Here is a 113908-nt window from a genome sequence, read left to right as displayed (position 1 = left end):
TACGTACGGTTCTGTAAGAGGGATGAGGCGGTAACGCCTCACCCTACTTGATATTACCTGATGTTTTTGTTGTGTAAAAAATGTTCACTTAGAAATGAATACCTTAATATTTTAGGGTTTTGTAACGCTTGTTGTAGGGGGCTAAAGCCTGTACAATTCGCGCCCTTAACACTATTTACCGTCATCGAAGAGGCACCATGACCACACAAAAAGTCAATCTACTCGATTTTGATCGCAAGGGTATGCGTCAGTTTTTCCAAGAGGAATTGGGTGAAAAAGCTTTCCGTGCTGATCAAGTCATGAAGTGGATCTATCATTTTGGTGTCGATGACTTCGAGAAGATGACCAACATCAACAAGAAGCTTCGTGAAAAGCTGATTCGTTTGGCGGAAATTAAAGCGCCAACCGTATCTGAAGCTCAGCACTCTTCTGATGGCACGATCAAGTGGGCAATGCGTGTTGGCGATCAAGACGTAGAGACGGTCTACATTCCTGATGATGATCGCGCGACACTGTGTGTTTCTTCACAGGTGGGTTGTGCGCTGGAATGTAAGTTCTGTTCAACCGCACAACAGGGCTTCAACCGTAACCTTAAAGTATCGGAAATCATTGGTCAGGTTTGGCGCGCAGCTCGTGAGATCGGTCTTGAAAAAGAAACCGGTCGCCGCCCAATTACCAACGTTGTGATGATGGGCATGGGTGAGCCGCTGCTTAATATGAAAAACCTAATGCCAGCCCTTGAGCTGATGCTTGATGATCTAGGTTTTGGTTTGTCTAAGCGTCGCGTAACCGTATCTACTTCAGGCGTGGTTTCTGGTTTGGATCAGATGACGGGTCAAATCGACGTTGCGTTAGCGATTTCTTTGCATGCGCCAAACGATAAGCTTCGTAGCGACATTATGCCAATTAATGATCGCTGGGATATCCAAGACTTTTTAGCATCTGTTCGTCGCTACATCGCGTCTTCCAACGCGAACCGCGGCAAGGTAACGGTTGAATATGTACTGCTTGACCATGTTAACGACGATATGGATCACGCCCGTGAACTTGCAGAGCTTCTTAAGGATACGCCGGCAAAGATCAACCTGATCCCGTTCAACCCGTACCCAGGCTCGCCATATAAGAAGCCGAGTAATTCGCGTATCGATCGCTTCATGAAAACGCTCATGCAGTATGATTACACTGTGACGGTTCGTAAGACTCGTGGTGATGATATCGATGCCGCTTGTGGTCAGCTTGTCGGTGATGTGATTGACCGTACCAAACGTACACAGCAAATTGCAGCGCAAAAAGGCCAGCAAGCGATCCCAGTTAAAGCCGTATAATTCGCGCACTCAAATTGTGTTATTCAAAGCCAAGTTTCGACTTGGCTTTGTTGTATCCAGAGTTGAGTAAAAATAGCGGCTTTAATTCATCTCTCAAACTCTGATCTTTGCCACATTTTTTAGATAAATAATTGAACAATAACGGAACAAATATAGTTTTTGTTAATCAAATACTACGAAATGTCGCCGGAAAAATATGAGTCGTGTTAATTTTTAATCAAAAATGTCACTATTTGTGCTGTTTTAACTCAGGACATTTTAACTCGTGTGGAGAATCGACTATGATGAGCAGTTCCAATCGAGATGATGCTGGCAAACTCAATCAGTCAGACAGAAATCATAATAAAATCGAGCGCTTTACAAACAGAGAAGTGCCGCAGTTGGCCATTTGGGACTATGCTGTATTGAACAGCTAGTGCGAGCGATTTACCAAACTAAGACCACGAACACCCATTAAAAATAACGAACGAAGCGTGTCGTATCTAAGTGACAACCATAAGAAGTACAATATCAATGAGTACTGAGCAAAATAACGCCACAGAACAGTCACCGCAAGCCGAGCAAGCGATGCTTGCCGGTACCATTCTTAAGCAAAAGCGTGAGGCTCTGGGCCTTACGCAGAAACAAATCGCCGATCGGTTGCGTTTGCGTGTCGCGATCATTCAGAAAATAGAATCTAATGAGTTCGATGGTGAACAAGTCGCAACGTTCACGCGTGGCTACTTACGATCCTATGCAAAAGCAGTCGGTATTGACGAGCAAGAGGTGCTCAGCACCATCGAAAATCACAGTGCAGCCCAGCACTACGAACAGCCTATGCAGAGCTTTTCGCAAAAAACTAATAAAGAGAAACACGATAGCCGTATCATGAAACTCACTTGGGGTATTGGTGTGGTCATTATCGGTATTTCTTCGGTTTGGTGGCTGCAGAACCAACAAAAAGATACCTTGTCTGAAATCGCGGACACTTCAAACAATGACCCAGCATTTGAAGTGGAAGCTCCTGCAACTGAAAAAATCGCCACACTTGAGGCTGAACTTGTTGCCAAGGAGCCAGAAGTGAAGACGCTCGATGTCTCAGCGATCGTTGCCACACCTGAAGAACCACAAGTCGAAGCGCCTGAGGAGGCTAGCCAAACTGAAGCGCCTGCTGAAGTCGAGGTTGCTGAGGCAGTGGAGCAAACTGAACCTGCTGTAGCGGAACCAAAGCCTGCTAATGGACTGACAAATCTGACGATGTCGTTCTCTGGTGATTGTTGGATCCAAGTGAAAGACGCCGATGGCAAAACGGTGTCGACCGGCATTCAAAAAGCGGGAGACAACCTAAGTCTGGATGGCAAAGCGCCTTTCAAAGTTATTTTAGGTGCGCCTGAGAAGGTTTCTATGACATTAGCGAGTGAACCTGTCGACCTTTCTGGGTATACTTCAGGCAAAGTAGCTCGATTCACCTTACCTTAGAAAACACTATGCATCACGAATCACCAATTAAACGTCGTCCCTCTACGCGTATTTATGTGGGCGATGTACCTATCGGCGATGGCGCACCTATCGCCGTTCAGTCAATGACGAACACGCGTACGACCGATGTAGCCGCGACGGTTGCTCAAATTAAAGCTTTGGAAAACGTAGGCGCTGACATTGTTCGTGTCTCTGTTCCTACCATGGATGCGGCGGAAGCCTTCCGTGAGATCAAAAAGCAGGCTTCTATTCCGCTGGTCGCTGATATTCACTTCGACTACCGTATCGCGCTGAAAGTCGCTGAATACGGAGTTGATTGCTTACGTATCAACCCTGGCAACATTGGTAATGAAGAGCGTATTCGTTCGGTTGTGGACTGTGCACGCGATAAGAACATACCCATTCGTATTGGTGTCAATGGCGGCTCTCTGGAAAAAGATATCCAGATGAAATATGGCGAACCAACGCCAGAGGCTTTGGTTGAATCTGCAATGCGTCACGTGGACATTCTTGATCGTCTTAACTTTGATCAGTTCAAAGTGAGCGTGAAGGCGTCTGACGTATTCCTCGCGGTAGACTCTTACCGTCTACTTGCTAAGAAAATCGACCAGCCGCTTCACCTAGGTATTACGGAAGCGGGTGGTGCACGTGCCGGTTCAGTGAAATCATCGGTTGGCCTTGGCATGCTGTTAGCTGAAGGTATCGGTGATACGCTGCGTATTTCTCTTGCTGCGAATCCAGTAGAAGAAATTAAAGTGGGTTTCGATATTTTGAAATCACTGCGCATCCGCTCTCGCGGCATTAACTTTATTGCTTGTCCAAGTTGTTCTCGTCAAGAGTTCGATGTGATTAGTACTGTAAACGCACTAGAAGAGCGTTTGGAAGATGTAATCACTCCAATGGATGTGTCTATCATTGGCTGTGTGGTGAATGGACCTGGTGAAGCTGAAGTGTCTCATCTAGGTCTTGCGGGCAGTAACAAGAAGAGTGCTTTCTATGAAGACGGTAAACGTCAGAAAGAGCGCTTTGACAACGATGACCTTGTTAATCAGCTTGAAGCAAAAATTCGAGCTAAAGCATCGATGCTAGATTCCGCAAATCGCATCGAAGTAAATGAAGTAGAAGACAAATAATCTCAACGAAATTACGGTATTAAACTGTGGCAAAAACTATTCAAGCAATCCGAGGCATGAACGACTGCCTCCCAACACAATCTCCACTTTGGCAAAAAGTTGAGAATACAGTGAAGCATGTGGTCAGCGCATATGGCTACAACGAAGTACGTATGCCAATCGTTGAGATGACTCATCTATTCAGCCGCGCTATCGGTGAAGTGACCGACGTGGTTGAAAAAGAGATGTACACTTTTGAAGACCGCAACGGCGATAGCCTAACGCTGCGCCCTGAAGGTACGGCGGGTTGTGTTCGTGCAGGTATCGAGAATGGCCTGCTGTACAACCAAGAGCAGCGACTGTGGTACATGGGCCCAATGTTCCGTCACGAGCGCCCACAAAAAGGTCGCTACCGTCAGTTCCACCAATGTGGTGTTGAAGTATTCGGTCTAAACGGCCCTGACGTTGACGCTGAACTTATCATGATGACAGCACGTCTTTGGCGTGAGCTAGGTATCGACAAGCATGTTCGTCTAGAGCTGAACTCTATTGGTTCACTAGAAGCGCGCGCTAACTACCGTACGGCACTGATTGCTCACCTAGAGCAGCACGTTGATGTATTGGATGAAGACAGCAAACGCCGTATGCACACTAATCCACTGCGCGTATTGGATAGCAAGAACCCAGACGTTCAAGCGATCTTGGTGGATGCGCCAGAGCTTTCTGACTACCTCGATGAAGAGTCAAAAGCACATTTCGCAGGTCTATGTGAACTTCTTGACGCGGCAGGTATCGAATATACAGTTAACCAACGTTTGGTTCGTGGCCTTGATTACTACAACCGCACTGTTTTTGAGTGGATCACTGAAAGCCTAGGTGCTCAAGGCACTGTATGTGGCGGTGGTCGTTACGATGGCCTTGTTGAACAGCTTGGCGGTAAAGCAACACCAGCGGTGGGTTTCGCTATGGGTCTTGAGCGTCTCGTACTGATGATGGAAACACTTGAACTGACCGACGTTCGTCGCAGTGTTGACGCTTATGTCGTCACGGCTGGTGAAGGTACTATGATGGCAGGTATGAAGCTTGCTGAAAGTCTTCGTGAAGCGATCCCTGGTATTCGAGTAATGAACCACTTTGGTGGTGGTAACTTCAAGAAACAATTCAAACGCGCGGACAAAGTAGGCGCGGTTTATGCTCTAGTGCTTGGTGAGACTGAAGTGGCTGAGAATACGGTCGTGGTCAAAGATTTGCAGGGCGGAGAGCAAGAAACTGTTGCTCAAACCGAGTTAGCCGCTAAATTAGCAGATATTATTTAAGTTTAAACCCAAAACAATAGGCAGCGAGGTTTCAGCTGCCTATTCGTTTAGGTAACGATTTCTTTTAAGAGGACAGGAAGTGGAACTCTACGATTCTGAAGAACAACAAGTTGAAGCGATCAAAGACTGGTGGAAAGAGAACGGCAAAGCCGTTGTGCTTGGCGTTGTTGTTGGTCTAGGTGGTTTATTTGGCTGGCGTTATTATCAAGATTCCGTTGTCCAAGCTCAGGAAGCAGCATCAGAACAGTACAGCAAAGCCGTTGAGTCAATTGTAGCGAAAGGCGCAGACTCAAGCGCTGATGTACAAACGTTTATCGATACCAGCAAAGACAGTGAATACGCTGTTTTAGCGGCAATGCAATTGGCAAAAGCCCAAGTGGAAGCAGGCAACTTTGAAGATGCATTGACGCAGCTTCAGTGGGCACAGAGCAACACCAAAGATGCGGCGATTACTCCGCTAGTGACTTACCGTATTGCACGTCTAATGATTGAGTCAGGCGACAATGCGGGTGCTCGTGCTGAACTTGATAAGATTACGGACACAGCCTGGGCGGGTCGTGTGGCAGAGCTTCGTGGTGACATCGCGATTCGCGAAGGCGACCGTGATGCAGCATATACCGCTTACACCGAAGCGCAGCAAGCACAAGATGCTAGCCAAGCGCTACAGCTAAAATTGGATGATCTTGCCAAGTAAGGGCTATAGCCGATGAATAGACTCGTTAAAAAGGTATTACTTTCTATCTCGGTATTAGGTGTACTTGCAGGGTGTTCGAGTGAAGAAGACACCATCATTATGGCGCCGCTGCCGGAAGTGCAAAGTGAGTTCACACCAAATACGGAGTGGTCTTCAAGTATTGGCAATGGTGTTGGAAGTTTCTTCTCAAAACTGTCACCTGTGTATGCGTATGACAAACTGTTTGTTGCTAGTCGCGAAGGTGAAGTCAAGGCCATGGATCCGGAAACGGGCAAAACCCTATGGCAAGTTGATATCACTGGTGAGGTGACGGCTCGACTATCTGGTGGCATTGCAGCAGCGTATCAAAAACTGTATATCGGCAGTGAGAATGGCGAAGTGATTGCACTGGATGTTGATACGGGTGAAGAGCTTTGGCGAGCAGAAGTGAACGGTGAAGTCCTTGCGATGCCTGTAGCGGATTCCAGCCTTGTTATGGTGCACACCAGTCAAGGCGTATTGACTGCATTAGAACAAACAAGTGGTGAAGAGCGCTGGGCAATCAGTACCGATGTGCCGAATCTAACACTGCGAGGCGATAGTGCTCCTGCAACGGTTTCTGGTGGTGTGTTCTGGGGTACAGCGAATGGTCGATTGGCAGCAGCCATCATTGATCGTGGTCAGCTGATTTGGCAGCAACCTGTGGGGACGCCAAAAGGAGCGACAGAGATTGACCGCCTAGTGGATGTTGATTCGTCACCCATTATCTTGGGCGGCACGTTGTACACTGTGGGCTTCAATGGTCAGTTGATTTCGATTGATTTACGTTCTGGTAATCCAATTTGGAAGCGTAACTACTCTTCTGCCACAGACATGGCAACGGACAACCGCAGCCTGTTTTTGATCTCAGAAACGGATCACGTTATTGCCGTTGATGCGCGCAGTGGTACAGAGCTTTGGGAGAACAGCCAGCTTGAGAATCGTCAGTTAACAGCGCCTGTGATTGTCGATGGTTACATTGTGGTAGGTGACAGTCTTGGTTATCTGCACTGGCTAGATCGTCAAACGGGTGAGTTTGTGGCACAGCAAATGACGAATGACAGCGGGATGGCGGTGGGGCCAACATTGGTACCAGGCGGCTACGTGATCATCAATCGCAACGGTGAAATAAAGAAACTCACTATTAACTAGAAAGCGTGATATAATTCACAAACGGCTCCTGGCTGATTTTCAGTTAGGAGCCGTTTTATTGCTGCGAAGCAAAAGGATCTTTTCGAGCTCGGATAGATAGAATACGTTGTGGTTATAGGAAAACGAAACCATTTTTACCTATAACTACAATAAGAAATTAAGTGTAGAGGTTAATATGTTACCTGTTGTTGCCCTAGTTGGACGCCCAAATGTGGGTAAGTCGACACTGTTTAATAGACTGACGCGTACGCGTGATGCTTTGGTTGCGGATTTTCCGGGACTAACGCGTGACCGTAAATATGGTCAAGCTCAACTGGGTGAGAATGAATTCATTGTTATCGATACTGGTGGTATTGACGGCACTGAAGAAGGTGTAGAAACCAAAATGGCGGAACAATCGTTAGCTGCGATTGAAGAAGCTGACGTAGTGCTATTCCTTGTGGATGGCCGTGCGGGTTTGACGGTTGCGGATGAAGCGATTGCCAACCACCTACGTAAAATTGAAAAGCCAGCTTTCCTTGTTGTTAACAAGGTAGATGGTATTGATGCTGATGCTGCAAGCGCTGAATTTTGGCAGCTAGGTGTTGAAAATATGTATCACATTGCGGCGGCTCATGGCCGTGGTGTTACTGCTCTTCTTGATCGTGCTTTGGATCCTTTCTTTGAGCACCTTTCAGAGACTGAAGGTGAAATCGAAGATTTGACCATGTTCGAAGATGCAGAAGAGGAAAAACTCGACTACACCGAAGAAGAAGCGGAAGCTGAGTACAAGCGTCTTCAAGATCAGCCAATCAAACTGGCTATCATTGGCCGTCCAAACGTTGGCAAATCAACCCTGACTAACCGTATTCTTGGTGAAGAGCGTGTGGTGGTGTATGACATGCCAGGTACGACGCGTGATTCCATTTATATCCCGATGGAACGTGATGGTCGTGAATACGTTCTGATTGATACTGCAGGCGTGCGTCGTCGTAAACGTATCAATGAAACGGTTGAGAAATTCTCGGTTGTTCAAACGCTGAAAGCGATTGAAGATGCTAACGTGGTATTGGTGGTTATTGATGCTCGCGAGAATATCTCAGACCAAGATCTTAGCTTGTTAGGCTTTGCCCTTAACGCTGGTCGCTCAATTGTTCTCGCTGTGAACAAGTGGGATGGTTTGGATACAGACGTGAAAGAGCAGGTGAAAAAAGAGCTAGACCGTCGTCTAGGCTTTGTGGACTTTGCTCGCATTCACTTTATCTCTGCGCTTCATGGCACAGGCGTAGGTCACTTGTTCGAATCTGTTCAAGAAGCGTATAAATCGGCTACGACACGTGTAGGTACATCAGTACTGACTCGTATCATGAAAATGGCAACAGAAGATCACCAGCCGCCTATGGTTCGTGGTCGCCGCGTGAAGCTGAAGTACGCGCACGCTGGTGGTTATAACCCGCCAATCGTTGTTGTTCACGGTAACCTAGTGAACGAGCTGCCAGATTCTTACAAGCGCTACCTGATGAACTACTATCGCCGTTCATTGGAAATCATGGGGACGCCAATCCGCATTAACTTCCAAAGCAGTGACAACCCGTTCGAAGGTAAAACCAGCAAGATGACACTTTCTCAAGAGCGCAAGCGTAAGCGCCTGATGACTATGATGAAAGGTCGTCCTAAAAAATAAAGCATTAGCGTAATGACGCCCTCTGAATCAGAGGGCGTTTTTTTGTGTTCAATAAAAGTCATATTGTAAGGAAAGGTTGATGATCACAGCCACTAAGGTGCATTTTTGCCATCAAGTTTGGACGCTAGAAAGTCAGATCCAACTTATCTCTCAAACCGAACAATATTGTGACGTCGTCGTCGCAGAGACGCCCTTTCATCCTGTCAGTCATATCTGGCCGGATCATCCAGCAGATAAAGGCATATTGTCGGCAATTGGTGTTGATTATGAGGTTATCGATTGTCTAGTTGGCGCCGTTGAAGTGGCCACTGGCGTTCTTTGCGTTGCAGAGTCGATTCCGGTAAAGCGCGATACTGAAGGGTGGGTTTTTGTCGTCGTTCACCGTATTGCAACGGATGCCAAATTGACTAAGAAGCAAACCGTGATTCTACAAGTCGACAAGCAATACCAACAAAGCCTGAGCCGAGGACACAGCGCCGGTCATATTGCCTCACTCGCACTGAACAAAGTCTTGGCGTTAGCCTACTGGCGAAAAGATGCCGATCGAAAAGACGGCTTGGGGCACTATGATTTTAATAGTTATGCTCAAGAGCAGAGTTTTGTATCGCCAGATCGCTGTTTTGACAACTATCGACTTGGCAAAACGCTGCGAAAGCGTGGCTTGAATACCGCACAAGTGTTGGAAGTGCTCGCAGATATTGAAACTCAGGTTAATCAGCAACTGCAAGATTGGCTAAGTGTACCAAGCGACGTAACGATGAGGCTTGAGGGGCCCTATTTGACCAGCTCTCGTTACTGGCATTGTCACTTGGACGGCGTAGACGTTGTCATGCCTTGCGGAGGAACTCACATTTCGTCGACACAAGCGTTTTCAAGAATCAACGTTGAGCTGCGTGCTATCGATGGGAGTTATATCGAAATGCACACCGATGTAATTCAATAATGATAAATGCGATATTTTTATGAAGTTCTGATTGGGTTTATTTTTTGTTTTTCTTTCGGGTTTTTATTCTGCTTAAAATCGAAATGCAGGATATGTAACTTATGCTTTCGGTGTGTGGTTATATAAATGTTCTTTTTTAAGCAGATCGCTGATCAAGCTAGCTTTTGAAGATGATCATATAAAGATCGTTTTCTCGGCATCACCTTGTTCGGCGTATGTAAGGCTTTAAAGGTTAAATTACGTTCAAATATTCTTTTGGTCAATAGTTCATCTATGTGTCCCCTGTGTTAGTATGTGCTCGAAGCGCATAATAAACAGTCTGCTATCCGTTTTGCGAGAGTGGTAAAGCAGCAAACAAAAAGACGCGAACTATGAATAAAGACTTGCTGATCGATGCCCACAAAGGCATGAATAACTTATTAAAGGACCTCGCACTGGGACTTCCCCAATCCCAGTTAGTGTCAAGGATAGTCAAGCTGACAGAACGCTTATTTCCGGACAAACGAGTTTCAATTTTATCATTGGATGAAGAATCCCAATGTTTGCACACAGTGGCAGCGCCCAACCTGCCTATTGCATACACTCAGGCGATCGATGGTCTCTCCATTGGTGAACAAGTTGGATCCTGTGGTGCCGCTGCTTTTCTGAAGCGCTCTGTGATCGTTGATGATGTGACCCGACATCGTAACTGGCAGCCGTATATAGAGTTAGCGGCTTCTGCCGACATCCGAGGGTGTTGGTCGGTCCCCGTTATTTCTACGCAGCAACATTGCTTAGGGACATTTGCTCTTTATAGTAATAGTGCTGCGACGCCGGAAGCCATTGAGGTTGAGGTGTTAGAATCACTTGCTGCAGTATATTCGGTGGCACTTGAGAAATATGCGCTTGAAGACAAGCTAACTTTCCAAGCTCAGATGGATCCTCTCACACACTGTTTAAATCGACGTGAGCTCCTTGAGAGAGTCGAGAAAAGTCATTGCTTCGACGGTAATATACTGGGCTGCTTTTTTGTCGACATCGATAAGTTTAAACAGGTGAACGACGAATACGGCCATTACTTTGGTGATAAGGTGCTTAAAGCTGTGGCGAAAGAGCTCAAGGAGATACTACCGCCTCAAGCAGTACTTGGCCGTTATGGTGGTGATGAGTTCTTGGCATTTTGCTGTTTTCCAAGCGAAGAGGGGGCTCGAGAGTTCTATGAGACTCTGAGTAGCGAATTGAATAAGCCAGTGACACTGGAAGAGACCAATATCTCTGTTAGTGTAGGTTTTGCTACCAAAGAGTGTTGCTCTGATTTGCCGATGGACAAGTTGATCCGTAAAGCGGATGCTGAGATGTACAAGGTAAAACGACGCAATCGACGCACTGTCCCAATGACCACGTATTCTCAGATGCTTGCTTCTTAACCCCAGAATCGACTTTTTAGGGTATCTAGACAGAGTTAAGACTGAAAGGTGATTTTGATTAGCATCAATGCGTTGTCTGCAATGAAAGTCGTATGATGCTAATATTAAATATTGCTAATGTAGGTACGAGTCATGACAAGTACACAAAATAACTGTCCGACGTGTCATCAAGAATTAGATTGGGATGGTCAGTATCACTGTAGTGACTGTCAGCGCCACTACAAAAAGATCGGTTTTTGTCCCGATTGTGACGCTGAGTTAGAGAAGCTACAGGCGTGTGGCTCTGCGAGCTACTTTTGTAATGGCTGCAATGAGCTCAAATCCAAGTCCCGAGTGAAATTTGTCTTTGAGGCTTTGGACTAGGCAAATCTGGCTAGATTAGCCAATATCCCCTGTACGAATAACCTGAGACTCGATAACACCGTTATCGAGTTTCGTCGTTATGGTACTACCGACTTCGACATTGTTGGCATTGGTGAGCACTTGACCATTGCTGTCTTGAGTAATCGAATAGCCGCGCTGTAGCGTCGCAAGTGGGCTAACGGTATCCAGTTTTCCTGCTGTCACTGCAAACTGATGCTTGGCGGTATCGAGCTGTTTTTGTATCGCTTGTTTAAGCCGCGCTTGTAATTGCACTAATCGGTTCGATTGTTTTTCTAATTGACGGTCTGGAGAGAGGGCCATCAATCGATGCTGCTTGTTATTTAGACGCAGAGCTTCTTGCGATAGGCGTTGCTTCATTGCAGCACTCAAGCGGTATTCAAATTCATCAAGAAGTTGGCTCTGTCGTTGCAACTGATGTTTTGGGTGATGACTGTTTAACGCTTGTGTCAGTGCAGAAAACTGCTGTTTTTGTTGAGCAAGGTAAATCTGCATAGTATTACGCAGCCTTTGCTCTCGACTCTTTAGTGACTCATGCTTGTGTGACGTGTCATTGCTAACCAGCTCTGCTGCCGCGCTTGGGGTTGGCGCACGTACATCGGCAACATAATCGGCAATCGTGACATCAATTTCGTGCCCGACAGCACTAATGATGGGAATTTGACTTGCAGCGATGGTTCTCGCCAGTATTTCGTGGTTGAAGCACCATAAATCTTCCAGTGAGCCACCCCCTCGACCGACAATCAACACATCACACTCATTACGACTATTGGCACGTCCAATTGCTTGCGCAATTTCAATCGCCGCCGCATCACCTTGAACCGTTGTTGGGTAGATAACGACGGGCAATGATGGGTCGCGTCTTTTCAGGACATCAAGAATATCGAACAGCGCAGCACCAGTTTTAGAAGTGATGATACCCACTCGTTTAGGATGAGAAGGCAGAGGCTTTTTCAGTGACTGTGAGAATAATCCCTCAGCCGCCAGTGACATCTTTAGCTTCTCAAACTCTTGCTGCAGTCTGCCATCGCCCTCAGGTTGCATCGATTCAATGATCAGCTGGTAGTCACCACGTGGCTCATACAAAGAGAGACGCGCTTTCACCAATACTTGATTGCCGTTGACGGGCTTAAAGGTGACTCGACGATTGTTGCCACGGAACATCGCGCACTTAACTTGAGCGCGTGAGTCTTTTAACGTGAGGTACCAGTGACCAGAGACAGGTGCAGAAAAGTTAGATATTTCACCGACTAACCAGACAATCCCCATTTCATTTTCTAGTAATAAACGTACTTCGGAATTCAGACGAGAGACCGTGTAAATGTTCTGATTAGAAGAAGATGACTGAGAAGTAGATCGCGGGGATAGGGACACAGCTAATCTCAAAGACGTGAGTATGGAAATTAGCGGCAATATAATACATATCAAGGGGGTAATTGCAAATAAAAAATAGAAAAATGTGTAGCCAAGCGATTTCGTCGGGCGTATAATCCCACCGCAATATCTAATCCAAATCACCTTATTATGCGAAACGATAAGGGCGGATTTTTTCTTTAAACTCCTCTATTGTGAGATATTGCAAATGCTAAGAATTGCCAAAGAAGCGCTGACGTTCGATGATGTACTACTCGTTCCAGCTCACTCCACCGTTCTCCCAAACACAGCTGATCTTCGCACTCGGCTGACCAAGAATATCACTCTGAATATTCCAATGATTTCTGCGTCTATGGACACAGTGACAGAAGCGCGTCTTGCGATCGCGCTAGCCCAAGAAGGTGGCATTGGCTTTATCCACAAGAACATGTCTATCGAGCAACAAGCTGAGCAGGTTCGTCTAGTTAAAATCTTTGAAGCAGGTGTAGTTACTAACCCAGTAACAGTTAGCCCAGATGCATCTATCGCTGATGTGGTTGCGCTGACTGATAAGCACGGCTTTGCCGGTTTCCCTGTTGTTGCTGAAAACAACGAACTCGTAGGCATCATCACTGGTCGTGATGTTCGCTTTGTTACTGACCTTTCTAAGAAAGTAGAAGCAGTAATGACGCCAAAAGAGCGCCTAGCCTCTGTTAAAGAAGGTGCTTCTCGTGAAGAAGTACAAGAAGAGATGCACCGTGCACGTGTTGAGAAAGTACTGGTTGTGAATGACGAGTTCCAACTTACCGGTATGATCACAGCAAAAGACTTCCACAAAGCAGAACGTAAGCCTAACGCATGTAAAGATGCGCAAGGTCGTCTACGCGTTGGTGCTGCAGTTGGTGCTGGCGCTGGTAACGAAGAACGTGTTAAAGCGCTTGTTGAAGCAGGTGTTGACGTTCTACTTATCGACTCTTCACACGGTCACTCTGAAGGTGTTCTAAACCGTATCCGCGAAACTCGCGCTGCATACCCAGATCTCGACATCATCGGCGGCAACGTTGCGACAGCTGCAGGTGCTAAAGCACTGATTGAAGCTGGCGTAAGCGCAGTGAAAGTCGGTATCGGCCCTGGTTCAATCTGTACAACTCGTATCGTAACAGGTGTTGGTGTACCTCAAATCACAGCGATTTCAGACGCGGCAGCAGCAGCTGAAGAATATGGCATCCCAGTTATCGCTGATGGCGGTATCCGTTTCTCAGGTGATATCTGTAAAGCTATCGTAGCTGGCGCATCTTGTGTCATGGTTGGTTCTATGTTCGCTGGTACTGAAGAAGCACCTGGTGAAGTGATTCTTTACCAAGGTCGTTCATACAAAGCTTACCGCGGTATGGGTTCACTTGGCGCTATGTCTCAAGGTTCTTCTGACCGTTACTTCCAATCTGATAACGCAGCTGACAAGCTCGTTCCAGAAGGTATCGAAGGTCGTATTGCTTATAAAGGTCGCCTAAAAGAGATCGTTCACCAGCAAATGGGTGGTCTTCGTTCAAGCATGGGTCTAACTGGCTCTGCGACTATTGAAGATATGCGTACTAAAGCAGAATTCGTTCGCATCTCTGGTGCGGGTCTAAACGAATCTCACGTACACGATGTTCAAATCACCAAGGAAGCGCCTAACTACCGTTTAGGTTAATAGCGATAACGTAGTGACATAAATCCTACGTAAACGTTTGCTTTTTTCCTTGAAGCAAAGATAAGAGGCGGGTAAACTCGCCTCCGTTTTCAACACTTAGCTGATAAGATTGCCCAAAATGACGAAAAATATTCATGACCAACGAATTCTGATCCTAGACTTCGGTTCTCAATACACACAACTAGTAGCACGTCGCGTTCGTGAGATCGGTGTTTACTGTGAACTATGGAGCTGGGACGTAGAAGAAGCGGATATTCGTGAATTCAACCCAGACGGTATTATCCTATCTGGTGGTCCAGAAAGCGTTACGGAAGACAACTCTCCACGTGCTCCTCAGTACGTATTTGATTCAGGTGTTCCAGTTCTTGGTGTGTGCTACGGCATGCAGACCATGGCTGAGCAGCTGGGCGGTAAAGTAGCGGGCTCTAACGAGCGTGAATTTGGCTACGCACAAGTTAAAGTATCTGGTGACTCTGCAATCTTTAAAGGTCTTGAAGAAACTCAAGATGTTTGGATGAGCCACGGCGACAAAGTTGTTGAAATCCCAGCAGACTTCGTAAAAGTTGGTGAAACGGATACTTGTCCGTACGCAGCAATGGCAAACGAAGAGAAGAAATACTACGGTGTTCAGTTCCACCCAGAAGTGACACACACTAAGCAAGGCCTACAAATGCTAGAGAACTTCGTTCTTGGTGCTTGTGGCTGTGAGCGTCTATGGACTCCTGGTTCTATCATTGAAGACGCTGTTGCTCGCATTAAAGAGCAAGTGGGCGACGATGAAGTGATTCTTGGTCTATCTGGCGGTGTTGACTCATCAGTAGTAGCGATGCTTGTTCACCGTGCTATCGGTGACAAATTGACCTGTGTATTCGTAGACAATGGTCTTCTGCGTCTAAATGAAGGCGAGCAAGTGATGGATATGTTCGGCGACAAGTTCGGTCTGAACATCATCAAAGTAGACGCAGAAGAGCGTTTCCTTACTGCACTTGAAGGCAAGTCTGATCCAGAAGAAAAGCGCAAGACAATCGGTCATGTATTCGTAGACGTATTTGACGAAGAGTCGAAGAAGCTAGAGAACGCGAAGTGGCTAGCGCAGGGTACGATCTACCCAGATGTTATTGAATCTGCAGCGTCGAAAACTGGTAAAGCACACGTCATCAAGTCTCACCACAACGTGGGCGGTCTTCCTGATGATATGGAAATGGGTCTTGTTGAGCCGCTACGCGAGCTATTCAAAGACGAAGTGCGTAAGATCGGTCTAGAACTAGGTCTTCCATACAACATGCTTTATCGTCACCCGTTCCCAGGTCCAGGTCTAGGTGTACGTGTTCTTGGCGAGATCAAAAAAGAGTACTGTGATCTACTGCGCCGTGCTGACGCTATCTTCATTGAAGAGCTACACAATGCAGACCTTTACCACAAGGTATCTCAAGCGTTCACGGTATTCCTACCAGTACGCTCTGTAGGTGTAATGGGCGATGGCCGTAAGTACGACTGGGTGGTTTCGCTACGTGCTGTTGAGACTATCGACTTCATGACGGCTCATTGGGCGCATCTACCATACGACTTCCTAGGTAAGGTTTCGAACCGTATCATCAATGAAGTAGACGGTATCTCTCGTGTGGTTTACGACATTTCAGGTAAGCCACCAGCGACTATCGAGTGGGAATAATCCTTGATAACAGAGTATCGCTAGAGACTTGTTAGATCGTAAAAAGCCGACAGTATGTCGGCTTTTTTTATGCTTGTCGGAAAACTCCGATTTCACATATGCAATCTGTAAAACTTAGATTGCAAATAATGGGTCTGCTCAACATTCACGTTTTGGATTAAAATTTTTCTATAATTTTTACCGCTTAATTTGAATTTAGGGCTCTTTGAGAATGTCTAACAAACTCGCGAACCCAGCGCCGCTTGGCCTGATGGGTTTTGGTATGACCACCATTCTACTTAACATCCACAATGCAGGTTTCTTCCCGATTGATTCGATGATCCTAGCAATGGGTATATTCTATGGCGGTCTAAGCCAAGTGTTTGTTGGCATGATGTGCTTTAAACGTGGCGACACTTTCGGCACCACAGCGTTCACTTCATACGGTCTATTCTGGTTAACGCTGGTGGGCATTATTGTTATGCCTTACATGGGTCTTCCGGCAAGCCCTGCGAAGTTTATGGGTTGGTACCTACTGCTTTGGGGTGTGTTTACTGGTTTCATGTTTATCGGTTCACTTTGCTACCCAGTAGCTAAGCAAGTTGTGTTTGGTTCACTAACCATTCTGTTCTTCTTGCTGGCTGCGCGTGATTTCTTCGGTAGTGAACTGATTGGTACTATTGCAGGTTTTGAAGGCATTTTCTGCGGCGCGAGCGCGATTTACTTTGCAATGGCTCAAGTACTTAACAACGAATACGGCCGTACTATTCTGCCTATCGGCGAGAAAAAAGCGCCTGTAATGACCACTCAAGAAGTGGCAGCATAATTTAAGTTTCATTCATTCGGGAACAGTGAATGACAAAAGGGGTAGCCAAGCTACCCCTTTTTCTTTATGCGATCACTAACTCTAATTATGACGTCTGTGTCTGAGTCGACGCAGAATCTGCTTCTTGAGCCGCTTCAGGCTTTCTACCTGTTTTGCGCTCGTATCTACCTTCCCAGTAATCTGCGTTTTTGATGCCAAGTGCAACAGGGTTAAACGTATACTCTTCAACCCCTTCTTTTTGCTGCTTCTCGTAATCCTTAAGCGCAACGATGGCTGGTTTCGCGATGAAGAAGATAATTAAGATGCCGACAATGTTTAGCCATGCCATGAGACCTACACCGACATCACCCATTGCCCAAGCTAGGTTTGCTGCTTTCACCGTGCCGTAGAACACCGAGGTGATCAAAACCAGCTTCAATAGGAACATTAGGCCGTTTACCTTAAAGGTGCGGCGAATGTAAGCAATGTTGGTTTCTGCAATGTAGTAGTATGCCAAGATAGTCGTAAAGGCGAAGAAGAACAGTGCAAATGCAATGAACAGTTTACCAACACCAGGCATGGTGCTTTCAATTGCTAGCTGAGTGAAAGCAGGGCCGTTAGCGCCGACCGTTTCTGCTAGGTTTTGAACCAGGAATGTGCTCTCAGGACCGTGGACGTTGTATGCGCCAGTGATAAGAATCATAAACGCCGTTGCAGAACAAACCAGCAACGTATCGATGTAGATAGAGAAAGATTGAACCAAACCTTGCTGCGCAGGGTGATCAACGTTTGCCGCTGCCGCTGCGTGAGGACCTGTACCTTGACCTGCTTCATTAGAGTAAACGCCACGCTTAACACCCCAACCAATCGCAGCACCAAAGCCAGCCATTGGGGTGAAAGCATCGCCGAGAATCATACCCACGATACGTGGCACTTCACCGATGTTCAGAAGAATGATCACAAATGCAATGATGATGTACGCCAGCGCCATGAAAGGAACAACTATCTGCGTGAAGTGCGCGATACGTTTTACGCCACCAAAGATGATGAATGCGAGAATGATAGAGATGACAGCGCCAGTGAAAATTTTGGCAAAACTGATGGTACCGATCGCTGTTTCAATCATTGCGCCTGTGCCAAAGGCAGTTTCAACGGCATTACCAATACTGTTTGATTGAACACCTGGAAGAAGCACACCACATGCAAAGATAGTCGCAATTGCGAAGATCCACGCGTACCACTTCTGACCCATGGCTTTTTCAATATAGTAAGCAGGACCACCACGGAACTCGCCCTGGTCTTCCTCTTTATAGATTTGCGCCAGTGTAGATTCGATGTAGGCGGTCGCAGCACCGAAGAAGGCCACCATCCACATCCAGAAAACCGCACCAGGACCACCAAAACCGATAGCCGCTGCGACACCCGCGATGTTACCTGTACCAACGCGTCCAGACAGCGAAACGGCCAGTGCTTGGAATGATGAAATACCTTTCTCTGAGCTCTTGCCTGATAGTAGTAGACGCCACATTTCGAAGAAATGACGGACTTGTACAAATCGAGTAAGAATGGAGTAGAAAAGGCCAGCACCAAGACATAAATAAATAAGAGCGGGACTCCAGATAATCCCATTTAAAAAATCAACTAAAGACTGCATAGTTCTTCCCTGTAAAGCTTGGGATGAGGTCGAAGCTCAGCGACTCATGGTCTGATTGTTCGACATCATTTGTTGATGCTCATCCTTTATCAATCGTCCTTGCTTGCACGAAAAGCATGACAAAGGTAAGCGCGAAGTGTTTGAACCTAACAAACACGAGACGACATCCTAACCAACTTTGTTGCCAATGTTAAACCTAGTTGTAAATATTGTGTTAACGCGTGACTTTGGGCACAAAATCCGAAGTGGGGCTTGTGGATGTGATTTTTGTTTGTTAAGTGACCAGTAGAGAGATGAAAAAATGCCGACTATAGGGTCGGCATTGAGGGTTTATTTTGTATCAAGACCTTGCTGCCAGAAGGCAATTTCCATTCTTGTGGCCGTTTTAAACACTTGTATGAGTTCTTGGCCTCTTTGGCTATCGAACTCAATCTCTTTGAGTAGTTTGTCTAAACGTTCAATACTCACCTGAACCCCGGATTGAAAATCTTCACCAGCGTAAAGCTCAATCCAACTACGATAGGGGTTGCCTTCCAATACCGTTGTTGGCGACTCAATCAGCGCTTTACCGATGACAGCATAACCAATCGCACAAGGGGCGAGTGCCGCGTAAAGATCGACAAGCTCACCTGTCATGCCTGCATCGAGTACATAGCGGGTATAAGCTACGGTACCAAAGTCTTCAGTTTCTGCTTCCATATCCGCTTCGGTGATGCCCCATTGACTGCAATAGGAGACGTGATGACCAATTTCAGACTCAAGAAGCGCCGCCACGCTCGGTACAGCTTCTCGCATTTGCGTCAGTGTTTTCGCTTTATAGATAGCCAGCGCATAGGCTCTGGCATATTGCTTGAGAAATAGAAAGTCTTGCTTGAGGTAGTGCAGGTAGGCTTTCTGCTCAAGTTGACCTTTAGCCAGTTGCTGCACAAATTCATGCTCGGTATAGCCAAGCCATTCTGCACGGCAGGCATTGATAAGATCTTGGTGGTTCATAGTCGCTCCTAAAGTACCGGTACCATCGTTTGGGCAGTCGGCTTGTTAGAGATGATCTTGTGTTGGTACATAAACTCCGTGAACGCATCGTACTTGGCAGTATCAACAGCCGATGGACGCAGTGCAAATCGCGTTAGAGTGTCGCGCCATGCTCGTTTGTTCAATTCGTTGTTCAGTGTGGCTGGCGCGTAAGCGACAAATTCTTTCCAAGACTCTTGAGGGTGATTGACGATGTAAGTTGTGGCTTTTTCAATCGCGCGGTTAAATTTGGCAATCGCTTGTTTGTCATAGCTGTTTGCATTCGCTACAAATACCAACTCTTCATAGGTTGGAACCCCATGTTCTTCTGGGAAAAACGCTTTTGGTTTGAAGCCTTCCAGCTCTAGCTGGTTAGTTTCGAAGTTTCGTAGACCGCCCCAAATCGCATCTACTTTGCCGGATGCCAATGACGATGACAGTGCCCAGCCTACATTGATGATCTGAACATCTTTGTACTCAACACCCTCAGTTTTTAGCATAGTGCCAATGGTTGCTTCTTCATTGCCAGCGATAGCAATGCCTATTTTTTTGCCTTTGAGATCGGCGAGAGAGTTAATTTTGCCATTGTCTAACACCATCATAGTATTGAGCGGGGTAGCGATAAGCGTTGCGCTACGAATAAGTGGCAGCCCGGCAGCAACATCAATGGTTAGACTGGTCTGGTAAGATACCGCCATGTCCACTTTGCCAGCAGCAACCAATTTTGCTGGCGTACTCGGATCCGCCGGCTCTTGAATGTTGACTTTAAGGCCTTGCTCTTCAAAGTAGCCGCGCTCTTTCGCAATTACAATCGGGCCATGGTTTGGGTTGACGAACCAGTCAAGCATCAGCGTGATAGATTTATCGGCTGCGTTGGCCGCGAATGTGGTTATGGCAGTGAGCAGAGCAGCCAAAGCCTTCTTAGAGGTGAATGTCATGTGTTTTCCTTTTGACTTTAGTTATTTTCCCAAGGGATCAGACGCTTTAGCGCCCAGTCGGTAATGAAGTAAAGAGAGACGGAGACCGCCGCCAAAATAAACAGCGCAGCAAACATTTCATCAATGAGCATGCGAGCATTGCTTTGTAGCATGAGATAGCCAAGCCCTTTGCTCGAGCCGACCCATTCACCTGCTACCGCGCCAATCGGTGCAACTACAACCGCAACGCGAATACCCGATGCAAGCACTGGCAGAGAAGCGGGGAGGCGGATATGCCAAAGCTGACGCCAACGGTTGGCGCCCATCGTCTGCGAGAGATCGAGGTAACCCATTGGAGTATTTCGTAACCCGTCGTAACAACAGGTCGTGACCGGAAAGAAAATAATCAGCGCCGCCATGACAACCTTAGAAGCGATACCATAACCTAACCACAGCATCAAAATAGGTGCCAACGCGAATACTGGGATGGCTTGGCTGGTAATTAAGATCGGTAGCAGCCAGCGTTTTACTGGCTGGAACAGCAGCATTTGAAGGGCAAAGAATAGCCCCATCGAGACACCCAGTAGCAGCCCCAATAAGATTTCTTGGCTAGTCACCCAAGTATGTTTGAGCAAGACATCATGTCGTTCTATAAGCTTTACAAAAACAGCTTCTGGAGCCGGTAAGATGAAACTTGGCATCTCGAAAATAACGACGATGCCCTTCCAGAGAGCCAAGATGATCACCAAGCTTATAAGCACTCGCATCATGGCACTTAATCCCTGATTTGACGCCTGCTTTTGGCTCCGGTTGGCGATATCAGCGAGTGGCGTCATTGTAAGCCTCCCGATGCTGATTCAATATGCGAACCTGCTAGGTGCTCGAGAATGGATTGCTGAATCTTGGCAAACTCACCATCGATACAGCGAGGGATTACTTGCTTGGGAGGCGCGATGCTATGCAGCCTGGCTGGAGTGCCGTTCATCACCAAGATTTGCTCTCCCAATCGCAGCGCTTCTTGAGGGTCGTGGGTAATAAGCAATACGGTTTTGTCTTTGAGTAAAGCCGCAGCAAGCTCCTGCAACTTATGACGTGTGACTGCATCAAGGGCTGAGAATGGCTCATCCATCAATACTACGGGTTTGTCTTGCATTAATGTGCGAGCTAGTGCAACACGTTGTCGCTGACCGCCGGACAGCTCCGCAGGTCTTGCTGCTGCTTTCTCGACTAGACCCACTTGCTCAAGTAGTGAAAGCGCTTTTTGGCGAGTGGGGTCATCGACTTTGTTACCATTGAGCCTAGAAGCGAGGCACACATTGTCGATAACGCTGAGCCAAGGCAGCAGAAGATCTTGCTGCGCCATATAGACGATTTGCCGAGAGAGCTCGGTCAGATTTGGTGTAAACCCTACAGCACGAAAGTCGACTTTATCGCTAAGTAGTCCTGCTAAATAGCGTAATAGCGTCGACTTTCCGCAGCCACTTGGACCGAGTATCGCGGTCCAAGTGCCTGCACTAAACTCAACGTTGAGTTCAGCAAATATCGGCGCCTCATCTCCTAGATAAGTCAGGGTCGCACCTTGTATGCGAATAGGTGTCATCGCTTTAAGCGTCTTTATTGAGCGCGTAAAAGTGGTGTACCGGGCCGTGACCTTTACCAATGTCGAGTTCATCGGCGTGCGCTATCGCCTGAGTAATATAGTCCTTGCCATGTTCAACCGCTTCGCTCAGCCCATGACCTTGAGCAAGGAAGGACGCAATGGCCGAGCTTAATGTACAGCCAGTACCGTGGGTATTTTTAGTAGCAATTCGCTTGGTCTCGAAATGCTCAACATTTTCCGCCGTGATAAGTAGATCGTTGCTGCTTTGCTCGGATTCTAAATGCCCACCCTTAAGCAAAATGGCGGTTGTCTCTAGGCTACGCAAGGAATCTATCAACGCTTCCATCTGTTGCTGAGACTGTGGAACGTTGGTACCTAACAGAGCAGCACCTTCTGGAAGGTTAGGCGTGATAACAGTCGCCAGTGGCAGTAGCTCCGACTTTAGTGCATTAATAGCCGAGTTCTCGAGTAGCAAATCGCCGCTGGTGGCGACCATCACCGGGTCTAAAACCACATACTTTGGCTGGTATTCGCGAAGTTTTTCTGCCACAGCACCGATGATTTTGGCATCAGCAAGCATGCCGATTTTGACTGCGACAACATTGAGATCGGTGAATACGGCGTCAAGCTGTGCTTTTACGAATTCGGGAACGATACCTAAAATACCAGTCACGCCTTGTGTATTTTGTGCCGTCAGTGCGGTAATAACAGAGCAAGCGTAAGCGCCCGTCGCTGAAATAGCTTTGATGTCTGCTTGAATGCCTGCGCCGCCGCCAGAATCGGAACCTGCGATGGTTAAGACAATTGGAGTGTTTTGAGATGTTGTCGCCATAAATGCTCCTTACTTGCGAAAGAGATCCATAGCGATTTGAAAGACGCTGATTACAGCATCTTTGCTTTCTATAGTTCCCTACGCCAGTACTAACTGAATCAGGTTCAACGGGTCTCACCATGTGGTGATCTCAGCAAAAATGCCCCCCGACTAATAAGGATGTCATTGTCATATAAGCGCGGCGATTTTTCCAGTTTTAACGAATAACAACACATTGTTTGTGTCTCAGAGCAACTTTTATTCCTTGGGTGAATGCGTGCGCCTGCCTGAATGCTTTTACCAAATCCTTTAGTGTTAATCACTTATGTTGAGATTGAATTGAGAGGAAAGTTCTGGGTACAGGGTTGGATACTGAATGAAACTGTGTGAGACAAGTAAGTTAATTTTGAGTGGTGACTCGAAGTGAATTTTATTTTTGCGCAAAAAATAAACGCACCAGCCTATTAATAATTACCGATGTTCACACTTTGTTAACGTGTGTGAGCAGAGATACTTTTCGTCTTTCAAGGAAAGAGAATGACAATGAAAAAATTATTATTAGGCTTATCTGCTGTTACGTTGGCAGTAAGTCAAGGCGCTGTTGCTGCTCCAGCGGCACCGTCTATCGACGTCTATGGCTCAAACAACCTCCAGTTTTCAAAAATTCAACTCGCGATGGAAACCACCTCTGGTTATAACCAGATGGTGCAGTACAAAGATGCCGCAGACATTATCATCCAGTTCAACCAATGGAGTGGAACAACTGGCGATACATATAATATTTATTTCGACGGAGTTAAAGTGGCTACCGGTCCAATCTCAGGCAGTCAAACACTGGCGAAGTTTAACTATGCACAGGGTGGTCGCTATCAAGTAGAGATTGAAGCATGTGATGCGACAGGCTGTTCACGCAGTGCCCCTGCTGAGCTGATTGTTGCCGATACTGACGGGGCACATCTACCGCCACTGACAATGAATGTGGATCCAAACAACAAAACGTTTAATACCGATCCAAATACGGTTGTCGGCACTTACTTTGTCGAGTGGGGCATCTATGGGCGTAAATTTACAGTAGACAATATCCCCGTCGATAATCTTACGCATATTATTTATGGTTTCATTCCAATCTGTGGACCAAATGAATCGGTGAAATTTGTTGGTGGTAATAGCTTTAATGCCCTAAAAACCGCTTGTCAGGGAATGCCTGACTACGAAGTCGTGATTCATGACCCATGGGCTGCATATCAAAAAAGCTTCCCGCAAGCGGGGCACGAGTACAGTTCTCCAATTAAGGGGAACTATGCCATGATGATGGCGCTTAAACAGCGTAACCCGGACTTAAAAATTCTTCCTTCTATTGGAGGCTGGACACTTTCAGATCCTTTCTACAGTTTTACAGATAAAGCCAATCGTGACGTCTTCGTCGCGTCTGTAAAGCGCTTCCTACAAACTTGGAAGTTCTATGATGGCGTGGATATCGACTGGGAATATCCTGGTGGACAAGGTGCGGCGCCTAATCTTGGCGATCCATTGCGTGATGGCGATGCCTACGCAGCCTTAATGCAAGAGCTGCGTATGATGCTTGACGAATTGTCAGCGGAAACTGGCCGTACTTATGAACTAACATCGGCAGTGGGTGTGGGCTATGACAAAATTGAAGACGTAAACTATGTCGATGCAGTCCCTCATATGGACTACATATTCGCGATGACCTACGACTTCTACGGTGGCTGGAACAACGTACCTGGTCACCAAGCGGCGCTTTATTGCGGTAACTTTATGCGCCCTGGTCAGTGTTCTGGTAATGGCGTTGATGCGGATGGTGTCCCTTACAAAGGCCCAGCGTACACAACCGACAACGGAATCCAATTACTGCTAGCGAAAGGCGTACCAGCGAACAAACTGGTCGTCGGCGCAGCCATGTATGGTCGCGGCTGGGAAGGTGTCACACCTGATACTTTGACTGACCCAACCGATCCAATGACAGGTATTGCAACCGGTAAATTGAAAGGTTCAACAGCTCAGGGCGTGTGGGAAGATGGCGTTATCGACTACAAAGGTCTGAAAAAATTCATGATTGGTCCTAGCAATACTGGCATTAATGGTTATGAATACGGTTATGACGAGCTTGCTGAGGCGCCTTATGTTTGGAACCCTTCTTCGGGTGAATTGATTACATTTGACGATCCTCGCTCTGTGATTGCCAAAGGTCAGTACGTACGTGCAAATGGCTTTGCAGGTTTGTTCTCGTGGGAAATCGATGCCGACAACGGCGATATCCTTAATGCGATGCACGAAGGTCTAGCGGGGGGCACACCAGTTAACCGTGCACCGACTGCGAATGCTGGCGGTAATCAAACCGTAGTGGGGCCTGCTACTGCTATTCTGGATGGTTCTGGCTCTCGTTATAGCGATGGTTCGATTGTCAGCTACGCTTGGTCACAACCTGCGGGTCAGTCTCTCGTCGTGACTGGCGCGAATACCGCTCAGTTAAGTGTGGATGTGGCAGAAGTGACAGTGAGTGAGCAATACAGCTTTACACTGACAGTGACCGATAACGAAGGTGCCACAGACAGTGCCACAGTAACGCTAACGGTTAATCCCACAAGCACTACACCAGTGAACACTGCACCAGTGGCGGCCATTGCTGGCCCTACAATGGCGAATGCCAACGACGTTGTGATACTGGATGCATCTGGTTCAACTGACAAAGAAAATGACCCACTAACATTTATTTGGGAGACGCCAGCCGGACTGGCTGTAGTCACTAATGGTGCACAAGTGAGCTTTACGGCTCCAAGTGTTAATGTCGATACCGACTATGTGTTAACCGTTGCTGTGAGTGACGGCTCTCTTACATCAAGTCAGTCACAAACTGTGACGGTTAAAGCTGACACTGGCGGTGCAACATGCGCAGCTCCTTGGGATCCAACTGCTGTTTACACTGGTGGACAAGAGGTAACGTACCAAGGTCACGTGTATTCTGCTAAGTGGTGGACGCAAGGTGATGAGCCAAGCAAATCCGGTGAATGGGGCGTGTGGAAAGATCTAGGTTCATGTCAGTAACTCGATACTATTAAGTCATCATAGCTCGCAAGACGGTGTACTGGGTTGCATGACACCTCTCCACTGCACCTAGCGAGTTGTGATGGCGCCATAGTAAAACAGCCGCTCAGTAATGAGCGGCTGTTTCTATTTAGGTCTGCGTAGCTATTTTTAGTCTACGTGGCTATGCTGACTTTTCACTTGCTGCTAGGCGATATTGAACCATGTCTTCTATCGTTAGTACGGGCATATTGTGAAGCTTGCCAAAAGCGACGATTTCTGGCGCCTTGGCCATAGTGCCATCTGGATTGGTCACTTCACACAGAACGCCAAATGGAGATAGTCCCGCCATTTGCATCAGATCGATAGTGCCTTCAGTGTGACCACGACGAGTCAGTACACCGCCTTGCTTGGCACGAAGCGGGAAAACGTGGCCTGGACGCGCCAGATCTTCTGGACGGGCGCCAGGCTGGCAAGCGGTTTTGATGGTTGTGACGCGATCGGCTGCAGATACGCCAGTTGTCACGCCTACTTTAGCCTCAATAGAGACAGTAAAAGCAGTTTGGTTGGCGCTGTTGTTGTTTTCAACCATAGGTGGCAGGTCGAGCTGTTTGGCTTGCTCATCAGTCACGCATAGGCAAACAATACCGCTACACTCACGGATCATCAGTGCCATCTGTTGGTTAGTGAGATGATCAACGGAATAGATAATATCGCCTTCGTTTTCACGATCTTCGTCATCGAGTAGCAATACGCCACGGCCTTCGCGAAGCGCTTGTAGAGCAAGCTCAACACGCTCTAAGGGCGTGCCAAAGTCGGCAAGAAGTGAAGTTTGGTTCTGATTCATGGTAATACTCCTAAATTTAAGTACCAGAATCAGGGCATAGATATGGGGATGCACCAACATCATTATTGACGTGGTTTATCCAAAGATAGAGCTAAGCGATACGACCGTTAAAGCATCGAAAGGACAAGTGTCCCTCAATGGCAGTCATAACGCTAAAAATCGAGTTTAAGCGCAAATAGCCTATCCACCCGATCAATAACTGATAGGGTGACTCGATAGTCTTATCCTCTCCCATCCGGACTATAACCGTCGGCTCTGGATTCACACCAGATCTGCTGACCCTGATACTCTGTATCAGGCGCTCGCGGGCTTATCATGATGATTTACCGCCGGTGGGGAATTTCGCCCCGCCCTGAGAATAGATGAATGTCATTTCGACTTCTGAATGGTAACGATAATTCAGTCAGTTGAAAACCATAATGTGGCCTAATTCTTAGCTCTAACCTTTGCTAACAAAAACTTTAGGTTTGCGTCACAGAGCAGAAGGATAAAACACATTCGCATAACGGATTGTGAGCTACTATTCTCAAACACTCCTATAAAGACGCAGTTCGTCCCATCAAGCAAGAGAATACAATGGCGCTCCATCTAGAAACTGAACGACTTATCTTAAGAGATTTCGAACTTGGTGATATTGAATCGTGGCTACAAATTACCTCGCACCCCAAGTACCAGACCTTCTATCCAAAAGAAGAATGTTCCCCAGAGTTCAATGCGCACTTATTGGAAATGTTTGTTGAGCAGGCAAATCAAATTCCCCGCACTAAGTTTCAATTGGTGATTGAAGGCAAAGAGAGCCATCAAGTTATTGGTACTGTCGCATTTCGTTTAGAGCCTAACGACCAAGCCTCGATCGGATTTGGTCTGGCGGTAGATAGACAAGGACGAGGTCTCGCAGTGGAAGCGATGTCGACGCTTATCGCTTTTGGCCGTGAGCAGATGGGGGCAAACTGTATTTTTGCCGAGACCCGTGCTGGCAATAAAGCGGCGATTGCTGTTTGTGAGCGACTTGGTCTCCACAAAGTGAACAGTGAATCTGATGACCCCACTCAGATGAGCGTCATCCGTTTAGAGCGCTGCTATTGATTCGCTGTTAATGAGTGATAGACCAGTGTTACCCTAATCGAACTCAGTGCTAGATAGGGATAGACGATGCAACAACAATGCAAGATTTCGTTGCCAGGAAATAAAGAATACTCTCCAGCCGAGACGTTTGCTCAAATGTCTGCATGGTGTGAACAGCACCAAGTCACGCATGACCGTTATGGGGAAGGGGAGTTAATACAGAGTTTTGAGCAGAAGTTGGCAAAGCGACTTGGCTTTGAAGCGGGATTGTTTGTTATTACGGGTACCATGACCCAGCCAACGGCATTGCAGATCGCTTGTGAAATGAAGCGCAACAATAAGGTTGCTATGCATCCTTCAAGTCATATCCAATTGCATGAAAACCAAGGCTATCAGTTGCAGCAGCGTTTTAATTTGCTTCCCGTTGGCAAACCGTTTCAACCTTGGGTGCTGGAGGATTTAGTTAACATCCCAGACACTCTAGCGGCCGTACTTTACGAACTGCCGATGCGAGAAATCGGTGGGCAGTTGCCAAGCTTTGAAGAGCTATTACGCATTAAAGCTCACTGCGATCATAACGATATCCACTTACATATGGATGGTGCGCGACTGTGGGAAACCGCTGCTTACTATCAAAAGGATTACGCTGAGATATGCGAGGGCTTCGATTCGGCCTATGTCTCTATGTACAAAGGCATCGGCGGTCTAGGCGGTGCGATGTTACTCGGTGATCAAGCGTTTATCGATCAAGCCGCAGTATGGATGCACCGTCAGGGTGGCAGTGTCTATCATCGTACTCCTTATATCGTTGCAGCAGCTATGCAATTCGAACAAAGACTAGCCTTAATGCCGGCATTGTTCGAGCGCACCAAAACGGTCTATCAAATACTGGCAGATTTCCCATCTCTAACGCCAAATCCAGTCAAGCCACAAGCGAACATGCTGCATATCCACCTACCCATTAGCCAAGCTAAAGCAACAGGGCTTCGAGATAAGCTTGCCAAACAGCACAGCCTATGGATAGGCAACCCACAACAAGGCATGCTAGCCGAACAAAGCTATATTGAGTGGTACGTGGGAGATAGGTTACTGGACATGCCCGATGACGAACTAAGACGGTATCTTCAATTGATCGAGCAAGGGTGTGAATAGCGTTTAGTTGGCTGGCGGGAGTTGAATGATTGTCTTATTTGTATAAAATTCAATAATTTAAAACGGATGTTTGAATTTGGTGTTACATTGAATGTTACATGAAAATCCTACTTCAAAAGGAACTGAATCCGCGTCCGATATAACTTTTTGCTATTACGGGCTGGTGCTATCATAGCAAAATAATCTTAAAATTATCTGCAACCGCTAGTTACCAATAGGTGATCAGTTATTGCCGAGCAATGAGTTTAGCATACTCGATGATGACGGTATTAGACCAACTTTTAGACCAAAAGGTTTGAAGACTTTATTCAATATGTCTGTTTTGTAGTTACCACGATCATTCTCTATATCAGAGAGGGTTTTTCGGGACACATCTACGAGCTTTGCGTAAACATCTTGCTTTAAACCTAGCACATTGATCCGAAGCTCTTTTAGTGCCTGACCTTGGGTTAGTTCGCCAAACAATAGTTGTTTCACTATTTGATTTACTATCCTGCTGCGTTCGGCTGCTTTTGGAGGTAGAGTCTTTTTTGATGCCCTTTGAGAAGTGCGACCTCCAAGGTTAACAGTATCAGCCTTTACGTTGTCGTCGCTGTTTGTATTGTGGGGGCTAGAGACCTGTTTGCGATTATGTCGGAGACGATTAACGACATCATTTATAGATTCTTTGGATGACTTGTTATTATTGCTCATAACAGCCCCCATTTTTTCAATTTTTCAGGGATATGATTTAATCCAATCGCTGGCATTTTAATGATCTGCTCTGGAACCCCACGAACGATCAGTCTTTCTTTAAGCTCAAGACACTTTTCTGCGGTATCTTTAAGCTCGCTAAGTAAGAACTCACTCGGCACAAGGTCAGACAGTGATTCTGCTATACCGATAAAATTATAAGTGCCTCCAACTTCTAGTGGGGCTTTCCATTTTGTCGTTCTTGGAATACCTTCTGGATCGGCTTTCATTGGAGCAAAATCGTAGATTGGGGCTAACTTAATATAACCATCACCTTTTAAGAATGAGGTGTTTCTACCGTGGTTATCGCTATTACCAAATAGGATGTTGAGTAAGTCTCTCTTTACCCACTCTACAACAAAGCTTTGAACATCAAATTTATACCCTTGATGTTGCACCATATGACTATGGGTGATTTTTTGGATTAACGCTCTAATCGTCGCTTCATGTTCTAAAGTAACGCCTGATCCTTTATTCAAAATGGAGTAAACAGACTCCATTCCGAATTTTTCAATCTGTTGCTCTTCGTTAAAACGAATATCAAATCTAGGTAACCATAAAGAAGGGTAGTTTAATCCTTCTTCTAATCGCATATTTTGGATTGGTATGGTATCAAAACCCATAGCGGTGAGTTCGTGATAATAATGAAACTCAGCTCGAAGAATATTGCAGTCAACAGTGCTTCTTGAGCCTCTAGGATACTTGACTAAATAGTGTAGATCTTGGTTGGTGTTATCATCTTGATAAGGATCTATCCATATCTTACTTCGCTCTGTGATTTCTTTAGAGCAACGCAAGATTAGTTTTGGTGCTTCACCTCCTGCGCCTGTTGCACCGCCAGCCGCAGCCCCTCTTTGTTGAGCATAATCTAAAAAGTCACTTGCGCGGTTTTTTACATCGTCTAGAGAAAAGTAGAGGGTATCTGACTCTTCATAGCGTTCTGGTAGAGAGTCTTTTACTCGCAAGTTGCCGATAGGCGACATTGTGCCAAATTTTAGTAAAACATAGTCTTGTTCATCAATTGAAAGATCTTCAATGTCTAGGTGTTTGACCCAATAGCGTCTGCTTGCCCCACTTGGCATGATGTCATCAAGAAAAGTTAGCCATCCAGGCCGCCCCATGTCGTCAAAGAAAAAAGATACAGGCAGGTTCACTGATACGGCGTGTAGGTCATCTTTTTCGTGATGTTCTAATGCGTAGTCTCCGAGGTAATTGAGTTCAGTCACTCGGAAGTTGTTCTGTTCACTTTTAGGAAATGAAATGATAGCAATATCTAGCCATTCACCTTTGATAAAAGCTTGTATGTTTAACTCTTCCATTGAGGGCCCCATTCTTTTCATGAGTAGTATAATACTCATAAGGCTTGATTTTATCAATTAATGTATAAAATATTACTCATTAGTAGGCGGGGAAGCCTCTGTAGGCTTCCAGTTTGGAGCTCTGCTCGTTGTTCAAATTAGCATGGTAGCGTGGAGCATACTGTATTGCGTCGTGCTGATTAAGAGTTAGTTATTTCCATATGTGTTGTGGGTAAACAGAGGCCAATGTTCACGCTAAAAATAAATTTCATCGGTGATTGATTGGAAGAAGTATTTGCCAATAATGACACCTGTACTACTCATTGCTTTGGTTTTTCTTCATTTATGCAACCTTAACTACTCATTAGTTGTTTAAAGAGCTCGAGCCTGAGAAACAAAAGTAGGGAGTATCAGGTTCTGTTCATTTTTTTAGGTTTGTTCATAAAAAATGAACAGGGGAAGTAAATGAACACTTGATGCGTTTTTATCTCGAAGAGATTTCGCTAGCATACAAATGGCTATGACATTTGGGGCAGGTAGGTTGCCCTGGCAATGAAGCTTTCCATTGGCAGTTGCACATGATGCATTCGAATGTTGCTGTTCTTTTGGGTATCGGTGGCGGAGGAGTTATCGGCTTGTTTCTTGGCATAAGCCAAGGGTGACTGTGTAGAGAGGATGAACGGTCTCTAGAACTATAGTGACTAGTTGTTGAGTGAGGTTTGGGTTGATAGCTAGCGATAGCCGAGTTTAAACGTTGATATGCTGCTTTCTGCATTGACGCTTTTCGTGGATGAAATACCCAACTCTTAGATGGCAGGTCAGAACCATTGATAATGGTTCGTAAAGTGCGGTTCGCAATTTACGAACTAAGAAGTTTTTATCGTTTGAACTTCAGTGACTCTCGTAAGTGGCAACCTCCTCTGGCACATGCGTTAGCACACATACTCATACCTCCAGCCTTCACTCAACGCCCCCAATCAGGTGCTCAAGCAAGTATTCCGTGTAGTACAAAGGCATATCAATGTGTTCTGTTTCTGATGCTTGAGAGTCTTGAGCTCCCGTCAGCTTAATGGTTTTTCTGAGCATTCCTTACTTTCACGGTAAGATTGCACCAACAACTTTTAGGTTGTTAAAAGATGCCGTGACAACTTAAAAGTTGTTATTGGACTTATATACAACTAATATGTTGTTAGTGGAATTTGGTACAACTCTTTGGTTGTCTGGTGGGGAGAATGAAAAGCTTAGAAGAAATCTCAACCGTGCTCACTGAGCAGCGCAGAAAACTCGGTATTGAGCAAAAAGACATGTACATGCGAATCGGCATGAAGCAGCAGCAGTATCAGCGCATAGAAGCGGGTAGTGACGTGAAGTTATCGACTTTGCTTAGAGTGTTGGAAGGGCTTGATTTGGAACTTTCTATCTCGCCGAAGCAAAGCAAAGGGCATACCGCTCCAATAGAGGATGCTTTTAAAAGTCAGAGTCAAGAACCTAAAGGTGAGTCGTTGCACGACGATGAAGATGATCTAGGGTTTTGGTTTGGTTCTGAGGATAAATGATGAGTAAGCAGATAGAGAAGGTGGAAGGTCTAAAGATTCAGCTCCATGGTATCGATGTTGCTGTGATAGCCCATTATGCTGGTGGCAAAAATATACTGACCTTCAACCCTGACTTTGCCGCAATGCCTGATAATCTCCGACCAGTTTTTACTCTGAGGCAGATGCTTGACCCTACTTATTTGAACAAGCCGCAGATTAGAACCGATAAGATCCCTCCAGTCCTTTCCAATCTATTACCTGAGGGAGTATTAAGAGAACTGACCGCGAAAGCGCTTCGTTGCCACATCAACAATGAGTTTTCAATTCTTGCCTATCTTGGCTCCAACTTGCCGGGGGCAGTCATTGCCAAGCCGATTAAAGCGGGCGATGTACCCGTTTGGGCATTGGAGCAGCGTTTGTCGACAGAGCCCCAGCAAATAGATGTGAAACATGCTAACACCAAGTTCTCTCTAGCTGGCGTACAGATGAAGTTCTCGTCATCTCATGTGGATGGTCGTTACCATATTGATCAGGAAATATCTGAAGACATGTGGATTATCAAAACGCCGTCAACCGTCCACAAAGGTGTACCTGTTAATGAGTATAGCTGCATGAAATTGGCGGCGGCGGCGGCTGATATTCCTGAAGTGCGATTAATTGAGCTTAGTGAACTAGAGGGCTTGCCGAGTATTAGGTTGCCAGATGAGCAGTACGCTTACGGTATTAAACGGTTTGATCGCAGTAGTTCCGGTCGTATTCATACCGAAGACTTTGCTCAGGTTTTTGGCCTCTATCCGGCAGACAAGTACCAACGAGTCAATTATGAACAACTCGGCAACGTGCTGTATCGAACCAGTGCAGAGCGGCTGAAGGACATTCAGCAAATGGCAAGAAGGCTGCTTATCAATATCTTGCTCGGTAACGGTGATGCTCATTTGAAAAACTGGACGCTCATTTATAGCGATAGGCAATCTCCACGCTTGTCTCCGCTTTATGATGTGGTGTTTACTACACCCTATATCGAACACGATAACCTTGCTCTCAACATGGCGGGTACCAAGCAGTGGTTCGATATCACGATGGAGAGTTTTAAATTATGGTCAGAAAAAGTAGGTGCGCCTTGGGTTGCCATCAAGCCGCATCTTCTGGATGTAGTAGAAGTGGCGAGAACTCAATGGTTGGAACAGCTAAACGAGCTACCAATGTTGGATGAGCACAAGGCTGCTCTCATTCAGCATTGGAAGCAGTTGAGTGCGGATTTTCAGATTCTATGAAAAGCAGCACAGCATCAAGTATGAGCATGAAGCCTTGTTCTACAGTGTATGTTGTTATTTATCGGGCAAACCCTAGGTTTTGCCCGTTTTAATTGCCAAATGTCGCTTTTTGAAATGTGCATGTTTCAGTACCTTATTTTAGTACCAAACTGAACAACGACACTGAATTAAATTAAAAAAAAGGGCGATAACTCAGAGAGTTACCGCCCTTTCCAAACGTTTGGTGGAGCTGGCGGGAGGCTGAACAAAGTTACCATTTATCTATAATTATCAGTTGTTTAAATTGCTGTTTGTTTGTGTTTTTTCCGATTTTAGTACCTTAGAATAGACAGGAAGAGCGCCGATTACAATAGACTTTATCTTCTTGTTCTGAGGTTTCTTGTTCATTTATCCAACACGATTAATGTGGACGCCAGTTCAACTCCCATTTCAACCGTTCGATGATTTACTCACCTTCCATTTTTTATGTAGTGATACTAGCTACAAAAACGTACCAACTCGCCTTTCTACTACTAACGTCGCAAGACGGTGGTAGTAGAAATCGACGGTTTGACTAATTGAAAATGTGAGATACTTATCATTATTGATTCAAATCCAATACTTTTTCAAAAAACATTCTTCTCCTAAAAGCGATACCACGTTCAAAAAGTAAGCAAAAATACTTTTATATAGATTAGTGCACAAAAAAAATACTCAAATTTAGATTAGTGAAAAACAAAAATACTTTTTTTTAAATTAGTGCAATTACAAAATGCATAATTTTTCTAAGACGTCAACAGCTTATTTATAGTGAATTCTCGACTTGTTGATTAAGCGAGGAGAAGCAATTAAATTAAAAACCAGAGAGCAGATGATAGTAGCTCTGTTTAATAAGGTTTTGTTTAATGGTTGAGACAAGTTCAGTAGATATAAAAGATTTCAAATCTCTATACGCTAAGTATAAGAACTTTATCGGATTAAAAGAATTCAAAATACTATTTGAATTCTGCAAGTATAAAAAACATAAAAATGTATCAATTAAGACCGTAGAAGATCAGATGAATATGATCTGTAAAATGATATCCATAATTGATAAGAAAGTAAGTAAGTGGACTAAAGAGGATGCCTTAGATGTATATTACAAAATATACAAAATGCCAGACACTAGAAATTTCAAGTCAATAGATAAGACTAAAAGGTTATCTAACTTCTTTGATAATAATCATTGCGACTATAAAACAATTTCTATTTCTACTGCTAATAAAAGACTTGGCTACTTGAAAACTTATTTTGATTGGTTGGTTGAATATGGTTATTTGAAAAGAAATCTCATTAAGAACCTCAAACCTTTGTCTGATGTTAATAAAGATAGCTTGAAAAGAAAGGCATATACAGAGAAAGACCTGAAGGTAATCTTTTCAGATGAGATTTTTGGTACCAAGAGCAACGCTAGATCATACAAGTATTGGGTGCCAATAATAGCAGTTTTGATGGGGATGAGACAAAATGAGATCGCTCAGCTTTTCAAAAGGGATATTGTTTTTGAGGGTGGTTTATGGGCTGTATATATAAGGGCGGGTGGAGATGGCCAAAAGGTTAAAAATAAAAACTCAATACGAAAGATACCTGTTCATGGGAAGTTAATAGAACTTGGTTTTATTGATTTTGTAAACTCGATTGAAGAAGGTCAATTATTTAAAGAGTTGAAGTGGTGTAAGAAGAATAATTATAGTCGATATGTTTCACGATGGTTTAGTGAAAAGAAAAAGAGCTGGGGCTATGGCGAAGAATATAATTTTCATTCTTTTAGGCACTACCTTACAAATGAGATGAAGCAGAATGGAGAGAAATTATGTATAGCTTCAGAAATAACAGGTCATGGCTATGATAGTGTAGCTTATGAAAGATATGGCAAAGAATACTCACTGAAGGAGAAAAAGAGAGTCATAGAAAGAAGAACAAGTAAAGCAGTGAAGAAATTAAAAAGGATTTATCCAACGACCAATAAAACTATTGGTGAGAGGGTTTTGTCTAAGTTTTCAAACTTATTAAATAATAAGATTAGTTTCAATAGGATTTATAATGTTTAATTTTATTCGGTCATTATCTAACAAAAATAACCAAGGGAGTGAGAATTTATCAAATACTGATGAAACTCCTAAAGTAGTTGAGCCTAGCACAGATAAAGTAAAACCTGCATTAACGAGTGATATTCAGCCCCCAAAATTAGAGAACACAGGAATGTATGGGGTTCTAAAGAATGCTGTTGACACGATATGTGCAACTACAGAAGCACTACCTACAGCGTTGGCAACCGAGATTATGGCTTGGATTTCAGTGAGTATACCACGAGGAAGTGTATATATTCCTTTTGGGACAAGTAAGACAGAAGCTCGACTCAATACAATTATTGTTGCACCTACAGGTGAAGGTAAGGGTATAGCAACAAGACAGTTTTCTGCGGTCAGGAATCTAATCAGTAAAAGTCACCAAGACTTGTTTTGTCCTATATTTCAAGGCGGCCTATCAACACCTGAAGGGCTTATAAGTATGATTCGTGATACGGATTCAGATAATGAAGATAAGGGGTTAGAAGAGTCTTCGGGTAGTCAGCTTTTAGTCATTGAAGAGGAGATGGCTGCAATATTCAAATTGGCAAATAATCCCAATAGTAATTTTAGCCCATACTTTAGAGTTTTTTTTGATGGGACTAAGGTTGCTCCGTTGACTAAGTACAACAAAATCTCTTGTGAAGAGCCACACGTTGCTTTTTATGGGCATATTACCCCTCAAGAGTTACTAACAGTCGTTAAATCAGTAGATTTATATAATGGCTTTCTAAACCGCTTTCCAATTTACCATGCGAAGCGAGAGAAAAGCATTCCAATACCAGAGGCGATCTCAGAGAACTTAATTCAAGAGTTAGCAAGCGAGCTGATTGATATTCTTGATTGGGTTAAAGAAGAAGACCGGGAGATGCAACGTTCTAATTGCTTTAAATTGCTATGGGAAGAGAATTACGAGCGGTTACGAACTCTTGGTCAAGAAAATAGCGTTGAGAGAGCATTACTCAGCCGTGCTGCACATTATGCGACAATGTATTCTATGATCTTTGCGGTAATGGATAAAAGTATAGTTATTAACGCAGAGCACTTAAAGGCAGCACTAGCTTGGATCGACTATTGGCACCAATCAATTACTTACATATATAGCACTGAAAGTAAACGAGCTAAATATGCAGAATTAGAGGAAAAAGGGCAGAAAATTTTGGATGTTATTGTAAGGGAAATTCAAGCATCAGGGAAAGGTTATATTCGTAAAACTCCAATCACTAAAGCATTCAGTGGTAAGTATAAATCTCAAGAAATTAGTGAGATTATTGAATACTTGCAAAACAAAACCAACCCAAAAATTAAGGTAGAGAAGGAAGCTAGAAACTCTTTGAAAATAAGTTTGTGCTAGCTATTAATATTAAAATATTGAAACCTCAGAGTTGTCATAACAGTTCTGAGGTTTCTGTATTTAATTGATTATATTTTTATTCGATAATGACTCTATTTTCACAATGGTATTCCTTGTTGAGTCAGGAATGAAAATATCTTCAGCTATGCAGTGTAGGTATGATTTTCTAATTCTATTCAACTGTCTGTTCATTTGTTTTTTATTTTTTTCTTCAAATGCCAAAAACCACTTCTCCATCTGCTTAATCATACGGAGAAGGATTTTGTTCTTTGTGATATTACTATCAAGTTCTTGTTTGTTTGCTTTCCAGATTTCTAACTTTTTACCAGTATTTTTATGTTTTGGTGAATAATCTTCGATTCTATAGCCAAAGTTTTTAAGAACTGACGATGTATAAATGTTTTTTATTATCTTCGTAAACTGTTTACGTTGTAATTCTTTAAGTATCTTAAAATCATCACCATCAAAAACTACCTTTGGAAGTATCAAATGAATATGATCACCAGCTCCGACTTTGATGCTCTGATCTTGCTGGTGCAGTACCGCTCTAACACATGACTTAAATCGTTTAAACTCTTCCGATGTGAGCTTGCAATATTTCTGAGTATTAGCGCATATATCGTTTATTACGTTGCGCCATGATTTAGGATCAGGACGATATCCCTTTGGTAGCGTCAGACAAAATTCCATTGCGTAAGATTCTAACCTACGACCTCTGGATCTATTAACTGTTCGTCGAAGGTTAAATTGCTCGCCCATCAAAGCAATTCTTTTTGTTGTTAATTGATTCCCACAAATACTAATAATTTTTTCAGTATTTTTATGATTGGCATGGGTTGTTGATGTTAGGTATCTTTCTCGTAAAAAAAGCCCCTTGCTTTGCCATTTTACTGGCTGTGTTATTACCGTCCAATTATTCATCATTTATTAAGATGATAATAAGATTAATGCCATCATTCAAATATGTGATGGGTAGGTAGGGTTTCAAGATAGGACAAATCGCTGCGCTTGTTTTTTGTCCATCTTGTTGGGGCTTCCCCAATCCCCTTTTAATATGGTAAATATTTCACTAGTATTAAAATAAACTATGACTGTTATCGAACAAGCATTTGAACTGCAAAAAAAACATGATTTAGAAGAGCTTTTTGAAAGAAAATTTTTTGAAGGATGTATTAAATCTGGACTAATCACAGTTTCGGAAATAGAAGAAAAAGAAGGTAGGTATAATTACTTGAATAAGTTCTTCAAAATAAATAATAGCTCAATAGATTTGTATCATATTAGTGAGTCTCAATCGGAAGAAGTTACGTCTGCCGCAGAACTTGAAGAGAGGCTGTCTAACATTTTCAAGATACTATCGAAAAAGCTAATTGAATCTGTTCCTTTAGATGAACTATATAAATTAAACTAAAGGGTGAGACTAATACACGCAGAGCCGACTATTTAAGCTCTGCGTGAATAGCATCTAACGCTTGACGAGTTTTTGAGTATCTCGATCATAGCGGTATAAATGTATTGTTAGGTCTTGTATGAGCGTCACAGCATCATCAATAGCTTGAATTGGCACATTGAACCACTCTTTCGCTTTGTATGATTTACCATCGTCTCCTACAACATCAATATCTAAACGGACTCGCCCAAATAGAGCGTGCAATGCACTTTCCACTGAGTTGAGATTCAGTCCCTTCAGAGGGATAACTTTGACCTGTTCTGCGCTATACATCAAAAAAGCTGGATCTTTTGCTGCTTCTTTGAATCTGGCGCTAACATCTCGTTTAGTTAAACCTATTTTGTACAAATGTTTGTACTTATCTCTTAAATCGGGCTTGTTAGTTTTTGCAATGTATATGTAACCAGTAGATTTCGACTGAGAGTATATCTGCATTCGAGGATCTGACTCTTCCGCAGATTTCACACGTTTTGCGTTAAACACCGAACCATCAGTATTTAATATTCGTTTAGCGCCTTCATCTTCTCGTATCCTTTTGGTTAAGGATCTGAGCAGCATTGTAGATTGAGTGCCATTTTCAAAAATAATGAGTAGTCGTCTATCGTCTCGATCAGTGCCACGAAATACTTCACTCATATGATCAATGAATAACAACATTCCTTTGAGCAGATAGAAATTACCTTCTTGGAACTCAAATACGGATAATTCTGATTCTGCGATAGTACCTAAGCCTTTCGTCTCAGACGTTAACCCTTTGTGAACATCCTTGAAAAGCGGGTCGAAAACATCAAAGTTTGGACAAGGCATTGTTTGCCCAACTTGTTCCGCCTTTTTGCGTTCCCGAATACGCTCAGGATCAGTTACATTTTTAATATCAAAAATGCTTGTTGAAACAGAACTCGATGGGGATAGTTGTTCTAGTAGTTTTGAGTTCAATATATCTTCGAGCGTATCAAACTCTTCTACTTCCTGAACTAACACCTCTTCAGAGCTACCACTTTCACCTAACAAGTTGAACTCATCATATTCTTTCAAGGATTCGTGGCTACCGATATCGCCTCTGATTTTTTCGAGTTTTATGCTTAGTTTAAACTCGATCATATCCCCTGATTCATTCGGTTCTCTTTGGTGTTCACGATAAAACTCAATGATTTCTAGAAAACTATCCAATTCGGTAGATTTAACCGCTTTTGTTTTCTCTTTAGGCTTAGATATCCAGCCATACTTGTCTGCATTTAACACAGCATCGAGAAATGACAAATCATCCATCTCTTATCTCCCATGTTGCTGACGCATTTGTTCAACAAAAACAATTGCTTCTGCAAGCCTTCTTTCCAGAGGATCATTTGACTCTAAGGAAGGTTTACGTTGATGGGTAGCCATAAACTCTTCAATTTTGTGTTCTTTGAAGAGGATGAGAACTTCTTCTTTAGTAATGGTGATTTTCTGTGAGTCAATTTCGTTCTTGATTGCTTTAAGAACAGGAGCATCAACAGATTTTGACAACACATCAAAAGCGTTCTCGTAGATGTTACAAGAATCAATGAGGTCAACACTTAAATTATCTAAGTCGAATTGCTTATTCGCCATTTCGATAAATCGAGAAGTTGTACCGTCACCATTTTGTTTCTCTTTAATACGAGAGGGCTTTATCAGTGCCTCTGCAACGAAATGCTGACGGATCTCTTCGACCTCTTGGTCAGATAATCCCATACCTTTGAACTTCTCTTCAATTATTCGAGGTAGGTGGACTCGGTTTGCTACTTCAGCATCAATACTGCCTGCCATTGCTTTCTGCATAACATTATCTTGCAATACAGCAGCTTGTAGTTCAGTCATATCTTCTTGAATGATCTGCTTAACTTTTTCAGTAGAAGGTTCCGCAAATCCTTTAATTTCAACTGTCCCTGATTTTTTCTGCTCATTTAATTTCTTGAGTGCTTCTTGCTCTTTCTGATAGTCGTTGTCGAACTTGTCTCTGTTAATGCTATCGTCAGAGTTCTCTTTAGACTGCGGAGAGCGGAAATTAAGCCTTGGCTCCAAGATTTGCTCCATTAGCAAAGAGCAAGTAATAGCCTTTAGCATATTGTTTACGGAATCTTTGATCAGAGTGTCACTAACATCAGGGTTTACAATGAGGTTGGTAAACTGAGCGTGAGTCTTGTTTTCTGAGTCACGGGTACATCGCCCGATAATCTGAATAATTTCAGTCAGTGAACCTCTGTATCCGATGGTTAACGAGTGTTCACAATACGCCCAGTCGAAGCCTTCTTTCGCTGTGCCAAGTGCAATGATGAGATCCATATCATCAACACTGGATATATCACGGAGAAAACCTTGGATTTTTTCACGCTCTTTAGGGTTGTCATTAACCAAGTCAGCTACACGAATAATTTTCCCATCAGTTTTTCGCTCAACGAAAATTACCCCTGCGTCATAAGCTTTTGGATCAATGTTTCGGTCGTCAATAATTTCACCAATTGAGTCAATGATATGGTCGACTTCTTGGTACTTATTGCCTGTTGATTCCATTGAGTTAACGTTAGGAATATGAAGAATGGTTTTTTTATCAGTATCAAGAACTTGCTCGATCTCAGATAGATAAGATCCTTGATAGAAATGGTAGCCAATGCCCAATGATTTTAGGTGCTTATAACCGTTTAACTGTTCGTAGTAGTTGTAAGTCACCTTATCAAATCGATTCTCATACTCTGGAAGCAAAACAGGCTCTGCATCGCCTCGGAAGTAAGAACCTGTCATTGCAACAATATGTGCGTTAGAGGAGTTCATTAGAGCTTGTAGAACACCGCCTAGAATGTTGTCGTCATTTGCCGACAGGTGATGAAACTCATCAATTGCGATTAAACAATCATTGAAATCTGAAGGCTCAAGAGATTTGAACGAATTGCGCAATGTTGAATGAGTACAAACGAGAACATCATCACCTGACTGCATAAACTTTTTGAAAGTGCCTGATGTATCGCTAGCGTCTATACATAGATTGTTTTCTTTTTTGACTGTCCAGTCAGCGAAAAAGCCGTAAGTTGATAAGTCAGTATCTGAGAACGATCCACCAATGGACTTTTCAGGTACGGCAATGATCGTTTTCTTGATGTTTTGGTTGTGCATTTTATCAAGAGCAATGAACATCAATGCACGAGACTTACCAGATGCTGGCGGTGACTTCAGCAATAGGTATTGAGACTGACGAGCTTCATAAGCTCGTGCCTGCATCTCCCTCATACCCATAGTATTGGTATTTACGCTATCGGAGCTTGTTTGATATGTAACTTCAACAAAGTTTGTAGTCATTACTGTTGCTCCTTCATTTCAGCATACATTTTGAATAGCACTTCAAGACGTTCAGCGTCAGTAGTGATAGGCTTCGAGCGATTTGTGGCTTTTTGGTATAGTGAATCCACAAAGGCATCTAAGTCATCGTGAGCATTACGTAGGTCAGTTGGCATTTTTTTAACGTCATATAGTTGTGCTAATGTGCCTCCATCTATTATTCGCTCTCTGATGATACGATTAGCAGCTTGGCAGAGTTGGTTCTCTTCATCAGCATTTAGAGTAGGTATTGGGAATGTATTAAAACACAGCGTGTTAGAGTAACGGGGATCTTGTTTTAATCTTCCACCTACCGACTTAACCCATAGGTTATGATGGATTGATGTTAGAAATGCAAAGATAGGTTTTGAGCATCCATAAAGAACAAAGTTAGCATCGCTACCAACTGTATTGGCATCTTGGAAATCCATAGGAATATAGTTTCTGTTTTCTGATGAAACCCTTGGTATGAATAAACCTGATTTATATTGATATCGATCCTCATCAAAGTGGTGGGCTGAAGATGCGGCTTTTCTAGTCTGAGCCTTTTTACTTGCTAACCTCATTGCTCTTGTTTCATCTATTCGATGTGCAATAGGAGCTATCTTAGACGCTTCTTCTAACTGTTCATCTTCAATCCATATGCACCACCTTACCTTTCCGTTTATCAATTCATCCGAACCAATGTACTTCTTGATATAGGTTGATGCTTGAGGGTATTCTCTGACCAACTCATCCTTCTCTTCAGTAGATAGAATGAGGTTGCCACCATCAGTAGGTTGACACCCTTTCACCATTTTTAACGGGGTAAAAATTGGAGTAGAACTAGGCTCAACAAAAATAATTTCAGTAGGAGCTAAATAGGGGTTGATTGAACTTGTAGTAACTCTTATCCCATTTTCAAAGATGTACTTCTCATTTCTAGCACCATGACTTGATAAGCCAATTACAACGCAGAATACAGCGGCTTTGCTTTTTGCATTATTAGACCACAGAAACGATTTATGAGCGAAAATGATGTCTATTGAATTTCCAAGAATATCTTTCCATAAAATCGGTACTTGTTCGCCTTGGGATATCGAGTTGGTTGCAACAAAAGCGCACTCTGCTTGAGAGCCTTTGATATAATCAGCACCCTTATAAAACCAACAAGCAACATAATCTAGCTTTCTAAAAGAAGGTATTTTAGAAAGCATTTCTTCCATATCTTTCTTTTGCCAGTCTTCTTGCATTGAAGATCCTAAAAAGGGCGGGTTGCCAACGATATAAACTTCCCCCTCGTTTGGCATCACTTCGTTCCAGTCGATACGTAGAGCATTTCCGTGAATAATGTTATTGAACGATTTTAGAGGTAGTGTAGCTTCACTAGCCCCAAACTCTTCATTGAACTGTTGATTCATTTGGTGTTCAACAAGCCAAAGAGAGAGTATTGCAATACTACAAGCAAAATCATCATACTCAATGCCATAGAACTGACCGAGGGAAATTCCACACTGTGGAGCACCGAACATAAGGTTCATTTGATCGTCAGCACCTTCGAGGTGGCGAATCGCTTTAAGGATCTTCATCTCTAGCTGACGTAGCTCCTTATACGCAATGATCAGGAAGTTACCTGAACCACAAGCCATATCTCCGATTTTTATCTTTGATAGTCTTGCACAAAGGGCTTTTAGGTTTTTGACCTTGGTTTCATCTTTAACGTCAGTATCTAGGATTTTTAGATATTCCTCGGTTAGCTTGTCCAAAAACAGAGGGCTTAATACCTTCATAATATTTTGAACAGACGTGTAGTGCATTCCCATCTCTGAACGTTTTTTTACGTCCATAACGGCTTGTATCATTGAACCGAAAATATCAGGGTTGATAGCAGACCAGTCTAACGAGCCACACTCGATAAGTGCCCTACGAGATCGAGTATTAAAGTGAGGAATCGAAATCTTCTCAGCAAACAATCCACCATTTACATAAGGGAAAGATTTGAAATTATTTGAGCAGTTTTCACGATTAGTAGTGTCAAGAATGGTAAACAGCTCTTCCATCACTGTATGAACATTAGAACCATCATCGTGTGAAAGCGAGCCGAGTGTTTTAGTAAACTGATCTTTGGCGAATATCCCAGTATCTTCCGCAAAGAAGCAGAACAACACACGAGACAGAAACACGTTCATTGCGTGGATCTGTTCTTCGGTTTCGATAGCATTTTCGACTTTTAGTAAGTCAAAAAGCTTTGCCATTTTCTCGGCTGCTTTAGCGTCAGCCACTGATTCTGTAGCTAGGCTAGCACGCTCCATTCCTGCTAGGGGTAAGAAGAACTCGAACTCATCGTGTAATTCTTCAATTTTGAGTTGAATCGTGTCGTCAGCTTTTACATCACGAGCAAATACGGTTTTAAAATCAGTAACAAAAACAAAGCGGATCTTGTTCTTCTTGAGTGACTTTTGTTGTGACAGTGCATCAAGCTCTTGCTCTAGGTTACTGCTGGCTTTCTTAAAGTGAATTTGTCCGTTAGAGATAACTTCATCGCTATCAGCAAACTTCTTCTTTAAGCGGGTGATCGATGCTTTTGCTGTGCCAAAACAGTTAAGGAAATCATATACGTATGATTCAGGCGTGATGCTTGTCGATAACTGACGTAGGTTATCGTGTACTTCTGTGTATGTTATTTTCATTTTTCTTCACATAGAGGTATTGAATTACTCGATATCTTACTACACGAAGCGGTATTTGAACGATACTTACGTCTTATAATCACTGCTCTCTTTGAATGGTGAGTAATCAATGGTAAGAGTGTCGACTGCTCGCTTTAGAGTGTTAATATCGAATGATTTTCCATAACGGTCATAGGTAATATTGTTTTGCATATGACCAAGTAACTCACCTGCTATTACCACCGATACATCTGCACTTTTAAGCTGTGTGGCTACAGTATGTCGGAATGAATGGAAATCGTGACCACGCCCAAACCCCAGTTTACTCTTTAAGCGCCCAAACCATTTGGATGCTGCGGTTCCGTAACCGTCACGCTCTTGTTTGAGAGCAGGGAATATACGCTCATGTTGAACGCTGCTGATATACTCAATAAAGCCAAGCTCTAACAACTTATTGTGAATTGGAACTAACCTGCGGCTGCTGTTGTTTTTTAGCCGTTGTCCTTCAAACTTGTCATCGATTCTAATGACCCAAACTCCCTCTTTTTTGAAGATGTCTTGTCTGTAGAGTTGGCATAGTTCATTGAGTCGTGCGCCAGTGAATAAGCCGAGTAGAGGCAACCAGTAGTAGTGAGGATGCTTGTATCTGTTCTGAGTGTGAATTTCTGTGGAAAAGAGCTTTTGAAGATCCGTTTGGCTGTAAGCGTTTTTAGCTTCGCTGTCTTTGCGGGTCTTTTTAAACCTCATCCCTTTAAACGGATTGATGTCAGTCAATTCCATTTGTAGACACCACTCAAAGAATGATGAGCATTTTTGGATGTAGTCTTTAACACTTTCAGGACTTAGTGTTGGCAGTTGGTGCTTTTTATTAGCATCTATTACTTTTAATCCGTTTAACCCAGCTAGTTGTTTATGCTTTTTTGCATTAACAGGGTACTGAGTTAACAGCTTACGAGCTTCTTCGGCTTGTAGACGGCGAATGTCTCTGATGTCTTCAATATCTAGTAAGGACAGAACAATGCTGCACTTGGCATAGGCCATATTTAGACTTTTTTCGCTCACCAAGTCTTTTTTAGAATCTCGGTACTTCTTTAAGCAAGCAAGTGTATTTGTGGAAGGGGAGAGCCTAGTTTCTTTTGATTTTGCAGGTAATGCAGGTTTAGCAGGTGCTACAGATGAGTTAGCAGGTACTGAGAACGGCTGGTTTGTATTGATTGCTATACGTATTTGAAGCTCTAGTTTTAAAGATTCAATGATAGCTTGCTGTCGGTCGCAGCTTCCAAACGACTTTTTAACCTCAGAAAGGTCAGAAAACAGGTGGCGAGACTTCGGAGGAATCTGATATCTGAAGTGCCAGTTTCCATTTGGTGTGATTTTTAGATAGCGCATGTTTAGTACCAAGTTTTAGTACAAACAGCCAAGATTTTGCAATTTTAGATACAAAAAGGGAGGTAAATCGTTGATTTACCTCCCTTTCCAAACGTTTGGTGGAGCTGGCGGGAGTTGAACCCGCGTCCAAAAACCATTCATCATTGGTACTACATGCTTAGTCGATCTTTAAATTCACCACCAACCTGCGAACCGACACGCTAGTTAATGGCTAACCTGAATTATAATTCGCCGTTCATCTCTCAGGTGGGAAAATCCGGGCTAGCGCGTTTGGGTTTGATCTCTCGTTGGTCCCCGTCTTACGTGCGGAAGCTAGGGCGAGAGAGCTCTGAGCAGGTTATTAAGCTGCTAGTGCGTAGTTTTCGTCGTTTGCGACTATTTTTTTGCGGCTTTTTACGTGGCCAACCGCCCCACGGCATGCACCTCAGACTGCAAAATTCCTGTCGAATCCTAAATCAGCCCCAAAGTGTTCTTCGCATGTTACCAGAAAAGCTTGGCCTGTCTAGCACTGCGAAGTTTAACTGGTCAGTTTTAGCGCAAATTACTCTTCATGATTCGCGCTTTGTCACGTGCCCAATCTTTTTCTTTCAAATCAGCACGTTTGTCGTGAAGCTTTTTACCTTTCGCGACGCCTACTTTGATCTTAGCCCAAGAACGTGACCAATACATAGTTGTCGCAACAAGCGTCATACCGTCACGGTTAACGAGACCAATCAGCTTGTCGAGTTCGCGGCGGTGCAAGAGCAGTTTGCGTACGCGCGTTGGTTCGGCAACAATGTGAGTTGATGCTTGGTTAAGCGGAATGATTGACATACCGCTGATGTAAGCCTGGCCATCACGTAGGAAAACGTAGCTCTCAGCGATATTCGCTTTGCCTGAGCGTAGGGATTTTACTTCCCAGCCCTGCAGTTCGATACCAGCTTCGATCTCGTCTTGAATGTGAAATTCGTGGCGAGCCTTCTTGTTCTGAGCGATGGTATTGCTACCCGCTTTATTCTTTGAATTCTTCTTTACCATAATGGCGTCATTATACGGCGAGTTTTTGCGTTTAGGGAAGGGTTTTATTTGCCAAGCTTTTGTTTTATGTGAGCGCGCGTTACCTCCCGATTATTAAAGGCTATGAGCGTGTGACTTGAGCTAACAGCTGCTTAACAGTAGAATCGGAGGCAACCTTTTAGTTTGGGGAGTTTTTATGCAACAAGTGACTCGCTCGGCGCTCGTGATGTTTAGCGCTGATCAAATGTTTAACTTGGTTAATGATGTCGCCAGTTATCCTGATTTTTTGCCGGGCTGTTCAGGCTCCCGTGTATTAGAGGCAACGAACTCAGCGATGGTCGCATCGGTTGACGTTTCTAAGGCAGGGATCAGTAAAACATTTACCACTGCGAATACTTTGGTGCATGGAAGCGAGATTTTGATGGAGCTGGTGGACGGGCCATTCAAAATGCTGAAAGGTGTTTGGTCTTTCATTCCACTTGATGATCAGGCGTGCAAAGTTGAGCTAAAACTAGAGTTCGAATTCTCAAGCAAAATGATTGAACTGGCGTTTGGAAAGATCTTTCACGACGTCACGAGTAACATGGTGAACGCGTTTACTAAGCGTGCCAAAGAGGTCTACACCTATGAGTGCTGAAGCTCAGCTTATCCACGTAGAAGTGGTTTATGCCCTGCCGAATGAACAGCGCGTTTTTCAGTTGGTGGTTAACCACGAATCGACGGTGGAAGAGATTATCCAAAAGTCGGGCGTTCTTTCGGTGTATCCAGAGATCGATTTGTCGACCAATAAGGTTGGCGTGTTTAGTCGTAACGTGAAGTTAGATGCCACGGTAAGAGATAAAGACCGTATTGAGATTTATCGCCCGCTACTCGCCGATCCAAAAGAAATTAGGCGTAAGCGCGCAGAGCAAGCCAAAAACGCTGGCAAAGCCGATCCGGTGACTGGCGGTAAGCCATCGCCACTTAGAAAAAGTGCGGAAGCAAGCTGATACCTTCGCTTACTGCAGAAACGAAAAAAGCTCGCCTAGGCGAGCTTTTTGTATTTTAACGAGCTAGTTCAGTGCGTCGAAGAAGTTATCGCTTGCTTCGTAGTCGCCAGCGATAGACGCCAACACGCCGTTACCGTCAAAGTTGACGACTAGATTCTGCTGAACAGAGTCGTCGTGTCCCTTGGTTGCGTGGTAGATGTAGTACCAAGTATTCGGGTAGCCGTTTTCAATGAGCATTGGTGAGCCAAGAACGAAGCGGACTTGTTCTTTGGTCATGCCATAACGCAGCTGGTCTACCGCACTTTGCTCAACGAAGTTGCCTTGGTTGATATCAATGCGATATACGATTTTTTCTATTACTGAACATCCTGTCAGCACACTGAGTGCTAGTGGTAATGCAAGTAACCACTTCTTAAATTGCATAGCTTTAATTTACAACGTCGATTTGTGAAACTGCAAAGATAATAAACAAGGATGAGCCAGAAGTAAAAACTTGTCTGCGTAAGATTGTTGCTCAAGCTCGGTTTTATGAGTTAAGCAACAATCCTCGGTTAATCTTGGTTTGTTAGGGAACTATCTCCTCGCAGTGCAATCACGCGGCGATGAGTAGCTCTTTAGCGTTTGCGAGTGTTGAATCGGTGATTTGGCTACCACCAAGTAGGCGCGCAAGCTCACTGATTCGCTCTTTCTCGTTCAGGGTCAGCATGCTGGTCTCAGTTTTGTTGGCTTTAGTCGTTTTGGTAACAAACAATTGCTGATGGCCATGACCGGCAACCTGTGGCAAGTGAGTCACACACAGTACTTGCGTCGATTCACCCAGCTTACGCAGCATTTTACCCACTACTGCGGCAGTAGGTCCGCTGATACCCACATCGACTTCATCGAAGATAAGGCTTGGCGTATCGACTTTTTGCGCAGTGATCACTTGGATAGCCAAGGAAATCCGCGATAGTTCACCACCTGAGGCGACTTTGGCGATCGGCTGCATAGGCTGACCTGGGTTGGTCGAGACCAAGAACACCACGCTATCCATGCCAGTTGGGGAAGGGTGGTCAGATTGGAATGCGACATCAATGGCGAATTTGGCTTTCTCCATACTCAGCTCATGCATGCTTTGGGAAATCAGCTTATTGAGTTCTTTTGCGTAGCGTCCACGGGATTTATTTAGCTTTTCACTGGCTCTTACGTAGGCGTCAAAGTGACTCGCCACCTCTTGCTCCATTTCTGCCATTTTTTCGTCTGAGCAATCGAGTGCTTCGATTTGCGCGAGCAAGTCTTGATGATGCTGGTATAGCTCTTCCGGTATCACATGGTGCTTGCGTGCCAGTGACATAATTTTAGAAAAACGCTCTTCCACATAAGCCATACGCTCAGGATCAACATCAATCTTGTCGAGATAATTGCGAAGCTCGGTATTGGCTTCTTCAATTTGGATGATGGCTTCTTCAATCATGTTAGGAAGTGGTGTTAGGCTCACGTCGAGCTCTGCAAGCTGTAGAAGTTTACTGCTGGCAGTTTGTAGCATAGCCAGTGCGTTGACTTCATCACCCTCATAAATGATGTCGATGGCTTGTTGGCATGTCACAGCCAATTCACCACTGTTGGATAAACGCTTGTGCTCTTGTTCAAGATCGGGGAATTCGTCTTCGCCAATCGCTAGCTCATTGAGCTCTTTTATCTGATATTCGAGCAACTGCAACTGAGCCAGGTTGTTAGCACTGTTCTCTTTCAGTTTGGTGAGTGCAATATCGGCACTACGCCAGGTCTGGTATTTTGAACGAACCTGTTTAAGCAGTGCGGTGTGGCCCGCGTATTGGTCAAGCAAGCTAAGCTGATAATCGCTCTTCATTAATTGGTGATGCGCATGCTGACCATGGATGTTTATCAGTAATTGACCAAGTGATTTAAGCTGCGACAGTGGAACCGGACTGCCATTAATGAAAGCGCGCGAACGGCCTTCTTTGGTAATGGTGCGGCGCAAGATACATTCAGTGCCATCAAACAGGTCATTATCTTCGAGCCAGCGTGTCGCTTGTTGATTGTTCTCAATCGCAAATGCGGCAGTGACTTCGGTTTTGTCTTCACCAGCACGTACGGCGCCAGCGTCGGCACGGCCACCTAAACACAGCCCAAGCGCATCGATAGCAATGGATTTACCTGCGCCAGTTTCGCCAGTGATGGTTGTCATACCTGTACATAGTTCTAACTGCAGCGATTTTACGATAGCAAAATTATTAACACTTAGATGAGACAGCATTTTTAGTTACCTGTTTAAATGAACACTACTGTATGTAAGTTCAGTATATACTGTTTCTTTATACAGTAAAGTTGCACAGGTAAATTTTTATGTGACAGGACGCACTGTTGCTGATTATTTGTTCGATAAGGCTGGAGTTTAACCGGCAGATACAAATAAGCCTCAATGGCAACATTGAGGCTATCGATTGGAATGAAGGTTATCTATCTGATTTGCTTAAAACAGTTTACTCGACCATCCGAGCTTATTTCGCAGCACGTGATAGTAGCTATAGTCTTTTGGATGGATCAGTTTTAGCGCGTTCGGGCTTTGATAGATGTGGATTTCGTCACCAGGCGATACAGGTAGTGAGATTTGTCCATCGCAGCTGACTTCTTGTGTACCACGGTTATCAGGAGACACCACTAGCTTAATACGGCAGTTGCCATCGACCACTAATGGGCGGCTCGACAAGGTATGTGGGAACATCGGCACCAATGAGATTGCATTGAGTTGTGATGATAAAATAGGGCCGCCGCCGGAGAGCGAGTATGCCGTGGAGCCTGTTGGCGTTGACAAGATAAGCCCGTCAGAGCGCAAACTGAATGCGAATGAGTCATCAATATAGACTTCAAACTCGATCATGTGCGCCACTTGTCCGGGGTGAAGAACCGCTTCATTGAGTGCTGCGTTATGACTTTTTATTTGCCCGTGCCGATGAATTTCTGCTTCTAAGAGAAAACGTTTCTCCTCAAGGTATTCACCCTTGAGAACAGATTCGAGCGCGGTTTCAAAGCCTTCAGGATTTAGATCTGTAAGAAAGCCAAGGTTGCCGCGATTGACACCAATCACGGCCACATCGAATCGAGACAATACACGAGCCGCACCAAGCATATTTCCGTCGCCGCCAACCACAATAGCCAAGTCGGCTTCTCGCCCGATACGAACTAAGCTATAGAAGTGCTGCCTTGGGATGTCGACAAGAATATCGATAAGACGATCATCGACAAGAACCTTGTAGCCTTTCGAGGTGAGCCACAAAAACAGCTCTTTATGGGTTTGAATGGCTTGCTGAGCTCGAGGTTTACCTATGATGGCGATCACCTCAAAGGGTTTTTTCATATCACTTCCAAACTATTAGTGCTTGAATCACAAATCTTCATCCCCATAATATACCCAAAGTATGTATATATGCAGTGTTTGGTGCGATTTAGTTCCTAAGAATTGTGGGTGAGTCGTATTATGCATTGCCTTGAAGCGAGTATTCCGGAGAGACCATGAGCAACGAAGAAAATAAGGTAAACCAAGAAGAGCTAAACACCCAAGAAGCGGAAGCAAAACAGGAAGATGCAGAGGTGGTAGGTTCTGACGCTGACGTGGAATGGAACGAAGAATCCGAGCAAGACATTCAAGAAGCTAAGATTGCTCAACTAGAAGCGGCGCTACTGTCTAGCGAAGCGAAAGTGAAAGAGCAGCAAGATTCTGTTCTACGCGCGAAAGCAGATGTTGAAAACATGCGTCGTCGCACAGAGCAAGAAATTGACAAAGCTCGTAAGTACGCGCTGAACAAGTTCGCTGAAGAACTGCTACCCGTGATTGATAACTTAGAGCGTGCAATCGCAGCCGCAGATGCTGAAAACGAAGCGGTAAAACCGATCGTTGAAGGTGTTGAAATGACGCACAAGACGTTTGTTGATGTGGTTGCTAAGTTTGGCCTAAAAGAGATCAATCCCGAAGGTGAAGCATTCAACCCTGAGCAGCACCAAGCAATGTCTATTCAGGAAAGTGCAGATCACGCGCCAAATACCGTCATGTTTGTTATGCAAAAGGGTTACGAGCTAAATGGCCGTGTTATCCGTCCTGCCATGGTAATGGTGTCAAAGTAGCAGATTATTTCTAGGGGTTGACACTAGAGGTTTATCCCAACGAAATTGCCTGTTCTATAAAATGAAGCCTTATTGGCTTCATTTTTTTTGGTTTATTATTCTGGTTTTTTCTTAATGTTTGGAGTTATAAACTTTAATAAATGGATAAGGAAATGTAAAATTTATGCTTTTATTTTGACTTCAGATCTGTAATATCCCCTGAGCTTTCTAACAATAAGAAAGCAAATAACTATAAAAATGCAGGGACTAAACACAACATTCTGGAGTTTTTGAATGAATAAATCACTATCCCAAAAGATCTTTGTAGGTCTATTTGCTGGCCTTTTGATTGGTACAGCGATTCAATACCTTTTCGCAGGTGTTAGCCTTTTTGACCAATATCTACTTGGTTTTGCAGAAGGCGTAGGCGGCATGTTCGTCTCATTAATTAAACTACTCGTTGTACCATTGGTATACGTTTCTATTGTTTGCGGTATCGTAGAACTTAAAGACATCAACTCTTTCGGTCGTCTTGGCGGCAAAACCTTTGCGCTTTATATTCTTAATACAGTGATCGCGATTACTTTTGCACTTGCTATCGGTATGGTCGTTCAGCCGGGTGCTGGTGCTAACCTAGGCGGCACAGTGGCTCAAGCTGTTCAGATCACGTCAACGACGACGCCTGATATCTTCTCAATGATCACTAACATTGTACCGAGCAACCCAATTCAGGCGTTTGCTAACGGTGACATGCTACAAATTATCTTTATGGCGATTCTGACAGGTCTAGCTATTCAGGCTCTGGATAAGAAAGGCGGTCCTGCTATCAACGCATTCAAAGTAGCGAATGACGTGATGATGAAGCTAATTGGTCTTGTAATGAGCCTAGCGCCATACGGTGTATTCGCATTGATGATTCAGCTTGGTGCAACGCTTGATGCCAACACGCTAGCATCGGTAGCGGGTTATGTGGCACTGGTTGTGGGTATTCTTGTTCTGTGGATCTTTGTGGTTTACCCACTTATGGTTGGCGCAACGACGAAAATGACGCCAGCACAGTTTATCCGCGCGACTCGTGAGCAGGTTCTGTTCTCGTTATCAACGGCAAGCTCTAACGCGACGATTCCTGTGACTATGCGTACTTTGACAGACAAGATTGGAGTGTCTAAATCTGTAGCAGGTTTTGGTGTACCACTAGGTGCGACCATGAACATGGCTGGTGCGTCTATCTACATCGCTATCGCAGCTATCTTCATTGCTAATGCCTTTGGTCAGCCTATCCAAATGGGCGATTTGTTTACTCTAGGTTTTACGGTACTACTACTTTCAATTGGTGCTGGTGGTGTACCAGGCGGCGGCGTGGTTATGATTGGTGTTATCCTTCACCAACTAGGCTTGCCACCAGAAGGCTTAGCCATTGTTGCTGCTGTTGACCGTATCAACGATATGTTCTGTACTAGCTCAAACGTTGTTGGTGACACTGCCGTGAACACAATTGTTGCTGGTAGCGAAGGTGAAATTGGTGAACCAGCACAGCAAGATGCTGACGCAGTGCTTGCCCAGAGCCGTGCGTAATTAAAAATAGTTTCTCTAGATGATAAACGGAGCCAATGATGGCTCCGTTTTTTATTTTTCAAGCAATTACAACGTTAGGCAGTGGGTGCAAATGATGTTCAGATGCACCATGACAACAGAAAAAACTTAAACTTTTTTCACTTTTTCCCTTGAAAAGCATTTTGACGCCCTTATCTATGGGTCATACAGAAAACAAACCTATTGCGAGCGGGCAAATTGTCGGCTCTCAGCCTCAAACTGAGGCAGCAAACGAAACAATAGAATTATTCGGAGATAGCCTGATGGGTAAAATCATTGGTATTGACTTAGGTACTACTAACTCTTGTGTTGCTGTTCTAGACGGTGACAAACCACGCGTAATCGAAAATGCTGAAGGTGAGCGTACAACCGCATCGGTTATCGCATACACAGACGGCGAAACGCTAGTAGGTCAACCTGCAAAACGTCAAGCAGTTACAAACCCAGAGAACACGCTATTTGCTATTAAGCGTCTTATCGGTCGTCGTTTTGAAGACGAAGAAGTTCAGCGTGACATCGAAATCATGCCTTACAAAATTGTTAAGGCTGACAACGGTGATGCATGGGTAGAAGCAAAAGGCCAACAAATGGCGGCTCCTCAAGTATCTGCTGAAGTACTTAAGAAAATGAAGAAAACTGCTGAAGACTTCCTAGGTGAGGAAGTCACTGGTGCAGTTATCACAGTTCCTGCTTACTTTAACGATGCACAGCGTCAAGCAACGAAAGATGCTGGCCGTATCGCAGGTCTAGAAGTTAAACGTATCATCAACGAACCAACAGCAGCTGCACTTGCTTACGGTCTTGATAAAAAAGGCGGCGACCGTACTATCGCAGTTTACGACCTTGGTGGTGGTACATTCGATATCTCTATCATCGAGATTGACGAAGTTGAAGGCGAGAAAACATTTGAAGTTCTAGCAACTAACGGTGATACGCACCTTGGTGGTGAAGACTTCGATAACCGCATGATCAACTACCTAGTTGAAGAGTTCCAGAAAGAACAAGGTATCAACCTTAAGAACGATCCACTAGCAATGCAGCGTGTTAAAGAAGCAGCAGAAAAAGCGAAGATCGAGCTTTCTTCTACTTCTCAAACTGACGTAAACCTACCTTACGTTACTGCAGATGCAACTGGTCCTAAGCACATGAACGTAAAAGTGACTCGTGCGAAACTAGAATCTCTAGTTGAAGACCTAGTACAACGTTCTCTTGAGCCACTAAAAGTTGCTCTAGCTGACGCTGACCTATCTGTTAGCGACATCAACGACGTAATCCTAGTTGGTGGCCAGACTCGTATGCCTATGGTTCAAGCTAAGGTTGCTGAGTTCTTCGGTAAAGAAGCTCGCCGTGACGTGAACCCTGACGAAGCAGTAGCAATGGGTGCTGCAGTTCAAGGTGGTGTACTTGCTGGTGATGTTAAAGACGTACTTCTACTAGACGTTACTCCTCTGTCTCTAGGTATCGAGACGATGGGCGGCGTAATGACTAAGCTAGTTGAGAAGAACACAACTATCCCAACGAAAGCGAACCAAGTTTTCTCTACAGCAGAAGACAACCAGAACGCGGTAACTATCCATGTTCTTCAAGGTGAGCGTAAGCAAGCGATGTACAACAAGTCTCTAGGTCAATTCAACCTAGAAGGCATTCAAGCTGCACCTCGCGGTATGCCTCAAATCGAAGTAACTTTCGACCTAGATGCGGACGGTATCCTGCACGTATCTGCGAAAGATAAGTCGACGGGTAAAGAGCAGAAGATCACTATCCAAGCATCTGGCGGCCTGAGCGATGAAGACATCGAGAAAATGGTACAAGAAGCAGAAGCTAACAAAGAAGCGGACAAGAAGTTCGAAGAGCTAGCAGCTGCACGTAACCAAGCAGACCAAATGATTCACGGTACTCGTAAGCAAGTAGAAGAAGCTGGTGAAGCGCTACCTGCAGAAGAGAAAGAGAAGATTGAAGCAGCGATCACTGAGCTAGAAGAAGCTCGTAAAGGTGAAGACAAAGAAGCGATTGACGCGAAAGTTCAAGCGCTAATGGCAGCGGCTCAGAAGCTAATGGAAATCGCACAGCAACAAGCTCAAGCACAAGGTGCTGGCGCTGAAGCTGGCGAACAGCCTAAGCAAGACGACGATGTTGTTGATGCTGAGTTCGAAGAAGTAAAAGACGAGAAAAAATAATTTCTCGTCGCTATAAAGCCCAATCTCGGCGTCGGAAATGCTCATTTTCGCTTTCTCTATGAAAACTAAGCAAACTGCGCGTTTCCTCCTTGAGCTTGGACTTTATGGCTTAGAGAATTCAGTGAGCTGGGTTCTCGAAAAATGATTGTTGCGGGCGTTTGGGGTAACCTTTACGCCCGCAAATTTGTAGACACTGTCGCTCTAGATAAGGAAACTACCTCCAAGGACCAAAATCCTTATCTAGAACGATACAATCCCCAAACAGCGTCGGGCTGTTTGTCGAAGTAATTGGTAACAAGCAATATGTCAAAACGTGATTTTTACGAAGTATTAGGCGTTGATCGTGACGCATCAGAGCGCGACATCAAGAAGGCGTATAAACGTCTTGCGATGAAGTATCACCCAGATAGAAACCAAGGTGATGAGACGGCGGCTGAGAAGTTTAAAGAAGTAAAAGAAGCGTACGAAATTCTTACTGAGCCACAGAAAAAAGCAGCGTATGACCAATATGGCCATGCTGCATTTGAACAAGGTGGCATGGGCGGTGGCGGCTTTGGTGGCGGCGGCGCAGATTTCGGTGACATCTTCGGTGATGTATTTGGTGATATCTTCGGTGGTGGTCGTCGTGGTGGCGGTGGTCATCGTGCGCAGCGCGGTGCAGACTTGCGTTACAACATGGAGCTAACACTAGAAGAAGCGGTTCGTGGTATTTCAAAAGAAATCGAAGTGCCGACGTTAGTCGAGTGTGAACCGTGTGATGGCTCTGGCTCGAAGAAAGGCTCTTCACCGCAAACTTGTGGTACTTGTCATGGTCATGGTCAAGTTCAGATGCGCCAAGGTTTCTTTGCCGTTCAGCAAACCTGTCCAACGTGTAACGGCAGCGGTAAGATCATTAAAGACCCATGTAACAGCTGTCATGGTCAAGGTCGCGTACAGAAGACGAAGACACTTAACGTTAAGATCCCAGCTGGCGTCGATACAGGCGATCGCATTCGTCTATCTGGCGAAGGTGAAGCGGGTGAGCATGGTGCACCAGCGGGTGATTTGTATGTACAAGTCCACGTGAAAGAGCACCACATCTTTGAGCGTGAAGGCAACAACTTGTACTGTGAAGTGCCAGTAAGCTTTGCTCAAGCTGCATTAGGCGGTGAAGTTGAAGTTCCGACACTTGATGGCCGTGTAAGCCTTAAAGTGCCAGAAGAGACTCAGACAGGCCGTATGTTCCGCATGCGTGGTAAAGGTGTGAAAGGCGTTCGTGGCGGCGGCGTTGGCGATTTAATCGTGAAGCTTGTGGTTGAAACGCCAGTGAAGCTAAGCACACGTCAGAAAGAACTTCTGCATGAATTTGAAGAGTCATGCGGCGGTGAAGCAGCGAACACGCATAAGCCAAAATCAGAAGGTTTCTTCAATGGTGTGAAGAAGTTTTTCGATGATTTAACTAGCTAATTGCTCGTTAAACGTATTTGAATCGGCCCGCGATGACGAAGGTTATCGCGGGCCGATTGCTTTTCTATGTGACGATATTTGTATTACCAGCATTCTAGCGGAGCGACATCGCCATTGGAGGTCAAACTCATTGTTTTATCCGCCCCAAGGCAAGCATCGCCAGATTGGCTGGTCGTCGTTTGTGCGATAGCCTTTATGGTATAGGCGGCGCCAGCGCTGCTCACTACCTCAAATTGATAGCGGTTGACCTGCGATTCACACACAGTACAGCGCCCACCCGAAATAACAGATTCAAAGTTGTAGCCGCTACTATAAGTGCGTTCTAGCTCTAACTGCATTTCCAGTAAATCACCCAACGCGATCATTCGATGACTTTCTCGCACCTGTTGCGTGTAGTTTGGGTAGGCAACGGAAGTCAGAATGCCGAGTATGGCTAACGTGATCAATAATTCGATCAACGTCAAACCTCTTTGTCTACTCCCACCTTGTTTGCATTTCATTATTTTAAGTCAATCCAACCGACTATTTTAAAAGACTTTTATAGTGTTCTCTGCTGTTAGGATTAACGCAAGTAGATAGGTTTGTTTGTTACCAGTTTCATAGGAATTTGGGAAATGGTTCGCGGCTTTACGTTTTTGGAATTGATCATCACAGTACTGATCTCGGGTATCGTCCTGATGGCGATGGCACCGACGTTCACCGATGTCTCCAAATCAAACAAAGTAGAGCGTGCAGCTCTTGAGCTCTACGGCGTAATTGTGCAAACACAGGCGGAAGCGATACTGCGTAATGAGCCATTATGGATCCATTTTGAAGGCTTGCCGGAAGGGGCTTCGGATGGCAACTGGACTGCGGTGGTGGCAAACAAGGGGAATCTTTCGGATAGCGACGTAAAGCGGTTGTTTACAATGTCTGGTGCCCCTTTTGATGGCACAACCATTGATCTTAATTTTAATAGTGAACAGCTAAAAATCGACCACATCACTGGCGGAGCACGTGTGGGTGGCAATATCACTATTAAACCATACCCACGCAGTGACAAGTTTGCCAAGATCGTAAGTCATGCCGCGTCAGGTCGAGTTCAAGTTTGTCAAAGTGGCGGTGAATATGGGTTAGGGGATTGCTAGGATGAAGCGTCAAAAAGGCATCACTATCATCGAAATGCTGGTGGCATCGACGGTGGGTATCATGGCGATTTCCCTAGTGGGCTCTTTGTACATATCGGTGCAAAACCACGCATCCGATCGCTCTCAACTGTTACTACTCAATCAAGCGCTCGCCACAACGGCGCGCCGTATTCAGAATGACATGATCCGTGCCGGTTTTAATGGTGAAGATAGTAAAAGCTGGGTACCTTCTGGAGCCAGCAGTACCATTTATGTGTCGCAGAGTGGGGCGGTGGCGCAGTATGCGTATCGAGATGATAGGGGAGAAGCACCGATTGAGAATGTTGTTTGGCAGTTCTCAGAAGAGGTTGGGAAACTGTCAATTTGCCGAGCTAAAACGAGCATTTCGGCTGGAACGAAAACGACCACATTCTCTAACTCAACAGGTTGCACGTCCATTTTTGAACCTAACCTTATTAAAGTAAACGATTTTTCTTTGGTGACGAATACGGTAGGGAGTAATAGCGCCACCCACCAATATATCAATCTAACCATAGATGCAGAGCTAAGAGGTAACCCTAGTGTATTCAGATCATTGACGCGACAGTTCATGGTGAGGAACGGCCAATGAAACAGCAGCTAGGTGTCGTCACACTTATGACAACGGGCTTACTGCTTGTAGTGGCTTTGATCGTTACGTTAGGGGCATACAAAACATCTCTTTATGAAATAAAACGTGCTCAAAATGAAGTAGAGGCGAGAAAGACTTATTGGGCCCTGGAAGGAGGTGTGGAATGTGGTCTAGCTCAGTTTATTCCTACTTTATCTGTTCCAGCAGAGCCCAATAAATGCGATAGCGCAATTAACATCACGCCGAGCTTCGCAGTTGACGCGATGACAAAAGAGGTAGTTCTATCGGCAAAAATGAGTTCTTATGAAGTTAGTCGCAGATTTATTCCGTCTTCTAACAGTTTAAAACCAGGTGCTATTCAAAGTACTGGAAGCTTTGTTGTAAAAAGCTCGGTAAATATCTCGACACCTGATCCGGGCAATAAATTGGAGGATGGACGTTGGGATTGTACGGCAGTTCGCTTCGGTGGTTCATTTAAAGCGAATGGCTCGATTACAAACAGTGGTGTGATACATGGTATTAGTCCTTATGAAGGCTTTGAGCATAACAACAAAGATTGTGCTGAGATGACGGTGGTCAGTGCCAACTGTTCGTCAGATACAAGCCCATCTTGTTTGAAGCAAGACTTTAAAAAAGATACAGAGCTGGATGTTTTTAAAGATTTTTTTGGTGTCGATGCAAGCTATCACAACTCGATAAGAGATAGTGGTGAATTTACCGTGATTGAGCTGAAATCTGCATCCGAAAGCGCGGGGCCTAAGAAGTGTGGCTCAAAGATCATCAAAAGCCTCAACGCTGGCAATTTAAAAATCTGGATCGAAGGTTCCTGCGTTATTTCATCTGATGAGCTGGGTTCGATCAAAACCGCGCTAAACCCTAAGGAGGGCACGAAGAAAGCGATGATGTTAGTCGTTCATGAAGGCCTATTAGCGCTGCACGGAGCTACCTCAATTAATGGCGTGGTATTTCACTTTAACCAGGACTTCTCTCCAACTAAATCGGCTTGGGATGCACTAGAACTTTCAGATAGCGCAGTCGCTCATTTCCCCGAAGACTATGGTTCTGCGGCTTACTATCAAGGCGGCAGCTTCAACATTTCTGGAGGGGTGTTCTTTGATTATCCGAAGACCAGTCATGCTTCATTGTTTAGGGATTCATTGTCGTTTCATTATAACCGCGATGTAATTCGCGACGCGCAAGGTTCATCTTCACTATTCACCTGGAAAAAAGGAGCTTGGCGTGATTTCTAAACAGCGTGGATTTAGTCTTGTCGAAGTCATGATCGCCATTTGCCTTGTTGGGGTTGGGGCGCTGGGCTTGGTGAAGATGCAGGCGTATATTGAGCAGCGTTCTGATTATGCCTACCACAGTATTCAAGCATTGGGGCTAGCAGAGGCGAAGCTAGAATGGTTTCGAACGCGCGGTGCAGATAGTACAACTTCAGATATGTTGGTGGCGGATTTCGATACTGACATCGTCTCTGGTTCTGAAAACCACCCACCTTATAGCGTAACTTGGCGAGTTCCCACCACTTCTATGGATGGTAATGTCAAAACGGTTCAAGTCGATGTAGACTGGAATGACCGACTCGGCGAATCCCGTCGTCTGAGTTTGACCACCCAAATTTCCCGTTACAGTGAGTTTGACTAGCGCTACTGGCGTCACTATCCAACATAAGACGTGTTAATTTTTTATCAGCGTCGTCTTCGCGGTTAATCTCCTGATTTTTAAAATGATGCAGAAACAGGCCTACCTGTATTTCTCCGTTGCACCTCTTACTCCCTTTAGGTTGTGTTTAATTTATAAGCTATCTTTATAATGTCGGGCATTTTGCGTGCTAGTTAGATAATTGTTTTGCTATTGTGCTAAGTGTTGTTGGTTAAATGTTATGGTAATCGGTAGTTTTTGCAAAATAAGTCTACAAATATGGAAAAAGTTCCGAATTATCTACTATTTTCAACTTTTTTAAATAAAATAGTCACGCAGATTTTATCTCATCGTGATATTTGCCTTGAGATTCACAAATAACAACATCACACACACGGAGTTACCATGAGTAACCAATCGATTAATCAAGCACCAGCTCCAAAGCCGACTGGAATGGATCGCTTTTTAAACTTTATTGAGAAAGCGGGTAACAAGATCCCAGATCCTGCTATCCTGTTTTTCTGGGCACTCGTTATTGTTTGGGTTGCATCAGCACTTTTGTCTAACGTCAGTTTCGATCTGATTAACCCACGCACCGGCACACCTCTAGAAGTGACTAACCTTCTAACAGGTGAAGCACTAGCAAGCTTCCTTGCTAACATGGTAACGACGTTCACAGGCTTTGCGCCACTGGGTATCGTACTGGTTGCGATGCTAGGTGTAGGTGTTGCTGACTCTTCAGGCTTCATCACAACTGGTCTTAAGAAGATGCTGAACTTCACGCCAGCAAAACTGTTAACTCCGATGTTGATTCTTGTTGCGATCGTATCGCACACCGCGGCGGATGCAGGTTACGTTCTGGTGATTCCTCTAGGCGGTATCATCTTCCACGCGGCGGGTCGACACCCTCTAGCAGGTATTGCAGCAGCGTTTGCTGGTGTATCAGGTGGTTTCTCTGCAAACTTCATCCCTTCAGGTATCGACCCACTACTAGCAGGTTTCACACAAACTTCTGCTCAGGTTCTTGATCCTGAATACATCGTTAACCCACTAGCAAACATCTTCTTTACTGGTCTATCTTCAGTGATCATTGTTGCTATCGGTTGGTACGTGACTGAGAAAATCATTGAGCCACGCCTAGTAAACACACCTGTTGATGAAGATGCGGAAGAAGCACCAGATCTAGGTACGTTCACAGAGACAGAATCGAAAGCGTTCCGCGCAGCAGGTTGGTCCATGATGGCGGGTATCGCACTGCTTGTTGCTGCGATTATTCCAGAGACTTCAGCGCTTCGTTCTCCAGAGGGTGAAATTACAGCGTTCTCTGCACCGCTAATGAAGTCTATCGTTCCATTGATCTTTATCTTGTTCATCATCCCAGGCTACGTATACGGCCGCGTTGCGGGCACGTTCAAGACAAGCAATGATGTCATCAAAGCGATGTCAGACACAATGGCAACGATGGGCGCATACATTGTTATGTCGTTCTTCTGTGCACAGTTCCTATCTGCATTTGGTCAGTCAAACATCGGTACTATGCTTGCACTTTATGGTGCAGAAGGTCTGAAAGCGATGAACCTGCCCGGTCAGGCGACTATCGTGGGTATGATTCTACTGACTGCATTTGTTAACCTACTGGTTGGCTCGGCATCAGCGAAATGGGCACTGATTGGTCCAATCCTAGTTCCAATGCTAATGGCGGTTGGTATCTCTCCTGAGCTATCTCAAGCGGCTTACCGTGTTGGTGATTCTGTATCGAACATCATCTCTCCATTGATGGTATTCTTCCCACTAGTTGTGGTTTACTGCCAACGCTACGTGAAGTCTACGGGTATCGGCACACTAGCTTCTCTAATGATGCCATTCTCAATCGCTATGCTGATTGGTTGGACTATCTTCTTGCTAGCTTACTGGGCTCTAGGTATTCCTCTAGGTATCCAAGCGCCATACACTTACACTATGTAAGTTAACGTAAGATATTAAAAAGCCCGCCTGGCAGATTGCCTAGGCGGGCTTTTTGTTTTTAGCTTCTGGGGTTTAAATCCCGTCACTCTTATTCTCTAGTCTTTTAAGAATCCAGCGTGAAAACGTAAATGGTCATCAATAAAGCTTTGGATAAAGAAGTAACTATGATCGTAACCCGGCTGCATGCGAAGCTTGACATCACTGCCTGAGCTTTCGGCTGCGGCAAGCAGTAACTCAGGTTTGAGCTGCTCTTGCAAGAAGCCGTCATCTTCACCTTGATCCACCAAGATAGGTAGTGTGGCTTGTACCGCTTGCAGTAGTTCAACACTGTCGTATTGTTTCCAATCTTCGGTGTTGTTCCCTAGATATTGGCTGAGCGCTTTTTGTCCCCAAGGGCAGTTCATTGGATTGCTGATTGGACTAAATGCAGAGATAGAGCGGTAGCGTTCACTGTTCTTTAAACCAATGGTCAGTGCGCCGTGCCCACCCATGCTATGTCCAGAAATGGAACGTACGCTGCTTACCGGAAAATGTTCTTCAATTAGCATTGGCAGTTCATCGACGATGTAGCTGTACATTTGGTAATGCTGACTCCATGGCGCTTGAGTAGCATTGACATAAAAGCCAGCACCGAGTCCAAAATCGTAGGCACCTTCTGGATCGTCAGGTACCCCTTCTCCGCGAGGGCTGGTATCCGGTGCGACGATAGCAATACCAAGCTTAGCGGCAGCACGAAATGCCCCTGCTTTTTGCATGAAATTCTCATCGGTGCAGGTTAAACCTGATAGCCAATAAAGGACCGGAACCGGATTGTCAGCACTTGCCTCTGGTGGTAAGTAAATCGCAAAGCGCATCGGGCAGTTGAGTGAGTTTGAGCTGTGTCTGTATTGCTTGAGCCAACCACCAAACACTTTTGCTTGGCTCAAATTTTCGATTGTCATTCTATACACCTAAATTACACTTCAAGGACCAAGGACCAAGGACCAAGGACCAAGGACCAAGGACCAAGGACCAAGGACCAAGGACCAAGGACCAATTAATAGTGAATAACTGAACGAATGCTTTCACCCTTGTGCATAAGCTCAAACGCTTCGTTGATCTCTTCAAGAGGCATAGTGTGAGTAATGAACTCTTGCAGCCCAAATTCACCCGCCATGTAGCGATTTACGATCTCTGGAAGTTCACTGCGACCTTTAACGCCACCAAACGCACTACCACGCCATACGCGACCAGTAACCAGTTGGAATGGACGAGTAGAGATCTCTTGACCTGCCCCGGCAACACCAATGATAACCGACTCACCCCAACCTTTATGGCAGCATTCAAGTGCTTGACGCATCACGTTGACGTTACCGATACACTCAAAAGAGTAATCAACACCACCGTCAGTCATCTCGATGATCACTTCTTGAATTGGCTTATCAAACTTCTGTGGGTTAATCACATCTGTTGCACCAAGTTGCTGAGCAAGCTCGAATTTGCTTTCGTTGATGTCTATGCCAATGATTTTGCTTGCGCCAGCCATGCGAGCACCAATGATTGCAGACAAACCGATACCACCAAGACCGAAGATAGCCACTGTGTCGCCTTTCTCAACTTTTGCAGTGTTGAGTACCGCGCCCATACCCGTTGTTACGCCACAGCCAAGTAAACAGACTTCTTCAAGCGGGGCTTCTTTGTTCACTTTAGCAAGTGAAATCTCAGGTAATACGGTGTACTCAGAGAACGTAGAGCAGCCCATGTAGTGGTAAATTGGCTGACCATCTTTGTAGAAGCGGGTCGTACCATCTGGCATCAGGCCTTTACCTTGGGTTTCACGAACCGCTTGGCACAGGTTAGTTTTACCAGACTTACAGAACTTACATTCGCCACATTCAGCTGTGTATAGTGGAATAACGTGGTCGCCGACTTCAACACTGGTGACGCCTTCACCAACCATTTCAACGATACCGCCACCTTCGTGACCAAGAATGCTCGGGAAGATGCCCTCTGGATCGTCGCCAGATAGAGTAAATGCATCGGTGTGGCAAACGCCAGTCGCCACGATTTTAACCAGTACCTCGCCCGCTTTTGGCAGCATGACGTCGACTTCTTCCATTTTTAGTGGTTGGTTTGGACCCCAAGCGACAGCAGCGCGTGATTTAATAAATTGTTCAGTCATGGTTTTTCCTTTTTGTTTCAAGGTCATTGCCTCAAGGTCACTACTTCAAGGTTATTGCCCCAAGGTCACGAATCTATACATAAGAAAACAAACGGCTAACTCACTAAGGTTAGTTCACTTCATCCCGTTTGCATCGGATGACAATCAGTATATTTATTTCTTAAAGAGTGATAATTACGTAATTTTGAAATACACTATTACTATTTTGTAATAGTTGGATTTGTCTATGGCAAACTGGGAAGGCATTAATGAGTTTGTCGCTGTCGCAGAGACGCAGAGTTTTACTGCTGCAGCGGAGCGGCTTTCGACCTCGGTCGCAAACATCAGCCGCAGAGTTAATGCATTAGAAGACAAGCTCGCAGTGAAACTATTTGTGCGTACCACCAGAAAGGTGTCAGTCACAGAAGTAGGGGCGACATACTATCAGCATTGTAAACCCTTAGTTGAAGGCTTGATGTTGGCTGAGCTTGCCATTACGCAACTGCAAGCGAGCCCCACTGGAAGAATTAAGATGACCGCACCTGTGACGTTTGGTGAGCAAGTTATTGCGCCGCTAATGCATGAATTCTTGTTGCAATACCCGCAAATAGATCTGGATTTGGTGCTGTCGAATCAGAAGATGGACCTGGTGCAAGAAGGTTATGATCTTGCCGTGCGTTTGGGTAAGCTTGATGACTCGAGCATGATGGCGCGTAAGCTGCTCGAACGGCACATGTTTGTTTGTGCCAGTCCGAGTTACCTGGCGAAACATGGTGAGCCGCATACTTTGTCTGAGCTTAAAAGACATCAGTGTCTTCGAGGTTCAACCAAATACTGGCGCTTTGAAGATAAGGGTACAGAACGGTTGATACACGTTGATGGCAGAGTGCAATGCAATAGTGGTTACGCGCTAGTGGATGCCGCATTAAAAGGATTGGGAATTGTCCAGCTTCCCGACTATTATGTGCAGCCTTATCTAGAGGCCGGTGAACTTGTTGAAGTGCTAACCCCCTATCGTGGTGACCAAGAGGGCATCTGGGCGCTCTATCCGCAAAATCGCATGCTAACCTCTAAAATAAGAACCCTGATTGATTATTTATCTGAAGCATTAAACCGAGAGCCTCATGACTGACAAGCTAACACCGCCCGCGATTTTGACACCAACTGAGTTTAGTGAGCAAGACTATGCTTTCATGCGCCGAGCGATGGAGCTAGCCTCTCTAGCAGAAGCGGAAGGAGAAGTCCCAGTTGGTGCATTGCTAGTCAAAGACGGTGAGGTCGTCGCTGAGGGTTGGAACCAATCTATCGGCGCACACGATGCCAGTGCTCACGCAGAAATGCAGGTTATCCGCAAAGCAGGCAAGGTGTTGGAAAATTATCGACTGCTTGATACCACGCTGTACGTAACTTTAGAGCCTTGCCCAATGTGTGCTGGCGCGCTGTTGCATAGCCGAGTAAAACGGGTTGTGTTTGGTGCTCCCGATTTGAAAGCAGGTGCGGCAGGTACGGTATTAAACCTATTTGAAAGCCAAGCGTCTTATCACTATGCCGATGTTGAGTCGGGATTGCTTGAGCAAGAGTGTCGTCATCAGTTGCAAGCCTTCTTCAAACGTCGTCGAAAAGAGATCAAAGCGGCTAAGCAAGAGAAACAGAGGCAAGAACAGCAGTTGCAGGAGCAGTTAGAGCAGAAAACGGATAAGTAATGGAAGGGCTGTACGGGGATATTTAGCAAACATCTGCTTGGCAGATGCTTGCTGTCTTTGCTTAGCAGCGTCTCTTCTACGAAGATAGTAGCTGCATAAACGAACGATGACGCCAAATAACTTTCTTCTTATTGTTTGCCATCATACGTCTGCGGCGGTTTGCGGCCACCGTCTTATTAAGGTGTTTAGCCTGGATTCTTTTCTTCGCCAGCATAAAACAACCTCCTTTTACTACGGGTAAACCTCTCCGATCTAAATCCCTACGCACTGGGCGTATTCGATGTCCTTATTAGTGGAGCGTTGTCGGAGTCCCAAACACACGAATACCACTCAATAGGATGAGTAGTCAAAGCGTATGCAAGTGTTGGTTGGTACGGATGTACCTGCCAGGTGAGAGCGAGTAACGCATCAGAACAACGTGTTAAAACGAGGTGTCTGAACGACATTCCCGCTGCTCTCAGTCAGTAATGTAAGGCCTTGCTGGTTGGATTTCAAGTGTGCGAAAGCAGTTTGTTTCGCACACAATGACTTGGGTATAGAAACCCTTAATAGTTAACGACCCGTATTACCACCTACAGCGGGTTTTACTGAGGTCTGAGCATCACTTATCGTGGACTCTGCTGCAGAGACTGCGCCTGATACAGGAGGCAGTGGCGGTATCACAATCAGTCCGTCGGTCGTCAATTCTTGTTCAGCTTGTTCCGCAAGCTGCTTGTCCACATGGCCAATAATACTCTGATAGTAACGACGAATGTTTTCAACGTAGTTGCGCGCTTCATCGCCACGTGCATAACCATAGCGTGTTTGACTGTAGAACTTCTTCTGACGAAGTAGCGGTAGGCGATCTTTCACATCCGCCCAAGCATCTGGGTCGCCACCTTGACGTTTAGTCAGGCGCCTTGCATCCATCATATGACCAAAACCCACATTGTAAGAAGCCAGGGCAAACCAGATCTTTTCGTGCTCTGTAATAGAGTCTGGCACGCGGTCAACGATACGTCTTAAGTACTCAACACCGCCACGTACCGACTGCTCAGGATCAAGACGATTGGTGACGTTGACGCTTTTTGCGGTCGGTAGCGTCAGCATCATCATACCGCGCACCCCAGTTGGCGATTTGGCAATTGGGTTCCAATGCGACTCTTGGTAGGCCAGTGCTGCAATTAAACGCCAATCGAACTCTTTAGAGTACTTCTTAAATAGCGGCGACCATTTCGGTAGCTTGTTGTCGAGAGCGCGAATGAACGCACGCGTATCGACATAATCAAAGACACCAATATGGCCGATATACTTCTCTTCTAAATTGGCTAACTCACCCGTTTGCTTGAGTTGCCCGAAAAACTCGATGAGTAGGGCATACAAGCTTTCATCTTCTGACTGGCGCATATACCAAGAAATCGGTTGGTCTTCGGTCATCTCAAAAGCGAGCGCCAAATCTGGGTAGATACGTTGTGATAGCGACAACTCGACCGAATCGGCCATGGTAAAGCGCAGCTTGCCTTCTGATACTTGCTTGAGCAGATCATTGACGTCGGCATTGGCATCGATGTAGTAGCGAATATCGGGATGTTTGCTGGCAACTGTGGCTAAGGTTTTTTCGAAATGCGAGTCTTTGACTATGGCAAACACTTCTTCGCCATCGGCTTTGTCGATCAGTTCTTGTTGGTTGTTCAGTAGTTGCTCTAAATTGCGCGGACGCCACTGACCTTTTTTATATACTACTTGTTGGCTAACATAGTAGTAAGCAGGGCCAGCTCGAAAATTTTGAATACGCTCCGGAGATTGACTCAGTCCTGCGGCGATAATATCTATCTCGCCCTTTTGCAACGCAGGGAATAGGCTCGCTTGGCGAAACGCCGGTTTCATTTCTAGCTTGACGCCCAGTTCGTCGGCAAACTGTCGTGCGAGTTCGTAGTCTAGTCCTGTTGGACCGTCGGGGCCGATATAGTAGGAAAGCTGGTTGTTGAGGGTGCCGACGCGAAGCACGCCACGCTCTTTGATGTTTTCCAATTCACTCTTTGGATCAGAATCGATTTGACAGCCAGCCATGCCAATAGTGAGCAGACAGGCAGAGAGCAGTTTTAACCAGCGGCGGTTAGGCCAACGAACAACAGAAGGACTTTGCATTAATTCATAGATCTCACAACGTTAGTGCTGCCTTTATACCAAAGCTGTGCGTGTTGGCAAAGCGAGATAGCAGAAACACCCGAGAGTGGTCACTTTCTCACCGATATCTAACGTATTTCGGCAAAACAAAAAAAAATGACGAAAACGTTTGCGCCAACGCTTACGTCACAAAAAAAAATCCTCTATAATACCGCCGCATCAAGGTAGGAGAAATCGTTATAAGTTTAGTTTTATCTATTAACTTACTGAATTTATAAGAATTTCACCTAAATCAACTGCATAAGAGACCTAAGCACATGAGAATTTTGCGTGGTTCCCCAGCTCTTTCTGAGTTTCGTGTTAACAAGCTACTAGAGCTTTGTCGTGAACTAAACCTACCAGTAACAGGTATTTACGCTGAGTTTGCCCACTTTGCCGACCTAACGGCAGACCTGGATGCGTCTGAAGTTGAAAAATTAGAGAAGTTGCTGACTTACGGTCCAACTATCGAAGAGCACGAGCCGACAGGCACGCTGCTACTAGTGACACCTCGCCCTGGCACGATTTCGCCATGGTCTTCTAAATCTACGGATATCGCCAACAACTGTGGTCTAGAGAAAGTGACTCGTCTAGAGCGTGGTACGGCATACTATGTAGAGACATCAAGCGAGCTAACTGAACTTCAGCTTGTTGAGCTTAAAGCGGTTATCCACGACCGTATGATGGAAGTCGTGTTCTCTGACTTCGAATCAGCGGCAGCACTGTTCCAAGTGGCAGAGCCAGCGCCAGTTGCAGACGTGGATCTACTCAACGGTGGTCGTAAAGCGCTTGAAGATGCGAACGTGACGCTAGGTCTTGCTCTTGCAGAAGATGAAATTGATTACCTACTTGAAAGCTTCGTGACTAAGCTAGAGCGTAACCCAACAGACATCGAGCTGATGATGTTTGCACAGGCGAACTCTGAGCACTGTCGTCACAAGATCTTCAACGCAGATTGGACAATCGACGGTGTTAAGCAAGACAAATCGCTGTTCAAGATGATCAAAAACACATTTGAAACCACACCAGAGCATGTTCTATCTGCTTATAAAGATAACGCAGCAGTAATGGAAGGCTCTGAAGTAGGTCGTTTCTTCCCAGATCCTAAAACACGTCAGTATGGCTACAATCACGAGAAAGCGCACATTCTAATGAAGGTGGAAACGCACAACCACCCAACAGCGATTTCTCCATGGCCAGGAGCATCAACAGGCAGCGGTGGTGAAATCCGTGACGAAGGCGCAACAGGTATTGGCGGTAAGCCAAAAGCAGGTCTAGTTGGCTTTACAACGTCTAACCTTCGCATTCCTGGCTTCGAACAGCCTTGGGAAACCGACTTTGGTAAGCCAGGCCGTATCGTTAACGCATTGGACATCATGCTAGAAGGTCCACTAGGTGGTGCGGCGTTCAACAACGAATTTGGTCGTCCAAACCTACTTGGTTACTTCCGTACTTACGAAGAGAAGGTTACGTCTCACGCAGGTGAAGAAGTACGTGGTTACCACAAACCAATCATGATTGCTGGTGGTATGGGTAACATCCGTGACGAGCACGTTCAGAAGAAAGAGATCCCAGTAGGTGCAAGCCTAATCGTACTTGGTGGTCCTGCAATGAACATCGGTCTTGGTGGTGGTGCAGCGTCTTCTATGGCGTCTGGCCAGTCTGCTGAAGACCTAGACTTTGCGTCAGTACAGCGTGAAAACCCAGAGATGGAACGTCGCTGTCAAGAAGTGATCGACCGCTGCTGGCAGCTAGGTGAAGACAATCCAATCGCATTTATCCACGATGTGGGCGCGGGCGGTATCTCAAACGCACTTCCTGAGCTCGTTGATGATGGTGAGCGTGGCGGCATCTTCCAGTTACGCGACGTACCAAACGATGAGCCAGGCATGAGCCCACTTGAGATCTGGTGTAATGAATCTCAAGAACGCTATGTAATGGCGGTAGCGCCAGAGAACATGGAATCATTCGATGCTATCTGTAAGCGTGAGCGCGCACCATACGCAGTAGTGGGTGTGGCAACAGAAGAGCGTGAACTGAAACTTGAAGATTCACACTTCGACAACATGCCAATCGACATGCCGATGGACATCCTTCTAGGCAAAACGCCTAAGATGCACCGTGATGCGAAAACACTGAAAGTAGACAGCCCTGCGATCTCTCGCGAAGGCATTGAAATGAACGATGCGGTTGACCGCGTTCTTCGTCTACCAACAGTGGCAGAGAAAACATTCCTAATCACTATCGGTGACCGCACAGTAACGGGTCTTGTTGCTCGTGACCAGATGGTAGGTCCTTGGCAGGTGCCAGTGGCGAACTGCGCAGTAACGGCAGCGAGCTACGATACTTACCACGGTGAAGCGATGTCGATGGGTGAGCGCACACCAGTTGCTCTACTAGACTTCGGCGCTTCTGCTCGTCTAGCAGTGGGTGAGTCTCTGACTAACATCGCAGCGACAGACATCGGCGATATCAAGCGCATCAAGCTATCAGCTAACTGGATGTCTCCAGCGGGTCACCCAGGTGAAGACGCAGGTCTTTACGAAGCGGTGAAAGCGGTGGGTGAAGAGCTTTGTCCTGCACTGGGTCTAACGATTCCAGTAGGTAAAGACTCAATGTCGATGAAGACTAAGTGGAACGAGAACGGTGAAGACAAAGAAGTGACTTCTCCACTTTCACTGGTTATCACCGCATTCGGTCGCGTAGAAGACGTTCGTAAGACGGTAACGCCGCAGCTTCGCACCCCTGAGACCTTGGAAGGATTAGGCGAGTCGTCCCTTGTTCTTGTTGACCTAGGTAACGGTAAGAACCGTCTAGGCGCAACAGCATTGGCACAGGTTTACAAGCAGCTTGGTGATAAGCCAGCAGACGTAGACAACGCAGAGCAGCTAAAAGGCTTCTTCGATGCAATGCAAACTCTGGTTCGTGATGACAAGCTAGTGGCTTACCACGATAAAGGTGATGGCGGTCTATTGGTAACGCTTGCTGAGATGGCATTTGCGGGTCACTGTGGCGTGAGAGCTGATATTGCTGGCCTAGGCGAAGACGTACTAGCAGCGCTATTTAACGAAGAGCTAGGTGCAGTTGTTCAGGTTAAGAATGACGACCTTGAAGCTGTGAAAGCGGTTCTAGCGGCGAACGGCCTAGAAGCATGCTCTCACGTAATCGGGAGCGTTGAAGCGTCTGACGAATTCGTTATCACTTGTGGTGATGCGGTTGTTATCGAACGCTCTCGTACTGAGCTACGTACTATCTGGGCGGAAACAACGCATAAGATGCAGTCTCTACGTGACAACTCTGCGTGTGCAGACCAAGAGCACGAAGCGAAGAAAGATAACGCTGACCCAGGTCTGAACGTGAAACTGAGCTTCGATGTTAAAGAAGACGTTGCAGCGCCATACATCGCGACTGGCGCGAAACCTAAGATGGCAATTCTTCGTGAGCAGGGTGTTAACTCTCACGTTGAAATGGCCGCAGCGTTTGACCGTGCTGGCTTTGAAGCAACAGACATCCACATGAGCGACATCCTAACGGGTCAAGCGGTTCTAGAAGAGTACCAAGGTCTTGTGGCTTGTGGTGGCTTCTCTTATGGTGACGTTCTAGGTGCGGGTGAAGGTTGGGCGAAGTCTATCCTGTTCAACGACCAAGCGCGTGACCAGTTCCAGAACTTCTTCCACCGCGAAGACACCTTCTCACTAGGTGTATGTAACGGCTGTCAGATGCTATCGAACCTAAAAGAGCTGATCCCAGGTGCAGACCTATGGCCACGCTTTGTTCGTAACGAATCTGAGCGTTTTGAAGCTCGTTTTAGCCTAGTAGAAGTTCAGAAGTCTGACTCTATCTTCTTCGATGGCATGGAAGGTTCTCGAATGCCAATCGCAGTTTCTCACGGCGAAGGCCGCGTAGAAGTTCGCGATACTGACCACCTAAATGCGATTGAAGCATCAGGTACGGTAGCGGTGCGTTATGTTGATAACAACGGCAATCCAACGCAGCAGTATCCAAACAACCCGAACGGTTCACCAAACGCTATCACAGGTTTAACGACTCGTGACGGCCGTGTGACTATTATGATGCCGCACCCAGAGCGTGTATTCCGTACGGTTGCAAACTCTTGGGCACCTGAGTCTTGGGGTGAAGATAGTGCTTGGATGCGCATGTTCCGCAACGCTCGCGTGAACGTAGGTAAGTAACGCTTAAGAGGTGATTGCCTCAAGCGTTGCAGCCAAATAGTTAATGAAGTCCTCAGTGGAAACACTGGGGACTTTTTCTATAAAAACTCTGAGCGTCAGCGCTCGATTTGTGTTCTAATACCGCGCTGGCTTAGGGATGGTCAGTATTATATTGCTGGAATATCCCTTAACAAAGTCTTTAGGAAATGCATAAATGTCTGAAAATAAAAAATTTACTATCCGTCTAACGGAAAAGCGTAACGGCTGGTCTGCAGAGATCATTCGTCAAGTAACAGCCCGCCGCACAGTAGTGTCAAAGCGTGAGATGGGTTTTGAGAGTCAAGAACTGGCTCAAGCTTGGGCGGACAAAGAGCTCGCTGGTTTTATCGAAAACCAAGCAAAGCGCAATGAGCGCAAAGCTGAAGCTCGCGCAGCGAAAGCAGAAGCGGCAGCGAAAGCTGAAGCAGCTACAGATAGCGAAGAGTAATTCTTTTCGCTCTGATGGTGGTTCCTAGGGACATCCCTAGGAACGCATTGTCACTTTCAACTCAGTTCTACTGACTTACCTGAGCGTTTAGTTGCTCAACCAAACCATCCTCTAACCCAAGTTGGGTTGCCAACTCTTTCAAATACGCTTTTTCCATAAAGTTTTGTTCATCGGCTACTAATAGGCTGGCTAGGTATATCTCTGTCGCATGTTCTGGTGACACGGCCAATCGAGCGGTCTCAGTAGGATCAAGAGGTTTGGCTATCTCGGCTTGAATCAATTGTTGTACTGATGCGTCAGCATCGATTTGGGTAAGTGCTTGTTCGATCTTAGCCATCTCTTGCTCGTCAATATGTCCATCTGACTTGGCCGCAGCGATCATCGCTTTGAGCACCGATTCATCGTGTTGTGAGGTTTGGGTAAAGTTAGCTTGAGTTTGCGGTGAGCTAGAAGCGTTGAACTCCCCCTTGTTGTAGTCGTTGTACAGCTTGTAAGCAAGCGCACCTAATGCTGCAGCACCACCAACACCTAGTGCGGTTTTGCCCATTTTTTTTGTTTTCTTAGAGCCCATAAGCATACCGAGTAAACCTCCGCCTACCGCTCCAGCACCCAATGCACCAAGGGTTTTCTTATCACCGAGAGCTTGACCGATGCTTGACGACGACTGGCTCGCTTTCTGGGTGTCTTGATTGACGATATCTGAATTAAGGGCTTGGTTAAGCAGTGATTTTAGGTTCATCTGTTACTCCTAGTCAGGTGGCATTGCACCATCATAAGAAAGCGAACATGAACAGAGTATGAAGGCAATAAAAAAGGCCGCATAGCGGCCTTTAGGATAATCTGGGTAACGATTAAGCTAGCTGAGCTTTCACGTGAGCCACGATATCGTCGATAGCGATTGGCGTTTTGTCACCAGTGCGGCGGTTCTTGTATTCGAAGTTACCTTCGTCCATGCTGCGATCACCAATAACCACAGTATGAGGAACACCAACAAGCTCCATATCAGAGAACATCACGCCCGGACGCTCTTTACGATCGTCAAACAGCACTTCGATGCCAGCTGCAGTCAGTTCTGCGTACAGTTTCTCTGCTGCTTCTTTAACGCGCTCAGATTTGTGCATGTTCATTGGTACGATCGCAACCTGGAATGGTGCGATAGCGTCAGGCCAGATGATGCCGTATTTGTCGTTGTTTTGCTCGATAGCCGCTGCTACCACACGAGAAACACCGATACCGTAACAACCCATCTCTAGGATAACGTTCTTACCGTCAGGACCAAGCACGCCACAATTCATCTTCTCAGAGTAGTTTTTACCGAGTTGGAAGATGTGACCCACTTCGATACCACGCTTAAGTAGGATAGTACCTTGACCACATGGGCTTGGATCGCCTTCAACAACGTTGCGTAGGTCTTCTACTTTACCAAGCTCAACGTCGCGACCCCAGTTGATGCCAAAGTAGTGCTTGTCATCAATGTTAGCGCCAGCGCCAAAGTCGCTCATTACTGCAACCGAGCGGTCAACAATAAATGGTAGCTCAAGACCAACAGGGCCTAGTGAACCAGGACCTGCGCCAATCGCTGCGCGAATTTCTTCTTCTGTTGCCATTTCTAGAGGAGAGGCAATTTCAGCAATTTTCTCAGCTTTGATTTCGTTAAGCTCGTGGTCACCACGGATGATAAGGCCAACAAGCGGCGCTTCGATTTCATCAGAAGCTTTAACAAACAGCGTTTTCACTGTTTTCTCGATCGGTAGATCGAACTGCTCAACAAGCTCAGCAATGGTTTTCGCATTTGGCGTATCAACCATTGTCATCTCTTGAGTTGGAGCGGCAAGCTCGACTGCAGGCGCTAGTGCTTCTGCTTTTTCGATGTTTGCTGCGTAGTCAGACTCAGAAGAGAAGGCGATAAGGTCTTCACCGCTTTCTGCCAATACGTGGAATTCGTGCGAGCCGTTACCACCGATAGCACCGGTATCAGCCAGCACTGGGCGGTAGTCTAGACCCATGCGGTCAAACGCTTTGCAGTAGGCGTCGTGCATCGCTTCGTAAGACTTCTCTAAGCCTTCTTTGTCGATGTCGAAGCTGTACGCATCCATCATTGAGAATTCACGTGCACGCATCACACCAAAACGTGGGCGGCGCTCATCACGGAATTTAGTTTGGATTTGGTACAGGTTCAGTGGTAGCTGCTTGTACGAGTTTACTTCGTTACGCACAAGGCTAGTTATCACTTCTTCTGCTGTTGGGCTAAGTACAAACGGACGCTCATGACGGTCAGTGAAGCGAAGAAGCTCATCACCCATCTTTTCAGATCGGCCTGTCTCTTCCCATAGTTCAAACGGCTGCACTACGGGCATCAAAGTCTCAACGGCACCTGCATTATCGATCTCTTGGCGAACGATGTTTTCGACTTTACGCAGAACACGTAGACCCGTAGGTAGCCAAGTGTATAGACCTGAAGCTAGTTTACGAATCATACCTGCACGCAGCATTAGCTGGTGACTTACAACTTCTGCGTCGTTTGGTGTCTCCTTCAGAGTAGAAAGAAGATAGTTACTGGTACGCATTTATGGGTATCCGTTCATCATGTTGATAGTAAATCTGGGCAGAGGTGCCCAAATTGAGTTAAGCCGCCTATGATATCAGCCAAATGCCTTTCTACCAAATGACTTTGCTAGCAAATAGGCCTCATCAATAAACACCTAGGAGCAAGTGTTTAGAGAGTCTCAATGGCGGTGACGACAACGTGATCGCTATTGGCTTTAAACTTTACGTTCCAATCGAACAGTCTCACACCATACTCTTTGTCATCTTGCTTACCTTTTTTATAGGCAGGCCTTGGATCTTGCGCCAACACTTCACGGATGATTTGTTGTTTATGCTGTCCCTCTGGAGCCTTCGATAAAGCTTCAACTGCAGAGGGTGAGAATGTTACTTCGGTTGCTTCTGGCTCGGATTCTGCGTATCCCCCTTTAGCATCTGCGATGGAATCGGAGTAGGGGATGTAAGGCTTGATATCAATAATAGGGGTGCCATCGACCAAATCGACGCTACCGACATCGATAAACACTTGTTGACCCTTCTGTCTTACCCCTCGAAACTGCACTGCGGACATTCCAATGCCATTCGGTCTAAATGTGGCGCGGCTAGCAAGCACGCCAATGCGTTCATTACCTCCTAAACGAGGTGGTCTTACCGTTGGTTTCCAGCCCGCTTCTAGGTTTTGGTCAAACAGAAATAACAGCCATAGATGCGAGAATTGATCGAGACCGCGAACGGCTTCTAAACAATTAATGTCTCCCTGTAAGGCAATTGAGGCCGTGGCACTTGGCACTAATCTGGGCTGTCTAGGGACGGCAAACTTCTCTTTATAGGGGGAATGAATGGTACCAATAGGGTGCAGAGAGTAGCTCATTGACTGAGTCCTGGTTCACATAATTCAATATTCATCATTTCAGACGCGCGGTTTTTTTTCAATCTCGATATGTTGAGGTTTTTTTAGAGCTAATTCCCTGTCATAAGGGTGAAAAGATGAATATGTCACAAGAATGTTATAGTTTATTTTATATTTAGATCAATATAAGTCATTGTATGGTTGCTAACATCATGGTTAAAAATCGCACTAAATTTACAATTGGCAACATTTTAGGCTTTTATTATTGAGCTCGCTCACGTACCCTGCGCCTGCTTTTTACAAAGTTGTCAGAAATAAGACCGATGAGTGTCATCTGAAGTAAAGAACTTTGTTAACAGCTAGGACAATATAAAAAAGGAGGGGACAGATGAGTTCATCTGCCACAATGAAACACAACAAGCCAAAAAAGCCTCTATTTACCCGTTTTCTAGACGGCGTTGAGTACTTGGGGAACCTATTACCCCACCCAATCACACTATTTGCGATTTTCTGTCTAGCTATTCTTGTCATGTCTGGCATCGCTGGATACTTCGATGTTGCCGTTGCTGATCCTCGCCCTGAAGGCGCTGCTGGTCGTGCTGCGAACGGTATGATTGAAGTTGTGAGCCTTCTAAATGCTGAAGGTCTACAGTTAATTGTTACTAACCTAGTGAAAAACTTCACAGGCTTCGCCCCACTTGGTACCGTACTTGTTGCGATGCTTGGTGTCGCGATCGCTGAGCACTCAGGTATGCTTTCAGCTGCAATGCGTGGTCTCGTTATGGGCGCATCTAAGCGCATGGTAACGGTCACAGTCGTATTTGCTGGTATCATTTCTAACACAGCTTCAGAGCTTGGTTACGTCGTACTGATTCCGTTGGCAGCGATGCTGTTCCACTCTCTAGGACGTCACCCTCTAGCCGGTCTTGCTGCTGCGTTTGCTGGTGTATCGGGTGGTTATTCTGCGAACCTACTTATCGGTACGGTTGACCCACTGCTTTCAGGTATCACTGAAACCGCAGCGCAAATGATCGATCCAACTTACACCGTTGGCCCAGAGTCGAACTGGTACTTTATGTTTGTATCAACGTTCTTTATCGCTATCACGGGTGCGTTTGTAACCGAGAAAATCGTTGAGCCGAAACTTGGCAAATACAACGATGAAGAAGCCTCAGAAGATCTGTCTAACGACAGCATGGGCTCTCTGACTGCGGTTGAGAAGAAAGGCCTGAAAATGGCGGGTATTGCGGTTCTTCTAGTGAGCGCAATTATCGCATCGACAGTTGTTCCAGAGAACGGTGTACTTCGTACTGCAGATGGTCAAGTTGCGGGTTCTCCGTTCCTTAAGAGTATCGTAGCCTTCATCTTTGTATTCTTCGCAATTCCAGGCTTTGTTTACGGTAAAGTAACGGGTTCTATGAAGAATGACCGTGATGTCATCGATGCAATGTCGAAGTCTATGTCTTCGATGGGCATGTACATCGTGCTGGTGTTCTTTGCCGCGCAATTTGTGGCTTTCTTTAAGTGGACTAACTTCGGTCAAGTATTCGCAGTAGCGGGTGCGGACTTCCTGCAGACTATCGGTCTAACGGGTCCTGCTCTGTTCTTCGCGTTTATCCTAATGTGTGGCTTCATCAACCTGATGATCGGCTCAGCATCGGCTCAGTGGGCGGTAACCGCGCCTATCTTCGTACCTATGCTAATGCTAGTTGGTTACGCTCCTGAGACGATTCAGGCGGCATACCGTATCGGTGACTCTACGACGAATATCATCACACCAATGATGAGCTACTTCGGTCTTATCCTTGCAGTAGCGACTCGCTACATGAAGAACCTGGGTATCGGTACGCTGATCGCGACCATGCTGCCTTACTCAATCTGCTTCATCGTAGGTTGGAGTATCTTGTTCTACGTATGGGTATTCGTATTAGGTCTACCAGTAGGCCCTGGTGCGGCAACGTACTACACGCCTTAAGCGAAGACTCAATTATTGATATAAACTAAAATGCTCCCAACTGGGAGCATTTTTTTATGGGTTGAATCGGGTACTATTTCAGCTTCTCTAGGTCTGCTTCAATCTCAGCAATCTTACTCGACACGACTTTTTCTAAATGGCGAAGGTCGGAAAGGATCTTCTGTTTAACGTCGATTTCGGTGGCTTCAATTGGCTTAGTAAGACGATTTAGTTCATCAATAACCAGTGTCAGGTTGCGATTGATTTCGGTGACTTGCTTGTAGCTTTGGGTGCTACTATTAGTACGGACGTTTTTGACTTGCCTTGGATATTTGAATTTAACACTTTTCGCAAACAGCTCACCTTTCTGCTTACGAAAATAGATTTTTAACACATCTTTATGCGCTTCTTGGCGTAGGGAATAACGCTCTATTTGTTTAGGATCTTGGATGCCTAAACCAATGAGGTTTGGATACATGGATGACCTCTTGGGTTGTGTGCTTCTTCTACAACTGTAGCAGGCAATGATTAGGGTAGGTAGCTGATTAGAGTGCCGTTTATAGAGATTTGTGGAGGAGATCGCCTAAATAGCGATCCCCTTTGCGTGAAGTAACTGGTGTTTGAAATTTAACCAGGGGGTAATGACTAGCGGAGTGTTTTTAAGTAGTGATTTGCTCTGAAATGTTCTCTTGTAGCTTTTGCTTCAAAAGTGCTTGCTCCTCGTCGGTAAGACGAGAACCGCTCTCACCCGTTAAAATAAACAAGTCTTCAGCTCGCTCACCTATAGTGGTAATTTTTGCTCCGTGAAGGCTCAGGTTTAATTGGGCAAAGGTTGCCCCTACTTTCGCAAGTAAACCTGGGGCATCGAGCGCCACTAACTCCATCAAGGTACGTTTCTTACCTTTGGTTGGCAAAAAATCGACCTTGGTTTTTACGTTAAAGTGTTTGAGGTTTCTTGGTGCACGGCGCGTTTTGATCTTGGTTGGTCTACCATCCTCTAGCACATGGATGAGATGTTTGATGATCGCTGAGTGACGACTGCATTCAATAGCGTCACCATGCTGATCAAGCACCATAAATGTATCAAGCACGAAACCATCTTTACTGGTCATGATTTGTGCGTCATGGACGTTAAAGTTTCGTCTATCGAGTTCTGCAACCACGGTTGCAAACAGAGCAGGTTGGTCTTTGCTGTAAACAAAAACTTCTGTACCACCTCGAGTGGCGTTTTTACTCATCAAAACTAACGGCTTGGAGGGATCTTCCAGTTTTAGAATATGTTCACTGTGCCAGGCTATTTGTTTATGAGTGTGGCGCAAGAAGTAATCGGCCTTAAAGCGTTGCCAAAGAACTTCAATCTCGCGGGCAACAAAGCCTTGTTTGCGAAGCAGGGCAGAAGCTAACTGCTGATTGTGACGGATACGATCCCGTACATCAACAGGGTTTTCCAAACCACGGCGCAACACACGTTGAGTGGAGTAAAATAGCTCTGCCAGTAAGGTGCGTTTCCAACTGTTCCAAAGCTCTGGATTGGTGGCGCAGATATCGGCGACGGTTAAGCAAAGCAAGTACTCAAGGTACTCTTCATCGCGCACTTTTTTGGCAAACTCGATGATCACGTCGGGATCGTAAATGTCGCGGCGCTGAGCGGTGACGGACATTAACAAGTGGTTTTGTACTAGCCAAGACACGAGCTTAGCTTCAGGCTTCGATAAGCCATGCTGAATACAGAAATCAAAGGCCTCTACCGCACCAATCTCAGAATGATCGCCACCACGCCCTTTACCGATATCATGGAAAATAGCCGCTAAGATGAGCAGCTCTTTCTTGTGCATTCTCGGGTAGACCTCACAGCAGATCGGGTGCTTGCTGTAGCTCTCTTCAAGGCTAAAGGTATGGATATGGTTTAGAAGGCGTACGCTGTGCTCATCGACGGTATAGACGTGGAACAGGTCAAACTGCATTTGACCAACGATTTGGCTCCACTGTGGAAGGTAAGCCGCCAGCACGCCGAGCTTGTGCATCAATCGAAATGCACGGTGAAGCGCATTCGGATGGCGAACCAAGTCCATAAACTTCTCCCTTGCTTCAGGGATAGTGTGCAAGAACTTATTCAGTCTGCGTCTTGCAGTGCGCAGCTGTCTTAGTGTCGCTGGGCTAACACCTTCAATGCTGGAGTCGTTGGCGATATGAATAAACATATCGAGAATGGTCTCTGGGCGTGCTTGGAATAGCGCTGGTTTTCGCGCTTCGATCAGTTTACCGCGACGTTGGAAATCGTCGTCGAGGATCTCTGCTTGCTGGATCTGACCTTTATTGATGATGGCTTGATCGAACAGCTTAAGAAGCATCTTGTTAAGCTCAGCTACTCGTCTTAACGTGCGGTAGAACTCTTTCATCATGGTTTCTACAGCGACGTTGCCTTCACCGACAAACCCCAAGTTTTCTGCCACTTGTGCCTGGTGAGCAAACATCAGGCGGTTGTCGTAGCGTCTAAGCTCAATATGCAGAGCAAAACGCACTCGCCACAGGAAGTTTTGACACTCGACGAGTTCGCGGTACTCAGCATCGGTCAGAAAACCAAAGCGGCTCATCTCATAGAGCGAGGTGGCGCCAAAGTGGCTGCGTGCCACCCAGCTTAATGTATGGATGTCACGTAGGCCGCCAGGAGTGGACTTAATGTCGGGCTCTAGGTTGTACGTTGTATCGTGATATTTAGCGTGACGTGCTCGCTGCTCTTCAATTTTAGCGCGGTAGAAGGTTTCTGATGGCCAGAAGTTATCGGAATCTGTTTGAGCTTTTAATTGAGAGAAGGTGTCTTCGCTGCCACATAGAAGTCTGGCTTCTTGCAAGTTAGTCGCAACGGTTAAATCGGCTTGACCGATTTCAATGCACTCTTCCACGGTGCGAACCGCGTGACCCACTTCCAGTCTGAGATCCCAAAGTAGGGTGATGAACTCACTGATGGTACTTTCTAAAGAGGCGGGTATTTTTTTGCGTGATACCACTAAGATATCAATGTCAGAAAGTGGATGAAGCTCCCCGCGACCATAACCGCCGACAGCCACTAGTGACAGGTAGGTTTGGTTAGACAGTTCAGAGGCTGACCAAAGACGACGCAACAGCTGATCGATATAGTCCGAGCGGCCGAGTACCAAGTCGGTTATCGGGTGGTGATTGAGAAACTCTTGTTTTTGATGTTCAGCAAAGGTTTCGAGTTGAGCTTTGAGCTCTTGAATATTGAGTTGCTCATCACTGAGCGAAGTTGGGCTTTGAAAAGTCATGTGTGCAATCCGTGCAAGCAAAAAAATGTCACTAACAAGGGTTATACCAAAATAGGGCGGATAAAAAAATATCCCCAGTGAGTGGGGATATTTTTACAAACGTGATAAGCGACGCTTATAGGTTGTTCATGTGGCGAGGAATGCTTTCATCGCTACGAAGTGTCAGTACTTCACAACCCGTGTTAGTCACGACAATGGTGTGCTCCCACTGTGCGGAGTTTTTACCATCGCCTGTGTACACTGTCCAATCATCTTCTGCGTCGATGCTGCAACCAAATTTACCAGCATTGATCATCGGCTCGATGGTGAACACCATGCCTTCTTTTAGCACACGGCGGTCGTTGTTTTTGTAGTGAACCACTTGTGGCTCTTCATGGAACTCAGAACCAATGCCGTGACCACAGAAATCTTTAACGATAGAGAACTTGTTACGTGGGTTCTTTTTGTTGTTCGCTTTGATGAACTTCTCGATTTCAGTACCGATAGCGCCAACTGTCGAGCCAGGTTTAACGGTTTTCATGCCAAGGTATAGCGCTTCTTGCGCAACCATAGCAAGACGCTTGTCTGCAGGAGACACGTCTCCCACAAGGAACATTTTCGATGTGTCGCCGTGGTAGCCTTCTGGACGCGTATCTAGAGACGCATTTTCATCGTTAGGGATGATAACGGTCACGTCGACGTTGACGATGTCGCCGTTTTTAAGAACTGCTGGCTTGAGTTTGCCTGTTGTACCCATCTCGTCTTGCTTTGCTGGGATGCCGTGACAAACGATATGGTTGATAGAGGTACAGATTGATTTTGGGTAACCGTGGTAATCGAGTGGCGCAGAGTAGGCACCTTTCTCACGAGTATACTCAGCACAAATTCTATCTAGCTCCTCTGTCGTCACCCCTTCTTTTACATGAGGTTCGATCATTTCTAAAAGCTCTGCTGCAAGCTTACCTGCGATTCGCATTCTTTCGATTTCAGCTTCAGTTTTGATTTTGATAGACATCTGTGTTCTCTGTATTTTAAATTGACGCGTTATTCTATCAGTGGCGAGATTAAGCGCAACAAGAATAACTCTCACTTCCCTGCTGATACGTTACTCAGTGTAGTTTGGGTTTGCTAAGAGTTCACCTATTGAATCGCTGTTACTTTGTACATTTCTTGCGATTTTTCTGGAAATCGACCCCTTAAACATGGTATAAAGCGCGCCGATGACAGGACTTAGTCTCTTCACTCTTTTTGAAAGAGGGGCGAGCTAGGTTATGCATCAACATACTTTAATTTAAATCCACACACATTTCGTCACATGTTCCGGGGTGCTTGAGTAATCATTCATACCAAGTCGGAACCATGGGAAATGTGGAGGCCTAACCCCATAGAGGAATTTAAAATGGCAACTGTATCAATGCGCGATATGCTTAAAGCTGGTGTTCACTTCGGTCACCAGACTCGTTACTGGAACCCAAAAATGAAGCCATTCATCTTTGGTGCTCGTAACCGCGTACACATCATCAACCTAGAAAAAACTGTACCAATGTTCAACGATGCACTAGCTGAGCTAGCTAAAATCGGTGAGAAAAAAGGTAAAGTTCTTTTCGTTGGTACTAAGCGCGCTGCATCTGAAGCTGTTAAAGAAGCTGCAATCAACGCTGACCAGTTCTACGTGAACAACCGTTGGTTGGGCGGTATGCTAACGAACTACAAAACTGTTCGTCAGTCTATCAAGCGTCTAAAAGATTTCGAAGCACAAGCTCAAGACGGTACTTTCGAGAAACTAACTAAGAAAGAAGCTCTAATGCGCACTCGCGAAATGGAGAAGCTAGAGAAGTCTCTTGGTGGTATCAAGAACATGGGCGGCCTACCTGACGCTCTATTCGTAATCGACGCTGATCACGAGCACATCGCTGTTAAAGAAGCAAACAACCTAGGTATCCCAGTTTACGCTGTAGTTGATACTAACTCTAACCCAGACGGCGTTGACTTCGTTATCCCAGGTAACGACGATGCAATCCGTGCAGTACAGCTTTACCTAAACGCTGCTGCAGACGCGGTTAAAGAAGGTCGTAACCAAGATGTTGCTGCTGTAGCTGACAAAGACGGTTTCGTAGAAGAAGCTGAATAATTGCGGCTTTAGCCACACTTAGTTTTGGTTGACACTGAGTCTTCATATAAACTGAGTTATAGTTAGATCAGGGGCCGCGTATGTGCCCCTGATTTTTACCCTAATTAGAATCAATCGAGGAATAGAGAATGGCTGTTACTGCTGCTCTAGTTAAAGAACTGCGCGACCGCACTGGCGCAGGCATGATGGAATGTAAGAAAGCACTTGTTGAAACTAACGGTGACATCGAAGTTGCAATCGAAAACATGCGTAAGTCTGGCGCTGCTAAAGCTGCTAAGAAAGCAGGTAACATCGCTGCTGAAGGCGCGATCATCATCAAAGAAGAGAACGGCGTTGCTGCTCTTCTTGAAGTTAACTGCCAAACTGACTTCGTTGCTAAAGATGCTAACTTCACTGCATTCGCAGAGAAAGTTGCTGCTGACGCACTAGCAACTAAAGCAACTGCTGAAGAGCTAGTTGCTAAGTTCGAAGAAGAGCGTGTTACTCTTGTTGCTAAAATCGGTGAGAACATCAACATCCGTCGCGTACAGTACGTTGAAGGTGCTGCAATCGCTTCTTACCGTCACGGTGAGAAAATCGGTGTTGTTGTTGCTGGTGAAGGCGACGCAGAAACTCTTAAGCACGTTGCAATGCACGTTGCTGCTTCTCGTCCAGAGTTCGTTAACCCAGAAGACGTACCTGCAGACGTAGTTGAAAAAGAGAAAGCTGTTCAAGTTGAAATCGCTATGAACGAAGGTAAGCCACAAGAAATCGCTGAGAAGATGGTTATCGGCCGCATGAAGAAATTCACTGGCGAAATCTCTCTAACAGGTCAAGCGTTCGTAATGGAACCTAAGAAATCTGTTGGCGAAATCCTTAAAGAGCGTGGCGCATCTGTTGCGACATTCGTTCGTCTAGAAGTTGGTGAAGGCATCGACAAAGGCGAGCAAATGAGCTTCGCTGATGAAGTAGCAGCAGCTCAGAAAGGTTAATCCTTGACGATTTGTTGATAAGAGACCGTAGCCTTGGCTACGGTCTTTTTACGACTAGGTTATCTGTTATTTTTTAGTCGTCATGAGTTGGGATTCCTATACTAGTCTCAACCCATGACCGTTAATCGATAACTCTTTGGAAGGTATACTCCATGACAACGAACCCAAAACCTGCTTATCAACGTATTCTGTTAAAACTTAGTGGCGAGGCTCTACAAGGCGAAGAAGGCTTTGGTATCGACCCTAAAATCTTGGATCGTATGGCTCAAGAAGTAAAAGAGCTAGTAGAACTGGGTGTTCAAGTTGGTGTTGTAATTGGTGGTGGTAACCTATTCCGTGGTGCGGGTCTTGCTGAAGCTGGCATGAACCGTGTTGTTGGTGACCACATGGGTATGCTTGCGACTGTAATGAATGGTCTAGCAATGCGTGATGCTCTACACCGTGCTTATGTTAATGCTCGTGTAATGTCAGCTATCCCACTTAAAGGTGTATGTGACGATTACAATTGGGCTGACGCGATTCGCGAACTTCGCCAAGGTCGCGTCGTTATCTTCTCTGCAGGTACTGGTAACCCGTTCTTCACAACTGACTCTGCTGCGTGTCTACGTGGTATTGAAATCGAAGCTGATGTGGTTCTTAAAGCAACCAAGGTAGATGGCGTATTTACTGCTGATCCAGTGGCTAACCCAGATGCTGTATTATGTGATAAGCTTTCGTACAACTCAGTTTTAGATAAAGAACTGAAAGTAATGGACTTGGCTGCATTCACATTGGCACGTGATCACAAGATGCCAATTCGTGTATTCAACATGAACAAGCCAGGTGCACTTCGCCGAGTTGTGATGGGTGAAGCAGAAGGCACGCTTATCAGCGACGCAGAATAAGAGTACACTCTTAACCAGAATTATCGAAGGACATAGCCTGAAAGCAGACTGGCTTTCAGGTTACTATTATTTAAGGTGATATTGTGATTAACGAAATCCAACAAGACGCTCAAGAGCGTATGGCAAAAAGTGTAGAAGCACTAAAAAACAACCTAACTAAAATCCGTACAGGTCGTGCACACCCGAGCCTTCTTCAAGGTCTTTCTGTTGAGTACTACGGTGCGCCAACGCCTCTGAACCAAGTTGCTAACGTTATTGCTGAAGATGCACGTACTCTAGCAATTACTGTATTCGATAAAGAGCTAGCGCCTAAAGTTGAAAAAGCGATCATGATGTCTGACCTAGGTCTAAACCCAATGTCAGCAGGTACGGTTATCCGTGTTCCACTTCCACCACTAACAGAAGAGCGTCGTAAAGACCTCGTTAAGATCGTTCGTGGCGAAGCAGAAGGTGGCCGCGTTGCTATCCGTAATATCCGTCGTGACGCAAACGGTGAACTTAAAGCGCTATTAAAAGACAAAGAGATCTCTGAAGACGAAGATCGTAAAGCGCAGGACGAAATCCAGAAAATCACTGACGCAGCCGTTAAGAACGTTGACGAGTTGCTAGCAGCGAAAGAAAAAGAGTTGATGGAAGTCTAATTTTTCATCGATTGACTCTTGTGAAGACGCTGTGCTGACAGCACAGCGTTTTTTTATGCTACTCTGTTCGTCCCAATTATAACTACACTCTTTTATGCAGAACTCAGACACCTTCAACGAAGCCCTTCCTAAACATATCGCGATCATCATGGATGGCAACGGCCGTTGGGCAAAGTCCAAAGGCAAGCCTCGCGTATTCGGGCACAAAAAAGGGGTTTCAGCGGTTCGTAAGACGATTTCAGCGGCGGCTAAGCTCAATATTAAAGCCGTGACCTTGTTTGCGTTTAGCAGCGAGAATTGGCGTCGTCCTGAGGACGAAGTTGGCTTATTGATGGAACTCTTTATCACCGTTCTATCAAGCGAAATTAAGAAACTCCATAAGAATAACCTAAGACTGCGCATTATCGGTGATAAGTCGCGCTTTAACGACAGACTACAACGTAAAATTGCGGAAGCAGAAGCGCTTACCGAAAACAATACCGGTACCGTAGTCAACGTAGCAGCAAACTATGGTGGCAAGTGGGATATCTTGCAAGCGACAAAAGCCTTGGCTACGAAAGTAGAGAAAGGTGAGCTGAATGCATCGGATATTACCGAAGACATGATCAGCCAAAATGTCACTATGGCAGACTTGCCAGACGTTGATCTACTTATCCGTACCAGTGGTGAGTGTCGCATCAGTAACTTTATGCTATGGCAAATGGCCTATGCTGAAATGTACTTTATGGATGAGTACTGGCCAGAATTTAACGAAGATACTCTCGTTAAAGCGATTACCTGGTTCATTAACCGCGAGCGCCGCTTCGGATGTACCGGAGAACAAGTCAAAGCGTTAATGGAAGCCAATTAAGGACGATTTAATTTGAAACAACGAATTATTACCGCCCTGATCCTAGCGCCGCTGGTGGTCTGGGGGATCTTTTCTTTGCCACTTCTGTGGTTTTTAGGCCTTGTTTCGGCAATTACTATGATTGGCGTTTGGGAATGGGCACAGTTTACTAAAACTCCGTCTCGCTTACTTGCAATGTTGCCAACGGCTGGGGTACTGGTTGCTTCATTGGCATTGGTGCCGTTTGATGTCGCTTCTCTTAATGCTGTCGCACCCGCACATATCGCGATTCTTGGTGTCGGGTTTGGATGGTGGTTGGTCGCGAGTGGTCTTGCCATGACATACCCTCGTTCTTCGCTGCTTTGGGAGCGTTCTAACTTTCTTCGCCACCTGTTTGGCATTTTAACGCTTGTTCCATTCTTGTGGAGTATCGTTATTCTTCGTGGTCAGCACTATAACCTTGATCCTTACTATGGTTCTAAACTGGTACTGTTTGTGTGTCTGATTGTTTGGGCTGCCGACAGTGGTGCTTACTTTGCAGGTAAGAGCATGGGTAAGCGTAAAATGGCGCCAAATGTTAGCCCTAATAAAACCATTGAAGGTTTATTGGGTGGCGTCGCGGCAGCGCTCATTGTGGCCTGGGGCAGTTCAACAATCTTTGATATCCAATTTGCCAGCTTCACCAGCATGGCTATCATTACTTTAGCGACAGTTGTGATTTCCGTATTGGGTGATTTGGTAGAAAGTATGTTTAAGCGTGTTTCGAAAATTAAAGACAGCAGCAACATCATACCCGGCCATGGAGGGGTGCTTGATCGCGTCGATAGTCTGACAGCAGCCTTCCCAGTCTTTGCCCTCCTATATCTCGTGTTTTAATGTTCCAAAGAGAGAGTGAATTTGTCACTCTCTCTTTGGTTTAACAGTGGTTGTAATTCGCATGCAAAATCTCACCATTTTAGGTGCTACTGGCTCTATTGGCGCTAGCACTTTAAAAGTTGTCTCGGAAAACCCATCAGCTTTCAATATCTACGCACTCGTCGGAGGCAGAAATGTCACCAAAATGGCAGAGCTTTGTGCGGCATGGCAGCCTGAGTATGCTGTGCTGAGCGAAGAAGCGGATGCTAAGCAGCTTAAATCCCTACTTGTGCCAGGTGCACGCACACAAGTGCTGTTTGGCGAGCAAGCTATGTGTGATGTTTCTAGCGCGAGTGACGTGGACATGGTGATGGCAGCGATTGTCGGCGCTGCGGGTCTACTGCCAACGCTTGCAGCGGTCAAAGCAGGCAAGCGTGTTCTGCTCGCTAACAAAGAAGCATTGGTGATGTCAGGGCAACTGTTTATCGATGCGGTGCGAGAGCATGGCGCGTCATTACTGCCTGTTGATAGTGAGCACAACGCTATCTTCCAATGTTTGCCAGCCCATATTCAAACTAATTTAGGACACTGTAAGCTCAGTGATGCTGGAGTCAATGATATCCTTCTCACAGGTTCGGGTGGCCCGTTCCGCTATACTGATGTGGCAGAGCTTTCACATAAAACCCCGGCCGAAGCAATTGCGCACCCTAACTGGTCTATGGGACCGAAGATTTCCGTCGATTCAGCGACGATGATGAACAAGGGTCTTGAGTTTATTGAGGCGCGTTGGTTGTTCAACACGTCGAAAGAGCAGCTGAAAGTGATTATCCATCCGCAGTCTGTTATTCACTCTATGGTGCAATACAACGATGGCTCGGTGCTGGCGCAGATGGGTGAGCCAGATATGGCAACGCCGATTGCTTATTCCATGTCATACCCGGACCGAATTCCTGCAGGAGTGAAGCCACTTGATTTCACTAAAGTCGGTGAGCTGACGTTCCTTGAGCCAGATTATTCACGTTACCCATGTTTGGCATTGGCGATGGAGGCGTGTTTCGAAGGTCAGCATGCGACAACGGCTATAAACGCCGCAAATGAAGTTGCCGTGGAAGCATTCTTAGCAGGAAATATTCGATTTACCGATATAAGTTCAGTAAATGAACGTGTTATGTCGAAAGTCTGCGCATCAAATGAATTTAAACAATTGGATAACTTGGAAACTATTCTTGAGCTAGATAGAATGGCTCGCAGTTATGCACGTGAGATAGTGCGCTCGTTTTAAATAAAACCTGTTTAACCTAAAGCGGTTTAATTTAAAGGCCTGTTTTAGTAAGAGACTCTGTTATGACTGAACTTTTGTGGAATCTAGCGTCCTTTATCGTCGCACTTGGCATTTTGGTTGCCGTGCACGAATATGGGCACTTCTGGGTAGCGCGTCGTTGTGGCGTGTATGTCGAGAAGTTCTCGATTGGTTTCGGTAAGTCAATCTGGTCTAAAGTAGGCAAAGACGGTACGGAATACAGCATTTCTCTCATTCCTCTAGGTGGTTATGTCAAGATGCTTGACAGCCGTGTAGATGAAGTCTCTGAGGTAGATCACAAGTATGCTTTTGATAAAAAGCCTCTATGGAAAAGAACCGCTATTGTAGGTGCAGGTCCTGCATTTAACTTCTTTTTTGCGGTCTTTGCCTATTGGTTGGTGTTTCTCATTGGTGTACCGGCGGTAAAGCCGGTTGTTGGCCAAGTCACCCCAAGCTCGATTGCTGCGCAAGCTGGCCTTGAATCTGGCATGCAAATAGTATCGGTGGATGGTAAGCAGACACTTGATTGGGAATCGGTCAATCTTGGGTTAGTGTCTCATATTGGTGATAACCAGATGACGATCACAGTGTCATCAGACAACCAAATAGGAATGGACAAAAAGTTAACACTTGATCTGCAATCGTGGAACTTTAACCCAGAAACAGAGTCTGCTATGGGGACGCTTGGGTTTACTCCGTTTACACCTGAGATCAAGATGACCCTTGTTAACGTGAGCGCAGATGGTGCTGGTGCGATTGCAGGCTTGCAAGCAGGAGATACCATTACAGCGGTTGATGGAACATCGGTGAGCAAATGGCAGCAGGTGGTGGAGGCAATTCAGGGGAGCGCAAACACCTCATTGCCTTTGACAGTTGAAAGACAAGGCGAAGCCGTTGACTTGACTTTGGTGCCAGGTGCGAGAGCGCGGGCAGACGGTTCATTGATTGGTTTTGCTGGCATCGCTCCAGAAGTAGGGGAATGGCCAGAAAGCTATCGCTTTGACCTGCAGTACGGTCCTATTGAAGCAGTGGGCAAAGCCATCGTTAAGACCGGACAAATTATAGAGCTCACCATCACTATGCTGAAGAAGCTTATTGTTGGTGATGTGGGGCTAAACAATCTAAGTGGACCTATCTCCATCGCCAAAGGCGCGGGTACCACAGCGGATTATGGACTGGTTTATTTCTTAGGTTTTTTGGCGCTGATTAGTGTCAATCTAGGGATAATCAATTTAGTGCCGTTACCAATGTTAGATGGCGGGCATTTGATGTTTTTTGCCATTGAGGCAGTGATTAGGCGACCAGTACCAGAAAAAGTACAAGAAGTGGGGTATCGAGTGGGAGGTGCTATCATCTTCTCATTGATGCTCATCGCGATTTTTAACGATTTTACACGCCTTTGATATCAGAATTCGGGCAGCAGTATTAGCAAGGAATAATTAGAGCAGGTATGGCGATTAAGCATATTCTATTCGCATCTCTACTGGCGACGAGCGTGTCGGCGAATGGGGCTGAGGATTTTGTTGTACAAGACATTCGTATTGAGGGTTTGCAGAGGGTTGCATTGGGTGCAGCACTACTAAAAATGCCTGTGCGTATCGGTGATTCTATCGATGGTAAAGACATTTCAGAAATCATCAATGCTCTCTACCAGTCCGGTAACTTTGAAGACATTAAAGTACTGCGCGACAATGACGCGCTAGTCGTTCGCGTTAAAGAGCGACCGACGGTAGCTAGCATCTCGTTCTCTGGCAACAAGGCGATTAAAGAAGAGCAGTTGCAACAAAACTTGGATGCATCGGGCGTGGTTGTCGGTGAGGCTCTGGATCGTACGACCTTGAGCAACATAGAGAAAGGTCTGGAAGACTTTTATTACAGTGTGGGTAAATACAACGCAAAAGTTCAAGCGGTCGTGACACCTCTGCCACGTAACCGTGCGGACTTGAAGTTTGTGTTTACTGAAGGTGTTTCCGCTAAGATCAAACAGATCAACTTCATTGGTAACACGGTATTCCCAGACGAAGAGCTATTGTCTCGATTCAACTTGAATGTGGATGTGGCTTGGTGGAACTTCTTGGCTGACGATAAGTATCAGAAACAGGTACTTGCCGGCGATATCGAAGCGCTCAAGTCCTACTATCTTGATCGCGGTTATCTAAAATTCAAAGTCGATACAACACAAGTTTCTATTTCACCAGATAAAAAAGGCGTATACATCACGTTGGGTATCGATGAAGGCGAAGCGTATCGAATTAAAGATGTGAACTTCCGTGGCCAGTTGATCGGTAAGCAAGCCGAGTTTGAGGGTATGGTACCGTTTGCTGACGGTGACACTTACAACGGCTCAAGCGTGACGGCACTGGAAGAGAACATTAAGCGTGTGCTTGGTGAGTCTGGTTATGCGTATCCGCAAGTAAGAACTATTCCAGAGTTCAATGATGAGACCAATGAAGTATCTTTGGTGATCAACGTTGAAGCGGGCAACCGAATCTACGTACGAGATATCCGATTCACAGGCAACAACTCAACTAAAGATGAAGTATTGCGCCGTGAAATGCGTCAGATGGAATCGAGCTGGTTGAACTCGAAATCGATTGAAACGGGTAAAAACCGCCTGAATCGATTAGGTTTCTTTGAAACCGTTGACGTCCAAACAGTGCGAGTCCCAGGTTCTGAAGATCAAGTTGATTTGGTTTACGATGTCAAAGAAGCAAACTCAGGCAGCGTTAACTTTGGTGTCGGCTATGGTACGGAATCAGGCATCAGCTTTCAGGTTGGTTTGCAGCAGGATAACTTTGCCGGTACCGGTGACCGAGTTGGTATCAGTGCGATGACCAACAAATACCAAAAAAACATCACTCTTGATTACCGCGACCCATACTGGAACCTTGACGGAGTGAGTTTGGGTGGTCAGATATTCTACAATGAATTTGAAGCATCGAAAGCGGGTATCATTGACTATACCGACCAAAGCTACGGTGGTACGTTGACTTGGGGTTTCCCGGTTGATGAACTTAACTACTTAGAGTTTGGTGGTGGTTACACTCATAGCCGTCTTGGTAATATTAAAGAGTACGTGCAGATTGAGAAATTCCTACAAGCACAAGCGAAGAACCGCGATGCTGAGGGTAACTTGATCACTGATGATTTCCACCTGACAGCCGCTTGGACACGTAACAATTTAAACCGTGGCCGTTTCCCTACAGCAGGCAACCATCAAAAACTTTACGGAAAAGTGACCGTACCTGGTTCGGATGTTCAATACTTCAAGGCACAATATGACGTCAGACAGTATTTTCCGATTACCCAAAGCCACAGCTTTACGTTATTGTTGAAAGGTCGTCTAGGCTACGGCAATGGTTATGGTCAAACGAACGGCAATGACAATTTACTACCGTTCTACGAGAACTTCTATGTGGGTGGTTTCTCTACTTTACGTGGTTTCCGTCAGAACTCGGTAGGTCCGAAAGCGGTTTATAACGATCCGAACGGTGGTGGTTGTGGTAACGTTGGCGGAAACAACCCATGTTACTCTGCAACTGAGCAGTCTGTGGGTGGTAACGCCGTTGCATTGGCCAGTGTTGAGTTAATTGTACCAACACCGTTTGCGTCGGATGAATTCCGTAACCAAATCCGTACAAGCTTGTTTATGGATGCAGCAAGTCTTTGGGATACGGAGTTTAGCTACCTAGCTCCGGATCCAAATATGCCAGGCAAGCAGTACTATTATGATTACTCCGAACCATCGAACTATCGTGCATCGGTTGGTGTGGCGGTTCAGTGGATGTCTCCAATGGGACCTCTGGTGTTCTCACTAGCGACACCGGTTAAGAAATTTGACGGTGATAAGACGGAAGCGTTCACCTTCACAATTGGTAATACATTCTAATTCTGTGGGACTTGCTCCCACAGCGTAAGTAAATACAAGTTTTTTAAACAGAGGAATCGACCTTGAAAAATATGATGAAAGCGGCTGGTCTTGGCCTAGTTATCCTTACCTCTTCAATGTTTGCAACAGCAGCAGAAGCGGCTCAGAAAATTGGCTACGTGAACACGCTACAAGTTTTCCAAGCGCTTCCACAACGTGAAGCAACGCTTCAAAAACTGCAAAACGAGTTCAAAGACAAAGCGGCTGAGCTACAAGCAATCCAAGCAGAAGCAACCAAGAAAATGGAAAAGCTACAGCGTGATGGCGAACTACTAGGTTCTGAAGAAGTAGAAAAACTGCGTATCGAAATTGGTCAACTTGATAGCAAGTACAAGATCAAAGGCCAAGCGTTAGAGAAAGATAGCCAGCGTCGTGAAGCAGAAGAAAAACAAAAGCTATTCAAAACTATCCAAGAAGCTGTTGAGAAAGTTGCTGAGAAAGAAGGCTACGACATGATCATCGACATTCAAGCGGTAGGCTACGCGAAAGAGGAGTTTAATATCTCAAGTAAAGTTATCGACTCTCTTAAGTAATTAGTTAGCTAGTAGGAATAACATGACAGCATTGACGTTAGCACAGCTTGCTGAAATCACAGGTGGCGAATTGCATGGTGATGGGAATATTCAAATCCATACCGTTGCACCTATGGACAGAGCGGGCGAAGGCGAAATTACGTTCTTAACCAACGTTAAATACGCAAAGCATCTTGGTGAATGCGGCGCTTCAGCGATTATGGTAAAAGCATCTGAGCTAGAACATTGTAAAACCAATGCGCTAGTTGTTGCTGACCCGTATGTTGCTTACGCAAAAGTCGCTCAAGCGCTTGATAGTACGCCAAGCTCTGCCTCTGAAGGCATTGCAGCTAGCGCGGTAGTCTCCCCTGACGCAGTCTTGGGTAATAATGTCGCTATTGGCGCGAATGCTGTTGTAGAAGCTGCTGCTGAGCTGGGTGACAATGTGGTTATCGGTGCGGGCTGTTTCGTTGGTAAAGGTGCAAAACTTGGTGCTAATACCAAGCTTTGGGCCAACGTTGCTATTTATCATGACGTAGTCATGGGTTCAGATTGCTTGGTGCAATCAAGTACCGTTATTGGCTCTGATGGTTTTGGCTATGCCAATGAAAAAGGCGAGTGGATTAAGATCCCTCAGCTTGGCACCGTGAGAATTGGTAATCGCGTTGAAATTGGCGCCTGTACAACTATTGATCGGGGTGCCTTGGATGACACAGTTATCGAAGATAACGTGATCATCGACAACCAGATGCAGATTGCCCACAACGTGCACATCGGATATGGCACTGCACTCGCTGGTGGTACTATTGTTGCTGGTAGTACTAAGATTGGCAAATATTGCCAGATCGGCGGTGGCAGTGTGATCAATGGTCACATTGAAATTGCTGATGGTGTTATCGTGACTGGGATGGGTATGGTAATGCGTGGCTTGCCTGAAAAAGGCATCTATTCGTCCGGTATTCCTCTTCAGACTAACAAAGAGTGGCGTAAGACCGCGACTCGCGTTCATCGTATTGATGAGATGAACAAGCGCCTAAAAGCGGTGGAAAAACTGCTCGAGCAGCAAGAGGAATAATTCTCTTACTCAGCTCTAACAAAAAGGCTCGCTTTAGGCGAGTCTTTTTATGTGCGTGAACTTAGTTCAGGTTGAGCTTTGCTCCCTGACTGACACTGCGGGGCATTTGGGTATATAATGCCTCTAGATTAGCAAAGAATTGATATAGGATTTTACTTTGAGCACCGATACTAAAACTATGAACATCACTGAGATTCAGGAACTTCTGCCACATCGCTACCCGTTTCTGCTTATCGACCGTGTGACCGATTATCAAGAAGAAAAGTATCTGACCGCTATCAAGAACGTATCTGTGAACGAGCCGCAATTTACGGGTCACTTCCCACAGCTACCAGTCTTCCCAGGCGTATTGATCCTAGAAGCAATGGCACAAGCGACAGGCCTGTTGGCATTTAAATCGTTTGGTGCACCAAAGGACAATGAACTGTACTACTTCGCAAGTGTTGATAAGGCTAAGTTCCGCAAGCCTGTTGTACCAGGTGATCAGCTTGTGATTGAAGTTGAGTTTGTAAAAGAGCGTCGCGGTATTGCTGCCTTTAACGGTGTAGCAAAAGTTGACGGTGAAATCGTTTGTTCAGCTGAACTGAAATGTGCTCGTAGAGAGTTTTAATATGATTCATGAGTCTGCCACTATCCACCCTAGTGCTGTTATCGAAGGTAACGTGACTATCGGTGCTAATACCACTGTAGGACCATTTACCTACATTTCGGGTGATGTCACCATTGGTGAAAACAACGAAATTATGTCTCACGTGGTGATCAAAGGTAACACTACGATCGGCAATGATAATCGTGTGTTTCCTCAAGCCATTATTGGTGAAGAGAACCAAGATAAGAAGTATGGCGGTGAAGATACGCGCGTTATCGTTGGTGATCGCAACGTTATTCGTGAGAGCGTACAAATTCACCGTGGTACTACTCAAGATAAAACACAGACTGTAGTCGGCAACGACAATCTATTGTGTGTGAATGCTCACATTGCCCATGATGTGATTGTTGGTAATCACACGCATATTGGTAACAACGCTATCCTTGGTGGCCATGTGACAGTGGGTGATTACGCTGGCGTAATGGCATTGTCTGCGATTCACCCATTCTGTACGGTTGGTGCTTACGCTTATGTGGGCGGCTGCTCTGCAGTTGTTCAAGACGTACCTCCATACGTACTGGCTCAGGGTAACCACGCAACGCCATTTGGTCTAAACCTAGTTGGCCTTAAGCGTAATGGCTTTGAAAAACCAGAGCTTCGCGCGCTACAAAAAGCGTACAAAGAGATCTACCGTTCAGGCAAAACACTAGCAGAAGTGAAGCCTGTACTTGAGGAAATGGCACAAGAGTGGAGCTCTGTGGGTCGCTTCGTAGAGATCTTGGAAGCCTCTGAGCGTGGCATTATTCGCTAACTCCATGCACGAATAAGCTGAAAAGATCGCCAGTCTGACTGGCGGTCTTTTTCTGTTTTAAGAAAACCATAAATTTAAGCAAATAGGGAACACCAATGGAACGACCATTACGCATCGGCATTGTCGCTGGCGAACTCTCTGGGGATACCCTCGGTGAGGGGTTCATCAAAGCACTTAAAGCGCGCTACCCTGATGCTGAGTTTGTTGGCATTGGTGGCCCAAAGATGATTGCCGAGGGTTGTCATTCTTTGTTCGATATGGAAGAGCTGGCCGTCATGGGGCTGGTTGAGGTCTTGGGTCGACTTAGACGCTTGTTACATGTTAAAGCAGAATTAGTGAAGTACTTTACTGAGAACCCTGTGGATGTGTTTGTCGGTATCGATGCACCAGATTTCAACCTAAGACTAGAGTTAGACCTTAAGAAAGCAGGCACTAAAACCGTTCACTACGTGAGCCCTTCTGTTTGGGCCTGGCGTCAAAAACGTATCCATGGCATCGCTGAAGCAACCAATCTGGTATTGGCATTCTTACCATTTGAAAAGGCTTTTTATGACAAGTTCAACGTACCGTGTGAGTTTGTCGGTCATACGCTTGCTGATGCTATCCCCTTGGAATCAGACAAAGCCGCTGCGCAGCAGTTGTTAGGGCTAGATCAAGACAAGAAGTGGTTGGCCGTGCTACCTGGTAGCCGTGGCAATGAGCTGAAGATGCTCTCCCAGCCATTTATTGAAACGTGTCAGAAGCTCAATAACGACCACCCAACGCTAGGGTTTATTGTTGCGGCCGTGAATGACAAGCGCAAGCAGCAGTTTATCGAAGCATGGCAACACTATGCGCCTGAGTTAGATTTTCATATTGTGCAAGACACTGCACGCAACGTGATCACAGCATCCGATGCCGTGCTTTTGGCCTCAGGCACTGTCGCGTTAGAATGTATGCTACTCAAAAGACCTATGGTCGTCGGGTACAAGATGAATGCCATCACCGCCTTTTTGGCAAAGCGTTTGGTGAAGACCAAGTACGTCTCGCTGCCAAATATTTTGGCTGATGACGAGATAGTGAAAGAATTCCTTTTGGATGCCTGCACCCCAGAAAACTTGCATGCTGAACTGACGCGCCTGCTCAATGACGACAATCAAGACATGATTGAGAAGTTCACCGAAATGCATCACTGGATCCGAAAGGATGCCGATAAACAGGCCGCAGACGCCGTACTAAAATTGATAGATAGATTATGACTAAGAAGAAAACGCCTTCAGAACTGCCACCTTTTGAATACCCACAAGGCTATACCGCGATCGCAGGTGTGGATGAAGTGGGGCGCGGACCACTCGTTGGCGATGTAGTAACGGCAGCGGTTATCCTAGACTCAAATAATCCGATTGAAGGCCTTAACGATTCCAAAAAGCTATCTGAGAAAAAGCGTCTTGCGCTCTATCCTGAAATCAAAGAAAAGGCGCTGGCTTGGGCGGTAGGACGTTGTTCTCCTGAAGAAATTGATGAGCTCAATATCCTACAGGCGACTATGGTAGCGATGCAGCGTGCGGTTGCCGGACTTAAGGTGCAGCCTGATATGGTGCTGATTGACGGTAATCGAACGCCAGAGCTGCCTATGGATGCACAGGCCGTGGTCAAAGGTGACCTTCGCGTTGCCGAAATTAGTGCCGCTTCCATTATTGCTAAAGTGGTTCGCGACCAAGAAATGGAAGAACTGGATGCTCTGCACCCTGAGTTTGGGTTCGCGAAGCACAAAGGCTATCCAACCAAAGCGCATTTTGAGGCCATAGAGCAACACGGCGTTATTGCCGAGCATCGTAAAAGCTTCAAGCCAGTAAAGCGCGCCTTAGGTATTGAAGACTAGGCATTGAAGATTAGGTGCTGAAGAGTAAAGCAAATTAAACACTAATGGCTTTGTGTTAGCCGTTAGGATGTCATGACGATTTAGGATTCATTATGTCAGACCCCAAGTTTATACACTTACGTGTTCACAGTGACTTCTCGATGGTGGACGGCCTATCTAAGGTGCCACCATTAGTGAAGAAGGTGGCAGAGTTAGGCATGCCAGCGATGGCGCTGACTGACTTCACCAACCTATGTGGCCTCGTAAAGTTTTATGGTAATGCTCATTCTGCGGGTATTAAGCCGCTGATTGGGGCTGACTTTTCGATGCAATCGGATGAGTTTGGCGAAGAGCTGACGCGCGTAACTGTGCTTGCTGCTGACAACACAGGGTATAACAATCTGACTTTGCTGATTTCAAAAGCATACCTTCGAGGGCATGTTCAGCATCAACCTGTCATCGACAAGGCTTGGCTAGCGGAGTTGTCAGAAGGGCTGATTGTGCTCTCTGGCGCAAAAGATGGTGAGGTCGGTAAAGCGCTGCTTAAAGGCAATCAAAGTTTAGCCAAGCAGTGTGCCGCCTTCTATCAAACACACTTTCCTGAACGCTTCTACCTTGACCTGATTCGCACCGGACGTGCCGACGAGGAGAGCTACTTGCATTTCGCGGTTGATCTCGCAGAAGAGTTAGAGCTTCCAGTCGTTGCAACCAATGAAGTGGTGTTTGTTGATAAAGAGCTGTTTGATGCCCACGAGATCCGCGTAGCCATTCATGATGGCTATACCCTCGATGATCCCCGCCGTCCTAAGCGCTACAGTGACCAACAATACCTGCGTAGTGAAGAGGAAATGTGCGAGCTATTTGCCGACATTCCAGAAGCACTGCAAAACTCAGTAGAAATCGCTAAGCGTTGTAACGTAACAGTCAGGCTTGGTGAGTACTTCCTACCCGCGTTCCCGACAGAAGGCATGAAGGAAACCGATTTCCTCGTCATGAAGTCGAGAGAGGGCCTAGAAGAGCGTTTGGAGTTCCTATTCCCTGATGAACAGGTACGAATTGAACGCAGGCCTGAATACGACGAGCGCTTGCAAATTGAACTCGACGTTATCAACCAGATGGGGTTCCCAGGCTACTTCTTGATCGTAATGGAGTTCATCCAGTGGTCAAAAGACAATGCGATACCGGTAGGGCCTGGTCGTGGTTCGGGTGCGGGCTCGCTGGTGGCGTACGCACTTAAAATCACCGATCTCGATCCTCTAGAATACGATTTGCTATTCGAGCGCTTCTTGAACCCTGAACGTGTCTCCATGCCCGATTTCGATGTCGACTTCTGTATGGATAAACGTGACCAAGTCATTGACCACGTAGCGGAAATGTACGGCCGAGATGCGGTATCGCAGATCATTACCTTCGGTACCATGGCCGCAAAAGCGGTGATTCGAGACGTAGGTCGTGTGCTTGGTCATCCATTTGGCTTTGTGGATCGTATCTCCAAACTGATTCCTGCTGACCCTGGCATGACGCTGAAAAAAGCGTTTGATGTTGAGCCTGCGCTGCCGCAGTTATATGACAACGATGAAGAAGTTCGCGATCTCATCGATATGTGTCGAATCCTTGAAGGTTGTACCCGTAACGCCGGTAAACACGCCGGTGGTGTTGTTATTTCACCGACCACGATCACCGATTTTGCACCGATTTACGCGGATTCAGAAGGTCACTTCCCGGTTACCCAGTTTGATAAAAACGACGTAGAAACGGCCGGCCTAGTTAAATTCGACTTCTTGGGTCTACGAACCCTAACTATTATCGACTGGGCGCTGGGGCTCATAAACCCACGTCTGGAAAAAGAGGGCAAAGAGCCGGTTCGGATCGAATCGATTCCTCTTGATGATCAGCCGTCATTCCAACTGCTGCAAAATTCAGAAACCACCGCGGTATTCCAGCTTGAATCTCGTGGTATGAAAGAACTTATCAAGCGTCTTCAGCCTGACTGTTTTGAAGATATCATCGCATTGGTAGCACTGTTCCGTCCGGGGCCTTTGCAATCAGGCATGGTAGATAACTTTATCGACCGTAAGCACGGACGAGAAGCCGTTTCCTATCCAGATGAAACCTGGCAACACGAATCATTGAAAGAAACGCTAGAGCCAACCTACGGCATCATTCTATACCAAGAGCAGGTAATGCAGATCGCCCAGATCCTGGCGGGTTATACGCTAGGTGGTGCGGACATGCTGCGCCGTGCTATGGGTAAGAAAAAGCCAGAAGAGATGGCCAAGCAGCGTGCCGTATTCGAAGAAGGTGCCATTAACAATGGCGTCGATGGCGAATTGGCGATGAAAATCTTCGACTTGGTAGAAAAGTTCGCGGGTTATGGCTTTAACAAATCGCACTCCGCTGCTTATGCGCTGGTGTCGTACCAAACGCTGTGGCTAAAGAAACACTACCCAGCAGAATTTATGGCGGCGGTTATGACCGCCGATATGGATAACACTGAAAAAGTTGTCGGCCTTGTCGATGAGTGTTTCCGCATGAAACTCAAGGTGCTACCGCCTGATATTAACGCCGGTCTGTTCCGATTTAATGTGAACGACGAAGGTGCCATTGTTTATGGTATTGGCGCAATCAAAGGTGTCGGTGAGGGCCCGATTGATGTCATCATAGAAGCAAGAAACAAGGATGGTTACTTCCGCGACCTGTTTGATTTCTGTGCCCGTATCGACCTGAAAAAGGTGAATAAGCGCGTCATTGAGAAGCTAATCATGGCCGGCGCATTGGATAAGCTTGGCCCTCATCGAGCGGCATTGATGGCGTCGCTCAATGATGCTGTGAAGGCGGCGAGTCAACATCACCAAGCTGAAGCGTTCGGACAAGGCGATATGTTTGGCGTATTGACGGATGCGCCAGAGGAAGTAGAACACAAGTACACCCAAGTACCCGCATGGCCAGAAAAGGTTTGGCTTGAAGGTGAGCGAGAAACCTTAGGTCTTTATTTGACCGGGCACCCAATAAACGCCTATCTAAAGGAACTTACTAAATACACCAGTTGTCGACTAAAGGATGCCACTCCGACACGTCGTGATCAGTCATTAACGGTATCCGGCCTTGTGATTGCCGCTCGTGTAATGACCACTAAGCGCGGTACGCGTATCGGTATCATGACACTTGATGATCGTAGTGGTCGCATGGAAGTGATGTTGTTCTCAGATGCGCTAGATAAATATGCTGAATTGTTAGAAAAAGATAAAATAGTGGTCGTTTCTGGACAGGTCAGCTTTGATGACTTCAATGGTGGGCTTAAAATGTCGGCCCGCGAAGTTTTAGATCTTGGTAGCGCTCGAGAGAAATTTACTCGAGGGTTGTCTATTTCGTTGCTAGAGCAACAGATCGATGAGCGTTTTTATCAGCGCTTCACAGAAATATTAACGCCTCACAAAGATGGCACAGTACCTGTTAATATTTACTACCAGCGTGCAGATGCAAGAGCGAAGCTCACGTTAGGAACACAGTGGCGAGTAACGCCAAACGATGCGTTACTGGAAGAATTACAGCAGTTACTTGGTAAAGACCAGGTAGAACTCGAATTTAACTAATTGAGCTTGGACACACATCGGTGTCTGAGCGGAATCGAAAAGGATTCATAGATGAGCTTGAACTTTCTTGAATTTGAAAAGCCAATTGCCGAACTAGAAGCAAAAATTGAAGCACTACGTGACGTATCTCGCCATGGTGGTGACAGCGCAATTGACTTAGATAAAGAAATCGAACAACTAGAGAAGAAAAGCTTAGAGCTTAAAAAGAAAATCTTTAGTGACCTTGGTGCGTGGCAGGTAGCACAACTTGCTCGTCACCCACAGCGTCCTTATACGCTGAACTACGTAGAACACGTATTTACAGAGTTTGATGAGCTGGCCGGCGATCGTGCGTTTGCAGACGACAAAGCCATTGTTGGCGGTATGGCTCGCCTAGAAGGTCGCCCTGTGATGATCATTGGTCATCAAAAAGGCCGTGAGACCAAAGAAAAAGTAAAACGTAACTTTGGTATGCCTAAGCCTGAAGGCTACCGCAAAGCGCTGCGTCTGATGCGTATGGCTGAGCGTTTTAACATGCCAATTATCACCTTTATTGATACTGCGGGTGCATACCCAGGTGTTGGCGCAGAAGAACGCGGTCAGTCTGAAGCGATTGCGATGAACCTGAAAGTGATGGCGGGTCTGAAAGTGCCGGTTATCTGTAATGTTGTAGGTGAAGGCGGCTCTGGTGGTGCATTGGCGATTGGCGTGGGTGACTACGTGAACATGCTTCAATACTCTACCTACTCAGTAATTTCACCAGAAGGCTGTGCATCTATCCTATGGCGTGATTCAGACAAAGCTCCTCAAGCGGCTGAAGCGATGGGCTTGGTTGCTCCGCGTCTTAAAGAGCTAGAGCTTATCGATGAAATCATTGAAGAGCCACTTGGCGGCGCGCATCGTGATACGATTCAAATGGCAGCGAACATGAAAGCGACGCTACTTCGCCAGCTAGAAGAGCTAGACCAACTAGATGATGACAACCTGCTTGAGCGTCGTTATCAACGTTTGATGAGTTATGGCTACTGCTAAGCAGATTTGGTTTATATAATAAGGCGAGCATGATGCTCGCCTTATTTTTTGTCTTTTGGGAATTTGTTTATGTCATTAGTGCAGCATTTTATTGATACCTTGCGGCGCCAACTACCCATTAAAGGTCGCGTTGTTATTGGATTCAGTGGTGGTGTCGATTCTCGCGTTTTGCTGCGTCTTACCGCGCTTTACCGTGCTCAGCACCCTGATCTAGAGTTACTTGCTGTGCATGTTCATCATGGTTTGAGTCAACATGCTGATCAATGGTTAGAGCAGTGCCGGTCATGGGCTAATGAAGAGCAAATCCCTTTTGTCGCTGAGCATGTATCGCTTGATCTAGAGAGCGGCGATAGCGTTGAGCAATTGGCGCGTAACGCCCGATATCAAGCGTTGGTTTCCCACATTCATTCAGGCGATGTACTTCTGACCGGTCAGCACTTAGATGATCAAACCGAAACTTTCCTTTTGGCGTTGAAGCGAGGCAGTGGACCAAAGGGGCTTTCATCTATGGCGCAGTGTGCGCCGTTTGGAGACGGTGAATTATTGCGACCTCTTCTTGATGTAACCCGAGGTGACATTGAGCACTTTGCTCACGCTCAGCAGTTAACTTGGCTTGAGGATGACAGTAATCAGGATACACGCTTTGATCGCAATTTTTTGCGACACAAAGTGGTGCCTGTCATCAGTGAACGTTGGCCCAGCTTTAACAAAGCGGTGCGCCGTAGTGCTCGATTGTGTGCCAAACAAGAGCAGCTTTTGGCGGAGTTACTTAAGCCTGAACTAGAGGCTTGTTTAAACTCTTTTCAAGGGATTGAGATAGATAAGCTGAGCGGCTGCTCTGAATTAAAACGAGATCAACTACTGCGCATGTGGCTCGAGGCGCAAACGTCAGTGCTGCCAAGCGAGACTCAATTGCAGCAGCTTTGGAATGATGTCGCCTTAGCTAAATCCGATGCAAATCCTAATCTGGTTCTGACCTCAGGTAGCATTCGCCGATTTAAATCACACCTTTACTGGATAACACCTTACCAAGACGTCACTCAATGGAGTAAGCCGCTAACTATTGAAACGCCCGTGCTATTGCCAGATGGTTTGGGCGAGCTAACCTTAGGTAACAGCAGTGGAGATAATAGCCTGATGACGCTCAGCCGCTCAGCACTAACAGAGCCGCTGGTGGTCATGTTTGACCCAGAAGGCTTGTCTGCGCATCCTTATGGCAGAGCGGGGTCACGTAAACTCAAGAAGCTATTTCAAGAGTATCAAATTCCAAGTTGGCAACGCCGCCGAACACCTATTCTGATGATGGCTGACAAAGTGGTTGCCGTTGCTAACTTATTTGTAGACAAGGACTTTTACGGCGCAGATTGTGAACTTGTATGGGACAAGTGACCCCTTTTCATGTCACAATCGTAATTATAATAAACGCTGGGAAGCGGCTTAAAGTAGAGTAATGTAGGCTGGCTTCAAGCAAATATGGACGTATCACAAGGAAAAGCAATGAAAAAGTTGATGATTAGTGCATTGGTAGCCGCAGGTTTGTTGAGCGGCGCAGCAGTCGCAGGCGATGTTGCAGCGGGTAAAGCAAAAGCAGCAGTGTGTGCGGCGTGTCACGGCGCAGATGGCATCGCAGTGATCCCAGGGTATCCAAACCTTAAAGGTCAGAATGAACAGTATTTGGTTACCTCTATTAACGCATACAAAAGCAAGCAGCGTAATGGTGGCCTAGCTGCAGTAATGCAAGTACAGGCATCCATGCTCAGCGACGAAGACATTGCTAACCTAGCTGCATACTACGCAAGCCTGAAATAGCCGGCTTTGTGTAACACCTACCTTGCTTTGGCAGGCTGTAGGCGCAACAAAACAACGTGTTGCAAATATCTTTGATAAAAAGCTCGAAGCTGGCCTTCGAGCTTTTTGTTTTCATTGATTGTTATCGCGACCTACCAGATAATGTCGTTAACAAAAGTGATGTAAGGGAAGAACATGAAAAAGATTGAAGCGATTATCAAACCATTCAAGCTTGATGATGTGCGTGAAGCGTTGGCAGAAGTTGGCATCACAGGGATGACGGTTTCTGAAGTGAAAGGTTTTGGTCGTCAAAAAGGCCACACAGAGTTGTATCGTGGTGCAGAATACATGGTTGACTTCTTGCCAAAAGTGAAGCTAGAAATCGTGGTGGCCAGCGATGTAGCGGATCAGTGCGTAGAAACCATTATTGAGACGGCACAAACCGGCAAAATTGGTGATGGTAAAATTTTCATCACTGACATCGAGCGTGTTGTTCGTATCCGTACTGGCGAAGAAGACGAAGACGCGATCTAAGCCGCGAGTAGCACTAACATTAAAAGGAGTAGGTAACTACTCCTTTTTTACTTTTGGGGTGAGCGATGAAGTTGAAGTGGATTTTAGTTGGCGTACTAGCCGCAGTAGGTATGGCGGTAGGGGGCTTTCAGGCCGTGTTTACTGTGTCTGATACTCCAGAGATCACAACCGTTCACGGCACACAAGTCGATACGGAACTGAAGTGTTATCACAACCCAGCACCTCAGGCGCTCGATGATGAAGGGCGAGTCAACGTATTGGTGTGGAACGTCTATAAGCAAAACAAGGAAAACCTTCTCTCTGAGCTAACAGAGCGCTCTCAAGACCGGCAATTGGTGCTACTTCAGGAGGCAAGCCTCGATGATCAGTTTCTCGATTGGCTACAGCGTTCGGAATGGGGCAGTAACCAGGTTAGCGCGTTTAAAGCCTTTGATGTTTCAAGTGGTGTACTGAACCTGAGTCGAACCATGCCAAAGGTTGCGTGTGCAAATCTTCAGGTTGAGCCATGGTTACAACTGCCTAAATCAGGGCTCTACGCGGAATATGCACTCTCTAATGGGCAGACTCTGATTGCGCTGAATCTTCACTCAGTGAACTTTACCATCGGCACCCAAGAGTACAAGCAGCAGCTGGAATCCTTTAAACAAGTGCTCGAGTCTCACTCAGGACCGCTGCTCATCGCTGGTGACTTTAACAGCTGGAGCGAGTCGAGAATGGCAGTACTCAAGCAAGCACTCAAAGACTATCAGATCCAAGAGGTCAAATTTACTCCGGATCATCGAAAACGCTTTGTTACGGGACTCCCACTCGATCATATATTTTATCGAGGTATGACGTTAAAGGCGAAGAGCACGCCAGAGAGTGATGCATCAGATCATAACCCAATGCTGGCGGAGTTCGTGTTGGCTCAGTAACCGTCAGCCTTCGGTTACATACTGCTTTGCGGCCAGTCATCAGGGACGACAAACCAGAATTGGCCGCTTTTGGCTTGGCAATGGATAAAGTGTTTGGGTAGCGCCGATACCAAACTGGACTTTGTGCGTCGCGGATTTCCTGTTGCCCAAAGCGGCTTTTCTAGTCGGAATATCGGTTCATCGATAAGATGAAATTGAGATTGGTAGCACCAGTAACCAGTAACGCGCTGTGGATTGATATCAAGTTCTAAGCAGCGCGTTGGCGTCTTTTCTTGGTCAAACGGGTTGATATACAACCGCCCTTGCATCAATAGATGTTGAGAAGGGCTGGCAATATTTGGGAACTGAGCTTTAAACGCGGGGGTATCAGACATCTTGAGCTGATGCTCGAGCATGCGGTTCACTTTCTTATCTAGCCTATCCTTAGCATTCGGCCCATACCAAAGCCCATCCTTTAGCAAATAGAACTTGATCGCTACCTCCCAGTGTTCGAGCTGTTGCTGGTCTGGTTTTTCGATAAGGAAGTCTATAGCCCCTAAGGTGCGTCCATCGTGCTGCAGTTGTATCTCTTCAGCAAAGACGCGATGGCTGTCGCTTTGTTCAAACAAGCGTCGGCACAGCTCCTGATAAAGAAACCCAAGCCTAGGGTTGCCTTGGTACTCAGAATCGTCCTGTGAGCTTGATTGAGTGGATAGCTTAGGAAAACCCTCAGCCACGCTCGAATGTCCCGTGACGAGGCTCTGGCTTTCGTTTATCCAAGTAATAAAGTCCCTGATGGTTTGCATGGCATATTCTTTACGTTTTCCTTTCGACATTGCTAGAGTAAATTGCTATAACCACGGAAATCAAGAATTTGCTCAGGAAGTGCCATGAATAACCTAAAGCTTGAAGCTATCCTCAATGAAAAACTCTCACCGCAACTGATTAAAGATTACAGTCCGAATGGGCTTCAAATTGAAGGTGCGAGTGACATCAAAAAAGTGGTCACCGGTGTCACTGCATCACAAGCGCTTATTGATTACGCGGCGAGTGTTGGAGCGGATGCTGTATTGGTTCATCATGGTTACTTTTGGAAAGGTGAGCCAGAGCCAATTCGTGGAATGAAAGGTAAGCGTATTCGCACTCTTATCAAAAACGATGTGAACTTGTTTGGCTATCACCTGCCACTAGATATCCACCCGGAGTTAGGCAACAACGCTAAATTAGCACAGTTGCTTGATATTGAGGTCATTGATGGCCTAGAAGGTCACCCACAGTCTGTGGCTATGTTCGGTAAATTGGCCAAACCTATCTCAGGTGCAGAGTTTGCAACTAAAATTGCAAGGGCGCTGAATCGTGAACCTTTGCATATCGCTCCAGATAGGGCAGATAAGCTAATTGAAACCGTAGGCTGGTGTACTGGTGGCGGCCAAGACTACATTGAACTTGCTGCGTCAAAAGGCTTAGATGCATTCGTGTCTGGAGAGATCTCTGAGCGTACTACCTATACTGCACGTGAACTGGATATTCACTACTTTGCCGCAGGGCACCATGCTACCGAGCGTTATGGTATTAAGGCGTTAGGCGAATGGTTGGCTAAAGAGCATGGACTCGACGTTGAATTTAAGGATATTGATAATCCAGTCTGACGAAGAGCAAACAAAAAAAGAGCAGCCTAGGCTGCTCTTTTGCGTTGTGATGTTGTGTTTATCGTTATTCGCGCTCGTGTAGCGGTTTGAAGTCACGCATTGCTTCACCTTTGTAAAGCTGACGTGGACGACCGATACGATTGTCTGGGTCGCTGTGCATTTCGTTCCAGTGAGCAATCCAACCCACAGTACGAGACATCGCAAAGATAACGGTGAACATAGACACAGGGATGCCAATCGCTTTAAGGATGATACCTGAATAGAAGTCTACGTTTGGATACAGTTTCTTCTCTACGAAGTACTCGTCTGATAGCGCGATGCGCTCAAGCTCCATTGCAACATCCAATAGTGGATCCTGAATGTTTAGCTCTTTCAGCACATCGTGGCATGCTTCACGCATAACCGTTGCACGAGGGTCGTAGTTTTTGTAAACACGGTGACCAAAGCCCATTAGTCGGAATGGGTCTTCTTTGTCCTTCGCTCGCTCGATGAACTCAGGGATCTTGTCTACAGAGCCAATCTCTTCAAGCATGCGCAAACACGCTTCATTTGCACCGCCGTGTGCAGGACCCCATAGAGATGCGATACCCGCTGCAATACATGCAAATGGGTTAGCGCCAGATGAGCCTGCTAGACGTACCGTTGACGTTGATGCATTTTGCTCGTGGTCTGCGTGTAGTGTGAAGATCTTGTCCATTGCACGCGCAACGATCGGGTTTACTTCATACTCTTCACAAGGGTTTGCGAACATCATGTGTAGGAAGTTTTCCGCGTACGTTAGATCGTTGCGTGGGTAGATGAATGGTTGACCAATAGAATACTTGTAGCACATTGCTGCAAGGGTCGGCATCTTAGAAATTAGGCGGTAAGCCGCAATTTCACGGTGTGAGTCGTTATTGATATCGAGGGAGTCGTGATAGAAGGCTGCAAGTGCACCTACTACACCACACATAACGGCCATTGGGTGAGCGTCGCGGCGGAAACCGTGGAAGAAACTCGCGATTTGCTCATGAACCATAGTGTGACGAGTAACAATTTGCTTGAACTCTTCATATTCTTCACGCGTTGGGGCTTCGCCAACAAGAAGGATGTAGCACACTTCGAGGTAGTCTGCATTGTTAGCTAACTGATCGATTGGGAAGCCGCGGTGCAGTAGTACACCTTTGCCGCCGTCGATATAAGTGATTTGAGATTCACAGGATGCAGTGGCAAGAAAACCTGGGTCAAATGTAAAGTAACCATTTGCTCCAAGCTTACGAACATCGACTACTTCTGGTCCGATTGAACCTTCCATAATCGGCAGCTCGATTGGCGCTTGACCTTCAATATGAAGGGTCGCTTTCTTATCTGCCATAACAATCTCCTTTGTTTATTATTTAATCCGTCCAGGATGTTTGTGTGCCAATTTTTTACTTTGCTTCGGGTACAAAGTCAATTTTTATACGATGATGTGTGCACTTGTTATGATTTTTTATAGAAAAATGGTTAAAAATCTGTTCTGTGTAGCATATTTTGTTACATCAATTGTATTAGAATGTTGCCAACCGTATAGTTGCGGTGAAATTGTTGGTCATAGCCTTTAAAAATCGAGTGTACAAACCGAAGTGAGGTGGTTTTGAATTCTCGTTTGTTAACATTGTTGCAACAATCATCTCCCTTGTAACACGAAATTTTTGTTAAGTTTGTGTTAACTTTTGAGGCTTACAGACCAAAATTTATTCATAACAATAAATGCTCAATGGAGCTGAGTGAGCAAGCCCGTGAAAGAAAGAAAGTCCAGACCTGTTAATCTTGATTTACAGACAATTCGCTTTCCGATCACTGCAATCGCATCCATCTTGCACCGAGTGTCAGGTGTGATCACGTTTGTGTCGATCGGTATTCTCCTTTGGTTACTAGCCAAGTCACTCTCGTCCCCGATGGGGTTTGCCGAGGCAGTCGATATCGTCGACGGTTTCTTCGTCAAGCTTATTCTTTGGGGCATTTTGACTGCTCTTGCGTACCACATTGTTGGTGGTATTCGTCATCTAATCATGGATCTAGGTTACTTTGAAGAGCTCGAATCGGGCGCGAAAAGTGCCAAGGTATCCTTTATCGTGACAGGTGTTCTGTCGCTATTGGCGGGAGTTTTGGTATGGTAAACAACGTTTCAACATTCGGTCGTAACGGTGTCCACGATTATCTTCTGATTCGTGCGAGTGCCATTATTATGACCTTGTACACGATCTATCTTGTGAGCTTCTGCGCGTTTGCAGGGGACATTTCCTACGTATCGTGGACCAATTTCTTTGGTGGCACTTTTACCAAGGTGTTCACTATGCTGGCATTGGCATCTCTGCTGATCCATGCCTGGATTGGTCTATGGCAAGTTCTTACAGACTATATCAAGCCGACCATGTTACGTGGTGCGCTGCAACTAACGGTTATTGCAGTGCTGCTTGGTTATTTCTTCTCTGGTTTCTTTATTCTGTGGGGTGCGTAAGTGTCTATTCCAGTTCGTGAGTTTGATGCCGTAGTAATCGGCGCTGGTGGTGCAGGCATGCGCGCTGCACTACAAATTTCAGAGCAAGGCCTATCTTGTGCGTTGCTATCAAAAGTATTTCCAACTCGTTCTCACACCGTATCTGCCCAGGGTGGTATTACGGTTGCTTTGGGTAACTCTCATAAAGATGATTGGCAGTGGCATATGTATGACACAGTCAAGGGCTCCGACTATATCGGTGACCAAGACGCTATCGAGTACATGTGTAAGAATGGTCCTAAGTCAGTCATCGAACTAGAGAAAATGGGTCTACCTTTCTCTCGTTTTGAAAACGGTACTATCTACCAGCGTCCGTTCGGTGGTCAGTCTAAAGAGTTTGGTGGTGAGCAGGCGGCACGTACTGCGGCGGCGGCAGACCGTACCGGTCACGCATTGCTGCATACTCTTTATCAGCAAAATATTAAGCACAAAACAACCATCTTCTCGGAGTGGTATGCGCTCGATATGGTTAAAAACCAAGATGGCGCAGTCATGGGTTGTACTGCACTTTGCATGGAAACGGGCGAGATTTGCTACTTCAAATCGAAAGCAACTATCCTAGCGACTGGCGGTGCGGGTCGTATCTACGCTTCCACTACCAACGCTCATATCAACACGGGTGATGGTGTTGGTATGGCACTGCGTGCTGGCGTACCGATGCAAGATATGGAAATGTGGCAGTTCCACCCAACGGGTATTGCTGGTGCAGGTGTACTTGTTACTGAAGGTTGTCGTGGTGAAGGTGGTTACCTTCTTAATAAAGATGGCGAGCGCTTTATGGAGCGTTACGCGCCAAACGCAAAAGACCTTGCTGGTCGCGATGTGGTTGCACGTTCGATGATGATCGAAATTCGTGAAGGTCGTGGCTGTGACGGCCCTTGGGGTCCACATATCAAGCTTAAGATGGATCACTTAGGGAAAGACGTTCTTGAGTCTCGTCTACCGGGTATCTGTGAGCTATCTCGTACGTTTGCACACGTTGATCCAGTGAAAGAGCCAATCCCAGTTATCCCAACCTGTCACTACATGATGGGTGGTGTACCGACTCAGGTGTCTGGTCAAGCGATTAAGCAAGACGCTGCAGGCAACGATCATGAAGTTCAAGGCTTGTTTGCTTGTGGTGAAATCGCCTCTGTGTCTGTACACGGTGCAAACCGTCTAGGTGGTAACTCGCTACTTGACCTTGTGGTATTTGGTCGTGCAACTGGTCTTCATCTTGGTGAGACGCTGGCTGCGCAAACTGAAGCTCGCCCGGCCACTGAGTCCGACATTGAAGCATCACTGGCTCGTACCATGCGTTGGGAGAACAGTGCATCGGGTGAAGACCCAGCTCAAATCCGTAAAGATCTACAAACTTGTATGCAAAACAGCTTCTCGGTATTCCGTGAAGGTGATGCGATGGCAACGGGTCTAGAAGAACTTAAAGTGATTCGTGACCGCTTGAAAGAAGCGCATCTTGCAGACAAGTCGAAAGAGTTCAACACTCAGCGTGTAGAGTGTCTAGAGCTTGATAACTTGATGGAAACAGCATTCTCGACGGCAGTCGCTGCAAACTACCGTACCGAGAGTCGCGGCGCTCATGCTCGCTTTGATTACCCAGAGCGTGATGACGAGAACTGGCTATGCCACTCAATCTACAACCCTGAAACTGAGCAGATGTCGAAGCGTGATGTCAACATGACGCCTGTTCACCGTGAAGCTTTCCCGCCGAAAGCACGTACGTACTAAAGGGAGGACAATACTATGAACCTTAATTTCTCTCTTTACCGTTACAATCCGGATGTAGATAACAAACCATACATGAAAGACTACACCTTAGAGGTGGATGAAGGGTCGGACATGATGGTGCTTGATGCTCTGATACTATTGAAAGAGCAAGACCCAACGATTTCGTTTCGTCGCTCTTGCCGTGAAGGGGTATGTGGCTCCGATGGCTTGAACATGAACGGCAAAAATGGCCTTGCTTGTATTACACCGCTATCAGCGCTTGAGGGTGGCAAGATTGTTATTCGACCATTACCGGGACTTCCGGTGGTTCGAGACTTGATTGTCGACATGACTCAGTTTTATGATAACTACGCGAAAGTTAAGCCATTTCTTATTTCTGAAGGAAATGTGCCGCCGTCGCGTGAAAATCTGCAAATGCCAGAAGAACGTGCTCACCTTGACGGGTTGTATGAGTGCATCATGTGTGCGTGTTGTACCACGTCTTGTCCATCTTTCTGGTGGAACCCGGATAAGTTTATCGGACCTGCAGGTCTTCTCGCTGCGTATCGCTGGCTGATTGATAGCCGAGATACTGCAACGGATGAACGCTTATCAAATCTTGATGATGCGTTTAGTGTTTTCCGTTGTCACGGCATCATGAACTGTGTCAGTGTATGTCCTAAGGGACTCAACCCAACGAAAGCCATTGGTCATATCAAATCAATGCTTGTGAATCGTTCGGTGTAACAACAAATAAAAATTGCCGACTCAACGTCCCGGAGAGTCGGCTTCTTATAGCTCGGCGTAGACCGATGCATACGTGAAAACTACTGGTTAAGGGAAAATATGCACAATAGTGTGATGAAGGCATGGCTCGAGTCTTCACACTTGGCAGGCGCCAATGCAACGTACGTAGAAGATCTCTACGAACTGTATCTAAGTGATCCCGAACAGGTAAGTGAGGAGTGGAGACGTGTATTTGATGGGTTGCCTGTGCAGCCTGATGTGGTTGAACAGCCGCATTCACGTGTCCGTGATTACTTCCGACGACTCGCTCAAGAAACAAAGCATTCAAGTGCTCAAGTAAGTGACCCCGAGGTCGATGCTAAACAAGTAAAAGTTCTACAGCTTATCAATGCGTACCGCTTCCGCGGACATCAAGCTGCAAATCTAGACCCTCTAGGTTTATGGAAACGCCCAACGGTTGATGAATTGGAACCTGCGTTCCACTCGTTGACGGAAGATGATTTAGACGAAACGTTCAATGTCGGCTCTTTTGCTATTGGCCAAGAAAGCATGACGCTTCGCGATCTTCACAAAGCACTTCAAAAAACCTACTGCGGCTCAATCGGTGCAGAATACATGCACATGACAAACACCGCTCAAAAACGTTGGATCCAACAGCGTTTAGAGTCAGTGGTTGGCCAACCCTCTTTCGATTCCGAACACAAACACACTTTCCTAGAAGAGCTAACTGCGGCTGAAGGTCTTGAGCGTTATCTTGGCGCAAAATTCCCAGGTGCGAAGCGTTTCTCGCTAGAAGGTGGTGATGCACTCATTCCAATGACCAAAGAACTGATTCGCCATGCTGGTAGCCAAGGCATGCGAGAAGTTGTGATTGGTATGGCGCACCGTGGTCGCTTGAATATGCTGGTCAACGTCTTGGGTAAAAAACCTCAAGACTTGTTCGATGAGTTTGCGGGTAAGCATGATGAAACATGGGGTACAGGTGATGTGAAGTACCACCAAGGTTTCTCTGCTGACTTTG

The 113908-nt window shown here is 45.7% G+C and carries 97 protein-coding genes, 1 other RNA gene and 2 riboswitches (1 of these 100 only partly in view); of the genes, 65 read left to right on the top strand and 33 right to left on the bottom strand.

Going from position 1 to position 113908, the window contains the following annotated elements:
* The first annotated feature begins 197 nt into the window (after nt 1-197).
* The 11 genes from rlmN (at nt 198) to ACJB0T_RS08570 (ending at nt 11450) form a co-directional block, all read left to right on the top strand.
* Nucleotides 198-1325 carry a dual-specificity RNA methyltransferase RlmN gene (rlmN, locus tag ACJB0T_RS08620; protein ID WP_479288832.1) on the top strand — a complete coding sequence of 376 codons (1128 nt, stop codon included), beginning with the start codon at nt 198-200 and terminating at the stop codon, nt 1323-1325.
* 281 nt (nt 1326-1606) lie between these two features.
* Nucleotides 1607-1741 (top strand): hypothetical protein, encoded by a 135-nt coding sequence (locus ACJB0T_RS08615; protein WP_479288833.1) that lies wholly within the window; start codon nt 1607-1609, stop codon nt 1739-1741.
* 97 nt (nt 1742-1838) lie between these two features.
* Nucleotides 1839-2783, top strand: a complete 945-nt coding sequence (gene rodZ, locus ACJB0T_RS08610) for a cytoskeleton protein RodZ (RefSeq protein WP_479288834.1) — start codon at nt 1839-1841, stop codon at nt 2781-2783.
* Between the two features lie 8 nt (nt 2784-2791).
* Nucleotides 2792-3916, top strand: coding sequence for a flavodoxin-dependent (E)-4-hydroxy-3-methylbut-2-enyl-diphosphate synthase (gene ispG / locus ACJB0T_RS08605; RefSeq protein WP_479288835.1), 1125 nt, complete (start codon nt 2792-2794; stop codon nt 3914-3916).
* 26 nt (nt 3917-3942) lie between these two features.
* Nucleotides 3943-5211 (top strand): histidine--tRNA ligase, encoded by a 1269-nt coding sequence (hisS, locus tag ACJB0T_RS08600; protein ID WP_353497937.1) that lies wholly within the window; start codon nt 3943-3945, stop codon nt 5209-5211.
* Between the two features lie 79 nt (nt 5212-5290).
* Nucleotides 5291-5905, top strand: a complete 615-nt coding sequence (locus ACJB0T_RS08595; protein ID WP_479288836.1) for a YfgM family protein — start codon at nt 5291-5293, stop codon at nt 5903-5905.
* Between the two features lie 12 nt (nt 5906-5917).
* On the top strand, nt 5918-7075 hold the full coding sequence (gene bamB / locus ACJB0T_RS08590; protein ID WP_479288837.1) for an outer membrane protein assembly factor BamB: 1158 nt from the start codon (nt 5918-5920) through the stop codon (nt 7073-7075).
* A gap of 175 nt (nt 7076-7250) precedes the next feature.
* Entirely contained in the window at nt 7251-8738 is a 1488-nt protein-coding gene (gene der / locus ACJB0T_RS08585) for a ribosome biogenesis GTPase Der (protein ID WP_479288838.1), read from the top strand.
* 76 nt (nt 8739-8814) lie between these two features.
* Nucleotides 8815-9681, top strand: coding sequence for an alanyl-tRNA editing protein (locus ACJB0T_RS08580; protein ID WP_479288839.1), 867 nt, complete (start codon nt 8815-8817; stop codon nt 9679-9681).
* A gap of 371 nt (nt 9682-10052) precedes the next feature.
* Nucleotides 10053-11087 (top strand): GGDEF domain-containing protein, encoded by a 1035-nt coding sequence (locus tag ACJB0T_RS08575; protein WP_112460973.1) that lies wholly within the window; start codon nt 10053-10055, stop codon nt 11085-11087.
* Between the two features lie 132 nt (nt 11088-11219).
* Nucleotides 11220-11450 carry a zinc ribbon domain-containing protein gene (locus ACJB0T_RS08570; protein WP_479288840.1) on the top strand — a complete coding sequence of 77 codons (231 nt, stop codon included), beginning with the start codon at nt 11220-11222 and terminating at the stop codon, nt 11448-11450.
* A 15-nt stretch (nt 11451-11465) separates the two neighbouring features.
* Here the strand turns inward: ACJB0T_RS08570 and xseA are convergent, their stop codons facing one another.
* Entirely contained in the window at nt 11466-12842 is a 1377-nt protein-coding gene (gene xseA / locus ACJB0T_RS08565; RefSeq protein WP_479288841.1) for an exodeoxyribonuclease VII large subunit, read from the bottom strand.
* 208 nt (nt 12843-13050) lie between these two features.
* Here xseA and guaB point away from each other — a divergent pair, with 208 nt between their 5' ends.
* The 3 genes from guaB to ACJB0T_RS08550 all read left to right on the top strand — a co-directional run bounded on the left by guaB (nt 13051) and on the right by ACJB0T_RS08550 (nt 16991).
* Nucleotides 13051-14514 (top strand): IMP dehydrogenase, encoded by a 1464-nt coding sequence (gene guaB / locus ACJB0T_RS08560; RefSeq protein ID WP_234496115.1) that lies wholly within the window; start codon nt 13051-13053, stop codon nt 14512-14514.
* A 118-nt stretch (nt 14515-14632) separates the two neighbouring features.
* Nucleotides 14633-16186, top strand: a complete 1554-nt coding sequence (gene guaA, locus ACJB0T_RS08555; RefSeq protein WP_479288842.1) for a glutamine-hydrolyzing GMP synthase — start codon at nt 14633-14635, stop codon at nt 16184-16186.
* A 211-nt stretch (nt 16187-16397) separates the two neighbouring features.
* Entirely contained in the window at nt 16398-16991 is a 594-nt protein-coding gene (locus tag ACJB0T_RS08550) for an acetate uptake transporter (protein ID WP_479288843.1), read from the top strand.
* An 85-nt stretch (nt 16992-17076) separates the two neighbouring features.
* On the opposite strand, the gene ACJB0T_RS08545 is transcribed toward ACJB0T_RS08550, so the two are convergent.
* The 6 genes from ACJB0T_RS08545 to thiD form a co-directional block, all read right to left on the bottom strand.
* Nucleotides 17077-18624: an alanine/glycine:cation symporter family protein gene (locus ACJB0T_RS08545; RefSeq protein ID WP_479288844.1), complete on the bottom strand. Its 1548-nt coding sequence runs from the start codon at nt 18622-18624 to the stop codon at nt 17077-17079.
* A gap of 330 nt (nt 18625-18954) precedes the next feature.
* Nucleotides 18955-19617, bottom strand: coding sequence for a thiaminase II (tenA, locus tag ACJB0T_RS08540; RefSeq protein WP_479288845.1), 663 nt, complete (start codon nt 19615-19617; stop codon nt 18955-18957).
* Nucleotides 19618-19625: 8 nt separating this feature from the next.
* A complete protein-coding gene (locus ACJB0T_RS08535; protein WP_479288846.1) occupies nt 19626-20573 on the bottom strand; it encodes an ABC transporter substrate-binding protein in 948 nt (315 codons plus the stop codon).
* Between the two features lie 17 nt (nt 20574-20590).
* Nucleotides 20591-21388 (bottom strand): ABC transporter permease, encoded by a 798-nt coding sequence (locus ACJB0T_RS08530; protein ID WP_479288847.1) that lies wholly within the window; start codon nt 21386-21388, stop codon nt 20591-20593.
* Nucleotides 21385-22152, bottom strand: a complete 768-nt coding sequence (locus ACJB0T_RS08525; protein ID WP_479288848.1) for an ABC transporter ATP-binding protein — start codon at nt 22150-22152, stop codon at nt 21385-21387. Before ACJB0T_RS08525 ends, ACJB0T_RS08530 begins: the two co-directional genes overlap by 4 nt.
* 4 nt (nt 22153-22156) lie before the next feature.
* The gene (gene thiD / locus ACJB0T_RS08520) at nt 22157-22984 is read right to left on the bottom strand and encodes a bifunctional hydroxymethylpyrimidine kinase/phosphomethylpyrimidine kinase (protein WP_479288849.1); all 828 of its coding nucleotides are present in this window, start codon (nt 22982-22984) and stop codon (nt 22157-22159) included.
* A gap of 58 nt (nt 22985-23042) precedes the next feature.
* A riboswitch (TPP riboswitch) is annotated at nt 23043-23143 on the bottom strand.
* 363 nt (nt 23144-23506) lie between these two features.
* On the opposite strand from thiD, the gene ACJB0T_RS08515 reads away from it, so the two are divergent.
* Complete coding sequence (locus ACJB0T_RS08515) at nt 23507-26029, top strand: glycosyl hydrolase family 18 protein (RefSeq protein WP_479288850.1); 2523 nt, start codon at nt 23507-23509, stop codon at nt 26027-26029.
* Between the two features lie 163 nt (nt 26030-26192).
* Here the strand turns inward: ACJB0T_RS08515 and ribB are convergent, their stop codons facing one another.
* The gene (gene ribB / locus ACJB0T_RS08510; RefSeq protein WP_338163636.1) at nt 26193-26855 is read right to left on the bottom strand and encodes a 3,4-dihydroxy-2-butanone-4-phosphate synthase; all 663 of its coding nucleotides are present in this window, start codon (nt 26853-26855) and stop codon (nt 26193-26195) included.
* Between the two features lie 219 nt (nt 26856-27074).
* A riboswitch (FMN riboswitch) is annotated at nt 27075-27219 on the bottom strand.
* 212 nt (nt 27220-27431) lie between these two features.
* On the opposite strand from ribB, the gene ACJB0T_RS08505 reads away from it, so the two are divergent.
* Nucleotides 27432-27941: a GNAT family N-acetyltransferase gene (locus ACJB0T_RS08505; protein WP_479288851.1), complete on the top strand. Its 510-nt coding sequence runs from the start codon at nt 27432-27434 to the stop codon at nt 27939-27941.
* Between the two features lie 66 nt (nt 27942-28007).
* Entirely contained in the window at nt 28008-29072 is a 1065-nt protein-coding gene (locus ACJB0T_RS08500) for a threonine aldolase family protein (protein WP_479288852.1), read from the top strand.
* Nucleotides 29073-29294: 222 nt separating this feature from the next.
* On the opposite strand, the gene ACJB0T_RS08495 is transcribed toward ACJB0T_RS08500, so the two are convergent.
* The 3 genes from ACJB0T_RS08495 to ACJB0T_RS08485 all read right to left on the bottom strand — a co-directional run bounded on the left by ACJB0T_RS08495 (nt 29295) and on the right by ACJB0T_RS08485 (nt 32188).
* On the bottom strand, nt 29295-29777 hold the full coding sequence (locus ACJB0T_RS08495) for a helix-turn-helix transcriptional regulator (RefSeq protein ID WP_479288853.1): 483 nt from the start codon (nt 29775-29777) through the stop codon (nt 29295-29297).
* A complete protein-coding gene (locus ACJB0T_RS08490) occupies nt 29762-31123 on the bottom strand; it encodes a type II toxin-antitoxin system HipA family toxin (protein WP_479288854.1) in 1362 nt (453 codons plus the stop codon). The genes ACJB0T_RS08495 and ACJB0T_RS08490 overlap by 16 nt, the downstream gene beginning before the upstream one ends.
* Before the next feature lie 939 nt (nt 31124-32062).
* Nucleotides 32063-32188 carry a hypothetical protein gene (locus ACJB0T_RS08485; protein WP_479288855.1) on the bottom strand — a complete coding sequence of 42 codons (126 nt, stop codon included), beginning with the start codon at nt 32186-32188 and terminating at the stop codon, nt 32063-32065.
* Between the two features lie 146 nt (nt 32189-32334).
* Between ACJB0T_RS08485 and ACJB0T_RS08480 the strand changes: the two genes are divergently transcribed.
* The 4 genes from ACJB0T_RS08480 (at nt 32335) to ACJB0T_RS08465 (ending at nt 37352) form a co-directional block, all read left to right on the top strand.
* The gene (locus ACJB0T_RS08480; RefSeq protein WP_353497956.1) at nt 32335-32658 is read left to right on the top strand and encodes a helix-turn-helix domain-containing protein; all 324 of its coding nucleotides are present in this window, start codon (nt 32335-32337) and stop codon (nt 32656-32658) included.
* Nucleotides 32658-33911, top strand: coding sequence for a type II toxin-antitoxin system HipA family toxin (locus tag ACJB0T_RS08475; RefSeq protein ID WP_479288856.1), 1254 nt, complete (start codon nt 32658-32660; stop codon nt 33909-33911). Before ACJB0T_RS08480 ends, ACJB0T_RS08475 begins: the two co-directional genes overlap by 1 nt.
* An 884-nt stretch (nt 33912-34795) precedes the next feature.
* Nucleotides 34796-35980 carry a site-specific integrase gene (locus tag ACJB0T_RS08470; RefSeq protein WP_479288857.1) on the top strand — a complete coding sequence of 395 codons (1185 nt, stop codon included), beginning with the start codon at nt 34796-34798 and terminating at the stop codon, nt 35978-35980.
* Nucleotides 35973-37352, top strand: coding sequence for a YfjI family protein (locus ACJB0T_RS08465; RefSeq protein WP_274058796.1), 1380 nt, complete (start codon nt 35973-35975; stop codon nt 37350-37352). The genes ACJB0T_RS08470 and ACJB0T_RS08465 overlap by 8 nt, the downstream gene beginning before the upstream one ends.
* A 60-nt stretch (nt 37353-37412) precedes the next feature.
* On the opposite strand, the gene ACJB0T_RS08460 is transcribed toward ACJB0T_RS08465, so the two are convergent.
* On the bottom strand, nt 37413-38276 hold the full coding sequence (locus ACJB0T_RS08460) for a hypothetical protein (protein WP_479288858.1): 864 nt from the start codon (nt 38274-38276) through the stop codon (nt 37413-37415).
* 163 nt (nt 38277-38439) lie between these two features.
* On the opposite strand from ACJB0T_RS08460, the gene ACJB0T_RS08455 reads away from it, so the two are divergent.
* Complete coding sequence (locus tag ACJB0T_RS08455; RefSeq protein ID WP_479288859.1) at nt 38440-38763, top strand: hypothetical protein; 324 nt, start codon at nt 38440-38442, stop codon at nt 38761-38763.
* Between the two features lie 54 nt (nt 38764-38817).
* Here the strand turns inward: ACJB0T_RS08455 and ACJB0T_RS08450 are convergent, their stop codons facing one another.
* The 6 genes from ACJB0T_RS08450 to smpB all read right to left on the bottom strand — a co-directional run bounded on the left by ACJB0T_RS08450 (nt 38818) and on the right by smpB (nt 47186).
* The gene (locus tag ACJB0T_RS08450; protein WP_479288860.1) at nt 38818-40071 is read right to left on the bottom strand and encodes a GIY-YIG nuclease family protein; all 1254 of its coding nucleotides are present in this window, start codon (nt 40069-40071) and stop codon (nt 38818-38820) included.
* Between the two features lie 3 nt (nt 40072-40074).
* Nucleotides 40075-42114, bottom strand: a complete 2040-nt coding sequence (locus ACJB0T_RS08445; protein WP_479288861.1) for a DEAD/DEAH box helicase — start codon at nt 42112-42114, stop codon at nt 40075-40077.
* Complete coding sequence (locus tag ACJB0T_RS08440) at nt 42114-44801, bottom strand: class I SAM-dependent DNA methyltransferase (RefSeq protein WP_479288862.1); 2688 nt, start codon at nt 44799-44801, stop codon at nt 42114-42116. Before ACJB0T_RS08440 ends, ACJB0T_RS08445 begins: the two co-directional genes overlap by 1 nt.
* Before the next feature lie 66 nt (nt 44802-44867).
* Nucleotides 44868-46169, bottom strand: a complete 1302-nt coding sequence (locus ACJB0T_RS08435; protein WP_479288863.1) for a site-specific integrase — start codon at nt 46167-46169, stop codon at nt 44868-44870.
* Between the two features lie 96 nt (nt 46170-46265).
* Nucleotides 46266-46632: a transfer-messenger RNA gene (ssrA, locus tag ACJB0T_RS08430) on the bottom strand.
* 68 nt (nt 46633-46700) lie between these two features.
* Entirely contained in the window at nt 46701-47186 is a 486-nt protein-coding gene (gene smpB, locus ACJB0T_RS08425; RefSeq protein WP_112460957.1) for an SsrA-binding protein SmpB, read from the bottom strand.
* A 175-nt stretch (nt 47187-47361) separates the two neighbouring features.
* On the opposite strand from smpB, the gene ACJB0T_RS08420 reads away from it, so the two are divergent.
* Nucleotides 47362-47802 carry an SRPBCC family protein gene (locus tag ACJB0T_RS08420; RefSeq protein ID WP_042476294.1) on the top strand — a complete coding sequence of 147 codons (441 nt, stop codon included), beginning with the start codon at nt 47362-47364 and terminating at the stop codon, nt 47800-47802.
* Entirely contained in the window at nt 47792-48154 is a 363-nt protein-coding gene (locus ACJB0T_RS08415; protein ID WP_042500814.1) for an RnfH family protein, read from the top strand. The genes ACJB0T_RS08420 and ACJB0T_RS08415 overlap by 11 nt, the downstream gene beginning before the upstream one ends.
* A 63-nt stretch (nt 48155-48217) precedes the next feature.
* Here ACJB0T_RS08415 and bamE read toward each other — a convergent pair whose 3' ends face one another.
* From bamE to nadK, 3 genes are all read right to left on the bottom strand, one after another.
* A complete protein-coding gene (bamE, locus tag ACJB0T_RS08410; protein ID WP_042500816.1) occupies nt 48218-48577 on the bottom strand; it encodes an outer membrane protein assembly factor BamE in 360 nt (119 codons plus the stop codon).
* Nucleotides 48578-48746: 169 nt separating this feature from the next.
* Nucleotides 48747-50411 (bottom strand): DNA repair protein RecN, encoded by a 1665-nt coding sequence (gene recN / locus ACJB0T_RS08405; protein WP_479288864.1) that lies wholly within the window; start codon nt 50409-50411, stop codon nt 48747-48749.
* Nucleotides 50412-50627: 216 nt separating this feature from the next.
* A complete protein-coding gene (gene nadK, locus ACJB0T_RS08400; RefSeq protein ID WP_479288865.1) occupies nt 50628-51512 on the bottom strand; it encodes an NAD(+) kinase in 885 nt (294 codons plus the stop codon).
* 155 nt (nt 51513-51667) lie between these two features.
* On the opposite strand from nadK, the gene grpE reads away from it, so the two are divergent.
* The 4 genes from grpE to dnaJ all read left to right on the top strand — a co-directional run bounded on the left by grpE (nt 51668) and on the right by dnaJ (nt 57471).
* A complete protein-coding gene (gene grpE / locus ACJB0T_RS08395; RefSeq protein WP_479288866.1) occupies nt 51668-52276 on the top strand; it encodes a nucleotide exchange factor GrpE in 609 nt (202 codons plus the stop codon).
* 273 nt (nt 52277-52549) lie between these two features.
* Nucleotides 52550-53830 carry a dicarboxylate/amino acid:cation symporter gene (locus ACJB0T_RS08390; RefSeq protein ID WP_479288867.1) on the top strand — a complete coding sequence of 427 codons (1281 nt, stop codon included), beginning with the start codon at nt 52550-52552 and terminating at the stop codon, nt 53828-53830.
* A 281-nt stretch (nt 53831-54111) separates the two neighbouring features.
* Nucleotides 54112-56025 carry a molecular chaperone DnaK gene (gene dnaK / locus ACJB0T_RS08385; RefSeq protein ID WP_042500824.1) on the top strand — a complete coding sequence of 638 codons (1914 nt, stop codon included), beginning with the start codon at nt 54112-54114 and terminating at the stop codon, nt 56023-56025.
* A 303-nt stretch (nt 56026-56328) separates the two neighbouring features.
* A complete protein-coding gene (dnaJ, locus tag ACJB0T_RS08380) occupies nt 56329-57471 on the top strand; it encodes a molecular chaperone DnaJ (protein ID WP_479288868.1) in 1143 nt (380 codons plus the stop codon).
* Nucleotides 57472-57554: 83 nt separating this feature from the next.
* On the opposite strand, the gene ACJB0T_RS08375 is transcribed toward dnaJ, so the two are convergent.
* Nucleotides 57555-57971, bottom strand: a complete 417-nt coding sequence (locus tag ACJB0T_RS08375; RefSeq protein WP_479288869.1) for a type IV pilin protein — start codon at nt 57969-57971, stop codon at nt 57555-57557.
* Nucleotides 57972-58085: 114 nt separating this feature from the next.
* Between ACJB0T_RS08375 and ACJB0T_RS08370 the strand changes: the two genes are divergently transcribed.
* The 5 genes from ACJB0T_RS08370 (at nt 58086) to ACJB0T_RS08350 (ending at nt 62820) form a co-directional block, all read left to right on the top strand.
* Complete coding sequence (locus tag ACJB0T_RS08370; protein WP_479288870.1) at nt 58086-58598, top strand: GspH/FimT family pseudopilin; 513 nt, start codon at nt 58086-58088, stop codon at nt 58596-58598.
* Between the two features lies 1 nt (nt 58599).
* Nucleotides 58600-59208: a PilW family protein gene (locus ACJB0T_RS08365; RefSeq protein ID WP_479288871.1), complete on the top strand. Its 609-nt coding sequence runs from the start codon at nt 58600-58602 to the stop codon at nt 59206-59208.
* Nucleotides 59205-60458 carry a hypothetical protein gene (locus ACJB0T_RS08360; protein WP_479288872.1) on the top strand — a complete coding sequence of 418 codons (1254 nt, stop codon included), beginning with the start codon at nt 59205-59207 and terminating at the stop codon, nt 60456-60458. The genes ACJB0T_RS08365 and ACJB0T_RS08360 overlap by 4 nt, the downstream gene beginning before the upstream one ends.
* Complete coding sequence (locus ACJB0T_RS08355; protein WP_479288873.1) at nt 60448-60858, top strand: type IV pilus modification PilV family protein; 411 nt, start codon at nt 60448-60450, stop codon at nt 60856-60858. Before ACJB0T_RS08360 ends, ACJB0T_RS08355 begins: the two co-directional genes overlap by 11 nt.
* Before the next feature lie 402 nt (nt 60859-61260).
* Nucleotides 61261-62820 (top strand): AbgT family transporter, encoded by a 1560-nt coding sequence (locus ACJB0T_RS08350; protein ID WP_338163660.1) that lies wholly within the window; start codon nt 61261-61263, stop codon nt 62818-62820.
* Between the two features lie 95 nt (nt 62821-62915).
* Here the strand turns inward: ACJB0T_RS08350 and fghA are convergent, their stop codons facing one another.
* Both fghA and ACJB0T_RS08340 read right to left on the bottom strand, forming a co-directional pair.
* On the bottom strand, nt 62916-63761 hold the full coding sequence (gene fghA / locus ACJB0T_RS08345; RefSeq protein WP_479288874.1) for an S-formylglutathione hydrolase: 846 nt from the start codon (nt 63759-63761) through the stop codon (nt 62916-62918).
* Nucleotides 63762-63856: 95 nt separating this feature from the next.
* Nucleotides 63857-64981, bottom strand: a complete 1125-nt coding sequence (locus ACJB0T_RS08340) for an S-(hydroxymethyl)glutathione dehydrogenase/class III alcohol dehydrogenase (protein ID WP_479288875.1) — start codon at nt 64979-64981, stop codon at nt 63857-63859.
* Between the two features lie 226 nt (nt 64982-65207).
* On the opposite strand from ACJB0T_RS08340, the gene ACJB0T_RS08335 reads away from it, so the two are divergent.
* Nucleotides 65208-66092 carry a LysR family transcriptional regulator gene (locus ACJB0T_RS08335; protein ID WP_479288876.1) on the top strand — a complete coding sequence of 295 codons (885 nt, stop codon included), beginning with the start codon at nt 65208-65210 and terminating at the stop codon, nt 66090-66092.
* Complete coding sequence (gene tadA / locus ACJB0T_RS08330; protein ID WP_479288877.1) at nt 66085-66663, top strand: tRNA adenosine(34) deaminase TadA; 579 nt, start codon at nt 66085-66087, stop codon at nt 66661-66663. The genes ACJB0T_RS08335 and tadA overlap by 8 nt, the downstream gene beginning before the upstream one ends.
* A gap of 552 nt (nt 66664-67215) precedes the next feature.
* On the opposite strand, the gene mltF is transcribed toward tadA, so the two are convergent.
* Nucleotides 67216-68790, bottom strand: a complete 1575-nt coding sequence (gene mltF, locus ACJB0T_RS08325; RefSeq protein WP_479288878.1) for a membrane-bound lytic murein transglycosylase MltF — start codon at nt 68788-68790, stop codon at nt 67216-67218.
* Nucleotides 68791-69086: 296 nt separating this feature from the next.
* Between mltF and purL the strand changes: the two genes are divergently transcribed.
* Together purL and ACJB0T_RS08315 are read left to right on the top strand one after the other, a co-directional pair.
* Entirely contained in the window at nt 69087-73001 is a 3915-nt protein-coding gene (gene purL / locus ACJB0T_RS08320; RefSeq protein ID WP_479288879.1) for a phosphoribosylformylglycinamidine synthase, read from the top strand.
* Between the two features lie 193 nt (nt 73002-73194).
* Entirely contained in the window at nt 73195-73467 is a 273-nt protein-coding gene (locus ACJB0T_RS08315) for a DUF3622 domain-containing protein (RefSeq protein WP_479288880.1), read from the top strand.
* A 67-nt stretch (nt 73468-73534) separates the two neighbouring features.
* Here ACJB0T_RS08315 and ACJB0T_RS08310 read toward each other — a convergent pair whose 3' ends face one another.
* From ACJB0T_RS08310 to tsaA, 3 genes are all read right to left on the bottom strand, one after another.
* Nucleotides 73535-74206 carry a tellurite resistance TerB family protein gene (locus ACJB0T_RS08310; RefSeq protein WP_479288881.1) on the bottom strand — a complete coding sequence of 224 codons (672 nt, stop codon included), beginning with the start codon at nt 74204-74206 and terminating at the stop codon, nt 73535-73537.
* A gap of 112 nt (nt 74207-74318) precedes the next feature.
* Nucleotides 74319-76034, bottom strand: coding sequence for a proline--tRNA ligase (locus ACJB0T_RS08305; RefSeq protein ID WP_479288882.1), 1716 nt, complete (start codon nt 76032-76034; stop codon nt 74319-74321).
* 149 nt (nt 76035-76183) lie between these two features.
* Nucleotides 76184-76882: a tRNA (N6-threonylcarbamoyladenosine(37)-N6)-methyltransferase TrmO gene (gene tsaA, locus ACJB0T_RS08300; protein WP_479288883.1), complete on the bottom strand. Its 699-nt coding sequence runs from the start codon at nt 76880-76882 to the stop codon at nt 76184-76186.
* 367 nt (nt 76883-77249) lie between these two features.
* Here tsaA and ACJB0T_RS08295 point away from each other — a divergent pair, with 367 nt between their 5' ends.
* A complete protein-coding gene (locus ACJB0T_RS08295) occupies nt 77250-78836 on the top strand; it encodes an AbgT family transporter (RefSeq protein ID WP_479288884.1) in 1587 nt (528 codons plus the stop codon).
* Nucleotides 78837-78909: 73 nt separating this feature from the next.
* Here ACJB0T_RS08295 and ACJB0T_RS08290 read toward each other — a convergent pair whose 3' ends face one another.
* The 3 genes from ACJB0T_RS08290 to map form a co-directional block, all read right to left on the bottom strand.
* Nucleotides 78910-79293: a DUF3461 family protein gene (locus ACJB0T_RS08290; RefSeq protein WP_479288885.1), complete on the bottom strand. Its 384-nt coding sequence runs from the start codon at nt 79291-79293 to the stop codon at nt 78910-78912.
* 181 nt (nt 79294-79474) lie between these two features.
* The gene (glnD, locus tag ACJB0T_RS08285; protein WP_479288886.1) at nt 79475-82099 is read right to left on the bottom strand and encodes a bifunctional uridylyltransferase/uridylyl-removing protein GlnD; all 2625 of its coding nucleotides are present in this window, start codon (nt 82097-82099) and stop codon (nt 79475-79477) included.
* A gap of 115 nt (nt 82100-82214) precedes the next feature.
* Nucleotides 82215-83093: a type I methionyl aminopeptidase gene (map, locus tag ACJB0T_RS08280; protein WP_479288887.1), complete on the bottom strand. Its 879-nt coding sequence runs from the start codon at nt 83091-83093 to the stop codon at nt 82215-82217.
* A gap of 384 nt (nt 83094-83477) precedes the next feature.
* Between map and rpsB the strand changes: the two genes are divergently transcribed.
* From rpsB to ACJB0T_RS08175, 21 genes are all read left to right on the top strand, one after another.
* Nucleotides 83478-84209 (top strand): 30S ribosomal protein S2, encoded by a 732-nt coding sequence (rpsB, locus tag ACJB0T_RS08275; RefSeq protein WP_353498002.1) that lies wholly within the window; start codon nt 83478-83480, stop codon nt 84207-84209.
* Between the two features lie 128 nt (nt 84210-84337).
* Nucleotides 84338-85180 carry a translation elongation factor Ts gene (tsf, locus tag ACJB0T_RS08270; protein WP_479288888.1) on the top strand — a complete coding sequence of 281 codons (843 nt, stop codon included), beginning with the start codon at nt 84338-84340 and terminating at the stop codon, nt 85178-85180.
* Between the two features lie 152 nt (nt 85181-85332).
* Nucleotides 85333-86064: a UMP kinase gene (gene pyrH, locus ACJB0T_RS08265; protein WP_112461214.1), complete on the top strand. Its 732-nt coding sequence runs from the start codon at nt 85333-85335 to the stop codon at nt 86062-86064.
* Nucleotides 86065-86147: 83 nt separating this feature from the next.
* Nucleotides 86148-86705, top strand: a complete 558-nt coding sequence (frr, locus tag ACJB0T_RS08260; RefSeq protein WP_042476355.1) for a ribosome recycling factor — start codon at nt 86148-86150, stop codon at nt 86703-86705.
* Between the two features lie 94 nt (nt 86706-86799).
* Nucleotides 86800-87555, top strand: coding sequence for an undecaprenyl pyrophosphate synthase (gene uppS, locus ACJB0T_RS08255; RefSeq protein WP_479288889.1), 756 nt, complete (start codon nt 86800-86802; stop codon nt 87553-87555).
* A 12-nt stretch (nt 87556-87567) separates the two neighbouring features.
* Nucleotides 87568-88410 (top strand): phosphatidate cytidylyltransferase, encoded by an 843-nt coding sequence (locus tag ACJB0T_RS08250; protein ID WP_479288890.1) that lies wholly within the window; start codon nt 87568-87570, stop codon nt 88408-88410.
* A gap of 61 nt (nt 88411-88471) precedes the next feature.
* Entirely contained in the window at nt 88472-89671 is a 1200-nt protein-coding gene (gene ispC, locus ACJB0T_RS08245) for a 1-deoxy-D-xylulose-5-phosphate reductoisomerase (RefSeq protein ID WP_479288891.1), read from the top strand.
* Nucleotides 89672-89733: 62 nt separating this feature from the next.
* On the top strand, nt 89734-91092 hold the full coding sequence (rseP, locus tag ACJB0T_RS08240) for a sigma E protease regulator RseP (RefSeq protein WP_479288892.1): 1359 nt from the start codon (nt 89734-89736) through the stop codon (nt 91090-91092).
* Nucleotides 91093-91139: 47 nt separating this feature from the next.
* Nucleotides 91140-93578: an outer membrane protein assembly factor BamA gene (bamA, locus tag ACJB0T_RS08235; protein ID WP_479288893.1), complete on the top strand. Its 2439-nt coding sequence runs from the start codon at nt 91140-91142 to the stop codon at nt 93576-93578.
* A gap of 71 nt (nt 93579-93649) precedes the next feature.
* Nucleotides 93650-94150: an OmpH family outer membrane protein gene (locus tag ACJB0T_RS08230; protein WP_042500989.1), complete on the top strand. Its 501-nt coding sequence runs from the start codon at nt 93650-93652 to the stop codon at nt 94148-94150.
* Between the two features lie 22 nt (nt 94151-94172).
* A complete protein-coding gene (gene lpxD / locus ACJB0T_RS08225) occupies nt 94173-95204 on the top strand; it encodes a UDP-3-O-(3-hydroxymyristoyl)glucosamine N-acyltransferase (RefSeq protein ID WP_479288894.1) in 1032 nt (343 codons plus the stop codon).
* A gap of 178 nt (nt 95205-95382) precedes the next feature.
* Entirely contained in the window at nt 95383-95814 is a 432-nt protein-coding gene (gene fabZ, locus ACJB0T_RS08220) for a 3-hydroxyacyl-ACP dehydratase FabZ (RefSeq protein WP_418642295.1), read from the top strand.
* 1 nt (nt 95815) lies between these two features.
* Nucleotides 95816-96604, top strand: coding sequence for an acyl-ACP--UDP-N-acetylglucosamine O-acyltransferase (lpxA, locus tag ACJB0T_RS08215; RefSeq protein ID WP_042500881.1), 789 nt, complete (start codon nt 95816-95818; stop codon nt 96602-96604).
* 95 nt (nt 96605-96699) lie between these two features.
* The gene (gene lpxB / locus ACJB0T_RS08210) at nt 96700-97842 is read left to right on the top strand and encodes a lipid-A-disaccharide synthase (RefSeq protein ID WP_479288895.1); all 1143 of its coding nucleotides are present in this window, start codon (nt 96700-96702) and stop codon (nt 97840-97842) included.
* A complete protein-coding gene (rnhB, locus tag ACJB0T_RS08205; RefSeq protein ID WP_479292198.1) occupies nt 97836-98465 on the top strand; it encodes a ribonuclease HII in 630 nt (209 codons plus the stop codon). Before lpxB ends, rnhB begins: the two co-directional genes overlap by 7 nt.
* Before the next feature lie 92 nt (nt 98466-98557).
* Nucleotides 98558-102037 (top strand): DNA polymerase III subunit alpha, encoded by a 3480-nt coding sequence (gene dnaE, locus ACJB0T_RS08200; RefSeq protein WP_479288896.1) that lies wholly within the window; start codon nt 98558-98560, stop codon nt 102035-102037.
* Between the two features lie 51 nt (nt 102038-102088).
* The gene (accA, locus tag ACJB0T_RS08195) at nt 102089-103048 is read left to right on the top strand and encodes an acetyl-CoA carboxylase carboxyl transferase subunit alpha (protein ID WP_479288897.1); all 960 of its coding nucleotides are present in this window, start codon (nt 102089-102091) and stop codon (nt 103046-103048) included.
* A gap of 69 nt (nt 103049-103117) precedes the next feature.
* A complete protein-coding gene (tilS, locus tag ACJB0T_RS08190; protein ID WP_479288898.1) occupies nt 103118-104437 on the top strand; it encodes a tRNA lysidine(34) synthetase TilS in 1320 nt (439 codons plus the stop codon).
* Nucleotides 104438-104545: 108 nt separating this feature from the next.
* Complete coding sequence (locus tag ACJB0T_RS08185) at nt 104546-104857, top strand: c-type cytochrome (protein WP_479288899.1); 312 nt, start codon at nt 104546-104548, stop codon at nt 104855-104857.
* A 174-nt stretch (nt 104858-105031) separates the two neighbouring features.
* Nucleotides 105032-105370 (top strand): nitrogen regulatory protein P-II, encoded by a 339-nt coding sequence (gene glnB, locus ACJB0T_RS08180; protein WP_042500895.1) that lies wholly within the window; start codon nt 105032-105034, stop codon nt 105368-105370.
* A 65-nt stretch (nt 105371-105435) separates the two neighbouring features.
* A complete protein-coding gene (locus ACJB0T_RS08175; protein ID WP_479288900.1) occupies nt 105436-106284 on the top strand; it encodes an endonuclease/exonuclease/phosphatase family protein in 849 nt (282 codons plus the stop codon).
* A 14-nt stretch (nt 106285-106298) separates the two neighbouring features.
* Here ACJB0T_RS08175 and ACJB0T_RS08170 read toward each other — a convergent pair whose 3' ends face one another.
* Complete coding sequence (locus ACJB0T_RS08170; RefSeq protein WP_479288901.1) at nt 106299-107069, bottom strand: DUF1853 family protein; 771 nt, start codon at nt 107067-107069, stop codon at nt 106299-106301.
* 84 nt (nt 107070-107153) lie between these two features.
* Between ACJB0T_RS08170 and ACJB0T_RS08165 the strand changes: the two genes are divergently transcribed.
* Nucleotides 107154-107912: a Nif3-like dinuclear metal center hexameric protein gene (locus ACJB0T_RS08165; RefSeq protein ID WP_479288902.1), complete on the top strand. Its 759-nt coding sequence runs from the start codon at nt 107154-107156 to the stop codon at nt 107910-107912.
* Between the two features lie 64 nt (nt 107913-107976).
* Here ACJB0T_RS08165 and ACJB0T_RS08160 read toward each other — a convergent pair whose 3' ends face one another.
* Entirely contained in the window at nt 107977-109266 is a 1290-nt protein-coding gene (locus ACJB0T_RS08160; RefSeq protein ID WP_479288903.1) for a citrate synthase, read from the bottom strand.
* A 394-nt stretch (nt 109267-109660) separates the two neighbouring features.
* Between ACJB0T_RS08160 and sdhC the strand changes: the two genes are divergently transcribed.
* From sdhC to sucA, 5 genes are all read left to right on the top strand, one after another.
* Nucleotides 109661-110053, top strand: a complete 393-nt coding sequence (sdhC, locus tag ACJB0T_RS08155) for a succinate dehydrogenase cytochrome b556 subunit (protein WP_112480477.1) — start codon at nt 109661-109663, stop codon at nt 110051-110053.
* Complete coding sequence (gene sdhD, locus ACJB0T_RS08150) at nt 110047-110394, top strand: succinate dehydrogenase, hydrophobic membrane anchor protein (protein WP_042500906.1); 348 nt, start codon at nt 110047-110049, stop codon at nt 110392-110394. The genes sdhC and sdhD overlap by 7 nt, the downstream gene beginning before the upstream one ends.
* Nucleotides 110395-112161: a succinate dehydrogenase flavoprotein subunit gene (gene sdhA, locus ACJB0T_RS08145; protein ID WP_479288904.1), complete on the top strand. Its 1767-nt coding sequence runs from the start codon at nt 110395-110397 to the stop codon at nt 112159-112161. It abuts the gene before it with no gap.
* A gap of 15 nt (nt 112162-112176) precedes the next feature.
* Nucleotides 112177-112887 (top strand): succinate dehydrogenase iron-sulfur subunit, encoded by a 711-nt coding sequence (locus ACJB0T_RS08140; protein ID WP_479288905.1) that lies wholly within the window; start codon nt 112177-112179, stop codon nt 112885-112887.
* Between the two features lie 99 nt (nt 112888-112986).
* A protein-coding gene (gene sucA, locus ACJB0T_RS08135; RefSeq protein ID WP_479288906.1) for a 2-oxoglutarate dehydrogenase E1 component crosses the window boundary here: on the top strand, nt 112987-113908 show its beginning. The gene runs 1886 nt beyond the window's last position; 922 of the gene's 2808 nt are visible here — the first part of the coding sequence; it begins with the start codon at nt 112987-112989; its stop codon lies beyond the right edge, outside the window.

This window comes from Vibrio sp. CB1-5, assembly GCF_059412285.1.
This window is presented reverse-complemented; position numbering and strand designations above follow the sequence as displayed.

What these genes read in the sequence shown, in the direction of transcription:
- fghA (WP_479288874.1), bottom strand. Translation starts at nt 63,761, where the DNA reads ATGACAATCGAAAATTTGAGCCAAGCAAAAGTGTTTGGTGGTTGGCTC.
- thiD (WP_479288849.1), bottom strand. Translation starts at nt 22,984, where the DNA reads ATGGCGACAACATCTCAAAACACTCCAATTGTCTTAACCATCGCAGGT.
- fabZ (WP_418642295.1), top strand. Translation starts at nt 95,383, where the DNA reads ATGAACATCACTGAGATTCAGGAACTTCTGCCACATCGCTACCCGTTT.
- ACJB0T_RS08170 (WP_479288901.1), bottom strand. Translation starts at nt 107,069, where the DNA reads ATGCAAACCATCAGGGACTTTATTACTTGGATAAACGAAAGCCAGAGC.
- glnD (WP_479288886.1), bottom strand. Translation starts at nt 82,099, where the DNA reads ATGACTTTTCAAAGCCCAACTTCGCTCAGTGATGAGCAACTCAATATT.
- ACJB0T_RS08450 (WP_479288860.1), bottom strand. Translation starts at nt 40,071, where the DNA reads ATGGATGATTTGTCATTTCTCGATGCTGTGTTAAATGCAGACAAGTAT.
- ACJB0T_RS08295 (WP_479288884.1), top strand. Translation starts at nt 77,250, where the DNA reads ATGAGTTCATCTGCCACAATGAAACACAACAAGCCAAAAAAGCCTCTA.
- ACJB0T_RS08535 (WP_479288846.1), bottom strand. Translation starts at nt 20,573, where the DNA reads ATGACATTCACCTCTAAGAAGGCTTTGGCTGCTCTGCTCACTGCCATA.
- rpsB (WP_353498002.1), top strand. Translation starts at nt 83,478, where the DNA reads ATGGCAACTGTATCAATGCGCGATATGCTTAAAGCTGGTGTTCACTTC.
- ACJB0T_RS08485 (WP_479288855.1), bottom strand. Translation starts at nt 32,188, where the DNA reads ATGCTCAGAAAAACCATTAAGCTGACGGGAGCTCAAGACTCTCAAGCA.
- ACJB0T_RS08475 (WP_479288856.1), top strand. Translation starts at nt 32,658, where the DNA reads ATGAGTAAGCAGATAGAGAAGGTGGAAGGTCTAAAGATTCAGCTCCAT.
- guaA (WP_479288842.1), top strand. Translation starts at nt 14,633, where the DNA reads ATGACGAAAAATATTCATGACCAACGAATTCTGATCCTAGACTTCGGT.
- tenA (WP_479288845.1), bottom strand. Translation starts at nt 19,617, where the DNA reads ATGAACCACCAAGATCTTATCAATGCCTGCCGTGCAGAATGGCTTGGC.
- ACJB0T_RS08550 (WP_479288843.1), top strand. Translation starts at nt 16,398, where the DNA reads ATGTCTAACAAACTCGCGAACCCAGCGCCGCTTGGCCTGATGGGTTTT.
- purL (WP_479288879.1), top strand. Translation starts at nt 69,087, where the DNA reads ATGAGAATTTTGCGTGGTTCCCCAGCTCTTTCTGAGTTTCGTGTTAAC.
- nadK (WP_479288865.1), bottom strand. Translation starts at nt 51,512, where the DNA reads ATGAAAAAACCCTTTGAGGTGATCGCCATCATAGGTAAACCTCGAGCT.
- rodZ (WP_479288834.1), top strand. Translation starts at nt 1,839, where the DNA reads ATGAGTACTGAGCAAAATAACGCCACAGAACAGTCACCGCAAGCCGAG.
- smpB (WP_112460957.1), bottom strand. Translation starts at nt 47,186, where the DNA reads ATGGTAAAGAAGAATTCAAAGAATAAAGCGGGTAGCAATACCATCGCT.
- ACJB0T_RS08455 (WP_479288859.1), top strand. Translation starts at nt 38,440, where the DNA reads ATGACTGTTATCGAACAAGCATTTGAACTGCAAAAAAAACATGATTTA.
- pyrH (WP_112461214.1), top strand. Translation starts at nt 85,333, where the DNA reads ATGACAACGAACCCAAAACCTGCTTATCAACGTATTCTGTTAAAACTT.
- glnB (WP_042500895.1), top strand. Translation starts at nt 105,032, where the DNA reads ATGAAAAAGATTGAAGCGATTATCAAACCATTCAAGCTTGATGATGTG.
- ACJB0T_RS08390 (WP_479288867.1), top strand. Translation starts at nt 52,550, where the DNA reads ATGAATAAATCACTATCCCAAAAGATCTTTGTAGGTCTATTTGCTGGC.
- map (WP_479288887.1), bottom strand. Translation starts at nt 83,093, where the DNA reads ATGTCTATCAAAATCAAAACTGAAGCTGAAATCGAAAGAATGCGAATC.
- ispC (WP_479288891.1), top strand. Translation starts at nt 88,472, where the DNA reads ATGCAAAATCTCACCATTTTAGGTGCTACTGGCTCTATTGGCGCTAGC.
- sdhD (WP_042500906.1), top strand. Translation starts at nt 110,047, where the DNA reads ATGGTAAACAACGTTTCAACATTCGGTCGTAACGGTGTCCACGATTAT.
- tadA (WP_479288877.1), top strand. Translation starts at nt 66,085, where the DNA reads ATGACTGACAAGCTAACACCGCCCGCGATTTTGACACCAACTGAGTTT.
- ACJB0T_RS08360 (WP_479288872.1), top strand. Translation starts at nt 59,205, where the DNA reads ATGAAACAGCAGCTAGGTGTCGTCACACTTATGACAACGGGCTTACTG.
- ACJB0T_RS08495 (WP_479288853.1), bottom strand. Translation starts at nt 29,777, where the DNA reads ATGGGGGCTGTTATGAGCAATAATAACAAGTCATCCAAAGAATCTATA.
- rseP (WP_479288892.1), top strand. Translation starts at nt 89,734, where the DNA reads ATGACTGAACTTTTGTGGAATCTAGCGTCCTTTATCGTCGCACTTGGC.
- ACJB0T_RS08305 (WP_479288882.1), bottom strand. Translation starts at nt 76,034, where the DNA reads ATGCGTACCAGTAACTATCTTCTTTCTACTCTGAAGGAGACACCAAAC.
- grpE (WP_479288866.1), top strand. Translation starts at nt 51,668, where the DNA reads ATGAGCAACGAAGAAAATAAGGTAAACCAAGAAGAGCTAAACACCCAA.
- recN (WP_479288864.1), bottom strand. Translation starts at nt 50,411, where the DNA reads ATGCTGTCTCATCTAAGTGTTAATAATTTTGCTATCGTAAAATCGCTG.
- ACJB0T_RS08470 (WP_479288857.1), top strand. Translation starts at nt 34,796, where the DNA reads ATGGTTGAGACAAGTTCAGTAGATATAAAAGATTTCAAATCTCTATAC.
- ACJB0T_RS08175 (WP_479288900.1), top strand. Translation starts at nt 105,436, where the DNA reads ATGAAGTTGAAGTGGATTTTAGTTGGCGTACTAGCCGCAGTAGGTATG.
- bamB (WP_479288837.1), top strand. Translation starts at nt 5,918, where the DNA reads ATGAATAGACTCGTTAAAAAGGTATTACTTTCTATCTCGGTATTAGGT.
- ACJB0T_RS08335 (WP_479288876.1), top strand. Translation starts at nt 65,208, where the DNA reads ATGGCAAACTGGGAAGGCATTAATGAGTTTGTCGCTGTCGCAGAGACG.
- ACJB0T_RS08445 (WP_479288861.1), bottom strand. Translation starts at nt 42,114, where the DNA reads ATGACTACAAACTTTGTTGAAGTTACATATCAAACAAGCTCCGATAGC.
- tilS (WP_479288898.1), top strand. Translation starts at nt 103,118, where the DNA reads ATGTCATTAGTGCAGCATTTTATTGATACCTTGCGGCGCCAACTACCC.
- ACJB0T_RS08185 (WP_479288899.1), top strand. Translation starts at nt 104,546, where the DNA reads ATGAAAAAGTTGATGATTAGTGCATTGGTAGCCGCAGGTTTGTTGAGC.
- ACJB0T_RS08440 (WP_479288862.1), bottom strand. Translation starts at nt 44,801, where the DNA reads ATGAAAATAACATACACAGAAGTACACGATAACCTACGTCAGTTATCG.
- dnaE (WP_479288896.1), top strand. Translation starts at nt 98,558, where the DNA reads ATGTCAGACCCCAAGTTTATACACTTACGTGTTCACAGTGACTTCTCG.
- uppS (WP_479288889.1), top strand. Translation starts at nt 86,800, where the DNA reads ATGCAGAACTCAGACACCTTCAACGAAGCCCTTCCTAAACATATCGCG.
- dnaJ (WP_479288868.1), top strand. Translation starts at nt 56,329, where the DNA reads ATGTCAAAACGTGATTTTTACGAAGTATTAGGCGTTGATCGTGACGCA.
- ACJB0T_RS08525 (WP_479288848.1), bottom strand. Translation starts at nt 22,152, where the DNA reads ATGACACCTATTCGCATACAAGGTGCGACCCTGACTTATCTAGGAGAT.
- ACJB0T_RS08340 (WP_479288875.1), bottom strand. Translation starts at nt 64,981, where the DNA reads ATGACTGAACAATTTATTAAATCACGCGCTGCTGTCGCTTGGGGTCCA.
- accA (WP_479288897.1), top strand. Translation starts at nt 102,089, where the DNA reads ATGAGCTTGAACTTTCTTGAATTTGAAAAGCCAATTGCCGAACTAGAA.
- ACJB0T_RS08290 (WP_479288885.1), bottom strand. Translation starts at nt 79,293, where the DNA reads ATGTATCCAAACCTCATTGGTTTAGGCATCCAAGATCCTAAACAAATA.
- lpxB (WP_479288895.1), top strand. Translation starts at nt 96,700, where the DNA reads ATGGAACGACCATTACGCATCGGCATTGTCGCTGGCGAACTCTCTGGG.
- ACJB0T_RS08415 (WP_042500814.1), top strand. Translation starts at nt 47,792, where the DNA reads ATGAGTGCTGAAGCTCAGCTTATCCACGTAGAAGTGGTTTATGCCCTG.
- ACJB0T_RS08460 (WP_479288858.1), bottom strand. Translation starts at nt 38,276, where the DNA reads ATGATGAATAATTGGACGGTAATAACACAGCCAGTAAAATGGCAAAGC.
- ACJB0T_RS08615 (WP_479288833.1), top strand. Translation starts at nt 1,607, where the DNA reads ATGATGAGCAGTTCCAATCGAGATGATGCTGGCAAACTCAATCAGTCA.
- ACJB0T_RS08575 (WP_112460973.1), top strand. Translation starts at nt 10,053, where the DNA reads ATGAATAAAGACTTGCTGATCGATGCCCACAAAGGCATGAATAACTTA.
- ACJB0T_RS08350 (WP_338163660.1), top strand. Translation starts at nt 61,261, where the DNA reads ATGAGTAACCAATCGATTAATCAAGCACCAGCTCCAAAGCCGACTGGA.
- lpxD (WP_479288894.1), top strand. Translation starts at nt 94,173, where the DNA reads ATGACAGCATTGACGTTAGCACAGCTTGCTGAAATCACAGGTGGCGAA.
- tsaA (WP_479288883.1), bottom strand. Translation starts at nt 76,882, where the DNA reads ATGAGCTACTCTCTGCACCCTATTGGTACCATTCATTCCCCCTATAAA.
- mltF (WP_479288878.1), bottom strand. Translation starts at nt 68,790, where the DNA reads ATGCAAAGTCCTTCTGTTGTTCGTTGGCCTAACCGCCGCTGGTTAAAA.
- guaB (WP_234496115.1), top strand. Translation starts at nt 13,051, where the DNA reads ATGCTAAGAATTGCCAAAGAAGCGCTGACGTTCGATGATGTACTACTC.
- ACJB0T_RS08420 (WP_042476294.1), top strand. Translation starts at nt 47,362, where the DNA reads ATGCAACAAGTGACTCGCTCGGCGCTCGTGATGTTTAGCGCTGATCAA.
- ACJB0T_RS08310 (WP_479288881.1), bottom strand. Translation starts at nt 74,206, where the DNA reads ATGAACCTAAAATCACTGCTTAACCAAGCCCTTAATTCAGATATCGTC.
- ACJB0T_RS08515 (WP_479288850.1), top strand. Translation starts at nt 23,507, where the DNA reads ATGAAAAAATTATTATTAGGCTTATCTGCTGTTACGTTGGCAGTAAGT.
- ACJB0T_RS08545 (WP_479288844.1), bottom strand. Translation starts at nt 18,624, where the DNA reads ATGCAGTCTTTAGTTGATTTTTTAAATGGGATTATCTGGAGTCCCGCT.
- ribB (WP_338163636.1), bottom strand. Translation starts at nt 26,855, where the DNA reads ATGAATCAGAACCAAACTTCACTTCTTGCCGACTTTGGCACGCCCTTA.
- tsf (WP_479288888.1), top strand. Translation starts at nt 84,338, where the DNA reads ATGGCTGTTACTGCTGCTCTAGTTAAAGAACTGCGCGACCGCACTGGC.
- ACJB0T_RS08165 (WP_479288902.1), top strand. Translation starts at nt 107,154, where the DNA reads ATGAATAACCTAAAGCTTGAAGCTATCCTCAATGAAAAACTCTCACCG.
- ACJB0T_RS08530 (WP_479288847.1), bottom strand. Translation starts at nt 21,388, where the DNA reads ATGACGCCACTCGCTGATATCGCCAACCGGAGCCAAAAGCAGGCGTCA.
- ACJB0T_RS08230 (WP_042500989.1), top strand. Translation starts at nt 93,650, where the DNA reads ATGATGAAAGCGGCTGGTCTTGGCCTAGTTATCCTTACCTCTTCAATG.
- ACJB0T_RS08480 (WP_353497956.1), top strand. Translation starts at nt 32,335, where the DNA reads ATGAAAAGCTTAGAAGAAATCTCAACCGTGCTCACTGAGCAGCGCAGA.
- ACJB0T_RS08370 (WP_479288870.1), top strand. Translation starts at nt 58,086, where the DNA reads ATGGTTCGCGGCTTTACGTTTTTGGAATTGATCATCACAGTACTGATC.
- rlmN (WP_479288832.1), top strand. Translation starts at nt 198, where the DNA reads ATGACCACACAAAAAGTCAATCTACTCGATTTTGATCGCAAGGGTATG.
- ACJB0T_RS08500 (WP_479288852.1), top strand. Translation starts at nt 28,008, where the DNA reads ATGCAACAACAATGCAAGATTTCGTTGCCAGGAAATAAAGAATACTCT.
- ispG (WP_479288835.1), top strand. Translation starts at nt 2,792, where the DNA reads ATGCATCACGAATCACCAATTAAACGTCGTCCCTCTACGCGTATTTAT.
- ACJB0T_RS08375 (WP_479288869.1), bottom strand. Translation starts at nt 57,971, where the DNA reads ATGAAATGCAAACAAGGTGGGAGTAGACAAAGAGGTTTGACGTTGATC.
- ACJB0T_RS08160 (WP_479288903.1), bottom strand. Translation starts at nt 109,266, where the DNA reads ATGGCAGATAAGAAAGCGACCCTTCATATTGAAGGTCAAGCGCCAATC.
- ACJB0T_RS08490 (WP_479288854.1), bottom strand. Translation starts at nt 31,123, where the DNA reads ATGGAAGAGTTAAACATACAAGCTTTTATCAAAGGTGAATGGCTAGAT.
- ACJB0T_RS08435 (WP_479288863.1), bottom strand. Translation starts at nt 46,169, where the DNA reads ATGCGCTATCTAAAAATCACACCAAATGGAAACTGGCACTTCAGATAT.
- der (WP_479288838.1), top strand. Translation starts at nt 7,251, where the DNA reads ATGTTACCTGTTGTTGCCCTAGTTGGACGCCCAAATGTGGGTAAGTCG.
- lpxA (WP_042500881.1), top strand. Translation starts at nt 95,816, where the DNA reads ATGATTCATGAGTCTGCCACTATCCACCCTAGTGCTGTTATCGAAGGT.
- ACJB0T_RS08570 (WP_479288840.1), top strand. Translation starts at nt 11,220, where the DNA reads ATGACAAGTACACAAAATAACTGTCCGACGTGTCATCAAGAATTAGAT.
- bamA (WP_479288893.1), top strand. Translation starts at nt 91,140, where the DNA reads ATGGCGATTAAGCATATTCTATTCGCATCTCTACTGGCGACGAGCGTG.
- ACJB0T_RS08140 (WP_479288905.1), top strand. Translation starts at nt 112,177, where the DNA reads ATGAACCTTAATTTCTCTCTTTACCGTTACAATCCGGATGTAGATAAC.
- ACJB0T_RS08365 (WP_479288871.1), top strand. Translation starts at nt 58,600, where the DNA reads ATGAAGCGTCAAAAAGGCATCACTATCATCGAAATGCTGGTGGCATCG.
- dnaK (WP_042500824.1), top strand. Translation starts at nt 54,112, where the DNA reads ATGGGTAAAATCATTGGTATTGACTTAGGTACTACTAACTCTTGTGTT.
- ACJB0T_RS08465 (WP_274058796.1), top strand. Translation starts at nt 35,973, where the DNA reads ATGTTTAATTTTATTCGGTCATTATCTAACAAAAATAACCAAGGGAGT.
- ACJB0T_RS08505 (WP_479288851.1), top strand. Translation starts at nt 27,432, where the DNA reads ATGGCGCTCCATCTAGAAACTGAACGACTTATCTTAAGAGATTTCGAA.
- ACJB0T_RS08315 (WP_479288880.1), top strand. Translation starts at nt 73,195, where the DNA reads ATGTCTGAAAATAAAAAATTTACTATCCGTCTAACGGAAAAGCGTAAC.
- bamE (WP_042500816.1), bottom strand. Translation starts at nt 48,577, where the DNA reads ATGCAATTTAAGAAGTGGTTACTTGCATTACCACTAGCACTCAGTGTG.